This window comes from Amycolatopsis sp. EV170708-02-1, from assembly GCF_022479115.1.
Lineage (GTDB): Bacteria > Actinomycetota > Actinomycetes > Mycobacteriales > Pseudonocardiaceae > Amycolatopsis.
The window spans coordinates 6837586-6952928 of sequence record NZ_CP092497.1; the positions used below are offsets into that span (position 1 = coordinate 6837586).

At 69.7% G+C, this 115343-nt stretch carries 94 protein-coding genes, 3 tRNA genes and 5 pseudogenes (2 of these 102 only partly in view); 51 read left to right on the forward strand and 51 right to left on the reverse strand.

Going from position 1 to position 115343, the window contains the following annotated elements; translation table 11 throughout:
• The 4 genes from MJQ72_RS31095 to MJQ72_RS31110 all read right to left on the reverse strand — a co-directional run.
• A protein-coding gene (locus MJQ72_RS31095) for a phosphodiester glycosidase family protein (protein ID WP_240601459.1) crosses the window boundary here: on the reverse strand, nucleotides 1–3079 show its 5' portion. Its footprint begins 266 nt before the window's first position; the window shows 3079 of its 3345 coding nt (coding positions 1–3079); the start codon lies at nucleotides 3077–3079; its stop codon lies beyond the left edge, outside the window.
• A gap of 127 nt (nucleotides 3080–3206) precedes the next feature.
• Nucleotides 3207–3950 (reverse strand): maleylpyruvate isomerase family mycothiol-dependent enzyme, encoded by a 744-nt coding sequence (locus MJQ72_RS31100; protein WP_240594585.1) that lies wholly within the window; start codon nucleotides 3948–3950, stop codon nucleotides 3207–3209.
• 55 nt (nucleotides 3951–4005) lie between these two features.
• Nucleotides 4006–4416, reverse strand: a complete 411-nt coding sequence (gene ndk / locus MJQ72_RS31105) for a nucleoside-diphosphate kinase (protein ID WP_005158515.1) — start codon at nucleotides 4414–4416, stop codon at nucleotides 4006–4008.
• Nucleotides 4417–4480: 64 nt separating this feature from the next.
• Nucleotides 4481–4828: a helix-turn-helix domain-containing protein gene (locus tag MJQ72_RS31110; RefSeq protein ID WP_240594586.1), complete on the reverse strand. Its 348-nt coding sequence runs from the start codon at nucleotides 4826–4828 to the stop codon at nucleotides 4481–4483.
• A gap of 112 nt (nucleotides 4829–4940) precedes the next feature.
• Between MJQ72_RS31110 and MJQ72_RS31115 the strand changes: the two genes are divergently transcribed.
• Complete coding sequence (locus tag MJQ72_RS31115; RefSeq protein ID WP_240594587.1) at nucleotides 4941–5834, forward strand: NAD(P)-dependent oxidoreductase; 894 nt, start codon at nucleotides 4941–4943, stop codon at nucleotides 5832–5834.
• Here MJQ72_RS31115 and MJQ72_RS31120 read toward each other — a convergent pair.
• Nucleotides 5788–7344, reverse strand: coding sequence for an alkaline phosphatase (locus MJQ72_RS31120; protein WP_240594588.1), 1557 nt, complete (start codon nucleotides 7342–7344; stop codon nucleotides 5788–5790). The two genes, MJQ72_RS31115 and MJQ72_RS31120, sit on opposite strands and share 47 nt — an antisense overlap.
• Before the next feature lie 158 nt (nucleotides 7345–7502).
• Between MJQ72_RS31120 and MJQ72_RS31125 the strand changes: the two genes are divergently transcribed.
• A complete protein-coding gene (locus tag MJQ72_RS31125; RefSeq protein WP_240594589.1) occupies nucleotides 7503–9887 on the forward strand; it encodes a penicillin acylase family protein in 2385 nt (794 codons plus the stop codon).
• 55 nt (nucleotides 9888–9942) lie between these two features.
• On the opposite strand, the gene MJQ72_RS31130 is transcribed toward MJQ72_RS31125, so the two are convergent.
• Both MJQ72_RS31130 and MJQ72_RS31135 read right to left on the reverse strand, forming a co-directional pair.
• Nucleotides 9943–10338: a DUF4233 domain-containing protein gene (locus MJQ72_RS31130; RefSeq protein ID WP_240594590.1), complete on the reverse strand. Its 396-nt coding sequence runs from the start codon at nucleotides 10336–10338 to the stop codon at nucleotides 9943–9945.
• Nucleotides 10335–12010 (reverse strand): annotated as a pseudogene (locus MJQ72_RS31135) (bifunctional folylpolyglutamate synthase/dihydrofolate synthase). The gene MJQ72_RS31130 and the pseudogene MJQ72_RS31135 overlap by 4 nt, the downstream one beginning before the upstream one ends.
• 70 nt (nucleotides 12011–12080) lie before the next feature.
• Here MJQ72_RS31135 and MJQ72_RS31140 point away from each other — a divergent pair.
• Nucleotides 12081–12710: a bifunctional 2-polyprenyl-6-hydroxyphenol methylase/3-demethylubiquinol 3-O-methyltransferase UbiG gene (locus tag MJQ72_RS31140; protein ID WP_240594591.1), complete on the forward strand. Its 630-nt coding sequence runs from the start codon at nucleotides 12081–12083 to the stop codon at nucleotides 12708–12710.
• 107 nt (nucleotides 12711–12817) lie between these two features.
• Nucleotides 12818–13693: an SGNH/GDSL hydrolase family protein gene (locus MJQ72_RS31145; RefSeq protein ID WP_240594592.1), complete on the forward strand. Its 876-nt coding sequence runs from the start codon at nucleotides 12818–12820 to the stop codon at nucleotides 13691–13693.
• Between the two features lie 51 nt (nucleotides 13694–13744).
• On the opposite strand, the pseudogene MJQ72_RS31150 reads toward MJQ72_RS31145, so the two are convergent.
• A pseudogene (locus MJQ72_RS31150) lies at nucleotides 13745–16377 on the reverse strand (valine--tRNA ligase).
• Between the two features lie 107 nt (nucleotides 16378–16484).
• Between MJQ72_RS31150 and MJQ72_RS31155 the strand changes: the two are divergent.
• The 4 genes and pseudogenes from MJQ72_RS31155 (at nucleotide 16485) to MJQ72_RS31170 (ending at nucleotide 21133) form a co-directional block, all read left to right on the forward strand.
• Nucleotides 16485–17453, forward strand: a complete 969-nt coding sequence (locus MJQ72_RS31155) for a hypothetical protein (protein WP_240594593.1) — start codon at nucleotides 16485–16487, stop codon at nucleotides 17451–17453.
• Between the two features lie 29 nt (nucleotides 17454–17482).
• Nucleotides 17483–17808, forward strand: a pseudogene (locus MJQ72_RS31160) (hypothetical protein).
• 43 nt (nucleotides 17809–17851) lie between these two features.
• Complete coding sequence (locus MJQ72_RS31165) at nucleotides 17852–20164, forward strand: FdhF/YdeP family oxidoreductase (protein WP_240594594.1); 2313 nt, start codon at nucleotides 17852–17854, stop codon at nucleotides 20162–20164.
• An 81-nt stretch (nucleotides 20165–20245) separates the two neighbouring features.
• The gene (locus MJQ72_RS31170) at nucleotides 20246–21133 is read left to right on the forward strand and encodes a hypothetical protein (RefSeq protein WP_240594595.1); all 888 of its coding nucleotides are present in this window, start codon (nucleotides 20246–20248) and stop codon (nucleotides 21131–21133) included.
• Nucleotides 21134–21139: 6 nt separating this feature from the next.
• Here the strand turns inward: MJQ72_RS31170 and MJQ72_RS31175 are convergent, their stop codons facing one another.
• From MJQ72_RS31175 to MJQ72_RS31185, 4 genes are read right to left on the reverse strand one after another with little or no spacing between them, the layout of a single operon-like run.
• Nucleotides 21140–22543, reverse strand: a complete 1404-nt coding sequence (locus MJQ72_RS31175) for an LCP family protein (protein WP_240594596.1) — start codon at nucleotides 22541–22543, stop codon at nucleotides 21140–21142.
• A 48-nt stretch (nucleotides 22544–22591) separates the two neighbouring features.
• Nucleotides 22592–23335, reverse strand: coding sequence for an SDR family NAD(P)-dependent oxidoreductase (locus MJQ72_RS31180; RefSeq protein ID WP_240594597.1), 744 nt, complete (start codon nucleotides 23333–23335; stop codon nucleotides 22592–22594).
• 13 nt (nucleotides 23336–23348) lie between these two features.
• Complete coding sequence (locus MJQ72_RS44710) at nucleotides 23349–23477, reverse strand: hypothetical protein (RefSeq protein ID WP_255355414.1); 129 nt, start codon at nucleotides 23475–23477, stop codon at nucleotides 23349–23351.
• Nucleotides 23474–24838: an OFA family MFS transporter gene (locus MJQ72_RS31185; protein WP_240594598.1), complete on the reverse strand. Its 1365-nt coding sequence runs from the start codon at nucleotides 24836–24838 to the stop codon at nucleotides 23474–23476. The genes MJQ72_RS44710 and MJQ72_RS31185 overlap by 4 nt, the downstream gene beginning before the upstream one ends.
• Before the next feature lie 101 nt (nucleotides 24839–24939).
• On the opposite strand from MJQ72_RS31185, the gene fdhD reads away from it, so the two are divergent.
• Nucleotides 24940–25773 carry a formate dehydrogenase accessory sulfurtransferase FdhD gene (fdhD, locus tag MJQ72_RS31190; RefSeq protein WP_240594599.1) on the forward strand — a complete coding sequence of 278 codons (834 nt, stop codon included), beginning with the start codon at nucleotides 24940–24942 and terminating at the stop codon, nucleotides 25771–25773.
• 69 nt (nucleotides 25774–25842) lie between these two features.
• On the opposite strand, the gene MJQ72_RS31195 is transcribed toward fdhD, so the two are convergent.
• Entirely contained in the window at nucleotides 25843–27288 is a 1446-nt protein-coding gene (locus tag MJQ72_RS31195) for a carotenoid oxygenase family protein (protein WP_240594600.1), read from the reverse strand.
• 70 nt (nucleotides 27289–27358) lie between these two features.
• On the opposite strand from MJQ72_RS31195, the gene MJQ72_RS31200 reads away from it, so the two are divergent.
• Together MJQ72_RS31200 and MJQ72_RS31205 are read left to right on the forward strand one after the other, a co-directional pair.
• Nucleotides 27359–28057 carry a TetR/AcrR family transcriptional regulator gene (locus MJQ72_RS31200; protein WP_240594601.1) on the forward strand — a complete coding sequence of 233 codons (699 nt, stop codon included), beginning with the start codon at nucleotides 27359–27361 and terminating at the stop codon, nucleotides 28055–28057.
• Nucleotides 28058–28154: 97 nt separating this feature from the next.
• Nucleotides 28155–29096, forward strand: coding sequence for an alpha/beta hydrolase-fold protein (locus tag MJQ72_RS31205; protein ID WP_240594602.1), 942 nt, complete (start codon nucleotides 28155–28157; stop codon nucleotides 29094–29096).
• Nucleotides 29097–29100: 4 nt separating this feature from the next.
• On the opposite strand, the gene MJQ72_RS31210 is transcribed toward MJQ72_RS31205, so the two are convergent.
• From MJQ72_RS31210 to tig, 6 genes are all read right to left on the reverse strand, one after another.
• Nucleotides 29101–30021 carry a sensor histidine kinase gene (locus MJQ72_RS31210; protein ID WP_261367991.1) on the reverse strand — a complete coding sequence of 307 codons (921 nt, stop codon included), beginning with the start codon at nucleotides 30019–30021 and terminating at the stop codon, nucleotides 29101–29103.
• A gap of 76 nt (nucleotides 30022–30097) precedes the next feature.
• On the reverse strand, nucleotides 30098–30478 hold the full coding sequence (locus MJQ72_RS31215; RefSeq protein WP_240594603.1) for a hypothetical protein: 381 nt from the start codon (nucleotides 30476–30478) through the stop codon (nucleotides 30098–30100).
• Nucleotides 30479–30582: 104 nt separating this feature from the next.
• Complete coding sequence (clpX, locus tag MJQ72_RS31220; protein ID WP_016332355.1) at nucleotides 30583–31878, reverse strand: ATP-dependent Clp protease ATP-binding subunit ClpX; 1296 nt, start codon at nucleotides 31876–31878, stop codon at nucleotides 30583–30585.
• A gap of 218 nt (nucleotides 31879–32096) precedes the next feature.
• Nucleotides 32097–32768, reverse strand: coding sequence for an ATP-dependent Clp protease proteolytic subunit (locus MJQ72_RS31225; RefSeq protein WP_240594604.1), 672 nt, complete (start codon nucleotides 32766–32768; stop codon nucleotides 32097–32099).
• A 27-nt stretch (nucleotides 32769–32795) separates the two neighbouring features.
• Entirely contained in the window at nucleotides 32796–33398 is a 603-nt protein-coding gene (locus MJQ72_RS31230; protein ID WP_016332353.1) for a ClpP family protease, read from the reverse strand.
• A gap of 172 nt (nucleotides 33399–33570) precedes the next feature.
• Nucleotides 33571–34941: a trigger factor gene (tig, locus tag MJQ72_RS31235; protein ID WP_240594605.1), complete on the reverse strand. Its 1371-nt coding sequence runs from the start codon at nucleotides 34939–34941 to the stop codon at nucleotides 33571–33573.
• 615 nt (nucleotides 34942–35556) lie between these two features.
• Here tig and MJQ72_RS31240 point away from each other — a divergent pair.
• The 7 genes and pseudogenes from MJQ72_RS31240 to MJQ72_RS31270 all read left to right on the forward strand — a co-directional run bounded on the left by MJQ72_RS31240 (nucleotide 35557) and on the right by MJQ72_RS31270 (nucleotide 46191).
• The gene (locus MJQ72_RS31240; protein ID WP_240601461.1) at nucleotides 35557–37569 is read left to right on the forward strand and encodes a fatty acid desaturase; all 2013 of its coding nucleotides are present in this window, start codon (nucleotides 35557–35559) and stop codon (nucleotides 37567–37569) included.
• 334 nt (nucleotides 37570–37903) lie between these two features.
• Nucleotides 37904–39417: pseudogene (locus tag MJQ72_RS31245) on the forward strand (sensor histidine kinase); the annotation flags it as partial.
• A gap of 21 nt (nucleotides 39418–39438) precedes the next feature.
• Complete coding sequence (locus MJQ72_RS31250) at nucleotides 39439–41286, forward strand: glycosyltransferase family 39 protein (protein ID WP_240601462.1); 1848 nt, start codon at nucleotides 39439–39441, stop codon at nucleotides 41284–41286.
• A 74-nt stretch (nucleotides 41287–41360) separates the two neighbouring features.
• Nucleotides 41361–42614: a bifunctional glycosyltransferase family 2/GtrA family protein gene (locus MJQ72_RS31255; protein WP_240594606.1), complete on the forward strand. Its 1254-nt coding sequence runs from the start codon at nucleotides 41361–41363 to the stop codon at nucleotides 42612–42614.
• Nucleotides 42615–42617: 3 nt separating this feature from the next.
• Nucleotides 42618–44468 carry a glycosyltransferase family 39 protein gene (locus MJQ72_RS31260; protein ID WP_240594607.1) on the forward strand — a complete coding sequence of 617 codons (1851 nt, stop codon included), beginning with the start codon at nucleotides 42618–42620 and terminating at the stop codon, nucleotides 44466–44468.
• 42 nt (nucleotides 44469–44510) lie between these two features.
• On the forward strand, nucleotides 44511–45332 hold the full coding sequence (locus tag MJQ72_RS31265) for a hypothetical protein (protein WP_240594608.1): 822 nt from the start codon (nucleotides 44511–44513) through the stop codon (nucleotides 45330–45332).
• Between the two features lie 160 nt (nucleotides 45333–45492).
• On the forward strand, nucleotides 45493–46191 hold the full coding sequence (locus MJQ72_RS31270) for a PP2C family serine/threonine-protein phosphatase (RefSeq protein WP_240594609.1): 699 nt from the start codon (nucleotides 45493–45495) through the stop codon (nucleotides 46189–46191).
• A 9-nt stretch (nucleotides 46192–46200) separates the two neighbouring features.
• On the opposite strand, the gene MJQ72_RS31275 is transcribed toward MJQ72_RS31270, so the two are convergent.
• The 4 genes from MJQ72_RS31275 to MJQ72_RS31290 are packed head-to-tail and all read right to left on the reverse strand — an operon-like array spanning nucleotide 46201 to nucleotide 49098.
• On the reverse strand, nucleotides 46201–46665 hold the full coding sequence (locus tag MJQ72_RS31275; protein WP_240594610.1) for a DUF2127 domain-containing protein: 465 nt from the start codon (nucleotides 46663–46665) through the stop codon (nucleotides 46201–46203).
• A gap of 43 nt (nucleotides 46666–46708) precedes the next feature.
• Nucleotides 46709–47113, reverse strand: a complete 405-nt coding sequence (locus MJQ72_RS31280; protein WP_240594611.1) for a hypothetical protein — start codon at nucleotides 47111–47113, stop codon at nucleotides 46709–46711.
• Between the two features lie 39 nt (nucleotides 47114–47152).
• A complete protein-coding gene (locus tag MJQ72_RS31285; RefSeq protein ID WP_240594612.1) occupies nucleotides 47153–48610 on the reverse strand; it encodes an amidohydrolase in 1458 nt (485 codons plus the stop codon).
• A 35-nt stretch (nucleotides 48611–48645) separates the two neighbouring features.
• Nucleotides 48646–49098: a MarR family winged helix-turn-helix transcriptional regulator gene (locus MJQ72_RS31290; RefSeq protein ID WP_240594613.1), complete on the reverse strand. Its 453-nt coding sequence runs from the start codon at nucleotides 49096–49098 to the stop codon at nucleotides 48646–48648.
• 143 nt (nucleotides 49099–49241) lie between these two features.
• Between MJQ72_RS31290 and MJQ72_RS31295 the strand changes: the two genes are divergently transcribed.
• The 3 genes from MJQ72_RS31295 to MJQ72_RS31305 all read left to right on the forward strand — a co-directional run bounded on the left by MJQ72_RS31295 (nucleotide 49242) and on the right by MJQ72_RS31305 (nucleotide 53340).
• On the forward strand, nucleotides 49242–50423 hold the full coding sequence (locus MJQ72_RS31295; protein ID WP_240594614.1) for an MFS transporter: 1182 nt from the start codon (nucleotides 49242–49244) through the stop codon (nucleotides 50421–50423).
• A gap of 28 nt (nucleotides 50424–50451) precedes the next feature.
• Nucleotides 50452–51285 (forward strand): aldo/keto reductase, encoded by an 834-nt coding sequence (locus tag MJQ72_RS31300; protein WP_315860770.1) that lies wholly within the window; start codon nucleotides 50452–50454, stop codon nucleotides 51283–51285.
• Between the two features lie 213 nt (nucleotides 51286–51498).
• Entirely contained in the window at nucleotides 51499–53340 is a 1842-nt protein-coding gene (locus tag MJQ72_RS31305; RefSeq protein ID WP_240594616.1) for a M48 family metallopeptidase, read from the forward strand.
• 4 nt (nucleotides 53341–53344) lie between these two features.
• Here the strand turns inward: MJQ72_RS31305 and MJQ72_RS31310 are convergent, their stop codons facing one another.
• Both MJQ72_RS31310 and MJQ72_RS31315 read right to left on the reverse strand, forming a co-directional pair.
• A complete protein-coding gene (locus tag MJQ72_RS31310) occupies nucleotides 53345–54175 on the reverse strand; it encodes an SAM-dependent methyltransferase (RefSeq protein WP_240594617.1) in 831 nt (276 codons plus the stop codon).
• 139 nt (nucleotides 54176–54314) lie between these two features.
• The gene (locus tag MJQ72_RS31315) at nucleotides 54315–55412 is read right to left on the reverse strand and encodes a hypothetical protein (protein ID WP_240594618.1); all 1098 of its coding nucleotides are present in this window, start codon (nucleotides 55410–55412) and stop codon (nucleotides 54315–54317) included.
• Between the two features lie 144 nt (nucleotides 55413–55556).
• On the opposite strand from MJQ72_RS31315, the gene MJQ72_RS31320 reads away from it, so the two are divergent.
• Both MJQ72_RS31320 and MJQ72_RS31325 read left to right on the forward strand, forming a co-directional pair.
• Complete coding sequence (locus MJQ72_RS31320) at nucleotides 55557–56876, forward strand: serine/threonine-protein kinase (protein ID WP_240594619.1); 1320 nt, start codon at nucleotides 55557–55559, stop codon at nucleotides 56874–56876.
• 48 nt (nucleotides 56877–56924) lie between these two features.
• Entirely contained in the window at nucleotides 56925–57311 is a 387-nt protein-coding gene (locus MJQ72_RS31325; protein ID WP_240594620.1) for a hypothetical protein, read from the forward strand.
• Here MJQ72_RS31325 and MJQ72_RS31330 read toward each other — a convergent pair.
• Nucleotides 57304–57474, reverse strand: a complete 171-nt coding sequence (locus MJQ72_RS31330; protein WP_240594621.1) for a hypothetical protein — start codon at nucleotides 57472–57474, stop codon at nucleotides 57304–57306. The two genes, MJQ72_RS31325 and MJQ72_RS31330, sit on opposite strands and share 8 nt — an antisense overlap.
• Nucleotides 57475–57532: 58 nt before the next feature.
• Entirely contained in the window at nucleotides 57533–58075 is a 543-nt protein-coding gene (locus MJQ72_RS31335) for a type 1 glutamine amidotransferase domain-containing protein (protein ID WP_240594622.1), read from the reverse strand.
• A 97-nt stretch (nucleotides 58076–58172) separates the two neighbouring features.
• Here MJQ72_RS31335 and MJQ72_RS31340 point away from each other — a divergent pair, with 97 nt between their 5' ends.
• Nucleotides 58173–59180: a DNA topoisomerase IB gene (locus tag MJQ72_RS31340; RefSeq protein ID WP_240594623.1), complete on the forward strand. Its 1008-nt coding sequence runs from the start codon at nucleotides 58173–58175 to the stop codon at nucleotides 59178–59180.
• On the opposite strand, the gene MJQ72_RS31345 is transcribed toward MJQ72_RS31340, so the two are convergent.
• The gene (locus MJQ72_RS31345; RefSeq protein WP_240594624.1) at nucleotides 59163–60740 is read right to left on the reverse strand and encodes a SpoIIE family protein phosphatase; all 1578 of its coding nucleotides are present in this window, start codon (nucleotides 60738–60740) and stop codon (nucleotides 59163–59165) included. The genes MJQ72_RS31340 and MJQ72_RS31345 overlap by 18 nt on opposite strands.
• A gap of 130 nt (nucleotides 60741–60870) precedes the next feature.
• Here MJQ72_RS31345 and MJQ72_RS31350 point away from each other — a divergent pair, with 130 nt between their 5' ends.
• Complete coding sequence (locus tag MJQ72_RS31350) at nucleotides 60871–65565, forward strand: HAMP domain-containing protein (protein ID WP_396426887.1); 4695 nt, start codon at nucleotides 60871–60873, stop codon at nucleotides 65563–65565.
• A gap of 302 nt (nucleotides 65566–65867) precedes the next feature.
• Here MJQ72_RS31350 and MJQ72_RS31355 read toward each other — a convergent pair.
• Nucleotides 65868–65938: transfer RNA gene (locus MJQ72_RS31355), tRNA-Gly, on the reverse strand.
• Nucleotides 65939–66020: 82 nt separating this feature from the next.
• Between MJQ72_RS31355 and MJQ72_RS31360 the strand changes: the two genes are divergently transcribed.
• The 9 genes from MJQ72_RS31360 to MJQ72_RS31400 all read left to right on the forward strand — a co-directional run bounded on the left by MJQ72_RS31360 (nucleotide 66021) and on the right by MJQ72_RS31400 (nucleotide 73970).
• Nucleotides 66021–66094: transfer RNA gene (locus tag MJQ72_RS31360), tRNA-Pro, on the forward strand.
• 56 nt (nucleotides 66095–66150) lie between these two features.
• Entirely contained in the window at nucleotides 66151–66597 is a 447-nt protein-coding gene (locus MJQ72_RS31365) for a GNAT family N-acetyltransferase (protein ID WP_240594626.1), read from the forward strand.
• Between the two features lie 42 nt (nucleotides 66598–66639).
• The gene (locus tag MJQ72_RS31370; protein WP_240594627.1) at nucleotides 66640–67806 is read left to right on the forward strand and encodes an ROK family transcriptional regulator; all 1167 of its coding nucleotides are present in this window, start codon (nucleotides 66640–66642) and stop codon (nucleotides 67804–67806) included.
• A gap of 90 nt (nucleotides 67807–67896) precedes the next feature.
• Nucleotides 67897–68916 (forward strand): ABC transporter substrate-binding protein, encoded by a 1020-nt coding sequence (locus MJQ72_RS31375; RefSeq protein WP_240594628.1) that lies wholly within the window; start codon nucleotides 67897–67899, stop codon nucleotides 68914–68916.
• Nucleotides 68913–69674, forward strand: a complete 762-nt coding sequence (locus tag MJQ72_RS31380; protein WP_240594629.1) for an ABC transporter ATP-binding protein — start codon at nucleotides 68913–68915, stop codon at nucleotides 69672–69674. The genes MJQ72_RS31375 and MJQ72_RS31380 overlap by 4 nt, the downstream gene beginning before the upstream one ends.
• Complete coding sequence (locus MJQ72_RS31385; RefSeq protein ID WP_240594630.1) at nucleotides 69671–70507, forward strand: ABC transporter permease; 837 nt, start codon at nucleotides 69671–69673, stop codon at nucleotides 70505–70507. The genes MJQ72_RS31380 and MJQ72_RS31385 overlap by 4 nt, the downstream gene beginning before the upstream one ends.
• Nucleotides 70504–71826: an LLM class flavin-dependent oxidoreductase gene (locus MJQ72_RS31390; RefSeq protein WP_240594631.1), complete on the forward strand. Its 1323-nt coding sequence runs from the start codon at nucleotides 70504–70506 to the stop codon at nucleotides 71824–71826. Before MJQ72_RS31385 ends, MJQ72_RS31390 begins: the two co-directional genes overlap by 4 nt.
• Nucleotides 71823–72725 (forward strand): TauD/TfdA family dioxygenase, encoded by a 903-nt coding sequence (locus tag MJQ72_RS31395; protein ID WP_240594632.1) that lies wholly within the window; start codon nucleotides 71823–71825, stop codon nucleotides 72723–72725. The genes MJQ72_RS31390 and MJQ72_RS31395 overlap by 4 nt, the downstream gene beginning before the upstream one ends.
• Before the next feature lie 27 nt (nucleotides 72726–72752).
• Nucleotides 72753–73970 (forward strand): RNA polymerase sigma factor, encoded by a 1218-nt coding sequence (locus MJQ72_RS31400; protein ID WP_240594633.1) that lies wholly within the window; start codon nucleotides 72753–72755, stop codon nucleotides 73968–73970.
• 3 nt (nucleotides 73971–73973) lie between these two features.
• Here MJQ72_RS31400 and MJQ72_RS31405 read toward each other — a convergent pair whose 3' ends face one another.
• Genes MJQ72_RS31405 through MJQ72_RS31415 form a run of 3 tightly spaced genes read right to left on the reverse strand, consistent with a single transcriptional unit; the run spans nucleotide 73974 to nucleotide 75925 of the window.
• The gene (locus MJQ72_RS31405) at nucleotides 73974–74600 is read right to left on the reverse strand and encodes a hypothetical protein (RefSeq protein WP_240594634.1); all 627 of its coding nucleotides are present in this window, start codon (nucleotides 74598–74600) and stop codon (nucleotides 73974–73976) included.
• A 2-nt stretch (nucleotides 74601–74602) separates the two neighbouring features.
• A complete protein-coding gene (locus MJQ72_RS31410; RefSeq protein WP_240594635.1) occupies nucleotides 74603–75046 on the reverse strand; it encodes a nuclear transport factor 2 family protein in 444 nt (147 codons plus the stop codon).
• 3 nt (nucleotides 75047–75049) lie between these two features.
• Nucleotides 75050–75925, reverse strand: a complete 876-nt coding sequence (locus MJQ72_RS31415) for a TIGR03619 family F420-dependent LLM class oxidoreductase (RefSeq protein WP_240594636.1) — start codon at nucleotides 75923–75925, stop codon at nucleotides 75050–75052.
• Nucleotides 75926–76037: 112 nt separating this feature from the next.
• Between MJQ72_RS31415 and MJQ72_RS31420 the strand changes: the two genes are divergently transcribed.
• The gene (locus MJQ72_RS31420; RefSeq protein ID WP_240594637.1) at nucleotides 76038–76826 is read left to right on the forward strand and encodes a hypothetical protein; all 789 of its coding nucleotides are present in this window, start codon (nucleotides 76038–76040) and stop codon (nucleotides 76824–76826) included.
• Nucleotides 76827–77166: 340 nt separating this feature from the next.
• Here the strand turns inward: MJQ72_RS31420 and MJQ72_RS31425 are convergent, their stop codons facing one another.
• Together MJQ72_RS31425 and MJQ72_RS31430 are read right to left on the reverse strand one after the other, a co-directional pair.
• A complete protein-coding gene (locus MJQ72_RS31425; protein ID WP_240594638.1) occupies nucleotides 77167–77976 on the reverse strand; it encodes an Fpg/Nei family DNA glycosylase in 810 nt (269 codons plus the stop codon).
• A gap of 1 nt (nucleotide 77977) precedes the next feature.
• On the reverse strand, nucleotides 77978–78451 hold the full coding sequence (locus MJQ72_RS31430; RefSeq protein ID WP_007034718.1) for a ribose-5-phosphate isomerase: 474 nt from the start codon (nucleotides 78449–78451) through the stop codon (nucleotides 77978–77980).
• Nucleotides 78452–78496: 45 nt separating this feature from the next.
• Here MJQ72_RS31430 and MJQ72_RS31435 point away from each other — a divergent pair, with 45 nt between their 5' ends.
• Nucleotides 78497–79216, forward strand: coding sequence for a 2-phosphosulfolactate phosphatase (locus MJQ72_RS31435; RefSeq protein WP_240594639.1), 720 nt, complete (start codon nucleotides 78497–78499; stop codon nucleotides 79214–79216).
• Entirely contained in the window at nucleotides 79213–80016 is an 804-nt protein-coding gene (locus tag MJQ72_RS31440; RefSeq protein ID WP_240594640.1) for an MBL fold metallo-hydrolase, read from the forward strand. Before MJQ72_RS31435 ends, MJQ72_RS31440 begins: the two co-directional genes overlap by 4 nt.
• Here the strand turns inward: MJQ72_RS31440 and MJQ72_RS31445 are convergent.
• Nucleotides 80013–80633, reverse strand: a complete 621-nt coding sequence (locus MJQ72_RS31445) for a disulfide bond formation protein DsbA (protein WP_240594641.1) — start codon at nucleotides 80631–80633, stop codon at nucleotides 80013–80015. The two genes, MJQ72_RS31440 and MJQ72_RS31445, sit on opposite strands and share 4 nt — an antisense overlap.
• Nucleotides 80634–80800: 167 nt before the next feature.
• Here MJQ72_RS31445 and pepN point away from each other — a divergent pair, with 167 nt between their 5' ends.
• Nucleotides 80801–83374, forward strand: a complete 2574-nt coding sequence (gene pepN, locus MJQ72_RS31450) for an aminopeptidase N (RefSeq protein ID WP_240594642.1) — start codon at nucleotides 80801–80803, stop codon at nucleotides 83372–83374.
• 88 nt (nucleotides 83375–83462) lie between these two features.
• Here pepN and MJQ72_RS31455 read toward each other — a convergent pair whose 3' ends face one another.
• Nucleotides 83463–83945 (reverse strand): DUF5130 family protein, encoded by a 483-nt coding sequence (locus MJQ72_RS31455; RefSeq protein ID WP_240594643.1) that lies wholly within the window; start codon nucleotides 83943–83945, stop codon nucleotides 83463–83465.
• The gene (locus tag MJQ72_RS31460; protein WP_240594644.1) at nucleotides 83932–84195 is read right to left on the reverse strand and encodes a hypothetical protein; all 264 of its coding nucleotides are present in this window, start codon (nucleotides 84193–84195) and stop codon (nucleotides 83932–83934) included. The genes MJQ72_RS31455 and MJQ72_RS31460 overlap by 14 nt, the downstream gene beginning before the upstream one ends.
• Nucleotides 84196–84473: 278 nt before the next feature.
• On the opposite strand from MJQ72_RS31460, the gene MJQ72_RS31465 reads away from it, so the two are divergent.
• Entirely contained in the window at nucleotides 84474–84827 is a 354-nt protein-coding gene (locus MJQ72_RS31465; protein WP_240594645.1) for a hypothetical protein, read from the forward strand.
• A 129-nt stretch (nucleotides 84828–84956) separates the two neighbouring features.
• On the opposite strand, the gene MJQ72_RS31470 is transcribed toward MJQ72_RS31465, so the two are convergent.
• Entirely contained in the window at nucleotides 84957–85451 is a 495-nt protein-coding gene (locus MJQ72_RS31470) for an HNH endonuclease (protein ID WP_007034711.1), read from the reverse strand.
• Nucleotides 85452–85870: 419 nt separating this feature from the next.
• On the opposite strand from MJQ72_RS31470, the gene MJQ72_RS31475 reads away from it, so the two are divergent.
• The 3 genes from MJQ72_RS31475 to MJQ72_RS31485 are packed head-to-tail and all read left to right on the forward strand — an operon-like array spanning nucleotide 85871 to nucleotide 88820.
• Entirely contained in the window at nucleotides 85871–86851 is a 981-nt protein-coding gene (locus tag MJQ72_RS31475; protein WP_240594647.1) for a mechanosensitive ion channel family protein, read from the forward strand.
• A 20-nt stretch (nucleotides 86852–86871) separates the two neighbouring features.
• Complete coding sequence (locus tag MJQ72_RS31480) at nucleotides 86872–87267, forward strand: globin (RefSeq protein ID WP_125676391.1); 396 nt, start codon at nucleotides 86872–86874, stop codon at nucleotides 87265–87267.
• Entirely contained in the window at nucleotides 87267–88820 is a 1554-nt protein-coding gene (locus MJQ72_RS31485) for a glycoside hydrolase family 13 protein (RefSeq protein ID WP_240594648.1), read from the forward strand. Before MJQ72_RS31480 ends, MJQ72_RS31485 begins: the two co-directional genes overlap by 1 nt.
• 20 nt (nucleotides 88821–88840) lie before the next feature.
• Here the strand turns inward: MJQ72_RS31485 and MJQ72_RS31490 are convergent, their stop codons facing one another.
• Nucleotides 88841–90301, reverse strand: coding sequence for an LVIVD repeat-containing protein (locus MJQ72_RS31490; protein ID WP_240594649.1), 1461 nt, complete (start codon nucleotides 90299–90301; stop codon nucleotides 88841–88843).
• An 87-nt stretch (nucleotides 90302–90388) separates the two neighbouring features.
• Here MJQ72_RS31490 and MJQ72_RS31495 point away from each other — a divergent pair, with 87 nt between their 5' ends.
• Nucleotides 90389–91030 (forward strand): DUF305 domain-containing protein, encoded by a 642-nt coding sequence (locus MJQ72_RS31495; protein ID WP_240594650.1) that lies wholly within the window; start codon nucleotides 90389–90391, stop codon nucleotides 91028–91030.
• Here the strand turns inward: MJQ72_RS31495 and MJQ72_RS31500 are convergent.
• From MJQ72_RS31500 to MJQ72_RS31535, 8 genes and pseudogenes are all read right to left on the reverse strand, one after another.
• Nucleotides 91027–91302 (reverse strand): hypothetical protein, encoded by a 276-nt coding sequence (locus MJQ72_RS31500; RefSeq protein WP_240594651.1) that lies wholly within the window; start codon nucleotides 91300–91302, stop codon nucleotides 91027–91029. The two genes, MJQ72_RS31495 and MJQ72_RS31500, sit on opposite strands and share 4 nt — an antisense overlap.
• Nucleotides 91303–91365: 63 nt before the next feature.
• A complete protein-coding gene (locus tag MJQ72_RS31505; RefSeq protein ID WP_037347649.1) occupies nucleotides 91366–92001 on the reverse strand; it encodes a hypothetical protein in 636 nt (211 codons plus the stop codon).
• Nucleotides 91994–92413, reverse strand: a complete 420-nt coding sequence (locus MJQ72_RS31510) for a thioesterase family protein (protein WP_125676402.1) — start codon at nucleotides 92411–92413, stop codon at nucleotides 91994–91996. Before MJQ72_RS31510 ends, MJQ72_RS31505 begins: the two co-directional genes overlap by 8 nt.
• A complete protein-coding gene (locus MJQ72_RS31515) occupies nucleotides 92413–97386 on the reverse strand; it encodes an NAD-glutamate dehydrogenase (protein ID WP_240594652.1) in 4974 nt (1657 codons plus the stop codon). The genes MJQ72_RS31510 and MJQ72_RS31515 overlap by 1 nt, the downstream gene beginning before the upstream one ends.
• 343 nt (nucleotides 97387–97729) lie before the next feature.
• Nucleotides 97730–100323 (reverse strand): annotated as a pseudogene (locus MJQ72_RS31520) (hypothetical protein).
• Between the two features lie 16 nt (nucleotides 100324–100339).
• Entirely contained in the window at nucleotides 100340–102016 is a 1677-nt protein-coding gene (ettA, locus tag MJQ72_RS31525; protein WP_240594653.1) for an energy-dependent translational throttle protein EttA, read from the reverse strand.
• Nucleotides 102017–102112: 96 nt separating this feature from the next.
• Complete coding sequence (locus tag MJQ72_RS31530; RefSeq protein ID WP_240594654.1) at nucleotides 102113–102562, reverse strand: single-stranded DNA-binding protein; 450 nt, start codon at nucleotides 102560–102562, stop codon at nucleotides 102113–102115.
• A gap of 230 nt (nucleotides 102563–102792) precedes the next feature.
• On the reverse strand, nucleotides 102793–104820 hold the full coding sequence (locus MJQ72_RS31535) for a cytochrome c oxidase assembly protein (RefSeq protein WP_240594655.1): 2028 nt from the start codon (nucleotides 104818–104820) through the stop codon (nucleotides 102793–102795).
• Between the two features lie 42 nt (nucleotides 104821–104862).
• Here MJQ72_RS31535 and MJQ72_RS31540 point away from each other — a divergent pair, with 42 nt between their 5' ends.
• A complete protein-coding gene (locus tag MJQ72_RS31540; RefSeq protein ID WP_240594656.1) occupies nucleotides 104863–105501 on the forward strand; it encodes a histidine phosphatase family protein in 639 nt (212 codons plus the stop codon).
• Here MJQ72_RS31540 and MJQ72_RS31545 read toward each other — a convergent pair.
• Both MJQ72_RS31545 and MJQ72_RS31550 read right to left on the reverse strand, forming a co-directional pair.
• Nucleotides 105475–106608: a sensor histidine kinase gene (locus tag MJQ72_RS31545; RefSeq protein WP_240601463.1), complete on the reverse strand. Its 1134-nt coding sequence runs from the start codon at nucleotides 106606–106608 to the stop codon at nucleotides 105475–105477. The genes MJQ72_RS31540 and MJQ72_RS31545 overlap by 27 nt on opposite strands.
• Before the next feature lie 103 nt (nucleotides 106609–106711).
• The gene (locus MJQ72_RS31550; protein WP_240594657.1) at nucleotides 106712–107890 is read right to left on the reverse strand and encodes an MFS transporter; all 1179 of its coding nucleotides are present in this window, start codon (nucleotides 107888–107890) and stop codon (nucleotides 106712–106714) included.
• A gap of 121 nt (nucleotides 107891–108011) precedes the next feature.
• Here MJQ72_RS31550 and MJQ72_RS31555 point away from each other — a divergent pair, with 121 nt between their 5' ends.
• From MJQ72_RS31555 to MJQ72_RS31565, 3 genes are all read left to right on the forward strand, one after another.
• Nucleotides 108012–109061 (forward strand): LacI family DNA-binding transcriptional regulator, encoded by a 1050-nt coding sequence (locus MJQ72_RS31555; protein WP_240601464.1) that lies wholly within the window; start codon nucleotides 108012–108014, stop codon nucleotides 109059–109061.
• Nucleotides 109062–109249: 188 nt separating this feature from the next.
• Complete coding sequence (locus tag MJQ72_RS31560) at nucleotides 109250–109639, forward strand: peptidase inhibitor family I36 protein (RefSeq protein ID WP_240594658.1); 390 nt, start codon at nucleotides 109250–109252, stop codon at nucleotides 109637–109639.
• Nucleotides 109640–109881: 242 nt separating this feature from the next.
• Nucleotides 109882–109955: transfer RNA gene (locus MJQ72_RS31565), tRNA-Arg, on the forward strand.
• A gap of 324 nt (nucleotides 109956–110279) precedes the next feature.
• Here MJQ72_RS31565 and MJQ72_RS44715 read toward each other — a convergent pair.
• Nucleotides 110280–110792 carry a ferritin-like protein gene (locus MJQ72_RS44715; protein ID WP_256464090.1) on the reverse strand — a complete coding sequence of 171 codons (513 nt, stop codon included), beginning with the start codon at nucleotides 110790–110792 and terminating at the stop codon, nucleotides 110280–110282.
• Nucleotides 110771–111325, reverse strand: coding sequence for a ferritin-like protein (locus MJQ72_RS44720; RefSeq protein ID WP_256464091.1), 555 nt, complete (start codon nucleotides 111323–111325; stop codon nucleotides 110771–110773). Before MJQ72_RS44720 ends, MJQ72_RS44715 begins: the two co-directional genes overlap by 22 nt.
• A gap of 304 nt (nucleotides 111326–111629) precedes the next feature.
• Here MJQ72_RS44720 and MJQ72_RS31575 point away from each other — a divergent pair, with 304 nt between their 5' ends.
• From MJQ72_RS31575 to MJQ72_RS31590, 4 genes are all read left to right on the forward strand, one after another.
• Complete coding sequence (locus MJQ72_RS31575; RefSeq protein WP_240594659.1) at nucleotides 111630–112388, forward strand: SDR family oxidoreductase; 759 nt, start codon at nucleotides 111630–111632, stop codon at nucleotides 112386–112388.
• A gap of 2 nt (nucleotides 112389–112390) precedes the next feature.
• Complete coding sequence (locus MJQ72_RS31580; protein ID WP_240594660.1) at nucleotides 112391–114115, forward strand: L-aspartate oxidase; 1725 nt, start codon at nucleotides 112391–112393, stop codon at nucleotides 114113–114115.
• A gap of 99 nt (nucleotides 114116–114214) precedes the next feature.
• Complete coding sequence (locus MJQ72_RS31585; protein WP_240594661.1) at nucleotides 114215–115123, forward strand: sigma-70 family RNA polymerase sigma factor; 909 nt, start codon at nucleotides 114215–114217, stop codon at nucleotides 115121–115123.
• 70 nt (nucleotides 115124–115193) lie between these two features.
• A protein-coding gene (locus MJQ72_RS31590; RefSeq protein WP_240594662.1) for a hypothetical protein crosses the window boundary here: on the forward strand, nucleotides 115194–115343 show its beginning. 234 nt of this gene lie beyond the right edge of the window; 150 of the gene's 384 nt are visible here — the first part of the coding sequence; the start codon lies at nucleotides 115194–115196; the stop codon falls past the right edge of the window.

Genomic DNA, 115343 nt, shown 5'->3' on the forward strand with positions numbered 1-115343 from the left:
AGGGCCCGGACAGCGTCAGCGCGTCGACGTTCGGCCGCGTCTCGAACCGCACCGGCTGCGCCTTGTCCCCCGGTTCGAACCGGACCATCGTCCAGCCGACGAACCCGCCGTCACCCGGTGCCGCCGCGGGCGACTTCCCTGAGTTGCCGTTCACCAGGTACGGCACTCCGTCGACGCGCGCGAGGTTGAAAACGCCCGCGTGCGAGGCGATCGCGGCCGCCTGCTTGCCCGACTCGCGTTCGAAGGCGGTCAGCCAGCCGGTCAGCATGGCGGCTTCCTTGCGGTCGGCCAACTGCGAATTCCCGGTGGGACTGGGGTCCTTGACCGGATGGTGCATCGCGACGACCACGCCGCGGATCCGCTTGTCCGCCTTCGCGCCGTCGAGCGCCTCGCGCAGCATCCGGATCTGGTCGAATCCACCCGCGCGCAGCGATCCACGCGAGGAATCCATCAGCACCAGCCGGATCCCGGCCACATCGGCGACACGATGAGTCTCCCCGAACGCCGCCTGGAACTCCGCGAGCCCGTGCCCGCCGTCGGCCTCGTGGTTGCCCGGGACGTAGTACCACGGCGCCTTGCCGACGAGCTCCTCGTCGATGATCGACTTCGCCAGCACGAAATCGGCCGCCGTCCCCCGGTCGACGAAGTCGCCGTTGATCAGCACGAGATCCGGTTTCGCCGCCACCGCCTCGCGCAGCGCGCGCCGGGCCTGGGCGACCAGCGGGCCGTCCGGCTGGTCGGCGGTGAACTGCGCGTCGCTGACCACGGCGATCCGCAGGCCGCCGGTCGCGGCGCCGTCGGTGATCAGCGCCGGGTCACGCGGCGCCGGATCGGCGGGGACGGCGGCCGCCGGCGCGACCTCGAAGGTGAGGTCGTCGAAGACCAGCCGTCCTTCGTACTGCTGCGCGGGAACGTTCTCGACGGCGTAGAACTTCGTCAGCCGCTGCCCGTCGGGAAGCCCGGCCGGGATCGCCGCGCGGACGTAGCGCCAGCCCGTCCAGTCGACGCTCAGCGACAGGTCCACGACGGACGGGACGTTGGCGGCGTCACGGAGTTCCGCCCGCAGCCAAGCCCCCTTCGCGTCGCCGTTGACCCACAGCCCGACGCGCTGGGTGCCGGGCGGCAACGCGAGCGGCGCCGCCGAGTTGACGTAGGCCGCGCGCGTGGCGTTGGTCCCGTTCAGCCGGTAGTCCAGCGCGAGACCGCGACCACCGTCACGGCCGGGTGCCTCGGAGAGCGCGGCGCCGACGACGGCGGGGAAGACGCTGGCGGTCCAGCCCGCCGGGCCGTCCAGCGGCGACGCCACCCGGGATTCCGTGCCGACGGAAGCCGCCAGATGCGTCACCTTCCCGCCCGCGGTCGCGGTGATCGCCGAAGCGCCCGACGCCTTGAGCGCCGTGACCGCGAAGCCGTCGCCGGACGGTTCGATCTTCACCACCGCGGGGTCGTAGTCGAGTTTGACGTCGTCGGGCTCGATCCACGTGCCGTAACCGTCGGCGTCGTAGCCGAAGACCTTGAAGGTGCTCTTCGCGCCTTCGCCGGACAACGCGACCTGTTCGGTGCTCGTGCCCAGCCGGACCGGGGAGCCGAGGACGTTCAGCGTGGTCTTGCCCATGACGCCGCCGCGTTTCGCGTAGACGTCGACGTTCGCGGGCGCGTCGGGCCGGAGCCGGTCGGCGTGCGCGGTGAACAGGCCACCGGTCACGGTGCCGCGGAAGGGGTTGGTGCTGAGCCACTGGACGTTCCCGCCGACGGCTGCGCCGGTCTCGTCGTGGCCTCCGGCGACGAGTTTCCGCGTCAGCCCGGAAAGCACCCGCGTCGCGTCGGTGGTGTCCTGCGCGGGAGCGGGCGCGAATCCGGTCAGCCGCCCGCTTCCCGGCACGGTGGCGACGCCGATCCCGTTGGGCACCAGGCGTTCCCCGCCGTCCGACGGCGAATTGCGCACCAGCGGCGACTTCTCGCCCTCTTCGCGGGCGAGCATCGTCGACGAGCCGCCGCCGTCGAGGTTGAGGGCGTCGTCCGCGCCGAGCGACTTCATGTGCCGGGCGAGTTCGAGTTCGGTCATGCCGCGGCTGTCCGCCTGGCGGCCGTCGACCGTGGCCAGCCACATCTTCGTACCGTCGGCGGAGAACCCGACCGCGGTCCGGGGGTGCATGGCGACGTTGTCGACCGGCTGGACGGCGCCGTCACGCAGCAGGACCTTGTTCCCGCCGACCGAGACGGACAGCTTGCCCGCGTCGCTCTTCGGCGCGTACGCGACGCCCACCTTGTCGCCGGGCTTCACCCCCGACAACGAGTCCACACCGCCGTCACGGGCGAGCAGGAGCGTCGCCCCCGCGGCGATCGGGCCGTCGGCGGGCTGTGGCCGCACCTGCGTGACGACGCCGTCGGAGACCTCGATCTCGACGACGCGCCGGGCTCCCGCGACCGAGGTCCGCCGCGAGGACGCGCCCCACAACGGCGTGTAGACGCCGATCGCGTCACCGCTCAGCACGGGGCTGTTGAAGTTCGACGCGGGCACGACCTTGCCGTCGGGCAAGGTCACCGATGCTTCGAGGAACACCTCCGCCAGCCGTGCCTTGCCTTCTTCGGTGATCGACGCGGTCAGGTTGTGGCCGCGCGCGGGCGCCGTCTGGAGGTTCCCGGCGTCGATGCCGACGCCGATCGGCGCGCCGGAAGCGTTGATGTCGAAGAAGTCACCGTTGACCCCGGCGACCGCGCCTGCCCTGGCGACCTGCTGCGAAAGCGGTGTCCGCGCGGAAACCGTGCCGGGGCTGAGGTAGGCCGGCTTGAGGGTCTTGCTGGTGAGGTCGACGGCGAGGGTGTCGCCGCGGATCCAGCCCGCCGGGTCGTACCGGTCGAACTCGGTGAGACTCAGCCCCGGCGCCACGCGCGAAGTCGCGCTGGTGGTGATGAGACCGTCGTCGGGCGCGGCCACGGCGTACGCGGACGGACCTTCCTTCGCCGACGAGGCCGCTGGGGCGGCTTCGACGGGCGCCGGGCCGAGCGGAGCGGCCAAGGGATCGGCGTACGCCGGTGGGGCGACGAACAATCCGGGCAGCAGGGCAGCGAGCAGCAACAGGCGTGAATTTCTCACGAATTACCCCACGATCGAGTGATAGGCAGCATCGCTCAGCACAGCGGACGCGAGCCGCCAGGAGAAGACCCCGAGGTGAACGTGAACCGAACGGCGTAGGGCGCGAAGGTCAGGGCGTGAGAGGCCCGGCGAGGAAGGTCTTCGCCGCCGCGGCGTCACCGGTGATTTCGATGGCCGCACCGTCGAGCTCGATCCGTTGCCACAGCAGCAAGTCCAGCGCTTCCGCGGTCCCCGAGACGACGGCGCCGGCGGCTTCGGCGGGGTCCGCCTGCCGCGAGCCGGGGACGTCGGTTTCACCCGGCGGTGTGATCAACCAGGCGTGTCCGGTGTCGGATGTCTTCAGCAGCAACGGAACGGTGACCGTCGGCGGGGTGTGCCAGCGCTTCACCTTCGGCAGCATGCCGAGGAGGACCTCGTCCACGCCGTCGGCGGCGAGGTTCGGGTCCAGGGTGTATCCGGCCCCTGCCGCGCGATGCGCGTCGAGCAGGTGCACCGCGGTCTCGTGGACCTGGCGGCGGTACCAGAAGGCTTTGGTCTTGGCGGCGGCGGTGAAGTTCCAGGCGCCGTCCTGGGGAGCTGCCTCGCGGAGCGCCTCGATGAGTTCGTCCGCGCTTTCGCGGTACCAGGGGGCGAGATCCCCGCCCGGTTCGGCGTCGAGGTCCTGCGGAGCGGGCTCGCCGGTGCGCACGATCCCGGCCGCCCAGCGGTGGACGTTGCCGAGGTGGACGACCAGGTCACGCAGGCGCCAGTCGCCGCAGCACGGCACGGACGCGGCGTGGTCCCCGGTGCCCGCCACCCGCGCGAAACCGGTGGTGAGCTCCCGCAAGCGCTCCAGGTACTCGTCCGGCGTCATCGTGGCTCCCCCTGTTCGTGGACGGCGCGGCGGTCCCGCGCCGTCCACGAGTGTGTCAGACCTCGGGGAACCAGAGCTTGAGCTCGCGCTCGGCCGACTCCGGGGAGTCCGAACCGTGCACCAGGTTGTACTGGGTCTCCAGCGCGAAGTCGCCGCGCAGGGTGCCGGGGGTGGCCTTCTCGACCGGGTCGGTGCCGCCGGCGAGCTGGCGGAAGGCGGCGATGGCGCGCGGGCCCTCGACGGCGATCGCGACCAGCGGGCCCGAGGTGATGAACTCGAGGAGGTCGCCGAAGAACGGGCGCTCCTTGTGCTCGGCGTAGTGCTCCTCGGCGACCGAGCGCTCGACGGTGCGCAGTTCGAGGGCGGCGAGCTTCAGGCCCTTGCGCTCGATGCGAGCGATGACCTCGCCGACGAGGCCGCGCGCGACGCCATCGGGCTTGACGAGGACCAGCGTGCGTTCAGTCACGGCGGTATTTCTCCTTGGGTGGGATTCGTGCTATTCGCCCGGAGCCTACTGGGTGCTTCACCGCTCACTTCACGTCGGACCAGGGAATGGCTTCGATGCGCTCGAGGTGCTCCTCGCCCCACTCCCCGAGCGCGGCCATCGCGGTGTTGAGGGAATCCCCGAATCCGGTCAGCGAGTACTCCACCTTCGGCGGAACCTGGTGGTACACCTCGCGATGCAGCAGCCCCGTGGTCTCCATCTCGCGCAGCTGCAGGATCAGCACCCGCTCGCTGATGCCGGGCACCGCACGCCGCAGCTCCCCGAACCGCAGCGGCCCGTCCTGGAGCGCGAACAGGATGAGCCCTTTCCATTTGCCGCCCATGACGGCGATCGCGGCGTCGAGGCCGCAGGTGAACGTGCGGGTCTTGGTCATCGCTCCACTTACCTTTTTGTCGGTACCCGGCAAAATAGTAGGTACTTGATCGAATGTACGCGACCGCCCAGCATGGAGTCATCCCGAAGATTTCCTTGGACTGGAGCGAAAAATGCCGAAGACGCCGGTGACCGTCGTGGGCCTCGGTTCGATGGGTTCGGCCCTGGCGGACGCCTTTCTCGCGGCCGGGCATCCGACCACCGTGTGGAACAGGACGGCCTCGAAGGCCGAGCCGCTGGTCGCGCGTGGAGCGATCCTGGCCGCGACGGCCGGGGACGCGGTGCGGGCGAGCCCGTTGACCATCACCTGCCTGACCACCTACGAAGACACCCGAGCGGCCTTGGCGGCGGCCTCGCTGACCGGACGCGCTCTGGTCACCTTGAACAGCGGCTCACCGGCGGAAGCACGCCGGATGGCAGGCTGGGCGACGGATCGCGGCGCGCGCTACCTCGACGGCGCGATCAAGAACGTGCCGTCGGCCGTGGGCGCGCCGGACACGCTGCTGTATTACGGCGGCGACAAGGCCGTTTTCGACGAATACCGGGAAACGTTGCGGGTGCTGGGCGGCGACACCGTCCATCTCGGCGAGGAGACCGATCTGGCGGCGTTGTACGAAACGGCCGTCGGCGGCACCCTGTTGCCCGCGCTGGTCGGGTTCTTCCAGGGTGCCGCCGCGCTGCGGTCGCGCGGGCTCGAAGCCGGGACGCTCCTGCCCTACGCCACCAAATGGTTCGAGATGATCATCTCGGTGCTTCCGATGTACGCCAAGGAAATCGACAGTGGCGACTACTCGGATCCCGCAGCCTCGGTGAACATCTTCCACGCCGGCGCCGCCGCCGACCTCGGACTGGCCGAGGAAGGCGTCGACGTCGGCTGGCAGCGGCCGATGCACGACCTCGTGCGGCGGGCCGCCGAGGCCGGGCACGGCGACCTCAGCATCGCGGTGCTGACGGAACTGCTCAGCGTTGGGGCCGCAGGGTCTTCGACCACAGCGAAGCGCCCGTAGCGTCCCTCAAGTCGACCGTGAGCGCGCCGCTCCGTCCGTCGATGTTCACCTCTCCGAAGTGCTGGAAGCCGTCGGCGGGCGAGGTGTTCGCGGCGGGCGGGGCGTGCACGAACACCGCTTCCGGACCGAAGGTCGGGTCGAGCTTGTTCGGGCCGAACGCGCCGGCGTTGAGCGGGCCGGACACGAACTCCCAGAACGGGTCGAAATCGGTGAAGGAAGCGCGATCCGGCGAGTAGTGGTGCGCCGCGGTGTAGTGCACGTCGGCGGTCAGCCAGACGACGTTGCGCACCCGGCGCCGCGAGATCTCCCGCAGCACCCAGGCGAGTTCGGTCTCGCGGCCGCCGGGCGCGCCGGGAAGGCCGTTGGCGACGCCCTCGATGGCCTTGCCGTCCGGGACGGTGAGGCCGATCGGGAGGTCGGCCTGGATGATCTTCCAGGTCGCGGTGCTGCGGTCGAGCGCGTCGACGAGCCAACGGGCCTGACGGTCGCCGAGGATCCGGCCCGGCTTGGTCTGGTCCGAGGTGTTGGCGTCCTTGTAGGTCCGCATGTCCAGCACGAAGATCTCCGCGCGGGAACCGTGCCGGAAGTTGCGGTACACACGGCCGTCGACGGCCTGGCGGCGGTCGATCGGGTGCCATTCGTGGAACGCCTGGAACGCTCGCGCGGCTAGCACGTCGACGCGCTTCTCGGTGTATTCGGGGCGGTCGCTGAGGATCTCACCGGGGTACCAGTTGTTCACGACTTCGTGGTCGTCCCACTGGACATAGGCGGGCACGTTCGCGGTGAAGCGCTTGAGGTTCTCGTCGAGGAGGTTGTAGGCGAACTGGCCGCGGTACTCGTCGAGCGTCTCGGCGACCTTCGCCTTCTCCGGGGTGACGATGTTGCGCCACACCCGCCCGCCGGGCAGCGCGACGGTCTCGGTGAGCGGCCCGTCGGCGTAGACCGTGTCTCCACAGTGGAGGAACAGGTCGGGACGGCGGTCGGCCATCGCGCGGTAGATCGTCATGCCACCGCGTTCGGGGTTGATACCCCAGTTCTGCCCGGCGACGTCGCCGGACCACAGCAGCCGGACGTCCGAGCGGCCGACGGGGGCGGTGGCGAAGCGGCCGGTGACGGCTTCGCTGCGGGTGCGTCCGTCGAGGTCCTCCGCGGTCACGCGGTAGTGGACTTCGGTCCCCGGCAGGAGACCGGCGACGCGGACCTTGCCGGTGCCGCCGGTCTCCGGGCTCATCACCGGGCCGCGCACGACGCGCGCGTGCCGGAACGACGGATCCCGGGAGACCTCCACGATCAGCCGCGACGGCCGGTCGGCGCGCGACCAGACGATGCCGGAACCGGTGGTGACGTCGCCGGACTGGACACCGTGGGTGAGCACCGGGTGATCGCGGCGGAGCAGCGGAACCGGGTTCGCGGTCGCGGTTCCGGGGAGGAGCAGGCCGCCCGCGACCGCTCCGGCGCCGGTGAGACCGGCCTTGAGCAGCGTGCGGCGGTTGTGGTGGGTTGCGGTCATGGCGCGGTTCTATCCCGCGGCCACGGCCGGTGGGCCAACGGCGGTTGACCTGGTGATGAACGAACCGACGGTAGCCGCCTCAACCGTTCGGTCGATGTCTCCCCGTGTCCGCGCCGGTACTTTCGATCACGGGGACGATCGATCCGGATGGGGGAACGATGCGAACATTCCAGCGCGGTCTCGTGCTGCTCACCGCGGCCTTGGCGGTGTCGGGCCTGACGACAGGGGTCTCGTCGGCCGATGAGCTGGGCCGGTCGCGAGCGGTGATCAGGTACACCGAGTACGGCATCCCGCATATCGCGGCGAAGGACTTCGATGGGCTCGGCTACGGCTACGGGTTCGCCTCGGCCAAGGACAACATCTGCGAACTCGCGAACACCTACCTGACGGTGTCCGCGCGGCGGTCCGCGTATCTCGGCGCGGGCGGCCAGGGCAACCCGGCGCTGAGCGAAGCGGAGAACAACCTCGACAGCGATCTGCACTTCCAGCGGATCAACGACTCGGGCGTGATCGAGCGGCTGCTCGCCCGGCCCGCGCCACACGGCCCGCGGGCCGAGGTCCGGGAGCTGGCGGCCGGCTACGTCGCGGGATACAACGCGTACCTGAAGCAGACCGGCGTCCAGCGCATCACCGATCCGGTCTGCCGCGGCGCGGACTGGGTCCGGCCGATCACCGAACTGGACTTCTACCGGCACTTCTACGCCATCACCTCGGTAGGCGGGCAAGGCCTGCTCGCGGCCGACCTCGTCCGCACGCAGCCGCCGTCCACAAAGGACACTCCGGCCGCCGGACCGGAGTCGGCACCGAAGATCGCCGACGGGCTCCGGAAGACCATGAAGACCGGTGAGCTCGGCAGCAACGGCATCGCCGTCGGCGGCGACGGGACGAAGTCCGGCGGCGGCCTGCTGCTCGGGAACCCGCACTATCCGTGGCAGGGCGGGCGCCGGTTCTGGCAGTCGCAGCTGACCATCCCCGGCCGGTTCGACGTCGCGGGCGGGAGCCTGCTGGGGCTCCCGATCCCGCAGATCGGCCACAACGCCGACGTCGCGTGGACGCATACGGTGTCGACGGCGATCACGTTCGGTCTCTTCGAAGTACCGCTCGCGCCCGGCGATCCGACGACGTACCTCGTCGACGGGAAGCCGGAGAAGATGACCGCGCACGAGGTGAAGGTCGAGGTCCGGGAGCCGGACGGCGAGCGGCGGCAGGTAGGCCGCACGTTCTACGGGACGCGGTACGGCCAGGTGATCGGTTCGGCGTTCGGCGTGCCCACGCCCTGGACGGCGAAGTCCGCGCACGCGTTGCGGGACGGGAACGCGGGCAACCTGCGCGGCCTCAACACCTGGTTCGAACTGGCCGGAGCACGCGGCACCACGGACGTCGCCAACGCGCTCGCGCGCACCCAAGGCGTCCCGTGGGTCAACACCATCGCCGCCGACCGGGCGGGCAACGCGCTGTACAGCGACATCCAGGTCGTCCCGCACGTCACCGACGAGCGGGCCGCGAACTGCGGGACCCCGCTCGGCCGAGCCCTCTTCCCCGGCACCGGGGTCTCCGTTCTGGACGGTTCGAAGTCGTCGTGCGACTGGGGTTCCGACCCGGGCTCCTTGGAACCGGGCCTGTTCGCGCCGTCCCGGCTGCCGCTGCAGCAGCGCCGCGACTACGAACTCAACGCCAACGACAGCGCCTGGCTTTCCAACGCCCGCGCGCCGATCGCACCGCTCCCCCGCATCGTCGGCTCGACCGGGACACAGCGCTCGGACCGGACCAGGGAAGCGCTGATCGCCACCGAAGAAGGCTTGGCGGGCAAGGGATTCACGCCGTCGTCGATGAAGGACATGCTGTACCGCGACCGAAGCCGCACGGCCGAACTCGCGGCCGCCGACACGGCGAAGATGTGCGCGGCCTTCCCCAGCGGGCAGGCCCCGTCCACCTCGGGGCCGGTGCCCGTCGGCAACGCCTGCGCGGTGCTGGCCTCCTGGGATCGCACGTTCCGGCTCGAAAGCCGCGGCGCGCTGTTCTTCGAGCGGTTCGTGGACCGGATCGGCGGGCTGCGGGGTATCTGGCAGATCCCGTTCGACCCGAACCAGCCGGTCACCACGCCGAACACGCTCGCTACCGGGAACCCCGACGTCCAGAAGGCCTTCGGTGACACGCTCGCGGAATTCCGCGCCAACGGCATCCCGGTCGACGGCAGGCTCGGCGACAACCAGACGGTGACGCGGGCCGGGCACCGGATCCCGATCCACGGCGGGCCGGGCGATCTCGGCGTGCTCAACGTGATCACGGCGCAGTGGGATCCGGCCAAGGGCAACCACGAGGTCGGGCACGGATCCAGCTACGTGCAGGTGGTCGGGTTCAGCGGGAAGGCCGCCTGCCCGGACGTCTCGACGATCATGACCTACTCGCAGTCGACCGACGTCACGTCACCGCATTTCGCCGACCAAACGCGGTTGTACTCGCGGGGCGGCTGGGTGCGGGGGCGCTTCTGCGCCGCGGACATCGCGAGGTCACCGGAGCTGAAGGTGGTGAGGCTGCGGTGACAAAAACCTCGTGAGTGGTAAGGACGGTTAGAACCGTCCTTACCACTCACGAGGCCTACTGGGCCTGCTGCTGGCTCGGCAGTGTTCCGGCCGCCATCCGCCGCGCCACATCGCGGCGCAGCCACAGCAGCCACAGCCAGATCCCGAGGAAGATCACCCCGAGGATCGCCACGGCGGGCAGCGCGACGAAGAAGGCGATCAGCGCGACCTGCAGCACGAGTACCGCGGGCACCGCCCAGGGCTTCTTCAGGAAACCGCACAGCACGATCAGCGCGACCGCGATCACGATCACCGACCAGCCGGTGAGCGAGCCGACGCCGCCGCCGAGCTTCGCCACCACCGGCAGCGCGAGCGCGACGGTGATGCCTTCCATGATCAGGGAACCGGCCATCACCCCGCGGAAGGACTTCATCGGGTCCTTGGCGGGCGGCTTCGGGGTCTCGTCGGTCACGCCGGCTCCTTACCGAACAGGGTCCTGGCCTCGCCCGCGGTGACGACGGAGCCGGTGACCAGTACGCCGCCGCCCGCCAGGGGTTCCTCGGGTCGTCGCTCTGCTCGACGAGGCCGATGGCGGTCTCGATCGCGGCGTCCAGGCTGGGTTCGGCCACGACCCGGTCTTCGCCGAAGATCGAGATGGCGACGTCGTTGAGTTCGTCGAGCGGCATCGCGCGCGGGGACGAGTTCTTGGTGACGACGATCTCGGACACCACCGGTTCGAGGGCGTCCAGGATGCCTCGGGCGTCCTTCTCCGCCATCACACTCACCACCGCGGCGAGGCGGCGGAAGGCGAATTCCTCGGCGACGGTGGTCGCGAGCGCCTTGGCTCCGTGCGGGTTGTGGGCGGCGTCGAGCAGCACCGTCGGCGCGGCGCGGACGCGCTCCAGCCTGCCGGGGGTCTCGACCTCGGCGAAGGCCTCGCGAACGGCCTCGACGACCAGTTGCTTGTCCTTGCCCGCGCCGAAGAACGCTTCGACGGCGGCCAGCGCCAGAGCGGCGTTGGCGGCTTGGTGCGCGCCGTGCAGCGGCAGGAAGATCTCGTCGTACACCCCGCCGAGTCCCTGCAGCTTCAGCATCTGCCCGCCGACGGCGACCTCGCGCTCCAGCACGCCGAACTCGCTGCCCGCGCGGGCGACACTCGCGTCGACCTCGACGGCGCGTTCCAGCAGGATCTTCTGGACCTCGGGCTCCTGCTCGGCGATGACCGCGACGCTGCCGGGTTTGATGATCCCGGCCTTCTCCATCGCGGCTTTGGCCGGAGAGCCGCCGAAGTACTCGACGTGGTCGACGCCGATCGGGGTGATGACGGCGACGTCGCCGTCCACGACGTTGGTGGCGTCCCAGGAGCCGCCGAGCCCGGTTTCGACGACCGCGGCCTCGACGGGCGCGTCGGCGAAGGCCGCGAACGCCATGCCGGTGAGCACCTCGAATTTGCTCATCGGCACCGCGTCGGGCCCGCCCGCGTTGTCCACCATGGTCACGTACGGCGCGACGTCGCGATACAGGTCGACATACGCGGCGGCGGAGATGGGGGCGCCGTCGAGCGCGATCCGCTCGGTGACCAGCTGCAGATGCGGGCTCGTGTACCGGCCGACACGCAGACCCATCCGGGTCAGCAGCGCGTCGATCATCCGGGTGGTCGAGCCCTTGCCGTTGGTCCCGGCGACGTGCAGCACCGGGTAGCCGCGGTGCGGTTCACCCATGAGGTTGACCAGGGCCGCGATCCGGGCGAGGGACGGCTCGATCTTGGTCTCGGGCCAGCGCTGGTTCAGCTCGGCCTCGACGGCGAGCAGTTCGCGGCGCGCCTGCTGCCCGTTCGGGTCGGCCGGGGCGAAGTCGTCGCCCTGGTCGTCCAGTTCGTGCAGCTCCACGTCCTCCGGGGCGACGAGGTCCGGCACGGGGCCGAGCGCGAGGTTGTCCCCCAGCTGCCCGATCCCGCCGATGCCGCCTCGTGAACCGCCGCCCGCCTGGTACGCGGCGTCGGGTGCGTCCAGATCCGGGTCGGTGTCGTCGGACGGATCGTGGGCGCGGGCCCCCAATTCGTCGACACCGGCGAAACTGTCCAGATCTGCCAGGTCCGGGGATTCCCTGAAATCTTCGGAATCCCGGCCGTCACCTCGCGGCACGAACTCTCCTCTTAGCCTTGCTGCCTGTCACGCCGAGTCTACGTGCGGCTTTTCCTGGCACTCTCGACGCATGGGGTTCAACCACAACGACCACTATCACCCGCTGCTGCTCGACCTGCTGCCTCCCGGCCCCGGCGTGGCGCTGGACGTGGGCTGCGGCAGCGGACGGTTCGCGCGGCGGCTCGCGGCGACCGGGATGCACGTCGAGGCGATCGACCGGTCCGGCCCGATGATCGACCTCGCCCGCGCGGCCGGCTCGCCGGGCCCCGGCACGATCTCGTACCGGCAGGCCGACGTGGTCGCCGAGAAGCTGCCGGAGGAGGCGTACGACTTCATCTCCTGCCTGGCGATGCTCCACCACGTGCCGTTCGACACGGTCACCAAGCTGCGTGACGCGCTGGTCCCCGGCGGTGTGCTCGCCGTGCTGGGCCTCGGCAGGCCCAGCACCTTCGCCGACTACGCGCGCGCTCTCGTGGCCTCGCCGGTCAACGCCGTGGCCAGGGTGATCGTGTACGCGGGCGACCGGCTGAACGGCGGCGCCGATCCCTTGCCGTCGGCGCCGATCGTGGAGACCTTCCCGCCGATGAACCGGGTCCGGCGCGACGCGGACCGTCTGCTGCCCGGGAGCAAGGTCCGGAACCTGCTCTTCTTCCGCTACCTCCTCGTCTACCGGCGGCCGGAAGACGATCACCCGATGTGACACCCCAAGCGGGTGAAACCATCGCTCGTCCACCCGATCGGCGGCCCCGTCCCGGCCGGATCCGGTTCATTTTTGAGAGGCCATCCAGTCCGGAGATCGGGGTCCTCATGCGCTACAGACGCGTCCTGTTCGCGGCCGTCTCGACCGTCGTCCTGCTGATCGCCTCCGCCACGGCGGCCACCGCCACCACGCGGTCCTACCGGAATTACGTCGCACTGGGTGATTCCTACACCTCCGGGCCGCTCATCCCGCTCCCCCGCCTCGATCCGCTCTTCTGCGGGAAGTCGACGCAGAACTACCCGTCGATGCTCGCCGCGGCGCTGCGGGTCCGCTCCTTCACCGACATCAGCTGCGGCGGTGCCGACACCACCAACATGACGCAGCGGCAAAGCGTGACCCTCGGCAGCAACCCACCCCAGTTCAGCGCCCTGCGCGCGAACACCGACCTGGTCACGGTCGGTATCGGCGGCAACGACTACGGCGTCTTCGGCACGCTCGTCGGCACCTGCCCCGCGTTGCGTGCGAGCGATCCCACCGGGAACCCCTGCCAGGAGCGGTTCACCGTCGGTGGTGTCGACACCATCAAGGCCAAGATCGCCGACACCGGCAAGAACGTCGAGAAGGTGCTGGCCGGGATCCACGCCCGCTCGCCGCGCGCCGACGTGGTCGTCGTCGGCTACCCGCGGATCGCGCCGGAACGCGGCTACTGCCCGAAGATCCTGCCCTTCGCCGAGGGCGACTACGCCTGGCTCAACGACGTCGAGAAGGCACTGAACTCGGCGATCGAGAAGGCCGTCGCGGCCGACGGCAAGTCGGCCTTCGTGGACACGTTCGGACCGTCCGCGGGGCACGACGCCTGCGCGCCGAACGGGGCCGCGTGGATCAACGGGCAGCACACGAAACTACTCGCCGCGGCGGCTTACCACCCGTACCGCACCGGGATGGCGGGCGTGGCCGCGGTGGTCCTCCGTCACCTCCGCTGAAAGCCTCGTGAGTGGTAAGGACGGTTAGAACCGTCCTTACCACTCACGAGGTCAGGAGGCGGGGAGGGCGGCCAGCCGGGCGTTGATGCGCTCGATATCCGCGACCGCGGTCTCCTTACGGGCCCGGATCTTGCCGATCACCGGCTCCGGCGCCTTGTCGATGAAGGCCTGATTGCCGAGCTTGGCCTCGGCCTGCGCCAGCTCCTTCTCCGCCGCGCCGAGGTCCTTCTGCAGGCGCTTGCGCTCCGCGGCGACGTCGATCGTGCCGGACAGGTCCAGCTCGACGGTCACCACACCGGCCGACAGCCCGACTTCGAGCGACGCGCTCGGCGCGAAGCCCTCTTCGGGCCGGGTGAGCCGGACCAGCGAACGGATCGGCTCGTCGTGCCCGGTGAGCTCGGCGAACCCGTCGCCGGACAGCCGCGCCGCCACCTTCTGGCTGGGCTTGAGGCCCTGGTCCGCGCGGAACCGGCGGACCTCGGTGACCAGCTTCTGCACGTCCGCGATCCGCTTGTCCGCCACGGCGTCGGCGTACGAGGCGTCGGCCACCGGCCACGGGGCGATCACCAGCGACTCGCGGCCGGTCAGCGCCGTCCACAGCTTCTCGGTGATGAACGGGATGAACGGGTGCAGCAGCTTCAGCACGGTGTCGAACACGTGCCCCAGCACCGCGCGCGTCGCCGTCACGCGGGCCTCGTCACCCTGGAAGACCTGGACCTTCGACAGCTCCAGGTACCAGTCGCACAACTCGGTCCAGGTGAACTGGTAGAGCGTGTCGGTGGCCTTCGCGAACTGGTAGTCCGCCAGGTAGCCGGTGACCTCGTCGACGACGTTGCCGAGCCTGCCGAGGATCCAGCGGTCGGCCTCGGTGAGTTCGGCGGCCGGCGGCAGCGGGGCGTTCGCGTCCGCGCCGTTCATCATCGCGAACTTGGTGGCGTTCCAGAGCTTCGTGGTGAAGTTCCGGGAGCCCGCGACCCATTCCTCGCCGATCGGCACGTCGGTCCCCGGGTTGGCGCCCCGAGTGAGCGTGAAGCGCAGCGCGTCGGTGCCGTAGGCGTCCATCCACTCGATGGGGTCGACGCCGTTGCCCGCGGTCTTCGACATCTTCTTGCCGAACTGGTCGCGGACCATGCCGTGCAGCGCGATGGTCTTGAACGGCGCCTCGCCGGTGGCGTAGAGGCCGAACATCATCATCCGCACGACCCAGAAGAACAGGATGTCGTAGCCGGTGACCAGCACCGACGTCGGATAGAACTTGTTCAGGTCCGGGGTCTTCTCCGGCCAGCCGAGGGTGGAGAACGGCCACAGGCCCGACGAGAACCAGGTGTCGAGGACGTCCGGGTCCTGGGTCCAGCCCTCGCCCGAGGGCGGCTCCTCGTCCGGTCCGACGCAGACGACCTCGTCGTTCGGGCCGTACCAGACCGGGATGCGGTGGCCCCACCACAGCTGCCGCGAGATGCACCAGTCGTGCAGGTTGTCGACCCAGTCGAAGTAGCGCTTCTCCATCTCCGCCGGGTGGACGTTCACGCGGCCGTCACGCACCGCGTCGCCGGCGGCCTTCGCGAGCGGGCCGACCTTGACGAACCACTGCAGCGAAAGCCGCGGCTCGATCGGCTCCTTCGACCGCTCGGAGTGCCCGACGCTGTGCAGGTACGGACGCTTCTCGGCGACGATGCGGCCCTGCTCGCGCAGCTTCTCCCGCACCGCGACCCGGGCTTCGAACCGGTCCATGCCGTCGAACTCGGTGCCGGTGCCGTCGATGCGGCCCTGCTCGTCCATGATCGTGATCATCGGCAGGTCGTGGCGCTGGCCGATCTCGAAGTCGTTCGGGTCGTGCGCGGGGTCACCTTGACCGCGCCGGTGCCGAACTCCGGGTCGACGTGCTTGTCCGCGACGATCGGGATCTTGCGCCCGGTCAGCGGCAGCTCGACCTCGGTGCCGATGAGGTGGGTGTAGCGCTCGTCGTCCGGGTGGACCGCGACGGCGGTGTCGCCGAGCATCGTCTCCATCCGGGTGGTGGCCACGACGATCGCGTTCTCGCCGTCGCCGTAGCGCATCGAGACGAGCTCGCCCTCGACCTCTTCGTGCTTCACCTCGGCGTCGGACAGCACCGACCGCAGCTCCGGCGACCAGTTGACCAGGCGCTCGGCGCGGTAGATGAGGCCGTCGTCGAAGAGCTTCTTGAAGATCGTGTTGACGGCCTTGGACAGGCCGTCGTCCATGGTGAACCGCTCACGGGTCCAGTCGACGCCCTCGCCGAGGCGTTTCATCTGGGCGAGGATCTTGCCGCCGTGCTCGTTCTTCCACTGCCAGACGCGTTCCACGAAGGCCTCGCGGCCGAGTTCGCGGCGGCTGGTGCCTTCGGCGCGGAGCTGCTTCTCGACCAGCGCGTGGACCGCGATGCTCGCGTGGTCCATCCCCGGCAGGTACAGCGTCTCTTCGCCGAGCATGCGGTGGTAGCGGGTGATGGCGTCGATCAGGGTGTGCTCGAACGCGTGCCCGATGTGCAGCGAACCGGTCACGTTCGGGGGCGGGATGACTACCGTGAACGGCGGCTTGTCCGACGTGGGGTCGGCCGTGAAGTAGCCGGCGTCTACCCAACGCTGGTAGAGCGAGGCTTCTTCGTCGGCCGGGTTCCAGGTACCCGGAAGGTCGGTCTGCTGCGGCTGGGCGTTCTCGGTCACAGTTGACAAGTCTACGAACCTCCTCCATCGAGTTCCTCACCGGCCGTAACGCCCGCCGTTCCCAGCCGATGAGGGGATGTCGTCACGCACTGGGGAGGGGCGGGTTCTTGGAGGACGCGCGGTTGGAGACGCATCCGGATCTCATGGATCCGGAGTGGCGCAAGCACGCCGAGCGCGAAGCTCGGCGCGGCGCGAAGAAGGACCGCGTCCGGCGGCGGAAGCAGCGGCCGCGCCGCCGGTTCCGGATGACCCGCAAGGTCGTCGTGGTCCTGTTCGTGACCGGGACCGTGGCCCTGCTCGGGGCCGCGGCGGTCGTCGTGCACCAGATGCGGGGAGGTTCCGATCCGGGGCAGCCTCCGAAGGCGGCCCCGGTGGCCATCGGCGTCGACCTCGACCGGCCTTTCGAGCGCACTCCCGCCGCGAACTGGAGTGAAGGCCTCGCCGGGATCACCGTGCCACCGGTACAGGCCATCGGTGACTTCACCGCACAGGAGGTCGACGCCGCGTACCGGAAGGTGACGGAGGCCATCGAGGCCGCGCGGCTCGGCTCCCGTGCGCTGAGCGGCGACGGCTCGGAACTGCTCGCCCTGCTGACCCCCAACGAGCGCGCCCGGCTCGAAGCGACGCTGACGAGCGCGCCGACCGTCGAGAAGGGCGGTTACCTGACCCTCCTCGGATCGAATCGGCTGCTCCCGGCGCGGCCGCGCATGACCGGTTTTCTCACCGCGAAGGCCGGTCGTAAGGGCGAGCTGATCGTCCACGCGAGTTACGTGACCGCGTACGCCTTCGACGTACGCCCGGGTGACGCCCGCTCGCCGGTGGACATCGTCCCGTTCGTCCGCGACGAGGAGGACTACGTGCTCCGCAAGGCACCGTTCGCGAAGGGTGACGCGGGACTCAGCTTGGGCGCAAGCTCGGGCTTCACGTCACGCATGGCCTGCGACGCGATCAAGACCGGCATCCTCGCACCCCAGTACGCTGACAAGGACAGACCTCTCGTCGGCCCACCCGTCGCCGACGAGGTCGCCGCCTACGACCCGACAAAACCCTTGCCGTCGCTGGACACCTGCCGGTAGCAGGCCGAACCCTGGGGAAGAGGACCGAGATGGACGAAGAGGACCGGCGGATCGAGACCCATCCGGATCTGATGAATCCGGATTGGCAGAAACACGCCGAACGCGACGCCTGGCTGGGTGCGAAGAAGGAACTCAAGAAGAAGCGTCGTAAGCAGCAGAAGGCCGCCGCGGCCTCCGGGGCGGCTACTCCGCGCCAGGGACGAGCCGGTGGCCGGGCATCGCGGCGCTCGTCGGCCTGATCGTGCTGGTCCTGGCCGCGGTGACGGTGAACGCGGTGCAGGAACGCGGCGTCAACGAGACGCCCTGGTTCCCGCTCGACGAAGGGCAGATCACCCGGCTCGTCACCGACGCCTGACCCCTCGGTCGCGCGCGAAAGCGGCAAGGCGCACGATGGGGTCATGACCCGCGAAGCACCCGCGAACGACGTTGACGAGACACAGCTCGAGGTCGGGAAACCGAAGAGCTGGGCGGCCGGTATCCCCGGTGTCGCCGTCTCCCTGATGCGCGGCATGGAGCAGATGGGCGCCGCGCGCACCGTGAAGACGCTGCGCCTGCTGAACCAGCGCGACGGTTTCGACTGTCCCGGTTGCGCCTGGCCGGAGCCGCGCGAGGTCGACGGCGAGCACCGCAAACTCGCGGAGTTCTGCGAGAACGGGGCGAAGGCCGTCGCCGAGGAGGCGACGAAGCGCCGGGTCGGCCGCGAGTTCTTCGCCCGGCACTCCATCCACGAGCTGGCGGACAAGACGGACTACTGGCTCGGCCAGCAGGGCCGCATCACCGAGCCGTTCGTGCTGCGCGAAGGGGCTTCGCACTACGAGCCGATCTCCTGGGACGACGCGTTCACGCTGGTCGCGGACGAGCTGCGGGCGCTGAGCGACCCGAACGAGGCGATCTTCTACACCTCCGGCCGCACCAGCAACGAGGCCGCGTTCCTCTACCAGCTGCTCGTGCGCTCCTTCGGCACCAACAACCTGCCGGACTGCTCCAACATGTGCCATGAGTCCTCCGGCGCGGCGCTCGCGGCGACGACCGGGATCGGCAAGGGCTCGGTGTCGCTCGCCGACATCCACAAGGCGGACCTCATCGTGGTGGTCGGCCAGAACCCCGGCACCAACCATCCGCGCATGCTGTCGGCGCTGGAGGAGGCCAAGGGCAACGGCGCGAAGATCATGGCGGTCAACCCGTTGCCCGAAGCCGGCCTGATGCGGTTCAAGAACCCGCAGAACGTCCGCGGCGTGGTCGGCAAGGGCACCCCGCTGGCCGACGAGTTCGCGCAGATCCGGCTCGGCGGCGACCTCGCGTTGTTCCAGGCGATCGGTCACCTCCTGCTGAAATGGGAACAGGAGACCCCCGGCACGATCGTCGACCACGCGTTCATCGAGTCGTCCTCCGAAGGATTCGAGGACTACGCGAAGCATCTGCGCGAGATCGACTGGACCGAGGTCGGCACCGCGACCGGGCTGCCGCGTGAGCAGATCGAGCGGCTGGCGCGGATGATCGCGACGTCGAAGCGGACCATCTACTGCTGGGCGATGGGGCTGACCCAGCACAAGCACGCGGTGCAGACGATCTCCGAGATCGCGAACCTGGCGCTGATGCGCGGCATGATCGGCGAACCGGGCGCGGGGCTGTGCCCGGTGCGCGGGCACTCCAACGTCCAGGGCGACCGGACGATGGGCATCTGGGAGAAGATGCCGGAGTCGTTCATGGACAGTCTGGACGAGGAGTTCGGCATCAAGGTGCCGCGGGACCACGGTCACGACACCGTCGCCGCGATCCGCGCGATGCGGGACGGGCAGGGCAAGGTCTTCTTCGCCGTCGGCGGCAATTTCGCTTCGGCCACACCGGATACGGAGCTGACCGAGAAGGCGCTCAAGTCGTGCTCGCTGACCGCGCACGTGTCGACGAAGCTCAACCGCTCACATGTCGTGCCCGGCAGGACGGCGCTGATCCTGCCCACCCTCGGCCGCACGGAACGCGACGTCCAGGCCGGCGGTGAACAGTTCGTCACCGTCGAGGACTCGATGTCGCAGGTGCACACCTCACGTGGCCGGCTGGCCCCGGCCAGTGAGCATCTCCTCTCCGAGGTCGCGATCATCTGCCATCTCGCGGAGGCCCTGCTCGGAGCCGGGCACGCCGTGCCGTGGCGGGAGTTCCACGCCGACTACGACCTCATCCGCGACCGGATCGCCAAGGTCGTCCCCGGCTGCCACGACTACAACGCCCGGGTGCGCGAGCCCGACGGATTCGTCCTCCCGCACGCGCCGCGCGATTCCCGGCAGTTCAACGGAACCGCGAACGGCAAGGCGAACTTCACCGTCTCCGAGCTCGAATACCCCGAGGTGCCCGAAGGCAGGCTGCTGCTGCAGACGATGCGCAGCCACGACCAGTACAACACCACCATCTACGGCCTTTCCGACCGTTACCGCGGTATCGAGGACGCGCGGCGCGTGGTGCTGGTCAATCCCGACGACGTGGCCGCGCTCGGGCTGTCCGACGGCGCGATGGTCGACCTGGTCTCGGAATGGCGGGACGGCGACCGCCGGGCCCCGCGCTTCCGGGTGGTCTCCTATCCGACGGCGAAGGGCTGCGCGGCGGCGTACTTCCCCGAGGCGAACGCCTTGGTGCCGCTGGACGCGGTGGCGGACAAGTCGAACACCCCGGTGTCGAAGGCGGTCGTGGTGCGGCTGGAGCCGGTGGCCGCACCTTAGGCCGCCCTCTTGGCGGTGCCGCGCGGCACCGAACGGGGTCCACCGTGAAATGGCCCACCCCTTTCGCGGAAAGGCCTTGCCATGTCACGAAGATCGACCTTGCGTTGCTTCGCCGCCCTGGCCTCGCTCTTGCTCGTCGCGGTGCTGCCCGGCGCGGCCACCGCCGCTCCGGGCGCACCGCCGCCGCTGCCCTTCGTCTCCCAGCTCGACCTGTCCTGCTACAAGACCGAAGGCTACAAACCACCATCGGTGGAGCTCACCCTCAAGCACCTCAACCCGGTGCTCGGGAACCTGCCGGTGGAGACGGTCAAGCTGGGCGAACGCCAACAACTTTGCGTGCCGGTCGCGAAGAACGGCGTGATCCCGCCGCCGGGGATCATCGACTTCGTCCGCTGGGTGGATCTGTCGTGCTACCGGATCGAAGGCCGCACGGTGGATTTCCCATTGACGCTGAGCCATCTGAACCCGGTCGTGCAGAAGCTCGGCATCCAGGACTCGCACGTGACCATGTTGTCGCCGGAGCAGTTGTGCGTCCCGGTCGAGAAGAACGGGAAGCTGCCGCCGCCGGAGATCCTGTCGTTCGTGCGGCACATCGACCTCGAGTGCTATGCCCTGCGCGTCCTCGGCATCCCCACCATCCCCTTCCCGCTCACGCTGGGCCATCTCAACCCGGTACTGGCCGACCGGCCGAAGACGGACGTGAAGGTCGGCAACGCGCGGCAGTTGTGCGTCCCGGTGGCGAAACGCGGTGACGAGATCCCGCCGGAGGTGCTCGGCACCGTCCAGTGGCTGGATCTGGCGAAGGCGGACGTCAGCACCGCCCCGAGCGTGGTCGGGCCGGTCACGCTGAAGCTGACCCACCTGAACCCGGTGCTGGCCCACCTTCCCAGCGAGGCCGCCGTGATCACCGAGCCGGTGCAGCTCGGCCTTCCGGTCGCGAAGAACGGGAAGATCCCGCCAAGGGAGTGACCTCGCTCAGTTGATGCACTCCGTGCCGGCGGAGGTGATGGGTTCATCGGTCCTGACCCCGGCCGCCCCGCCGCCCGCGGACACGCCCGGTCCCTTGTAGACCTGTCCGAGCACGACCTGGACATGGCCCGCCGCGACGGAAGCGACCTTCTCGGTCTCCAGGCCGCCGAGCAGCTTCGCGATCTCCGTGGCGGGCCCGGACGCGTCGCTGAACCGGACGACGGAGGTCCGCCGTCCGGACTCGGCCGTCGTCTCGCCCTTGCCGAATCCCTTCTCCGTCAAGAGATCCGAGACGCGAGCGGCCAAGCCGTCCTTGCCGCTCGCGTTGACGACGTCGACCTTGGGACCCGCGGGTGCCTGCGGGGTCGTGGGCTGGACGCCGATCAGGGACGCGGCGAAAGCCCGCACCTGGGCGGGGTCCACCTGCACGGCGGTCGCGGTCGGCTGCTTGGGGTTGTAGCGATAGTCGGGGTTGACCACCGGGATCGTGTCGAAGGCGATGCCGCCGCCGGAGACGCCCCGCATCTGCCGGACGAAGTCGAGCAGATCCCACGAGCCGTCGAGCACGACCGAACGTTTCACCGCGTCGATCAGTTCGGAGAGGCGGGCCGGATTGGCCAGCGTCCCGGCGGAGAGCACCTGCTTCGCCAGCCCGGCGAGGAACACCTGCTGACGGCGGACACGGTCGAGGTCGCTGCGAGGCAGATCCTCGCGCTGGCGTACGAAGGCCAGCGCGTCGGCGCCCTGGATCGTCTGCTTGCCGGCCGGGAAGTCCGCCCCGGACTTGCGGTCCTTGGTCGCCCTGTTCAAGCACACTTCGACCCCGCCGACGGCCTTGCTGATGTCGTAGAAACTCTGCAGGTTGACCTCGGCGAAGTGGTCGATCTTGACGCCGGTGAGATCCTCGACCGCCTTCAAGGTCGCCTTCCGCGCGGCCGTGATCGCCACCTTGTCGATCTCCGCCTTGTCGGTCTTGCCCGCCTCGCGCTGCGCACTCGCCGAAGCGAACTTGGCGTGACCGAAGATGCCGTTGATCTTGGTCTTGTCCTTCGTCCCCGGCTCCGCGACCCAAGAGTCGCGCGGGATGGAGAACGCCTTCACCGCCTTCTGGCCGTTGGGGATGCGGAGCACGATGAGCGTGTCGGTCAGGTCGTCGCCGTTCGCGCCGACGCGCAGCTCACGCAGCATCTCCGGGGACAGCGGGTTGCCATGCTCGTCGGTCCGCGAATCGCGTCCGACCAGCAGGATGTCCAGCGATCCGTCGGCGGGCTGCTCGCCCGGGTCCGGCGCTTCGATCACGTCTTCGCGGGTGACGCCTTCGAGCGACTCCAGCGTCGTGTATCCGTACGCGGTCCCGCCGAACACCGCCACCGCGAGCGCGGCGACCAGGACCTTCCCCAGCTTGTGCACGTTCCATAGACGCGCGGGAGGCCTTCATCGCTGCATAGGTGATCCAGTTCACATCCGCAGATGCGACGCGCCGTTCAGGTCGAGGATCGCCCCGGACGCCCACGCGGCCTCGCCCGAAGCGAGGTAGAGCACCGCCGCCGCGACCTCTTCCGGCGTGCCGACGCGACCGAACGGGCTCTCGCCGCGCGCACCTTCGACCTTCGCCGCGACCCTGTCCGTCGCGGTGAACCCGGGCGCGACCGAGGTCACGGCGATCCCGTGCGGGGCGAGGGCGACGGCGAGCGACTGCCCCAGCGAGTGCAGCGCCGCCTTGCTCGCGCCGTACGCCGGGAACTCGGGCTCGCCCTTGAAGGCTCCCCTCGAGCCGATGTTGACCACGCGGCCGGGCGCGCCGCGCTCGATCATGTGCCGCGCCACGCAGTAGGTCACGTTCGCGGTGCCGAGGACGTTGACGTCGAGCATCCGCCGCCAGACCCGCTGCCAGTCCTCATAGGACACTTCGACGACAGGATGGGCCGAAGCCGGGGACGGCGCGAAGGCGGCGTTGTTCACGAGGACGTCCACCCCGCCCACCAGCGCCTCGGCCTCGTCCGCGACCCGTTGCGCCACTTCGGGCTCCGAAAGATCGCCCTGGATCAGGCCGTGCCCGGAACCGGGCAGCTCGGCGAGGGTCCGCTCGGCTTCCTCCCGTTTCGAGGCGTAGTGGACGGCGACACGGTCGCCCTTTTCCGCGAAGGCGCGGGCGATCGCGCGGCCGATGCCGCGCGACGCCCCGGTGACCAGAACTCCCACGACCCGACCCTACTCAGCCGCCGAAGAGCTGGACCACCTTGCGGAACAGTTCGTAGACCCCGTAGGCGAACGGGAGCGCGACCCACAGCCACGCGAAGACCATCAGCCCGGTGCGGCGGCGTTCGGGAGCCTGTTCGGTCATCGGGCCTCACTCCTCGCGGGCTCGCCGGACGACGCCGGCTCGTGGTACTTCGGGTTGACCGGGCGCACCAGCTCGTTGGCGACGAAACCGACGACCAGCAGGCCGATCATGATGAACAGCGACGTCGAGTACAGATCAGGGCCGACCTTGCCCGCCGCCTTCTGGCTGTCGGCGATGGCGTTGACGATCAGCGGCCCGAGCACGCCCGCCATCGACCACGCGGTCAGCAGCCTGCCGTGGATCGCGCCCACCTGGTAGGTGCCGAAGAGGTCCTTGAGATACGCCGGAACGGTCGCGAAGCCGCCGCCGTAGAAGGAAAGGATCAACATCGCGCACAGCACGAACACGAGCTTCGAGGCGTTGGTGGTCAGCGCGATCACCAGGTACAGCAGGGCGCCGACGCCGAGGTAGAGGCGGTAGATGTTCTTGCGCCCCACCAGGTCCGAAGTGGACGACCAGACGAACCGGCCGAGCATGTTGGTCAGCGAGAGTAAGGCGACGAACCCGCCCGCGGCGGCGGTGCCGACCGGGGTCGAGGTCTCGCGGAAGAAGTCCACGATCATCGGCGACGCCTTCTCCAGGATGCCGATGCCCGCGGTCACGTTGAAGCACAGGACCACCCAGAGGAGCCAGAACTGCGGCGTCCTGATGGCGTTGCGCGCCGACACGTTCGCGGTGGTGATCATCGCGTTGCCGTGGTCGGTCTTCGGTTCCCAGCCCTTCGGCTTCCAGCCGTCGGCGGGGACCCGCACCAGCAGGATGCCGAGGGTCATGAAGACCGCGTAGACCAGGCCGTGCACGAGGAAGGCCGTCGCGACGCCTCCGATCGACCACGACGTGTCCGGGCCCAGCATTTGCGAGGACCACGGGGAGGCGATCAGCGCGCCGCCGCCGAAGCCCATGATCGCGATGCCGGTGGCCATGCCCGGCCGGTCCGGGAACCATTTGATCAGCGTCGACACCGGCGAGATGTAGCCGATCCCGAGCCCGATCCCGCCGATCCCACCCCAGCCGAGGACGACGAGCCAGTACTGCGACGTCGCCACACCGAGCGCGGAGAGCAGGAAGCCTGAGCTGAAACACGCCATCGAGACGAACATCGCCCAGCGCGGACCGTTGCGTTCGACCAGCGTCCCGCCGAAGGCCGCCGACAGCCCGAGCATCACGATGCCCAGCTGGAACGGCAGCGCGCTCTCCGTCCCGGTGAGGCCGAGGGTCTTCTCCAGCGGCTGTTTGAAGACGCTCCACGCGTACGCCTGCCCGATCGAGAGGTGGACGGCCAGCGCGGCGGGCGGCACCAGCCAGCGGCTCCAGCCCGGTGATGCGACGATGCGGGAACGGTCCAGGAAGCCGACAGCCATCCGGCGCCTCCGTACTCTGAGGATGTGCACTGGGAATGTATTACTTAATTCCCGACGTTGCAGTACTCAAGTGTCGAATTACCGGTCAGAAGGGTGGACAAGTGGGCAGGGTGACGGTGCGGCGTCCGGTGCGGAAGATTTCCGCGACCAAGGACGTGCGGCGGCCCGACGCGCTCGCGGCCGAGGAACCGCTGGAGATCCGGGTCGGCGGCAAGGCACTCGCGGTCACCATGCGGACACCCGGCAACGACGTCGAGCTCGCGCACGGGTTCCTGTTGTCCGAAGGCGTGCTCGCCTCGCGCGAGGACGTCGCGGTCGCGCGGTACTGCGACGGCGTCGACGACCAGGGCCGCAACACCTACAACGTCCTGGACATCGCGCTGGCCGAAGGGGTCGCCCCGCCGGAGACCGGCGTCGAGCGGAACTTCTACACCACGTCCTCGTGCGGCGTCTGCGGCAAGGCCGCGCTCGACGCGGTGAAGCTGAAAAGCCGGTTTTCCCCGGAGAAGTCCGAATTCGCGGTGAGCACCGACGTGCTGGCGAAGCTCCCGGACACGCTCCGCGCGCACCAGAAGGTGTTCTCCAGCACCGGCGGGCTGCACGCGGCCGCCCTGTTCGACGGAGACGGGAACCTCGCCGTGGTCCGCGAGGACGTCGGCAGGCACAACGCCGTGGACAAGGTGCTGGGCTGGGCGCTGCAGGAGGGCCGGATCCCCGCGGCGGACACCGGGCTGCTGGTGTCCGGCCGCGCCTCGTTCGAACTGGTGCAGAAGGCCGCCATGGCCGGGATCGGGCTGCTGGCGGCCGTCTCCGCGCCGTCGTCGCTGGCCGCGGAACTGGCCGACGAGAACGGCATGACGCTCATCGGTTTCCTGCGCGGCGACAGCATGAACCTCTACACCGGGGAACAGCGGGTGCTCGGCCTCGGGGGCTGAAGGACGCTTTCCCCGCGTCTCACGAGACGAAAGCGCCCTTCACCGCGTGGCATGCGGGGAAAGTCCCCTTCAGCCCTCCGTGCCCACCCAGTTGCCGTGGAAGCCGTTCGGCACCCGGTCCGGCAGATGCACGGCACCCACGGTCTCCAGCGTCCCCGCGTCCAAAATGGTCAGATCGCTCTTCTGCGTCGCGGGATCGTAGACGAATCCCATCAGCACGCCCTCGTCCTCGCCGGCGTCCGCCGAGGACGGGACGAACACGAACTCCCCCACCTGCGCGCCGTCGCCGAATTCCCGCGACTGGACCGACCGGTTCCACAGATCGTGCTTCAGCAAGGATCCCGACGACGCCGAACCATCCTTTGTGGACACTGAGTAGCCAAAGCGATGCCTTCGCCCGACCAGCCGTTCGTCGACGCGCGGGAACTCCTGCCCCTGGTCGTCGAGACGTTCCTCGATGACCTTGCCGACGCTCAGGTCGATGGTCCAGCGGTCCAGGGTCGGCGGCCCCTCGGCGGGTCCGAGGAGTTCGGTGTCGAACATCTTCGGATGCCGGACGACGTCCAGCACGATGTCGTCGCCGTCGTCGTAGGCGTTCATCGGGTGGAACACGTAGCACGGCTCGATCTCGAACCAGCGGACGTCGCCGTTGCCGCCGTCGCGCGGCATGACACCGATCCGCGCCGGATACTTGGGGTTCCAGCGGTACGGCAGGCCGGCGTTGCCCGAGATCCGCTGACGAAGCCGCGCACTGAGCGGATCCGGCACCTTCACCTTGCCCACCAGCGCGGAAACCACCAGTTGGGCGGGTGTGCGCAGGAACGGCGGGACGGAAGCCGCGACGGCCTGCTCGGTCGCGAACGTGACCGGAAGGTCGTAGAAGACGACGTGCTTCTCGGTCAGGGAGAAGTCGTGCATCATCGGCGAACCGGCGACCTCGACGTCCACCTTGCGCCGCGCGCGGCCCTGCGCGTCGATCACCGAGTACTGCACCTTGTTGCCCCAGCCGAAGAAGTACGACACGGCGTGCAGTTCGCCGGTCTCCGGATCACGCTTCGGATGGGCGGTGTAGCCGCCGGGAAGGGTGCCGTCGAAATCGCAGGCGCCGACGGTGTCGAGTTCGTCGGTCAGTTCGAAGTTCGTGGGACCGCCCTCGATCAGCGCGAGGGTCTTGCCCGCGTGGCCGATGACGTTCGTGTTGGCGCCCATGGCCGCGACCCCGGCGACCGGCCCGCCTTCCCAGCGCTCGCCGAGCTCCCCGGACAGCCGGGGAGTACGCACCCAGCGGTTGCGGTACCACTCGGCGCGGCCGTCCCGCAGCCGGACGCCGTGCACCATGCCGTCGCCCATGAACCAGTGGTACGTCGCGGGGTCCACTTCGGACAGCGGATTCGGCCCGTTCCGCAGATAGCGCCCGTCCAGGTACTCCGGGATGTGCCCGGTGACGCTCAGTTCGGTGATCGTGTGCTCTCGGCTGACCGGGGCGAAGTTGCCCTCGAGGAACTTGTTGCCCATCACAGACCCCTACCCTGGAATAACGATGTTATGCGCTCATTTATAACAGGGTTATGAGATACTGGCAAGCATGGCACCGAAACCCTCCGCCGCCGAGGTCAAGGGCAAGCTGATCGAGGCGGCGATCCGGCTGCTCTCGCACGGCGGCCCGGAGGCGCTGCAGGCCCGCAAGCTGGCGGCCGAGATCGGCGCGTCCACCATGGCCGTGTACACCCACTTCGGCGGTATGGGCGCGCTCGTGGACGAGGTCGCGCGCGAGGGATTCCGGCGGCTGTCGGCGAACCTGGGCCGGGTCGAGGAGACCGAAGACCCTGCGGCAGACATCCTCACCCTGGCACTGGCGTACCGGCGGACCGTCGTGGACGACCCGCAGCTTTACGCGGTGACCTTCGGCCAGAGCCAGCCCAGCGGGCAGAAGGTGACCCTCGGCGACATGACCAACGAGGAGACCCGCCAGAACGCCAGCGAAGAGGGCATCGAGGCCTTCGGCTACCTCGTCCGCGCCGCGAAGCGGGTGATCGACGCGGGCCGGTTCCGCCCCGCCCCGGAATTCGAGGTCGCCGCTCAGCTCTGGAGCGCCGTGCACGGCTACATCACACTGGAGGTCGCCGGCCATTTCGGCGACGGCGAGAATGGTGTGGACCACATCCTGATTCCCCTGGCCACCGCCCTGGGCGTGGGTCTGGGCGACACTTACGAGGCCGCGACACGGTCCGCCCGCCGCTCGATCGAGGCCTGGCGCGCGAAAGAGGGAAACATCGGCACCTGATCCGGCGATACCCCGGTCACAGGTCGGTGAATCGTGCAACCTTCGAGCGGAAGCGCGCGTCTGACCTGGTGGAAGCCAAACGGGGGAACGGGGATCGGTGAACGAGGACGACCAGGGGCATACGACGCTGCCGGGGGTGGACGGCGCCCGCCGGTGGCTGAGCCGTCGTTCCGTGCTGATCGCGGGCGCCTCCGGTCTCGGAGTCGCCGGGCTCGCCGCCGGGACGGCCACCGGAGCCCTGCCGTTCAGCGAAGCGCTCCAGCGGGCGCTCGGCGTCGCGTCGCCGACCCCGGCCACCCAGCTGGGCAGCCCCCGTGTCGAACGCGTCTACTCCGAAGCCCGCGGCCGCGAGGTCGATCTCGTGCTCATGCTGCCGACCAAGGCACCGCCCAAGGGACTGCCCATGTCGCTGATGCTGCACGGCCTCCACGGCACCGCGCGGCACGCGGCCCCGACAGGGCTGTTGAAACAGCTCGGCAGCGACGTCGCCCGCAAGGCGGTGCCCGCGTTCGGGTTCGTCGCCGTCGACGGCGGCGACCACTACTGGCACGAGAACAAACCGGGCGACAACCCGATGGCGATGCTGCTCGAAGAGGTCCCCCGCTGGCTCGCCGCGCGCGGCCTCGGCGGCCGGGACGGGCAGCCGTTCGCCGCCACCGGGCTCTCGATGGGCGGCTTCGGCGCGCTGCTGTACACCCGGCGCCGCCTGGAACGCCGCCGCCCGCCCGCCGCGGTCGCGGCCCTCGCGCCCGCGCTGATCACGTCGTGGGCCGAGATGAGCAAACGGCGCGCCTTCCGCGACGCCGCCGACTGGGGCTCGCTGGACCCGCTGCGCCACATCGGCGTCACCAAAAGCGTGCCGACCGGGATCTGGTGCGGGACCGAAGACCCGTTCATCGGCGGGGTGCGGAAGTTCATCTCCGAGGCGCGGCCCATGGTGGCGCACACCTCGCGCGGCAAGCACGGCGACGCCTTCAACCGCACGGTCGTGCCGAGTTTGATCGCGTTCCTCGGCAAACACGTCCCGAAGAACGCCTGAGGGTTCAGACGCGGAAGTAGATCCTGGTCACGGTCGACCCCGGTCTCAGATACTGCCGGACCAGGTCGGCGACCTGGTTCACCAGCACCAGGCCACGTCCGCCGATCTGCCCCGGCGAGGCGGGACGACGGCCGGCCAGCGGATCGCTCAGGGTGCCCTCGTCGATGACCTCGCAGAGCACGTAGCCCTCTTCGCGCCAGATGCGGACGACACCGTGGCCCGAACCGTGCAGCACGCTGTTGGCGGACAGCTCGGCCACGGCGAGCACGAGATCTTCCACCCGCTCCAAAGCGAGGCCGTACTCCTCGGCCCGGTCCTGCGCGAAACACCGCACCGCGCCGAGCCGGGCGAGGTCGAAGCGGAACGCGTCGGCCGCCCGCGGCTCGGGCAGCGGAAGGTTGTATTTCTCGACGACCGCGTCGGGAGCGTAACCCGCGCTCGGGCGATCACCGCCGGCGCCGGAGAGGGTCGGATGGGTCCGCTCGGCGTCGGCGAGGACGTCGTCGTCGAGCCGGTTGCGGTCGTACGGGCAGAGAATGCTCAGTTCGCGGTCCCCGAAAGCGACGTTGATCAGCGCCTCGTGCTGCGCGCAGGCCGGGTATTCGAGCGCCGACCGGCCCGCCCAGATCGGTTCGCCGATGATCCGCACCGGCCCCGGGCGGTTGTCCGCGAACGCGAGCAGCACACCGGGAAGGATGCGGCCGGGGTTGCGGCCCGCCTCGGTCATGTCGATGAACTCGACCCCGGCGGCGGAATCGCCCAAGGCGGCTTCGATCAGCGCGAGATTCCGGCCCGGGACGGCCACCGCGACGGGCTCGCCGAGCTTCAGGCCCTCCAGGATGTACGGAACCGTACCGTCCAGGTACTCGGCGTCACCGGAGTAGAGCAGGCCCACGTGGGAGAAGAGACCCGCGGTGACTGTCACGGACTCGTCTTACCCCGTGGGGATGATTCTGAAACCCTGCTAACGGAGGGAAATCCGGAAACGGGTGCCGGGCCGATCAGCCGAGCCAGCGTCCCGCCATCGAGATCAGCCAGAATCCGGCGAGCGTCGCACCGGTGAACAGCCCGGTCCAGGCGACGAGCGACTGGTTCGCCTCCGCGCTTCGCGCCGCCTTGAGCCGGATGAGCGCGTACGCCGAGACGGCGAAGAACGGCAGCGGGATCAGCGGCAGTGGCGACAAGCGGACGACACCGGCCACCAGGCAGGTCGCCACCAGCACGCCCAGCGCGATCGTCAGCGCGCGCGGGAGCCACGGATGCCCGCGGTACGCCCCGACGACGATGCGTTCGGTGAGTTCGACGAGTCCCCTGACCTCGCGCGGACTCGCGGCTGCCAGCTCGGGAGCCTCGGTCTCGTCCTTCGTGGGAGTCAGCGGCACCTTCGCATCCTATCCCGGTCCGGTCACCGGCCGGACCGGGCCGGAGAAAACCGATGCCCCGGCCGGAGGGATCCGGCCGGGGCATCGGTGGCGAAAGTGTGCGCTCAGGCGGACTTCTCGCCGCGCTCGCTGCTGCGACGGCGGGACGGCTGACGCGCCACGATCGTCGGGTTCACGTTCTCGCGGACGGTCTGCTCGGTGATGACGACCTTCGCGACGTCGTCGCGGCTGGGGATGTCGTACATGACCGGCTGCAGGACCTCTTCCATGATCGCGCGCAGGCCACGGGCGCCGGTGCCGCGGAGCACGGCCTGGTCGGCGATGGCCTCGAGCGCGGTCTTGGTGAACTCCAGCTCGACGTTGTCCATCTCGAAGAGCTTCTTGTACTGCTTCACCAGCGCGTTGCGCGGCGTGGTCAGGATGCTGACCAGCGAGTCCTTGTCGAGGTGGGTCACCGTCGCCACGACCGGGAGACGCCCGATGAACTCCGGGATCAGCCCGAACTTGATCAGGTCCTCCGGCATGGTGTCGGAGAAGATGTCGCTCTCGTCGATCTCGGCCTTGGTGCGGATCTCCGCGCCGAACCCGAGGCCGCGCTTGCCGACCCGCTCGTTGATGATCTTCTCCAGCCCGGCGAACGCGCCGGCCACGATGAACAGCACGTTCGTCGTGTCGATCTGGATGAACTCCTGGTGCGGGTGCTTGCGGCCGCCCTGCGGCGGCACCGAGGCGGTGGTGCCCTCGAGGATCTTCAGCAGCGCCTGCTGCACGCCCTCGCCGGACACGTCACGGGTGATCGACGGGTTCTCCGACTTGCGGGCGATCTTGTCGACCTCGTCGATGTAGATGATGCCCGTCTCGGCGCGCTTGACGTCGTAATCCGCCGCCTGGATCAGCTTGAGCAGGATGTTCTCGACGTCCTCGCCCACATACCCGGCTTCGGTGAGCGCCGTGGCGTCCGCGATCGCGAACGGGACGTTCAGCATCTTCGCCAGGGTCTGGGCCAGATAGGTCTTGCCGCAGCCCGTCGGCCCCAGCATCAGGATGTTGGACTTCGCCAGCTCGACGGTCTCGTCCTTGGAATCCTTCGGCCCGGCCTTGTCGTCGGACTGCACACGCTTGTAGTGGTTGTACACCGCCACGGCCAGCGATCGCTTCGCGTCGTCCTGGCCGATGATGTACTGCTCGAGGAACTCGTGGATCTCGGCGGGTTTGGGCAGCTCGTCGAGCTTGACCTCGCCGGCCTCGGCCAGTTCCTCTTCGATGATCTCGTTGCAGAGATCGATGCACTCATCGCAGATGTAGACCCCGGGGCCGGCAATGAGCTTCTTCACCTGCTTTTGGCTCTTGCCGCAGAAAGAACATTTCAGCAGGTCGCCGCCGTCACCGATCCGTGCCATGGCCGTTGACCTCGTCCCCTCCGGCGCGATACGCGCCTGACTGTCTTACCGCCCCGGTCACGGATGACCTCTCGGAGCCTCACACACTGCCACTGACGGTACCCGTCCGATGCCGCCGACGGGAGAACCAACGTCACATCTGAGCACGCCAGAAGCTGACCATAGACCAGGGGTCCGGTGCGTGTCGTCACCCGACACGCACCGGTCCCCTCCCACGATCAGCTGCTCGAAGCCTTGCGGTACTCGAGCACCTCGTCGACGATCCCGTACGCCTTGGCCTCGTCGGCCGTCAGGATCTTGTCGCGCTCGATGTCCTTCTTGACCTCGTCGGCGTCCTTCTTCGTGTGCTTCGCCAGGATGACCTCCATCTGGCGCCGCACCCGCTGGATCTCGTTGGCCTGGATCTCCAGGTCCGAGACCTGGCCGTACGTGCCCTCGGTGGCGGGCTGGTGGATCAGCACGCGCGAGTTCGGCAGCGTGAAGCGCTTGCCGGGGGTCCCGGCGGCCAGCAGCACCGCGGCGGCCGAGGCGGCCTGGCCGATGCACATGGTGACGATGTCGGGACGGACGTACTGCATCGTGTCGTAGATCGCCATCAGCGCGGTGAACGAGCCACCGGGCGAGTTGATCAGGATCATGATGTCGCGGTCCGGGTCCTCGTGCTCGAGGTGCAGCAGCTGGACCATCACGTCGTTCGCCGACGCGTCGTCGATCTGCACGCCGAGCATGATCTGACGCTCTTCGTACAGCTTGTTGTACGGGTTCGATTCCTTGATGCCGTAGCTCGTGCGCTCGACGTACGAGGGCAGGACGTACCGCGACTGCGGCAGCTGGAGCCGCGACTGCATCCCGGGCGCCTGCGACCCGTTCGGAAGCTGGAAGTTGCTCATTGAATTCTCCTGTGTGCGAGGCGCGGATCAGCTGTTGGGAAGCGGGTTCTCACGAGTGAGGACCTGGTCCACGAAGCCGTAGTCCTTCGCCTCCTGCGCGGTGAACCAGCGGTCGCGGTCACCGTCCTTGACGATCTGCTCGACCGTCTGGCCGGTCTGCTCGGCGGTGATCCGGGCCAGCTCCTGCTTCCACTTGCCGAACACCTCGGCCTGGATGGCGATGTCGGAGGCCGTGCCGCCGACCCCCGCCGAGGGCTGGTGCATGAGGATGCGCGCGTGCTGCAGCGCGTACCGCTTGCCGGGCGTGCCGGAGGAGAGCAGGAACTGCCCCATCGACGCGGCCAGGCCCATCGCGTAGGTCGCGACGTCCGGGCGGATCAGCTGCATGGTGTCGTAGATCGCGAAACCCGCGGTGACCGAGCCACCGGGCGAGTTGATGTAGAAGCGGATGTCCGACTCGGAGTCGTCTGCGTCGAGCAGCAACAACTGGGCGGTGATCCGGTTGGCGACCTCGTCGTTGACCTCGGAGCCGAGGACGACGATGCGCTCCTGGAGCAGCCGCTCGAAGACCGAGTCGGTGAGGTTGAGCCCTGCGGTACCGGTCCGCGCCTGGGGCGTGTGCTGCGTCACGTCATGCCTGCCTTTTCGCCGACGGCGGCGGGTGGAACGTTCGCCGCCGCGTATGTCCAGATGCTTGAGGATCTTGCAACCGACCCTAACGAACTTGGGCGGTGCAGAATGCCTGACACCGCCCAAGTTCGCTTACAGCTTTACGGTCCGATTCGACCGGACCGGATATTCCCTACTCGGCCGCAGTCTTCGCGGGTTCCTCGGTGACCTGCGTCTCCTCGGCTGCGGGGCCGAAGAGCTCTTCGAGGTCGACCGTGGCGCCGGAGGCGTCGGTCACGGTGGTCTTGCGGACCACCGAGGCCAGCGCCTTGCCGCGGCGGACGTCGGCGTAGATCGCGGTCAGCTGACCGGACTGCTGCGCCCGCTGGACGTACTCGTCCGGGCTGACGCCGAAGCGCTGCGCCTGGTAGATGATCCGCTCGGTGAGCTCGCCGTCGTTGACCGACGTCTGCTCGGCGTCGGCGATGCTGTCCAGCAGCAGCTGCGTGCGGACCGCCTTCTCCGACTCCTCGCGGACCTCGGTGTCGAACTCTTCGATCGTGCGGCCTTCGGCCTCCAGCGCCTTCGCGAACTGCGCCTCGTCGTGGTCGAAGGGGTGGATCGCGTCGTGCTTGCGGTTCTCGATCTCGGCCTCGAGGACCTTCTCCGGGATGGCGACCTCGGTGCGCTCAAGCAGCTCCTCGAGGACCTTGTCACGGGCCTGGACGCCCTGCTGCATCTTCTTGACGCGGCCGAGACGCTCGCGAAGGTCGCCCTTCAGCTCGTCGATCGTGTCGAACTCGCTCGCCATCTGGGCGAACTCGTCGTCCGCCTCGGGCAGCTCGCGCTGCTTGATGGTCTGCACGGTGACGGTGACGTCGGCGTCCTTGCCGGTGTGCTCGCCGGCGACCAGCTTCGTGGTGAAGGTCTTGGTCTCGCCGGCGTTCGCGCCGATGATCGCCTCGTCGATGCCGTCGACGAGCTGGCCGGAGCCGATCTCGTAGGACAGGCCGGTGGTCGAGGCCTCCTCGACCTCCTGGCCGTCGACGGTGGCCGCGAGGTCGATCGAGACGAAGTCGCCGTTCTCGGCCGGGCGGTCGACACCGGTCAGCGTGCCGAAGCGGGCGCGCAGCTCGTCGAGCTGCTCGTCGACCTCGGCGTCGGTCAGTTCGACGTCGTCGACGCTGACCGCGAAGCCCTCGAGGTCGGGCAGCGAGATCTCCGGACGGACGTCGACCTCGGCGGTGAACTCGAGGACCTCACGGTCCTCCAGCTTGGTCACCTCGAACTCGGGCTGGCCCAGCGTGCGGACCTCGCCCGCGCGCACGGCTTCCATGTACTTGGCCGGAATGACCTCGTTGACGACCTCGTCGAGCACCGGGGCGCGCCCGATCCGGCTTTCCAGCACGCGAGCCGGCGCCTTGCCCGGGCGGAAGCCGGGGATGCGCACCTGCTGGGCGATCTTGCGGTAGGCGCGGTCGAAGTTCGGCTTGAGCTCGTCGAACGGCACCTCGACATTGATCTTGACTCGCGTCGGGCTGAGCTGCTCGACGGTGCTCTTCAACGTATTCTCCTCGAGCGGTAAACGGTGTGTTGGGGCATCCGCATGTCGTCGACGGCGGATGTGCCCTGGTCACCTTGCAGACCGGGCCGTCCGAGTCTAGGCCGTGTCCTGTGGGTCTGTTCGACGGGGTTCGTGATCCAGGTGGTTCCTGGCGGTGCGGGCGGATCGGCCTCGTACCGGGTCGTACTCGGCCGCATCCGCCCGTGCCGTCAGGGACCACCTGGGCGCGAAGACCGCGGACAGACCCGCAGGGCGCGGCCTGGGCCGTGTCGCTCACCGGTCCGGTCCCGGGGCCATCAGCCCGCCCTCCGACGCCGCTCACAGGTTTCGACCCACGTCGGACCATCAGGCCCCTGACCACCCGATCGGACCAGTTTTCGGTTCTTCTCTGTTACGAACCGGCCCTTTCCTGGACACGGATGCGTGCCACGCTTCACCATCGGACGCCGTGACGAGGCGTTCAGCGATCGGATGAAGTTTACAAACCAGTACTAATTGTCTACGGTATGCGAGCTTGTCCCGGTAGCCATCGACCGAGGGGAACGATCGATGACCGTCGCCGTAACCCGGTCCGAGGACACGGGGGAATCACCCGAGAGAAGACCGAGACGCGGCGTGCCCAGCCCGCGGATCCCGCTGCCGCTGGTCTCGGTGCCGACGGTGCTGCTGTTCACCGGGGGCGGCATGGTCTGGACGGGCGCCACCTGGCTGGTCGTCAACGAGGCCGCGCCGCTCTGGGTGACCATTCCCCTGCACGCGCTCGTCACCTTCACCATGTTCACCGTGCTGCACGAGTCGACGCATCACGCGGCCGGGCGGCTCACCTGGGTCAACGAACTGCTCGGCAGGCTCGCGATGCCGTTCGTGGCGGCCTACGGCTCCTTCCCGCTGGTGCGCTACATCCATCTGGAGCACCACCGCAACACCAACGAGGACGCCCACACCGACCCCGACGCCTGGACCGCGCACGGCCCCTGCTGGCAGTTGCCGCTGCGCTGGCTGACCATCGACTTCTGGTACGCCCGCTTCTACGTGGCGCGGCAGCGGACGCGGCCGCCGTCGGAGCGGGCCGAGAGCGCGGCCGTCGTCGCGCTGAGCCTCGCCGCGTTCGCCTGGCTGACCGTGAGCGGCCACGGCTGGGAACTGCTGATGATCTACCTGATCCCGCAGCGCGTCGGGCTGGCCGTGCTGGCCTGGTGGTTCGACTGGCTCCCGCATCACGACCTCGGCGCGCAGCGGCAGAACCGGTTCGGCGCGACGCGCGTCCGCGTCGGGCTCGAATGGCTGATGACGCCGATCATGCTGTGCCAGAACTACCACCTGGTGCACCATCTCCACCCCGCGATCCCGTTCTACCGCTACCTGCGCACCTGGCGGGACAACCGCGACGCCTACCTCGCCAGGGACGTCCCGATCGCGACGCCGTGGGGCCGCGAGCTGACGTCGTCGGAGTACCGCGAATGGCGACGGCTCACCGGCTCGTTCGACGAGGAACCGCCCGCACCCCAGCCCTTGCGGCCGAGCCGCTTCCACCCGCTGCGCGTCGCCGAGGTCCGGCCGCTGTGCGAGGGCGCCGTCACCGTGACCTTCGAGGTGCCGGAGCAGCTGCGCGAGACCTTCCTTTTCACCCCCGGTCAGCACCTCGTCATCCGCGCGGAGGTCGACGGGGAAGAGGTGCGGCGCGCCTACTCGATCTGCTCGGCACCGGACTCCGGCGTGCTGCGGATCGCGATCAAACACCAGCTCGGCGGCGCGTTCTCGACGTTCGCCACCACGGAACTCGCGGCGGGTGACGTCCTGGACGTCCTGCCGCCGGACGGCGAGTTCACGCTGACCCCGGAGCGGGGCCGCGCCGGCCGTTACGTCGCGCTCGCCGCGGGCAGCGGGATCACGCCGATCCTGTCGATCCTGACCGCGACCCTGCGGAACGAGCCGAACAGCAAGGCGACCCTGCTCTACATCAACACCTCCGGCGCCAGCACGATGTTCGCCGACGAGCTCGGCGCGCTCGCCGCGCGGCTGGGCGGACGGCTGCACGTCGTGCACTACCGCACCGACGAACGCGACCCGGACCTGCGCACACAACGGCTCGAAAAGCCGTTCGACATCGTCGGCGAGGCGCTGGCCATCTCGCACGAGCGGTATCAGCGCGGGCGTCTCGACGGCACCCGCCTCCGCGCGCTGCTGCAGGCACGGCTGCACCCGGCGAAGGTGGACGACTGGTTCCTGTGCGGCCCGCGCGACCTCGTCGACATGGCCCGCCGGACGCTCGCCGAACGGGACGTCCCGGAAGAGAACGTCCACTTCGAACTGTTCCAGGGCGCGCTTCCGGTCCGCCCCTCGCGGCACCCCGGCTCGACGCTGACGGTCACCGCGGGCGGGAAGACCGTCGAAATCCCCGCGACGGTGGGCGAAACCGTCCTCAGCGCCGCGCTCCGGCACGGCGTCGACGCGCCGTACGCGTGCGTCGGCGGGGCATGCGGCACGTGCCGGGCGACCGTGGTGCACGGCGACGCCCGGATGGACGTGCACTACGCGCTCGGCGACGAAGAGGTCGCGGCCGGGCGGATCCTGACCTGCCGGGCGGTGGCGACCTCTCCCGAACTGGGCGTGGACTACGACCGCTGACCCGGCCGCCCCGGCGGCCGGTTTCGCGTGTCCGGAGGGACGACACGTGTGATCAGAGGGACGACACACGTGTCCAGGCGGACGACTCTCGGCGGACGCGGCCGCATACGCGTGTCGTCCGTCCAGTCACGCGTGTCGTCCGTCTGATCACGCCTGCCGTCCGCCCAGTCACGACGTGGCCGCCCCACGGTTTCGCTGGCAGGGTGAGGCGAGGCAGAGTTGCCGCGGCTGTGCCCGGTTTGTGCCGCCGTCAGCCCCCTCCGTGACCGCGGCACACAGCGGGCTCACAGGTGGGACACAACGCGCGCATACGACGGCGGCGCACGCTCGGGTCATGGCATCCGGCCCGGCCCCGACCACCGGCCCGCGCCGGTGGACCCGGCCCGGGCGGCTTTCCCTGCGCGCCAAGCTGACCGGTTCGATGGTGCTGCTGCTCACGTTCGTCTGCCTGGTGATCGGCGTCGCCAGCGAGATCGCGCTGCGGTCGTTCCTCACCCGCCAGATCGACGACCAGCTCTCGGCGGCGTCGGCCCGCGCCCACGACTTCGCGAACCGGCCGCCGGAGGACGGGCTCGGTCCCAATCCGCTCAACGCGCCGGGCCAGGCGTCCGGGACGCTCAGCGTGCGCGTCTCCGGCGACCGCGTGCTCTACGCGGGAGTCCTTACCGTGCAAGGACTTCCCCAAGGGTTGTCGGCCGAGCAGGAGGCCGGGCTGTTCTCGATCCCGGCGGACCGGCCGCCGATGACGCTGACGATCGGCGGCCTGGGCGACTACCGCGTGCAGGCCGCCTCGATCCCCGGCGGCGTGGTCGTCACCGGGCTTCCGCTCGGCCCGATGCAGGACACGCTGGCCACCGTCGGGTGGATCCTGTTCGGGGTCGCGGCGGCGGGCGTCACCGGCGCCGGGTTCCTCGGCGCGTTCGCCGTCCGCCGTACGCTGCGGCCGCTCGACCGGGTCGCCGCGACCGCGGGCCGGGTGTCGGCGATGCGGCTCGACCGCGGCCAGGTCGCGCTTTCCGTGCGGGTGCCCGCGATCGACACCGATCCGCGGACCGAGGTCGGCCAGGTCGGTTCGGCGCTGAACCTCATGCTCGGGCATATCGCGCGGGCGCTGGAAGCCCGGCAGGCCAGCGAGACCCGCGTCCGCCGGTTCGTCGCCGACGCGAGCCACGAACTCCGCACTCCGCTCGCGGCGATCCGGGGTATGCCGAACTCGCCGGCCGAAGCAGCGCTCTGGCGCCACCGGAGGTCGCGCGTTCGATGTCGCGGATCCAGTCGGAGGCGGCCAGGATGACGACGCTGGTCGAGGACCTTCTCCTGCTGGCGAGACTCGACGCAGGGCGGCCGCTCGAAGCGGGCGAAGTCGACCTCGCCCGGCTGGCCGCGGACGCCGTCGGCGACGCGCATGTCGCGGGCCCGGACCATCGCTGGGAGCTCCGGCTCCCGACGGTGCCCGTCCTCGTCCGCGGCGATGTCCAGCGCCTGCACCAGGTGCTGGCGAACCTGCTGTCCAACGCGCGCACGCACACCCCGCCGGGTACCACGGTGGTCACCGCGCTGGCCCTCGCGCACGGCGGGGCCGCGGTGCTCACCGTCACCGACGACGGTCCCGGGATCGACCCGGAACTCCTGCCGAGCGTGTTCGAGCGCTTCGCCCGCGGCGACTCCTCCCGGTCCCGGACCGCGGGCAGCACCGGGCTCGGGATGGCGATCGCGTCGGCCATCGTCGTCGCCCATCACGGCACGATCGAGGTGCACAGCCGTCCGGGGCACACCGAGTTCGCCGTCCATCTGCCGGTGATCGGATCCTCACAGCGGGTGCACAGCTTCGGCACAACCACCCCCAGGTCGGCCCCCGACGCTGAGGCCATGACCCTCCTCGCCTCCCGCGACGAAGCCGATCGAACCGCTCCCCCCGCCCGAGGCACGCCGGCCGATCCGCGCTGGGTCCGGCCGTCGCTGGCCGCGCTCCTGCTCGCGACCGCCGTCCTGTATCTGTGGAACCTCGGGGAATCCGGCTGGGCCAACGCTTTCTACTCCGCGGCCGCGCAGGCGGGATCGCTGAGCTGGAAGGCGTTGTTCTTCGGGTCCAGCGACGCCGCGAACGCGATCACGGTCGACAAGACACCGGCCGCGTTGTGGGTGATGAGCCTTTCCGCGCGCCTGTTCGGCGTCGACGCCTGGAGTGTCCTGGTGCCGCAGGCGCTGATGGGCGTCGGCTCGGTGGCGCTGCTGTACGCCGCGGTCCGCCGGACGTCCGGTCCGGCCGCGGGGCTGCTGGCGGGCACGGTCCTCGCGCTCACCCCGGCCGCCGCGCTGATGTTCCGCTTCAACAACCCCGACGCGTTGCTCGTCCTGCTCTTGACCGCGGGCGCGTACTGCGTCGTCCGCGCGCTGGAGAAGGCGAGCCCGCGCTGGCTGGCGCTGGCCGGGGTCGCGGTCGGGTTCGGCTTCCTCGCCAAGATGCTGCAAGCGTTCCTGGTACTACCCGCGTTCGGGCTCGCGCACTTGATCGCGGCGCCGACGTCGCTGGGCAAACGTCTGCTGCACCTGTTCGGCGCCTTGGCCGCGACCCTCGTCTCCGCGGGCTGGTATCTCGCCGTCGTCGCGATGTGGCCCGCCGCCGACCGGCCCTACATCGGTGGCTCGCAGGAGAACAGCCTGTGGGAGCTGGCTTTCGGCTACAACGGCTTCGGTCGCATCACCGGCGACGAGGTCGGCAGCGTCGGCGGAAACCCCAACGGCGGCTGGGGCGGCACGGGCTGGGACCGGTTGTTCGGCGACGAGATGGCGGGCGGGATCGCCTGGCTCCTGCCTGCCGCCGTCGTCGCGCTGGCCGCCGGCCTGTGGTTCACGCGCCGTGCCCCGCGCACCGATCGCGGGCGTGCGGCGCTGATCGTCTGGGGCGGCTGGTTCCTGGTGACCGCCGTGGTGTTCAGCTACATGGGCGGCATCATCCACGCGTACTACATGATCGCGCTCGCCCCGGCGGTCGCCGCGCTCGCCGGGATCGCGGGCACGCAGTTGTGGCGCGCACGGGGGAATCCGGCCGCCGCGGGCACCTTGAGCGCCGGGATCGGGCTGACCGCGCTGACGGCGTATCTCCTGTTGTCACGGCAATCCGGCTGGCTTCCCGGGCTGGCGATCGCGATCCTCGTGGCCGGTCTCCTGTGCGCCTTCCTGGTGTTCTTCGCCGCGCGTTTACCTGACGCGGCAAGGCGTCTGGTCGCCGTCGGCGCACTGGCGACGGTTCTGTCAGGCACCGGGGCGTACACGGTCGCGACCGCCGCCACCCCGCATTCCGGCGCTCTTCCCTCCGCCGGGCCGGATACGGGCCGGGGCATGCGGATGGGTGGCGGCGGCCTGCTCGGGACGAGCCTGCCCGGCGACGACCTGGCCGCCCTGATCCGACGGGACAGCGCGAACTACACCTGGGCGGCGGCGACCGTGGGTTCCAACAACGCCGCGGGATATCAGCTGGGCAGCGGCGCGCCGGTGATGGCCGTCGGCGGGTTCAACGGCACGGATCCGGCGCCCACGCTCGAACAGTTCCAGGAATACGTCCGAAGTGGACGGATCCACTACTTCCTCGGCGAAGGCATGATGATGCGCGGGGAGACCGGCAGCGACGCCGCCGAGCGGATCGCCGCCTGGGTCGCGGAAACCTACGAACCGACCACTGTGGACGGAGTCACCGTCTACGACCTGAGCCGGTGAATCCCGTGACAGGACACAGCGACAGCACAGCTCGGGCACAAGGCGACCTCAGCGCGATGGCCGAGATTGACACCATGACAGCCGCGATCCTCTCCGGCGCCGAAACCGGCCGCCGCCCCGCCATCGTCCCGGACGGCTCTCCCGTTCTCGACGTCGTCATCCCGGTCTACAACGAGGAGAACGACCTCGAACCGTGCATCCGGAGGCTGCACGCCCATCTCGCCGAGCAGTTCCCGTACCCGTTCCGGATCACCGTCGCCGACAACGCCAGCACCGACGGCACGCTGCGCGTCGCGGAACGGCTGAGCCGCGAGTTCGACGCCGTCGAAGTCCGGCACCTCGAAGAAAAAGGCCGCGGCCGCGCGTTGCGTGCCGTTTGGTCCACTTCGGACGCTCCAGTGCTCGCCTACATGGACGTCGACCTTTCGACCGATCTGGCCGCGCTCGGGCCGCTCATCGCGCCGCTGCTGTCCGGTCACTCGGATCTCGCCATCGGCAGCAGGCTCGCCCGTGGCGCGCGGGTGGTGCGCGGGCCGAAGCGGGAGTTCATCTCCCGCTGCTACAACCTGATCCTGCGCGGCACGCTGGCGGCGAGGTTCAGCGACGCGCAATGCGGTTTCAAGGCGATCCGCGCCGACGTCGCCGAACGGCTGCTCCCCCATATCCAGGACACCGGCTGGTTCTTCGATACCGAACTGCTCGTGCTGGCACAGAAGACCGGGCTGCGGATCCACGAGGTGCCGGTCGACTGGGTGGACGACCCCGACTCGTCGGTGAACATCATCGCCACCGCGACCGCCGACCTCAAAGGCATCGCCCGGCTGGCCAAGGCCACGATGACCGGCCGCATCCCGATCAGCGGCCTGCGCGAGCAACTCGGCCGCGCGCCGATCCAGGTCCAGGCACCGGGGGTGGCGCCGAGCCTGGTGCGGCAGCTGGTGCGGTTCGCCGCCGTCGGCGTCGCCAGCACGGTCGCGTACCTCGTGCTTTTCCTGCTGCTGCGGACGTTCACCGGCGCGCAGGCGGCGAATCTCGTCGCGCTGCTGGTGACGGCGATCGGCAACACCGCGCTCAACCGGCGCCTGACCTTCGGGATCCGCGGCCGGGAAGGCGCCGGGCTGCACCAGTTCCAGGGGCTCATCGTGTTCGGTCTAGGACTCGCGCTCACCAGTGGCGCCCTGGCGCTGCTGCACACGATGACCGCGCCGGGGCTGGCGCTGGAGATCACCGCGCTCGTGCTCGCGAACCTCGCGGCCACCGTCCTGCGCTTCCTGCTGCTGCGCGGCTGGGTTTTCCGCCGCCGCCCCGCCACCGAGATGGAGAACTGATCCATGACCACCGCACTCGCTTCCCGGGTGGAACCCGGCCACAGCAAGGAAAATGCCACGAAACCACCAGAACGGTGGGTCCGGCCCGCCGTTCTCGGGCTGCTCGCCGCCACCGCGCTGCTGTACTTCTGGAACCTGACCGCCTCCGGGTACGGCAACTCGTTCTACGCGGCGGCCGTGCAGTCGGGCACCCAGGACTGGAAGGCGTGGCTGTTCGGCTCCCTCGACGCCGGAAACGTGCTGACCGTCGACAAACCCCCGGCCGCGCTCTGGGTCACGACGGCGTTCGCCCGGCTCTTCGGCTTCTCCAGCTTCACCGTGCTGGCCCCACAGGCGCTGATGGGGGTGGCTTCGGTCGGTTTGCTGTATCTGACGGTGAAACGGACCTCCGGACCGGTCGCCGGCCTCTTCGCCGGGGCGGCGCTCGCCGTCACCCCGGTCGCCGCGCTCATGTTCAAGTTCAACAATCCGGACGCGCTGCTGACACTGCTGCTGATCGCGGGCGGCTACTGCACGATCCGCGCGATCGAAAACGCGAGCCCGCGCTGGCTTGCGCTGGCCGGGGTCGCCATCGGGTTTGGCTTCCTCACCAAGATGATGCAGGCGTTCCTGGTGCTGCCCGCGTTCGGGCTCGCCTACTTGATCGCGGCTCCGGCCTCGCTGGGCAAACGTCTGCTGCACTTGCTCGGCGCGGTGGCCGCGGTGGTCGTGTCGGCGGGCTGGTTCATCGCGCTGGTCGATCTGTGGCCGACCGATTCGCGGCCGTACATCGGCGGCTCGGACGGCGACAGCCTGCTCGAACTGGCCTTGGGCTACAACGGTCTCGGCCGGATCTTCGGCATGGGCGGCGGCATGGTGGTCGGCGGCCCAGGCGGCACAGTCAGCTCCGGCGGCGGGAACGTCGGCTTCGGCGGCGAGAGCGGCCTGACCCGGATGTTCGGCGCCAGCTTCGGCGGCGAAGTGTCATGGCTGCTGCCCGCCGCGCTGATCGGGCTGGTCGCGGGGCTGTGGTTCACCCGGCGGGCGGCCGGGACCGACCGGACGAGGGCCGCGCTGATCGTGTGGGGCGGCTGGATGCTCGTCACCTCGCTGGTGTTCAGCTTCATGAGCGGGATCGTGCACCCGTACTACGCCGTCGCGCTGGCGCCGTCGATCGCCGCGGTGGTGGCGATCTCCGGGACCTCGCTGTGGCGCGGCCGGGCGCATCTCGCGCCTCGGGTGTTCCTGTCGCTGATGATCGCGGCCAGCGCCGTCTGGGCGTACATCCTCCTCGACCGGAACGCGGACTGGCTGCCCGCGGTGCGCTGGATCATCGTCGGCCTCGGCCTGGTGACCGCCACCGTCGTGCTGGTGGGTGTCCCGCCGATGCGCAGGCTCGTCGCCGTCGTCGCGACGGTCTCCGTGCTGACGATCGGCCTCGGGACCACCGCGTACGGCATCGAGACCGCTTCGCAGGCGCACTCCGGCTCGATCCCGATCTCCGGCCCGTCCACCGGTGCCGAGCGCGGAATGGGCATGGGCATGGAAGAGGGGTCCTCGGCGGAGATCGGGGCCGCGCTCGCGGCGACCACGACGAAATGGGCGGCCGCGACGTCGAGTTCACAGTCGGCGGCGAACCTGGAACTGGCGAGCGGGAAGTCGGTGATCGGCATCGGAGGCTGGAGCGGCAGGGATCCCGCTCCGACGCTGGCGGAATTCCAGCAGTACGTCGCGAACGGCGACATCACCTACTACGTCGAAGGCGGCCGCGGCGGCGGGCCGGGTGGCGGTTCGAACGAGATCTCCGAATGGGTTGCCGAGAATTTCAGCGCCACCACCGTCGGCGAGCAGACGGTGTACAACCTGCTCTCGTAAATCCTTCGACAAACGTCGGGGCGCGCGGGAATCCTGGACGGCGTGAATCGGCCGTACCGCTGGGATCTCGTGCGCCCCGACCAGCTCGGGACGCTACTGGAGCGCGCCGAAGAACCGTCGTTGTGGTTTCTGGACGAACTGATCGAATGCGCCGCGAAGGTGATCGCGCGGGCGGGGGACGCGGACCTCTACTTCGTCGGCCGCTCCGCGGACAGCGTGCACGACCTGCTGAGCGGAACCCCTTGGCGGGAACGGATCCACCAGTTACCGCTGTCGTTCGCTGGGGCATACGCCGGGCTTGCCGAGTCCGATGTGGACACTCTTCGCGGCTATCTCGCCGCGGCGGGGCTGAGCCCGCACGATCTGGCGCGCGGACGGCCGAAGGTGTTCGTCGACCTCGTCTACACAGGACAGACGTTCACCGAACTCTACGGATTCCTGCGGCGCTGGATCGAGGACGAACGCGAGGCCTGGAGCATCATCCGCGGACGGCTTCGGTTCCTCGGGATCACCATCCGCGAGGACACGTCCCCGTCGGCGTTCCGCTGGCAGCAGGAGTTCGCGTGGCCCGCCGAGCTGCCCGCGAACGGTGTCCGGAACATCTCGCTCGACGAGCCGGTGTGGCTCTACTTCGGGAACACCCAGCCCAAGCTGACGGCGTCGTTCCCGCGGCCACGCTGGTCGGACGAGAACGGCCGCGCGCCGGAGCATTCGGACAAGCGGCTGCGAGGGCTCGCCGAGGCGGTCGCGATCGTCGAGGCGGGGCGCTCGAAGGCGGGGCGGGACCTGCTCGTGCGGCATCTGCGGAAGGAACCGGCGATGGCGGAGAGCTGGCTGCGGACGCTGATCACCCGACTGCGCTGACCACCCTGCTCACCGGCCTCGTGAGTGGCAAGGACGGTTAGAACCGTCCTTGCCACTCACGAGACGGGACCGACAGCCGCCTTTCACCTACCCCTCAGCCGCTCCACAGGTTCACGGCGCACTCTGGAAACAGGCATCACCCAGGGGTGAGGAGTAGACGATGAGGGAGCTTCCGCACTGGCACACGGCGAGCGCGCAGGGGCCTCGCGAACACAACGCGGACGCCGTCGCGGCGTACGCGGCGGCGGGCGGCCGCGGGATCGTGTTCGCCCTGGCCGATGGAGTCGGAGATCACCCGAACGCCGCACAAGCGGCGCGGACGGCGGCCTCGGCGGCGGCGCGGACACCGGTCGAGCAGGGGGCCGTCGGAGCCGTTCTCGCTGCTCAGCGGGCCGTGCTCGGCCTCGGCGGAGCCGGTGACTGTGTCCTCGTCGTGGCCGTCCAGACCGGCGAGGGGTATGGCATCGCGTGGGTCGGGGACGCGCGGGCGTACGCTTGGGACGGTTACACCGTGCGGCAGGTGACGAAGGACCATACGCTCGCGCAGTACTTCCGCGACCACGACCAACCCGTGACACCGCGGATGGAACACGTCGTCACCACCAGCGTCCGTACGGCCGGTGCGCACGAGATCGGCACCGCCACCGTCACGACCGGCGGGCTTCTGCTCACCAGCGACGGTGTGCACAAGACGCTCGGCGGTCCGGCCATGCTCGACATCCTCGGGATGCCGGACGGGGCGGCCACGGAGCTGGTGCGGACGGCGATCTCGCTCGGTGGCACCGACAACGCCACCGCGATCGTGGTGGATCCGCCCGGCGCGGAGGTCACCACGGAAAAGTTTCGCGTCGCGGCCTGAACCGGGCGGTCAGGCCGCGACGCGATCCCTCTTCAGCTGACGGTATTCACGCAGCACCAGCACGACGATCACGACGTCGAGGGCGGCGAAGAACGGCAGCGCGAGCGAATGCGTGTGGATCGCGCGGAAGACCTCGTAGACCACGAACGCCGAGAGCACCACGGCGGCGACGGGGTAGGCCCGCATCACCTTCTTCGCGAGCGCCCAGACCAGGCCGAGCTTGATGAGGCCGTGCGCGACGAGGTACACGACGGCGAACGTCCGGCCCTCGGCGAAGTGGCCGGCGGCGAGTTCGAGGTGCCGGGCCAGCGTCCCCTCGGGGTCGCCGAGCAGGTCACGGGTGACCACGGCGTGCGCGAATCCGGAGATGACCGTCGCCGGGACGATCATCAGGACGAGGCCGCCCACCAGCTGCAAAGCGCCGTCGAGCCCCTTCAGGGTGATGGCGATCCGGAACAGCTTCTCGGTGCTCATGTCACCTCACCCTGCCGCACCGGGCCGCCGTGCGCAGCCGCCGTCACCGGAACAGGCGGTCCCGGCAGGTCCGGCACCGTCCGTGCCGCGCGGTCCGGCCGGAGGGGTCCCTGCCATAGAACGGAAAGCACGGCGCCCCGCACACGGCGAGGTAGATCCGTCCGCACCGCAGCGGCCGCTCACCGACGTTGTGGGCGACGACCAGCGCCCGGTGGTGCTCGCCCGCTTCCGGCAGCCAGCCGTCGTCCGGCAGCTTCGCGAGCACGCCCGCGTCGACGTCGTCCGAACGGGCGAGCAGCGCCGTGCCGAGGTCGGTCAGCCGTTCGCCGAGATCACGGAGGACGTCGGCGCGCGGCGCGTCGTCTTCGACCATCCGGGTGACGACGGTGATGTCGGTGCCCAGGGAGCCGTGGAGGTCCCGGAGCCGATCGAGAAGGCGGTGATCCATGCCCTTCCATTAAGGCGTTGCGCCCCGGCAAGGAAAGGCTCACGACGCGTAGGTGACCCGGCCGTTCATGACGGTGGCGGTGACGGGGATGTCGCGCAGCCCGGCCGGGGACAGCCGGGCCGGATCCACCGCGGTGACGACGAGATCCGCGACGTCGCCCACGGCCACTCCGGTCCGGCCGCCGGACGAAGCCGCGAGCGCGGCCTCCAGCGGCATGGCCTGCTCGGGGTGCCACGCCGGGCGGTCGTCGTCGGTGCGGCTGACCGCCGACGCGATCGCGTCCCACGGGTCCAGCGGCGCGACCGGCGCGTCCGAGCCGAACTCCAGGCGTACCCCGGAGCGGTGCAGAGCGCCGTACGGGAACGCCCGGTCGGTCCAGCCGTGCCAGTGCCGGTCTGCGACGTCGCGGTCGTCCGGCTGATGGGCGGGCTGCACGCTCGCCACGACACCCAGTTCGGCGAAGCGGGTGACGTCCTCGGCACGCAGCAGTTGCGCGTGCTCGATGCGCCCCGCGCAGCCGACGTTCGCGAAGGCGTCGAGCGCGATCTTGTTGGCGTGATCGCCGATCGCGTGCACCGCGGGCGAAAGACCGTGTCCGGAAGCCTTGCGCATCAACGGTTCCAGCTCGTCGGGCGGCAGTTCGAGCAGCCCGTGGGAGTCGGTTCCGGCGTAGTGGCCCACGCAGTACGCGGTGCGCGTGTTCAGCGAACCGTCGACGAACAGCTTGAACGGGCCCACCGTGAGCAGGCCGCCGCTGCCCTCCAGCACGTCGCCGGAGCGGTGGCCGCGTTCGATGGCCGTGTCGAGCAGGTACTTCGCGATCACGCAGGAAACCCGGACCGGCAGGGGTTTCCGCGCCAGCCGTCGCCGCCAGTCGGTGACGGTGTCGGCGTATTCGTAGTCGACGATCTTGGTGACACCGCGGGCGGCCGCCGCGTCGAGGGCGTCGGCGACCCAGCCGTCGATGACGTCGTCGGGGGCGACCGGGAGTTCGGCCGTCGCGCTCATGCAGTCGTTCTCCAGCAACACCCCGGTGGGGTGCTCGCGGCCGAGGAGTTTCAGCGCGGCGGGGCTGAGCCACAGCGTGTGGAGGTCGGCGCTGAACAGCGCGACCGGATGCCCGGGCAGCGCCTTCTGCAGCAGATCCTTGTGCGGGGCGTCGGGCCAGAGGCCGTCGCGGAACCCGGCACCGAGGACGAGTTCGCCGGGCGGCGCGGGATGCGCCAGCAGGTGGGCGAGCACGAGCTCGACCGTGTGGGCGGCGGAGGTCGCCTCCCCCAGCGGGATCCGGCGGCGCGCGGCCGACCACTGCGCGGTGTGCACATGCGCGTCGACCAGTCCGGGCAACAGGGTGCCGCCGTGCCCGTCCAGGATCTCCGACGCCTCACCCGCCTGCCCCGGGCCCGCGATGGCCGCGATCCGGCCGTCCTCGATCCGCACGTCCGACAGGGAACCCGCCAGCCCGATCCGGACCCGGCGCAACAGAAGATCGTCCACGCCCTCACCTTGCCAGCCCGCCCACGTTTAGTCCTCTAATTGCCGGCGAAGGTGAGCTTTCCCAGCGCGGCCACCAAAGGCGCGAGTTCGGGGAGCTCCTCGGCGGCGGCGAGGGCCTCGGTGAGGACGGTGTCGTGCGTCGGCCGTGCGGCCGCGAGCAGCTCCTGCCCCGACGGCGTGACCTCCGTGTAGATCCCCCGCCGGTCGTCCGGGCACAGGTACCGCTGCAGCAGCCCCCGGTCCTCCAGCCGTGACACCAGCCGCGTGGTCGCCGACTGGCTGAGCACGACGGCGTTCGACAGCTGGTTCATCCGCAGGTGGAAACCGTCCTGACGGGCGAGCACGTCCAGCACGGTGTACTCGCTCACGGACAACGAGTGCTTCTGCGCCAGCGCGCGCTCGAGCGCGTCCTCGATCCGCGCGTGCAGCGCGGCGAGGGTCCGCCAGCCCTGCGCGCGTGCCTCCACGGCGTCGTCGGCCAGTGACACGGTTCACCTCTTCCCCGGTTGCCCGAGCTTCGTTGCGTCATGCATCATCAAGCGTGTGCAATATACGGCGCGTGCAACTATTTCGGACGCCCGTAGTTGCCAACGCCAGCCAACACCACTCTACGGGAAGAAGTGAGCCTCCAATGCCTGCCGCTCTGCTCGCACTGGCGATCAGTGCCTTCGGTATCGGCACCACCGAGTTCGTGATCATGGGCCTGCTGCCCGAGGTCGCGGGCGACTTCGGCGTCTCGATCCCCTCCGCCGGGCTGCTGATCTCCGGATACGCGCTCGGCGTCGTGGTCGGCGCCCCGCTGCTGACCGCGCTCGCGTCGCGGGTGCCGCGCAAGACGGTCCTGGTCGGCCTGATGGTCCTGTTCATCGCCGGCAACGTCGTGTCCGCGCTGGCCCCGACCTACGGCCTGCTGATGACCGGACGCGTGGTCGCCGCGCTGTCCCACGGCGCGTTCTTCGGCGTCGGCGCGGTCGTCGCCGCCTCGCTGGTCGCGCCGACCAAGCAGGCGGGCGCCATCGCGATGATGTTCACCGGCCTGACCGTCGCCAACGTCCTCGGTGTGCCCGCCGGGACCGCGCTCGGCCAGGCGCTGGGCTGGCGATCGACGTTCTGGGCGGTCAGCGCGCTCGGCGTGATCGGCCTGATCGGGATCCTCGCGCTGGTCCCCGTGCAGGCGACGACGAACAGCGCCGGGCTGCGCAGCGAACTGGCCGTGTTCCGGCGTCCGCAGGTGTGGCTCGCGCTGGCGATGACCGCGCTCGGCTTCGCCGGGGTGTTCGCGTCCTTCACCTACATCGCCCCGATGATGACCGAGGTCGCCGGTTTCTCCCCCGGCGCGGTGACCTGGCTGCTGGTGCTGTTCGGCGGCGGCCTGTTCGTCGGCAACCTGCTCGGCGGCAAGGCGGCCGACCGGTCGCTGATGCCCAGCCTGTACGTCATCCTCGCCGTGCTCGCGGCCGTACTGGTCGTGTTCGTCTTCACCGCGCACGCCCAGCTCCCCGCCGCGATCACCATCGCGGTCTTCGGCGCGGCCGGTTTCGCGACCGTCGCGCCGCTGCAGGCCCGCGTCATGAACAAGGCCGAAGGCGCGCCCGCGCTGGCTTCGGCGGCCAACATCGCCGCGTTCAACCTCGGCAACGCCGGGGGCGCGTGGCTCGGCGGCAAGGCCATCGACGCGGGTCTCGGCTACACCGCGCCCAACTGGATCGGCGCCGCGCTCGCGCTCGCCGGACTGCTGGTCGCGGTCGTCTCGGGCATGCTCGACCACGGGCGGCGAAAGGCTCGTCGCGCCGAACTGGCCCCCGCCGCCTGAACCGGAAACACCCATGAAAGGAACGCAAGTGACCGACATTCCCACCGTCAAGCTCAACAACGGGGTGGAGATGCCGCAGCTCGGGTTCGGCGTCTTCCAGGTGCCGGACGAGGAGACCACCGCCGCGGTCAAGGCCGCGCTGGACGCGGGCTACCGCAGCATCGACACCGCCGCCATCTACGGCAACGAGGCGGGCGTCGGCAAGGCGCTCGCCGAGTCCGGGATCGCCCGCGACGAGCTGTTCATCACCACCAAGCTGTGGAACGCCGAACAGGGCTACGACGCCACCCTGAAGGCGTTCGACGCGAGCCTGGCCAAGCTGGGCCTGGAGCGGCTCGACCTGTATCTCATCCACTGGCCGACGCCTGAACGCGATCTCTACCGCGACACGTGGAAGGCCTTCGAGAAGCTCTACGCCGACGGCCGGGTGCGCGCGATCGGCGTCTCCAACTTCCAGCCGGCGCATCTCGACCGGCTGGCCGACGCCGGTTCCGTGACCCCGGCGGTCAACCAGGTGGAGGTGCACCCGTACCTGCAGCAGGCCGAGGTGCGCGAATACGACGCGAAGCACGGCATCGCGACCGAGGCCTGGAGCCCGCTGGCCAAGGGCGGCGACCTGCTGGACGAGGACGCGGTCAAGGCGCTGGCTTCGAAGCACGGCCGCACGCCGGCGCAGATCGTGCTGCGGTGGCATCTGCAACTGGGCAACGTCGTGATCCCGAAGTCCGTGACCCCGTCGCGGATCAAGGAGAACCTGGACGTCTTCGGGTTCACGCTGTCGGAGGAGGACATCGCCTCGCTGTCCGTGCTGGACCGGGGCGAGCGGACCGGGCCGGATCCCGACACCTTCAACGTCGCCTGACCACTAAGCCTCGTGAGTGGCAAGGACGGTTAGAACCGTCCTTGCCACTCACGAGGCTCTGGGCTTTCCCAGGTAGCGGGCGTAGCGCTTTGTTTTCGCCCGAGCCCGCTGCGTAGCCGGTTACTATTCGGCCGCACAGCAGGCACTTGTGCGAAAAGAGGTAACCGGACGATGCAGGCCCGAGGACGCGCCGTCCTCGCGACACTTCTGCTCGTGGCGTTCCCAGTGGTGGTCGTCGCGGTGGGTGTCGCCAGTGTGCTGGCGGGCCTGCGGATCCAGGGCAAGATCGGCACCTACGTCATGCTCGGCGGGCTCGCGATCATGGTCGCGCTCGCCTTCGGGCTGATGAGCGCGTTGCGGGCGCGGCGTCCCCCGATCGAGGGTCCGCGGCTCGACCGCGAAGCGCATCCCGCGTTGTGGGAGATGATCGACGACCTGGCCGCCCAGGTGAAGACGCGGCCGCCGGACGAGATCGTGCTGATCGGCGAGATCAACGCCGCGGTCAGCGAGGACGCCCGGTTCCTCGGGCTGCGGCCGGGCCGCCGCACGATGCTGATCGGGCTGCCGTTGCTGGCGGCGATGAGCGTGAGTGAGCTGCGGTCGGTCCTCGCGCACGAACTGGGCCACTACAGCGGTGGCCACACGCGCCTGCTCGCGCTGACCTACCGCGGCACCCAGACGCTCGCCTTCACGGTCGACAGGCTGGACGGCGGCCCCGCCAGGGCCTTGCTCTCCGCCTACTCGAAGCTGTACCTGCTCGTCGCGCGGTCGGCGAACCGGCGGCAGGAGCTCCAGGCCGACGAGGCGTCCGTGCTGGCCGCGGGCAGCCGCACGGCGGCCGCGGCCCTGCGGAAGGCCGCGACGCTGAGCCCGCTGTGGAAGGACTACGCCGAGCGCTACCTCTCGCTCGGCGCGGCGGCGCGGCGCACTCCCCCGGTTCTGCTGGGGTTCCGCTCGTACCTCAATCACCCCGTCCAGCGGGACTGGGTGGCCGAGTACGCCGAAGACATCATCGACGGCGAAGAGCTGTCGAAGTACGACAGCCACCCGCCCACGAAGCGACGGATCGCCGCGCTGGCCGGAGTCCCGGACAACCCGGTGAAACCGGACGCGCGACCGGGCTGGTCGCTGCTGGGCGCGCCGAAGATCGACGTGCCGGAGGCGGAGCTGGACGTGCTGATCCGCGACGTCGGGCCGCGCGCGGACTGGGACGAGGTCGTCAAACGCGCGGGCCGCGCGTCGGTGGCGGAAGGCGCGAGGCTGCTGACCGCGGCCGGGATCGAGAGCAGGCTGGCGCCGCGCGGCACGATCGGCGAGGTCGTGCGGGTCCTGCGTGACGGCGACGCCGACGCGCTCGCGAAACCCCTGCGGGCCCCGTCCCGCGAAGAGGGCCTGGAACTGCTGACCGAGTTGTTCGCCGACACCGTCACCGCCGCGATGATCGACAACGGCGTCGCCGCGCACCGCCTGAACTGGGGCGGCGGCTGGGAACTGTGCCTTGGTGACGGCGAACCGTTCGACGTCACCGAGCTGGTCGGCGCGGCGGTGCGCAGCCCGCGCGCGGTGGACGAGCTGGTCCACAACCTGCAACTGCTGAGCGTGCCCGCCGCGTACTTCTGCAAGCAGGAACCCCAGCCGGAGCCGGATCCCGCCGAAGCCCGCATGCTCGGGCTGTTCACCGCGCTCAAGGCCAACCGGAAGCTCTACGACCTGATCGTCTGCGACACCGAGGTGGTGCTGCTGCCGATGGCGCGTTCGGTGCTGATCCGCCGCGGCCTCGCCGGTCTGATCGGGGGACGCGGCGTGTCGGACCGCAAGCGGATCCGGAAGCTGCGTGAACGCGGCCTCGACGATCTGCGTGCCGAACCCGGCGCCCGGCGGATCCCGTTCTCGGACATCGTCGCGGGCGGTTTCCCGCGCCGGAAACTCACCACGTACCTGACGCTGGAACTGTCCGACGGCGAGACGCTGGAACTGGCGATCACCGGCAACACCGAGGATTTCGGCACCGCTCACGACGAACTGACGGCGTTCTTCGACTCGCTGAAGGCCTGAGTCCTCAAGGCTTGAGCCCCACGCCGCCGAGGCTCAGGTGGTTCAGCTCCGTCAGCGGCGCGAGACGCGGGCCCTCCGGCCACCATTCGTGCAGGTGGACCACGCCGGGCTCCAGGATGTCCAGCCCGTCGAACAGCGACTCGATCTCGTCGCGGCCGCGGTGCACCGTGCGGTGCCCGGTGCCTGCCATCAGATCGTCGAGCTTCCGGGCGAGCGCGCCGCGTGCGCCTTCGCCGGGGGTGAAGTCGTGTGTGATCAGCACGTAGGACCCCGGCGCGATCGCGTCGACGTAGGCGCGCACGACGGCCCGCGCCTTGCCGAGGTCATCGATGTGGTGCAGCACCGAGTTCAGGATCACCGCGACCGGGCGGTCGAGTTCGATGTGCTCGGCGACCACCGGATCGGCGAGGGTCTGCCCGGGATCGGTCAGATCCGCGCCGCTCACGTGGACGAGGTGGTCCTCCAGGAGCGCCAGGCCGTGCGCCTGGACCACCGGGTCGTGGTCGACGTAGACGACCAGCGCGTCCGGGTTGTACCGCTGCGCCGCCTGGTGGGTGTTCTCCGAGGTGGGCAGCCCGGAGCCCAGGTCGAGGAACTGGTCGATACCGCGGGCACCGGCGAGGAACCGGACCACCCGGTTCGCCCAGGCGCGGAACTCCTTGGCCATCGCGGCGGCGTCGGGGGCGAGGGCGAGCAGGTCTTCGACGGCCCGCCTGTCGACCTCGTAGTGGTCGTGCCCGCCGAGAAGGACGTCCTTCATCCGGGCGAGGTTGGGCTTGCTGTAGTCGAGGGGGAGCGGGCGCCTCGGCACAGACCGGACCTCGTCCGAAGTCATGGACACGTTCCACCCTTCAGCCGCGCACAGGCCACGCGAACGTGCCCACGGCTCCCTCGACATCGACGGACCGTACACAGATTACGACATGGCGTGCACCCTCGTGAACCTCCCCAAGGGCCTTGGCTACCTGCGACGATCACCCGAAGCCGAGTTCACGCCAGGTGCGTCCGCCGTCGGTGGTGCGATACACGGCGGACCCGCCCTCGGCGTCGGGCAGGCCGTCCACGACCACGCCGACCCGTTCGTCCGGGAAGTCCAGATCGTTGAGGCAGACCCCGCGGCCGCTGAGCACCGTCGTCGTCCAGGTCGTCCCGCCGTCGGCGGTGCTGTGCAGGAATCCGGTGCCGCCGCCTTCCGCCGCGACGGTCGCCGCCGCGGGCGAAGCCGCGCTGAAGCTCTGGTCGATCCCAAGGGTCGGCGCCTGCGCCGTCCCGGTGAAGTGCCCGCCGAGCTTCGGCGCCCGCCACAGCCGCCGGACGGTCGCCCCCGGCTGCGGTGTCCCCGGTCCCCCGCTGCACAGCGCCAGCACCTGTCCCCGCCGGACTCCGCTCAGCGAAGCCGAACTGTCCGCCGGGCAGGGCGGCGGCGCGGTCGCGAAGGTCAGGCCGTCCGTGGACGTCCAGTACTTCTGGACGCGGTAGTCCGCGCCCATGGACACCTGGACCCCGCCGCTCGTGGCGATGTCGCCGTAGGTCGTGGATCCGGTGACGGTGAATCCCGGGACCGGCAGGAGAAGCCGTGTGCCGGCGATCCCGGCGTACAGCGTCGTCGTCGACGGGCTGCCGAAACCGGTGACCATCGCGAACACCCGAGGGCCTGCTTCGGTGATCTTCGAAATGTAGAAGGGTTCCCGGACACCGGCGAGCCTGACCTCGGACCAGCTGCCGCCGCCGTCGCGGCTGGCGAGCAGCCGTGTGCCGTCGGAGAGGAAGACGTCGCGCTCGTCGATCACCGTGAGCTTGACCTGATTGTGGTTGTCCGGCAACGAGATCGGCGGTTCGCCCGCGCGCCGCCACCGCTTCCCGCCATCGGCCGTCGACAGCAGGGACGCGCACCATCCCGGTTTCCCGCACGGCGAGAAGCCGAGGACGAATCCCCGCAGCGGCCCGGTCCAGCTCGTCGACGCGGGAGCGAAACCCTTGGGCACCAGCGGGTCAGCGGCGGCAGGTGTGGTGAAGACGGCCAGGGCGGTCAGTGCGGCGGCGGCGAGCGCGGCCCACCGGTTCGGCTTCATGACCACGAGACGTCCCGTCCGCGCCGGGGTTGCCCGCCGTTCGGGGTGAACCCGCCGACCGTCTCCGGTAGGCTCCCCAACCTTGTTTCGCCCGGGGCCGGACCGGGTATACGGCGTTCGGCCGGTGAGACGGAGGTAACACCGATGGACGACGCGGGTTCGCGTGCTGGCGGTGACGAAGAGGAAGAACCCGATGCCGGGACCACCCAACGCCGGTTCAGCCTGAACGTCCACGACCCGGACCATCTCCCGCGCCGCCTCGCCGGCCGGTACGAGGTCGGGGAACTGCTCGGCCGCGGCGCGACCGCACGCGTCTTCCGCGCCCGTGACCTGCTCGAACAGCGCGAAGTGGCGCTGAAACTGTTCCACGCCGACACGATGATCCGGGACGAGCGCCGCCGTCAGCAGGAGATCCAGACCCTCAGCGCGGTCCGTCACCCCGGGCTCGTCCCGCTGTACGACGCGGGCTCCGACGACGGCTACACCTACCTCACGATGCGCCTGGTCGACGGGCCGAACCTCGCCCAGCGGCTGCGTTCCGGCCCGCTCCCCCAGGACGAGGTCGTCGAGCTGACCGCCAGGCTGGCCGACGCGCTCGCGCACGTCCACGCGCACGGCATCACCCACCGTGACCTGAAACCGGCGAACATCCTGCTCGACGGCGACGGTCCGCTGATCGGCGACTTCGGGGTGGCGCACGCCTTCGACGCGACCAGGGTGACCGAGACCGGCGGTGTCGTCGGCACGGCGGCGTACATGGCGCCCGAACAGGTCCGCGGCGAGAACGTCGGCCCGCCCGCCGATGTCTATTCGCTCGGCCTGGTCCTGCTCGAATGCCTGTCCGGGGAACGGGAGTACACCGGGACGCCGGTCGAGGCCGCGGTCGGACGGCTGCACCGGCCGCCGCGGATCCCCGCCGGGCTGTCGGCGACCATGACGACGCTGTTGCGCGGGATGACGGCGCGGAAACCGTCGCAGCGCCCGACGGCCGCGGCGATCTCGCGGATCCTGCTGGAGGATTCCACCGGCACGAAGGTCGCCCACCTCGCGCCCGCCACCCGCAAACGGGCGGCCGTGGTGGCCGCCATCAGCGCGCCCGCCGCCGCGATCACCGTCGGGGTACTGCTCGCGGTGAACCAGACCCCGGCCGGCCAGCCGGGCGGTCCGGGCGGCCCGTTGCCCCCGGCGGCGACCGGCTCCTCCGCTCCGATGCGCGGCCAGGGGCCGCAGTCCTCGGAAGCGGTCGAGGTGGCCACCCGCGACCCGAAGGCGAGCAACGGCACCGTCGTGGTGACCGAAGCCGTGCCCACCTCCGCGGATCCGTCCGGCGCCACCGAAAGCGTCGACGCCACCTCGACACCGAGGGACACGACCGCCGCCAGCGACCGGCAGAGCACCTCGGGCAAGCCGAGCAAGACCAAACCCAGCCCCCCGACGAAGAGCAGGCCAGGCCCTCCCGGCTGAGCGACCGCCCGGCCGGGTGTCCACAGTGGACGATGATGGGAGACGGTGATGACCTACATCAACGACCCGCGTGAGCCACCGGAAGAGATCGTCGAACAGACGCCCGCCAGGATCCGCGTCGTGCGGATCGTCAACGCCCTCGTCCACGCGGTCTGCTGGATCTTCGCGCTGGTGCTGATCGTGCACATCCTGCTGGTGTTCGGCGAAGCCAATCCGGGGAACGGGTTCGCGCAGCTGATCGACCAATGGTCGCGAGCCGTCTCGCTCGGCCTGCGGAACCTGTTCACCCCGGAAGGGATCAAACCCCGGACGCTGTTCAACGACGGTCTCGCCGCGTTGCTGTGGCTGATCATCGGCGGAGTGGTGACCGATCTGGTCTCGCGGATCGGCCTGCCCGGCCCGAAGCGGGTCTGGTACCGGCGACCGCTCAGTTGAGCGAACCCGGTCTCGCTTCCGGGGCGTCACCGGCCTGGGCCTGCTCGGCCTGGGCGTCGGTGACCTCCGGCGCGGCCTCGGTCTCCGAGGGCTGCTCCGGCTCGTGTTCCGTCTCGAAGTGCTCACGGCACCAACGGCCGTAGCGTCTGGCATGCACGGTCATCGCGGCACCTCCTCCTCTGCCACCACGATCCCTCATCATTGTGACGCGCGCCACTCGTTTATCCGGCGAATCGGGCGACGATCGCGGCGCAGAACGCGGGGAGGTCGCCGGGGTTCCGGCTGGAGATCAGGCCGTCGTCGTCGACCACCTCCTGGTCGACGACGGTGCCGCCGGCGTTGCGGATGTCGGTGCGCACGCTCGGGTACGCCGTGAGCGTGCGGCCGCGGACCACGTCGGCCTCGACCAGCGTCCACGGCCCGTGACAGATCACCCCGACCGGCTTCCCGCTGTTCACGAAGTCGCGCACGAAACGGACCGCGTTCTCGTCCGCGCGCAGATTGTCCGGATTCATCGTGCCGCCCGGCAGCACGAGCGCGTCGAAGTCGTCGACCGTGACGTCCTTGACGACGCGGTCGACGGTGAACCTGTCCGCCTTGTCGATGTCGCCGTTCATGGCCTGGATCTCGCCGGGTTCCAGCGAGACGACCTCGGCCGTCGCCCCCGCGTCCGTGACCGCTTTGCGCGGTTCGACCAGTTCGACCTGTTCCACGCCGTCCGCGGCGAGGATGGCCACGCGGCGTCCGTTCAGCGATGTCGCCATCGGTTCCCTCCTGAAGTCGTGTTCGCCCCCGGCTACCCCGGACCGGCCTCGCCGAACCATGGGTATGAACCGCGATCACCGGGGGTATTCGCCGCGCATGCGATTGCGGCGAGCGGATCTGGGGTCCCCCGGCATCAGGAGACGCCGAAGAGGCCGGGGTTTCGGATACCTGACTCCCGACGGCGAACCGCTGAAGGACGAGGAGACGATCGAGCGGATCGAGGCGCTCGCGATCCCGCCCGCGTGGCGGCGCGTGTGGATCTCCCCGCACGAGAACGCCCACATCCAGGCCGTCGGGGTCGACGACGCCGGGCGGAAGCAGTACCTCTACCACGCGGATTGGCGGCGGGCCCGTGACGAGGAGAAGCACGAGCGGGTCCTCGCGCTGGCGCGGCGGCTCCCCGCGCTCCGCCGGGCCATCCAGGAGGATCTCGCTTCCCGCGGTCTCACCCGCGAACGGGTGCTCGCCGGCGCGCTCCGCATGCTCGACCTCGGGGTGTTCAGGACCGGCGGCGAAAACTACGCCGACGAGAACGGCACGCACGGGGTGGCGACGCTGCTGTGCGAACACGTTTCGATCCGGGCGGGCTGCCTGCTCTGCGACTATCCGGCGAAGGGCGGGATCCGGCGGAAGGTCCGGCTCCGTGACGACGGCCTCGTCCGGCTGATCCGCTCGCTCCGGCGTGCCCGCGGCGAAGAGGTACGCCTGCTCGCCTACCGGAACGGTCGCGAATGGCAGGAGATCCGGGCCGAAGACCTCAACGAGCGGTTCAAGGAACTCGCGGGCGACGATTTCACGGCCAAGGACCTGCGCACCTGGAACGCCACGGTCCTGGCCGCTTCCGCTTTCGCGGAGACCGAAAAGCCTTCCAGCGAAAGAGGATTGAAGCGGGCGGAGAAGGCCGTGATGGCCGAAGTCGCCGAAGGTCTCGGCAACACGCCCGCGGTGGCTCGACGGTCCTATGTGGACCCTCGGGTGATCACCGCCTACCGCCGGGATCGGACGATCGCGCGCGCGACGCGACGGGCGGACAAGGTCTCGGATCCCGACGAGGCCCGCGACATCGTGGAGCGGGCGGTGGTGCGGCTACTGAACGGGTCGTGAGGCCTCGATGGCGAGGACGGCGATGTCGTCGTGCGTCCCGTTGCCGAGCCATTCCCGCACCGCGGTGCGGATCCGGGCGACCACCTGGCGGCCGGACATCCCCTGGCAGCCGGCCAGCAGTTCACGCAGCCGTTCGTCGCCGAACAGGTCCGACGGCCGCTCGTGGTGGCGCGCTTCGGTGATGCCGTCGGTGTAGAGCAGGCAGACGTCGCCCTCGGCCAGCCGGATGGCCGTCTCGGCGAACCGGGCCTGCGGGGAGATCCCGACCAGCGTGCCGGGCAGGGTGATCTCGTCGACCCCGCCCCGGCGGCGCACCACCAGCGGCGCGGGATGCCCGCCCGAGGCCAGCGTGACACCGAGACCGTCTTCACCCGCCAGCACCGAACCGAGCACCAGGGTGGCGAACCGGCCGCTGCCGCCGGTGATGAGCAGCGAGTTGAGCAGGCTCAGCAACGTGGTGTTGTCGTGCTCGACGAGGTCGAGCGCGGCGAGGGTCTGCCGGACCCGGCCGGTGAGCGCGGCCGCCTCGGCGCCCTTCCCGCAGACGTCGCCGAGGACGAACATCGCGCCGCCGCCTTCGCGCGGCAGGACGTCGTAGAAGTCGCCGCCGACGTCGAGCAGGCCGCCCGACGGCTCGTACCAGACGTCGAATTTGACGCCGTGGACGTCCGGCGGCGGTGTCGGGCGCAGCGTGGTCTCCAGACCGCGGGTGGCCTCTTCCTGGCGGGCGTAGCGATGCGCGTTCGCCAGCGCCGTCCCGGCCGCGCGGGCGAACTCGGTCACCGCGCGCGGGTGGTCCTCGCCGAACGCGGGCGCGCCGCGCCTGCCGAGCACCACCGCCCCGGTCACCCCGGCGCCGCCGTCGAACCCCAGTGAGACCACCGTCACGGACGGATGGACGGCGAGCCGTTCCGCGACGATCGCGGGCAGCGTCGCGACCTCTTCCTCCGGGACGGCCTTGGCCTCGGGTTCCTCGGTGGAGGCGAAGGTGCCGGCGAGCACCGGCGCGAGCTGGGCCGGGACCCGGCGGATCCGGCCGTGCCCGTGGTTGGTGCGGTGATCGCAGCTCCACCATTCCCACCGGCCGCGGGTGGTCGGCAGCAGCACGAACACGCAGTCGGCGAGTTCGGCGGCGGCGACCTCGGCGATCACCTTCGCCGTCCCGTGCCGTCCCCGCGCGGAGGCCAGCCGGGGCGCCGAAGCGGCGAGGAAGCCGTCCACGCGCGGGCCGTCGGCCGCGACCGCGGAGGTCACCGTCCACGCGTGCCAGCCGCCGGGCAGGGTCCGGATCCGGGCCGGGAACCGGCGGCCGGTGTGCTCGACATGCCCGACGTCCGGGCCTTCGGCGGTCAGTATCGGGCGGCCGCCGCCGAACAGCTCCCGGGCGGCGGGATTCGACCAGCGCAGCGCGCCGCCGACGTCCTGCACGAGCACCGCGTCACGGACGTCTTCCAGCAGCTCACGCCAGAACCGCCCGGATTCGGGCAGCGCGCCCTCGCTGGTCGCCGTCGACGACTCCGAGGGGAGCGACGTCGAGGCCGGGGCCGGCCGTGACACCATTCCCGGACCTCCTCCTGCCTTGCGGGTAGCGCAGTGTGAGCGGGCGGACTGGCTCGAAGTGTAGGTCGAATCATGGCACGCTGATGCGACGACCATGGCTTGGCATGCGTGGTGGAGAGGGTCGACACAGATGACACAGCACTCCCAAAGGGACCGGATCCCCGTGGAAGGTGGTGGCGGCCAGGTGGACGAAGCGACCCTGGAACGCCTGCTCGCGGCGGCTCGTGACCTCGGGGACGGCAACTTCCGGCGGCGGCTCGTGGCGCACGGTGACGGGCTCGCGGCCCAGCTCGCGGGCGCCTTCAACGACATCGCCGAACGGAACCAGCGACTGGTGACCGAACTCCTGCGCGTCCGCGAGGCGGTCGGCAAGGAAGGCAGGCTGACCGAGCGCGTCGCGGCCGAGATCGGCCCCGGCGGCTGGGCCACCGCGGTCGACGTCGTCAACGGGCTGATCGAGGACGTGAGCAGGCCCACGGCCGAGCTCAACCGCGTCCTCGGGGCGGTCGCCGAGGGCGATCTGTCCGAGCCGATGCCCCTGGAGGTCGGCGGACGGCCGCTGCAGGGTCAGTTCGCCGAGGTCGCGAAGACGGTCAACGGCCTGATCAAGCAGCTTTCACGGTTCGCGACCGAGGTCACCAGAGTGGCCCGCGAGATCGCCACCGAGGGACGGCTCGGCGGCCAGGCCGAGGTCCCGGGCGTGGCGGGCACGTGGCGTGATCTCACCGACAACGTCAACGTGATGGCCAGCAACCTGACCGACCAGGTCCGCAACATCGCCCAGGTCACCACCGCGGTGGCACGGGGCGATCTGACCCAGAAGATCAACGTCGACGCGCGCGGCGAGATCCTGGAGCTCAAGAACACCGTCAACATCATGGTCGACCAGCTCTCGTCGTTCGCCGACGAAGTCACCCGGGTGTCGCGCGAGGTCGGCAGCGAAGGCCGCCTCGGCGGTCAGGCGCAGGTCCCCGGCGCGGCGGGCACGTGGCGCGACCTCACCGACTCGGTGAACCTGATGGCCGACAACCTGACCGACCAGGTCCGCAACATCGCCCAGGTCGCGACGGCGGTGGCGAAGGGCGACCTCTCGCAGAAGATCAACGTCGACGCCAAGGGCGAGATCCTCGAACTCAAGAACACCCTAAACACGATGGTCGACCAGCTCTCGTCGTTCGCCGACGAGGTCACGCGAGTCGCGCGCGAGGTCGGCAGCGAAGGCCGCCTCGGTGGTCAGGCGACCGTGCCGGGTGTGGCGGGAACGTGGCGCGGGCTCACCGATTCGGTGAACCAGATGGCCGACAACCTGACCGACCAGGTCCGCAACATCGCCCAGGTCACCACGGCGGTCGCGAAGGGCGACCTGACGCAGAAGATCACGGTCGACGCGCGCGGCGAGATCCTCGAACTCAAGACGACCGTCAACACGATGGTCGACCAGCTCTCGTCGTTCGCCGACGAGGTCACGCGAGTCGCGCGCGAGGTCGGCACGGAAGGTCAGCTGGGCGGCCAGGCGCAGGTGCCCGGCGTGGCCGGGACCTGGCGCGACCTCACCGGTTCGGTCAACTTCATGGCGAACAACCTCACCGCGCAGGTCCGCAACATCGCCCAGGTGGCGACCGCGGTGGCGAAGGGCGACCTGTCGCAGAAGATCGCCGTCGACGCCAAGGGCGAGATCCTCGAACTGAAGAACACGCTGAACACGATGGTGGATCAGCTTTCGGCGTTCGCGGACGAGGTCACCCGGGTCGCCCGCGAGGTCGGCAGCGACGGACGGCTCGGCGGCCAGGCGCAGGTGCCCGGCGTGGCCGGGACGTGGAAGGACCTCACCGACAACGTCAACTTCATGGCGAACAACCTGACCGACCAGGTCCGGAACATCGCCCAGGTCACCACCGCCGTGGCGAAGGGCGACCTGACGCAGAAGATCATCGTCGACGCGCGCGGCGAGATCCTGGAGCTCAAGAACACCGTCAACATCATGGTCGACCAGCTGTCGGCATTCGCCGACGAAGTCACCCGGGTGTCGCGCGAGGTCGGTACCGAAGGCAAGCTCGGCGGCCAGGCACAGGTGCGCGGCGTGGCCGGGACCTGGAAGGACCTCACCGACAACGTCAACGTCATGGCCACCAACCTCACCGACCAGGTGCGGAGCATCGCGACGGTGACCACCGCGGTGGCGAACGGCGACCTGTCGAAGAAGATCTCTATCGACGCCCAAGGCGAGGTCGCCGTCCTCGCCGAGACGATCAACAGCATGGTCGAGACGCTGCGCGCGTTCGCCGACGAGGTCACCCGCGTGGCGCGCGAGGTCGGCACCGAGGGCATCCTCGGCGGCCAGGCCCGCGTGCCGAACGTGGCGGGCACGTGGAAGGCGTTGACGGACAACGTGAACGTCATGGCCGACAACCTGACCGGCCAGGTCCGCAGTATCGCGACGGTGACCACCGCGGTGGCGCAGGGCGATCTGTCGAAGAAGATCGACATCGACGCGCGCGGCGAGATCCTCGAACTCAAGACGACCATCAACACGATGGTCGACCAGCTCTCGGCCTTCGCCTCCGAAGTCACCCGTGTCGCCCGCGAGGTCGGCACGGACGGCACGCTCGGCGGCCAGGCGGAGGTGCCCGGCGTCGCGGGCACGTGGTCGCGGCTGACCGAAAGCGTGAACCAGCTGGCCGGGAACCTGACCACCCAGGTGCGCGCGATCGCGCAGGTGGCCACCGCGGTGACCGCCGGCGATCTGACCCGGCACATCACCGTCGACGCGTCCGGGGAGGTGGCCGAGCTCAAGGACAACATCAACCAGATGATCGCGAACCTGAAGGAGACCACCCGGGCGAACCGCGAGCAGGACTGGCTCAAGACCAACCTCGCGCGGCTGTCCGCGCTCATGCAGGGTCACCGCGACCTCGCGTCCGTGGCGTCGCTGATCCTCTCCGAGCTGACGCCGCTGGTGTCCGCGCAGCAGGGCGCGTTCTTCCTCGCCCGTGAGGACGAGCAGGAAGAGGTGGTCCTGGAGAGCATCGCCACCTACGGGCTGGCGAAATCCCAGACCGGGCTGCGGTTCTCCCCCGGCGAATCGCTCATCGGGCAGGCCGCCGTCGACCGGCGCACGATACTGGTCCACGAAGCGCCGCCGGAGTACGCGCTCATCTCCTCGGGACTGGGTTCGGCCGCCCCGGTCAACGTGATCGTGCTGCCGGTGCTGTTCCAGGGCGAGGTGCTCGGTGTGCTGGAACTGGCGACCATCAACGCCTTCAGCACCGTCCACATCGACCTGCTGGAACAGCTGAAGGAGACCATCGCGGTCAACGTCAGCACCATCCAGTCGAACTCGCGCACCGAGGCCCTGCTGACCGAATCCCAGCGCCTGGCACAGGAACTGCGCGCCCGGTCGGAGCAGTTGCAGGCACAGCAACGGGAACTGCGCCGGTCCAACACGGATCTCGCGGAGAAGGCGGCGCTGCTGGCACAGCAGAACCGCGACATCGAGGTCAAGAACAGCGAGATCGAGCAAGCGCGGCAGGAGCTCGAAGAGCGTGCCGGGCAGCTGACCATGGCGTCGCAGTACAAGTCGGAGTTCATGGCGAACATGTCGCACGAGCTGCGGACTCCGCTCAACAGCGCGCTGATCCTCGCGAAACTGCTCTCGGAGAACCCGGACGGGAACCTGTCGGAGAAGCAGATCCAGTTCGCGCGGACGATCTACTCGGCGGGCAGCGACCTGCAGCAGCTGATCAACGACATCCTCGACATGGCCAAGGTCGAGGCCGGGCACCTGGATCTGCAGATGTCCGACGTCACGCTGCCCGAACTGGTCGAGTACGTCGAATCGATCTGCCGTCCGCTCACTTCGGACAAGGGCCTCGAGTTCGCCGTCCTCATCGACCCGCCGGTGCCGTCGTCGATCCACACCGACGAACACCGCGTGCAGCAGGTGCTGCGCAACCTGCTGTCCAACGCGGCGAAGTTCACCGACGAGGGCGGCGTGCGCCTGCACATCCGGATGGCCGACCCGGGCGAGGTCGAAGCCGACTCGCTCCGCAACGCCCCCGGCGTCCTCGCGTTCGCCGTCGAGGACACCGGGATCGGCATCGCGCCGGACAAGCTCGCGATCATCTTCGACGCGTTCCGCCAGGCGGACGGCACCACCAGCCGCAAATACGGCGGCACCGGGCTTGGCCTGTCGATCAGCCAGCAGCTGACGGAACTGCTCGGCGGCGAACTCCGCGTCCGCAGCGAACCCGGCAAGGGCAGCACGTTCACGCTGTACCTGCCGGTGAGCGCGGCGAACCTGGTGGTCCCGGCCACCAAGGCGAGCGGTGTCCCGCTGATCATGGCCGTGCCGCAGGTGATCCCCGTGACGCCGTCGCAGCGGTTCCACGGCGAGAAGATCCTGATCGTCGACGACGACCTGCGCAACGTGTTCGCGCTGGCCGCCGTGCTGGAACGCAACGGCCTGGAGGTCATCTACGCCGAGACCGGCGTCGCGGGCATCCGGGCGCTGGAACGGCACGAGGACACCGCGCTCGTCCTGATGGACGTGATGATGCCCGAACTGGACGGCAACGCCACGATCACCGCGATCCGCGCCGAGGCCGCGCACGAAGACCTGCCCGTGATCGCCGTCACCGCGAAGGCGACCGCGGAGGACAAGGCGCGGACGCTCGCTTCGGGGGCCGACGACTACGTCACCAAGCCCGTCGACACCGACAAGCTGCTGGACCTGATCGCCGCCCACCTGGAGGCGGATGCCGCCTCCAGCGGGCTCTCGCAGGCCGTGGCGGGCACCGGTGACGACTCGGAGGCCGGCGCGGAGTGAGCCTTCGGCTCCTCGTGAGTGGCGCTCTCGCGTGACCGGCCGGACCGCACGTGTGATCAGAGGGACGACACGCGTGACCGGCCGGACGGCACGCGCCCGCAGCCGGGTCCGCCACGCGGCGTCCGCCTGGACACGCGTGTCGTCCGTCTGATCACGCGTGTCGTTCGTCTGATCACGTGTGTCGTCCCTCCGGTCACGCCGGATCGCCGCTCGCGAGGCCTGCGCGGGTCCTGCCGCCGGGTGTCCTCGAAACAAAAGAACCCGCAGGCCAGACGCCTGCGGGTTCCGATGTGGAGCTGCGGAGCGGGTGACGGGAATCGAACCCGCGTAGCTAGTTTGGAAGACTAGGGCTCTACCATTGAGCTACACCCGCGCGCCCCCGGAGTACCGGGTGCGAAAACAGCTTAGCGTGACCCGCTAGGCTGTGCGCACACCCCCGGGAGATCGGGGAGTCACGGGATGTGGCGCAGCTTGGTAGCGCATCCGCTTTGGGAGCGGAGGGTCGCAGGTTCAAATCCTGTCATCCCGACTCAAGGTCTTCGACCTGCGAGTTCACCGGACGGTCGCGCCGGTTTAATGGCGATCATGGAGATCCGCCACGCCCGCACCACCGACGCCTCCGCCGTGACAGCGCTCCTCGCCGAGCTCGGCTACCCCGATAACAACGAGACCGGCGTGCGCGCCCGGCTCGAACGCTGGGCCCGTCATCCCGAGGGTGCCGCGTTCGTCGCCGAGGAAAACGGCACGGTGGTCGGTGTCGTCGCGGTGGTAGCGATCCCGCTTCTTGAGCGGCCGGGCTCCGGCGGCCGGATCGTCGCCTTGGTGGTGGACGAGACCCGGCGCGGCTCGGGGATCGGACGCGAGCTGGTCGCCGCAGCCGAGGCGGAGGCGCGGCGGCTGGGCTGCGACACCATGGAGGTCACCAGTTCCCGCCACCGGACCGGAGCGCACGCCTTCTACCGCGCGCGGGGATACGAGGACCGCTGCGAACACAGCGCCAGGTTCATCCGGCGGCTTGCTCCCGGATACTGAGAGCCCTGGGCCCGCCGCCACCCGCTTGCGAACATCGGCACCGTGACCGGCAGGCGGAGCGCCAGTGCCAGCGCGGTGCTCCGCGTGGTGCTGGACGAAGGGGCGATAGCGCGCAGCACCATCGCGCGCCGCACGGGGCTGAGTGCCGCGGCCGTCACGGGACATGTGGCGGAGCTGATGCGCCGCGGCTTCCTCACCGAGCTGCCCGAGGTCGCGGGCGCGGTCGGCAGGCCGTCCGTGCCGGTGGACCTCGACACGGAGCGGTTCGTGGTGTGCGGAGCGCATGTCGCGGCCGACCAGCTCACCGTCGGGCTGCTGGATCTGCGCGGGAAAGTGCTGGCACAGCTGGAAACCCCGCATCACGGCGCCGAACCCGCCGTTCAGGCCGCGCAGATCGCGGAACTGCTCGACGACCTCCTCGTCGGGCACGTGCCGGAGCGGACGCCGCTCGGGCTGGGGGTGGCGACCGGCGGTTGGGTCGACGAGGCCTCGGGAACGGTGGTGGAGCACGGGTTGCTCGGCTGGCGCGGGGTCCCGTTGCGCGATCTGCTGACGGAGGTCACCGGTCTCGACGTCCGCGTCGACGGGCATTCACGGGCGCTCATCCACGCCGAACGCCTGCTGGGGCAGCCGAGATCGCGCCGCAGTGTCGTGCAGTTGTTCACCGGCAACGTGGTCGACGCCGCCTTCGCCACCGGCGACACCGTCCATCATGGACCGAGGTCGGCGGCGGGCGCCGTCGCGCATCTGCGGGTCGACGACAGTGACGAGCCTTGCGGTTGCGGGCGTTCCGGCTGCCTCGAAGCGACGGTGTCCGAACGCACGGTCGCCCGTAAAGCCGTCGAAGCACGCATCATCGAAGAACCGATTTTCGCCGACGCGCTCCATTCGGCGGCATCGGGAAATGAAAGCGCCATCGCCCTTTTCCAGGAACGCGCACGGATCATCGGACAGGCCGCCGCCTTGCTCTTCGACGTCCTGAATCCGGAAATCCTGATCGTGCTCGACCAAAGTGTACGCGATGTCGAAGGTTGCCTTTCCACGATACGGGACGAGGTCGCGCAGCGCTCCTGGATCTGCCAGGACGCGAAGAAAAACGTTGTGGCGTCGAGCTTTCCGGGGACCGAGCTGGCGACAGCCGGCGGGGCGGTCATGCTGAGCGCCCTGTACGAAGATCCGCTTTTCACGAACCTCGCCGACGCCTCCTGAGTTACTTCACTAAATCGCAAAATTGACGCTCTCCGCCGGGCCTGCGAAGAATCTTCTTCAACGACGCGAACCCGAACGAAAGAGCCCACCGTGAAGAAACCAGTGCCCTTGATCGCCGCGCTCATCGCCGGATTGGCGCTGTCGGGCTGCGGCGCCTCCGCGACCCCGGCGGGCGTGGCCGGGCAGCCGGAGAAGCTCGAACTCCGCTACCAGGGGTCGGCGAACAACGTCACCTTCCCCGAACTCGCCGAAGACCTCGGCTACTTCGGCCCGGTCAAACTCAAATGGGTCGGCAACACGATCAGCGGACCGCAGGACATCCAGTCCGCCGCGACCGACCAGACCGACTTCGGTGGCGCCTTCACCGGCGCGGTCGCCAAACTCGTCGACGCCGGCGCCCCGATCAAGGCCGTCGTCAACTACTACGGCTCCGACGAGAAGACCTTTCTGGGCTTCTACGTCAAGGAAGACAGCCCGATCCGGACCGCGCGCGACCTCATCGGCAAGAAGGTCGGCGTCAACACCGTCGGCGCGAACCTGGAGGCCGCCCTCGACACCTGGCTCAAACGCAACGGCCTCTCCGACGCCGAAATCGACCAGGTGCAGCTCGTCGTCCTGCCGCCGATCAACACCGAACAAGCCCTGCGCAACGGCCAGATCGACGTCGCCGCGCTCAACGGTGTCCTCCAGGACCGAGCCCTCGCGGGAGGCGGGGTGCGCCCGATCGTGAAGGACGTCGAAGCGTTCGGCCCGTACAACGGCGGGCCGTACGTGCTGCGGACCGACTTCATCAAGAAGTACCCGGAGACCACGAAGACCTTCGTCACCGGCGTGGCCAAGGCGATCGAATGGGCGCGCACCACGCCGCGCGACGAGGTGATCGCCCGGTTCACCAAGATCATCCAGAACCGCGGCCGCAACGAGAACACCGAAACGCTCAAGTACTGGAAGAGCACCGGCGTCACCAAGGGCGGGCTGATCTCGGATCACGACTACACGCTCTGGACGGGCTGGCTCAAGCAGTCCGGGTTCATCAAGAACGACCAGGTCGACCTGAAGAAGCTCTACACCAACGAATTCAACCCGTACCGCGAAGGCGGTGGCGTATGACCGCCAAGATCAGCCTCCGCTCGGTCACCAAGACCTTCGGCGCGTTGACCGCACTCGACGACGTCTCCCTCGACATCGAAGACGGCACGTTCCTCTCCCTAGTCGGGCCGAGCGGCTCCGGCAAGTCCACCCTGCTCGATCTGCTCGGCGGGCTCGCGAAACCCACTTCCGGCGAGGTCCTGATCGACGGGAAACCCGTCACCGGGCCGGGATTGGATCGCGGGGTCGTGTTCCAGCAGTACGCGCTGTTCCCGTGGCGCACCGCGCGGGCCAACGTCGAGTTCGGCCTCGAAGGCGGCACCCTGACCAAGCGGCAGCGTGCCGAAAGGGCCCGGGAATTCCTCGACCTGGTCGGGCTTTCCGGCTTCGAAGACCATCTCCCCCATCAGCTTTCCGGCGGTATGAAACAACGGGTCGCGATCGCGAGAAGCCTCGCCTACGACCCGGACGTGCTGCTGATGGACGAGCCGTACGCCGCGCTGGACTCCCAGACCCGCGAACTGCTGCAAGAAGAACTGCGGCGGATCTGGCAGCGCACCGGCAAGACCATCGTCTTCATCACCCACAGCATCGAAGAAGCCGTCTACTTGGGACAGAAGGTCGCGGTGCTCACCTCGCGGCCGGGCAGGCTCAAGGACGTCGTCGACATCGATCTCGGCGACCGCTCGAACGACGACCTGCGTTCGGCGCCCGCCTTCGTGGCCCATCGCCATCGGCTGTGGGAACTGCTGCACGACGAGATCCGGAGGGCCGCATGACCGCGACACTCGAAGCACCGAAAGTCCACACTGGACCGAAGGCCGCCGTGAAACCCCGCGGGAAGAGCCCGCTGCGCAAGGCGTTCCGCAGTTCGGCGGCGATCCTGCTGTTCCTCGCCGTCTGGGAGCTCGCTCCCCAATACCTGCTCGACGAAGGCACGAGGACCTTCCTCCCGCCGCTGTCGGAAGACCTCGTCGCGCTCTGGGAGCTGATCCTCAACGGGCAGCTGGCCGACCATCTGCTCGCGAGCCTCGGCCGGTCCGCCGCCGGATTCGTGATCGCGGTGGCCGTCTCGGTGCCGCTCGGCCTCCTGATCGCCTGGTACCGGCCACTCGCGGAATTCCTGAATCCGTTGCTGGAGCTGGCCCGCAACACCGCCGCGCTCGCGCTGCTGCCGGTGTTCACGCTCCTGCTCGGCATCGGCGAGGTGTCCAAGATCGCGCTGATCGTCTACGCCTGCGTCTGGCCGGTGCTGCTCAACACGATCGCCGGAGTGAACACCGTGGATCCCTTGCTGGTCAAGGCCGCGCGCTCGCTCGGGCTGTCGAGCCCGAACCTGTTCCGCAAGGTGATCCTGCCGTCGGCGGTGCCGACCATCTTCACCGGTATCCGGATGGCGGCCGCGTACTCGATCCTCATCCTGATCGCCGCCGAAATGGTCGGCGCCAAGGCCGGGCTCGGCTATCTGATCAACAACTCGCAGGTCAACTTCCAGATCCAGCAGATGTACGCCGCGATCATCACGGTGTCGGTGCTGGGCCTGGCCATCAACGCGGGCTTCGTCGCACTGGAGCGGCGATTCTCCACCTGGCGGGTCAAGGAGAAGTCATGAAACACCTGCACCTCAACGCTTTCGTGATGCCGAACGGCCATCACGAGGCGGCGTGGCGGCATCCGAGCACGGATCCGCACCGCGCCGCGACACTGGAGCACTACGTCGACATCGCCCGTACGGCGGAGCGCGGCAAGCTGGATTCGCTGTTCCTCGCCGACGGCGTCGCCTTGTGGGGCAACGTCCGCTACAACTCCCACACCCTGTTCGAGCCGCTGACGTTGCTTTCCGCGCTGGCCGGGGCGACCGAGCGCATCGGGCTGATCGCCACCGCGTCGACGACCTACAACGAGCCGTACCACCTGGCGCGGAAGTTCGCGTCGCTCGACCATCTCAGCGGCGGGCGCGCGGGGTGGAACATCGTGACGTCGGCGGGCGAGGACGAGGCCCGCAACTTCAATCGCGACGCCCGGCCGGCACACGCGCTGCGCTACGAACGCGCCACCGAATTCCTTGAAGTGGTCAAGAAACTTTGGGACAGCTGGGGCGACGACGCGGCCGTGATCGACAAGGCGAGCGGCGTCTACGCCGACACCGGCCGCATCCAGCCGATCGACCACGAAGGCCCGCATTTCCAGGTCCGCGGCCCGCTGAACATCCCGCGGCCGGTACAGGGTCATCCGTTGCTCGTCCAAGCCGGTTCCTCGGAGACGGGCAAGGAATACGCGGCCCGATTCGCCGAGGCGGTGTTCACCGCGCAGCAGACTTTCGCCGAGGGCAAGGCCTTCTACGACGACGTCAAGGGAAGGCTCGCGAAGTACGGCCGCTCGCCGGAGGAGATCAAGATCCTGCCGGGGATCAGCCCGATCCTGGGCCGCACCGAGGCCGAGGCGAAGGAACGAGAAGCCGAACTCAACGCCCTCATCACGCCCGCGTACGGCGTGCGGCAGCTGTCGACCATGCTCGACCACGACCTGACGCCGTACCCGCTCGACGGTCCGCTCCCCGACGTCGGCACGTTCACCGAAGGCGCGCAGAGCCGATTCGAGCTGGTCACGGGCTTGGCGCGACGGGAGAACCTCACCATCCGTCAGCTGATCGAGCGGCTCGCGGGCGGCCGGGGACACCGCGTCTTCGCCGGCACCGCCACCCAGGTGGCCGACCAGCTGGAGCACTGGTTCACCGAAGGCGCCGCGGACGGCTTCAACGTCATGCCGCCCACGCTTCCGGGCGGCCTGGAGGACTTCGTCGACCTCGTGGTCCCCGAGCTGCAAAGACGCGGCCTGTTCCGCACGGAATACACCGCCACGACCTTGCGCGGCCACTACGGCCTCGCCCGTCCGGTTCATCGCACCCCAGTGAAGGAGCACGCCGCATGACCGCCATCGATACCCACGTCGAGGTCCGCAAGATCAGCGGAAGGATCGGCGCGCAGGTCCTCGGCGTCGACCCCGCCGGGGAACTCGACGCCGCGACCGTCGCGTTCGTGACCGACGCCCTGCACGAGCACAAGGCGCTCGTCTTCTCGGGCGTCGACCTCGACGACGCCGGCCAGCAGCGGTTCGCCGAGCACTTCGGCGAGCTGACCAAGGCGCACCCGACCGTCCCGTCCGTCGACGGCGAGCCCGCGATCCTGCCTGTCGACAGCGAGCAGGGGCGCGCGAACCAGTGGCACACCGACGTCACCTTCGTGCTCAACCCGCCGAAGGCCAGCACGCTGCGCAGCCTGGTCGTCCCTCCGTACGGCGGCGAAACGCTGATCGCCAACTCGGCCGCCGCGTACCGGGACCTGCCGGAGCCGCTGCGGGCGTTCGCCGACACGCTGCGCGCCGAGCACACCAACGACTACGACTACGCGAAGGCGCCCGAGACCCTCGACGAGGCGGAGCAAGAACGCCGGAAGGTGTTCGTGTCGCAGAAGTTCCGCACGGTCCACCCGGTGGTGCGGGTGCATCCGGTGACCGGGGAACGCGGGCTGTACATCGGCGGGTTCGCGCAGCGGATCGTCGGGCTGTCGAAGGGCGAGTCGCGGGACATCCTGCGGCTGCTGCAGTCCTACGTGACCCGGCCGGAGAACGTCGTCCGGGTGAGCTGGGAGCCGAACCAGCTGGTGCTGTTCGACAACCGCATCACCCAGCACTACGCCGTCGACAACTACGACGACCTGCCCCGCCGCCTGAACCGGGTGACCGTGGCGGGCGACGTCCCGGTGGGGATCGACGGGGTGCCGAGCGATTCCCTCGAAGGCGACGCTTCGCACTACTCCCCCGTCGCCTGACGACCCGAATGGGGTAAGACTGGCGTCGTGAAGACCGATCGTCAGGTGGAAGCGCTCCTGAGGGAGCTGGCCCCGCAGGTCATCGGGTTGCTGGTGCGCAAGCACGGGCAGTTCGACGCCTGCGAGGACGCCGTCCAGGAAGCCCTGCTCTCGGCCGCGCAGCAATGGCCGGGGCAGGGCATCCCGGACAGCCCGAAATCCTGGCTCGCGACGGTCGCGTCACGGCGGCTGGTCGACGAGTGGCGCAGCGAAAGCGCACGACGGCGGCGCGAGGAGAACGACGCGCTGATGGACGTGGCCGGTCCGGGGGACGCGTCCGATTCGGACGACACGCTCACCGTGCTCTTCCTGTGCTGCCACCCTTCCCTGTCCGCGCCGTCGCAACTCGCGCTCACGCTGCGCGCCGTCGGCGGCCTGACCACTGGCGAGATCGCGACCGCGTTCCTGGTCCCGGAATCGACGCTGGCCCAGCGGATCAGCCGGGCGAAACAGACCATCAAGAAGGCGGGCGCCGCATTCGTCCTGCCGCCGTCCGCGGAGCTCGGCGAACGGCTCCGCGTCGTCCTCCAGGTGCTGTACCTGATCTTCAACGAGGGCTACACGACCAGCGGCGGCCCCGAACTGCACCGCGCCGACCTGACCGCGGAGGCGATCCGGCTGACCCGGCTGCTCCGGCGGCTCATGCCCGACGAGGACGAGGTCACCGGCCTGCTCGCGCTCATGCTGCTGACCGACGCGCGCCGGGCCGCCCGCGCCGGCGACGACGGCTCGCTCGTGCCGCTCGCCGAGCAGGACCGCACGCGCTGGAACGCGGAAACGATCGCCGAAGGGGTTTCGCTGGTGAGCGAGGCTCTGGAGGCGGGCCCCGTCGGGCCGTATCAGGTGCAGGCCGCGATCGCCGCCGTCCACTCCGAGGCGGCCACCGCGGCCGACACGGACTGGGCCCAGATCCTCGCGCTCTACGACGTTCTCGAAAAGGTCTCGCCCGGCCCCGTCGTCACGCTCAACCGCGCGGTCGCGGTCGCGGAGGTCAACGGGCCGGAAGCGGGCCTCGAACTGCTGGCCACGCTCGACGGCGACAGCCGGATGAGCCAGACGCACCGGCTCGATTCCGTCCGCGGGCATCTGCTGGAACTGGCCGGGGACACCGGCGCCGCGCGCGAGGCCTACCTCCGTGCCGCCGGGAAGACGGCCAGCGAACCCGAGAAGCGCTATCTGGCGCTCCGGGCGGAGCGGCTCGGCTGAGCTTCACATGCGCAGATGCGGCAGCAGGCGGTCGATCACCGCGGAGTAGTCGGACCGGGCTTCGATGGCCCGCGGTATGTCGTCGAACGTCGTCACCGAGCGCGGGCACACCCGGACCCCGGGCAGGACGAAGGTGTCGAGCAGGCGTTTGCTTTCGGCGTCGTAAGCCTTGTAGGTGTACTGGACACCCGTGACCGCGACGGAGAGCGGCGGCTTGCCCTTCCGCTCGTACCCGTCGCAGGTGCCGACGCGCTCGTTGGTCGGTTTCGGGTATTCGCACACCACCACCTGGACCTTCCCCTCCTGGGAAGTGCCCATCGGCAGATGCTGGGCGGCGGTGCCGGTGAAGTCGCTCATGCCCTTGTCGTCGACCACGAAGTAGGCCAGCCGATGCGGGCCGGACGGCGTACGCGGCCCGGTCTGCCCGTCGAGGCCGGACGGGGAACGCACGCGATCCGAGGCCGCGGTCTCCGGGCAGAAGGCCACGGGTGGTTCCGGTGCCGGAGGCGGGGGCGGTGCCTTGGACTCGGCCACGGGGGACGGCTCTTCCCGGGAGGTCACCACGACGGCGGCGACGACCACGCCCGCGGCCACGACGGCCAGTAGCGTGATCACGAGCCGCCGCCGCACGCTCAGGTCTCCTGGCGGGCCGTGGCCATGGCGCGCTCGGTCTCCCAGAAGGCGCGCATCGACACGATCAGCCCGTCCTCGCGTACCCGGTAGACGAACACGCCGTCGGTGTCGACGCGGTAGCCGCCGGGCAGGTACGTCGTGATCGTGCCGACGTTCGCGACCTCGTCCCCGGCCGCGTGGGAATCGCGGATGGTGAACCGGAAGCGCTCGACGTTCGCGATCGTCTTGTCCCAGAAGGCACTGATGCCGTCGTGCCCGTGGTGTCCCTTGCCTTCTTCGTCGAACATCGACTTGCCGATCGGGTCTTCGACGACGGCGTCCCCGGCGAAGAGCGCGAGCCAGGCGGCCTTGTCCCCCGCGGTGACCGCGGTCATCGAACGGAACGCGGCCTGCCGCGCGGGCGGCTGCTCGGTGGCCGGATCCCAGCAGACGTCGACACCCATGGTTCAGTCTCCCATCTTCGCGATGATCTCGTCGCCGAACTTCTTGATGGAATCGAGCTTCGGGCCGACCTCGGCGTCGAAACCGAGGCCGTCGAACACCCACGGCATGGTGATGATGTCGGTGACGCCGATGTCGCCCTGCTCGCGGTAGCCGTCGAGGCCGAACTTGTCGATACAGACGGCCTGATACTCGAAGGGATCGCCGGCGCGGCCCTGTTCGGCCAGCAGCCCGCGCAGCTTGGCGATGGTGTCGCGGAGGTCGTCGAACTTCATCATCGCCGAAGACCAGCCGTCGGCGACGCGCGCGGCCCGCCGCAGCGCGACGTCGGTGTGGCCGCCGATGTAGAACGGCACCCGCGACGGCGGTGTCGGGCTCATGCGGAGCTTGTCGAAGTCGAAGAACTCGCCGTGGAACTCGACCATCCCGCCGTCGAGGATCAGGCGCAGCACCTCGATGGCCTCGTCGACGCGCTTGCCGCGCTTCTCGTACGGCGCGCCGCACCAGCGGAACTCCTCGGGCGACCAGCCGACGCCGAGCCCGAGCCCGAAGCGGCCGCCGGTCAGCGCCGCGACCGAGTTGACCTGGCGGGCGAGCAGGACCGGGTTCCGGGAGCCGAGTTTGAGCACGGAGGTGTAGAACGTGAGCCGTTCGGTGACCGCCCCCATCGAGGCGGCAGCGACCAGCGGATCGGCCCAGGGCGTCTCCTCGGTCCAGAAGCGGCTGCCGTCGGGCGTGTACGGATAGTCGGCCGAGACCGTTTCGGAATAGAACAGGGAATCCGGGAGCGCGATCGACGAGAAACCCGCCTCTTCGGCGGCCCGGGCGAGCTCGCCCAGCTGATCGAGCGGATTCATCGCGATCGACAGGGTGAACTTCATGGAGCCGAACTATAACGTGTTCTAGTTTCACCCGCCAGTGTCCACGGGGAACCCCCGGCGGGTTCCCGGCGTTGATCCGGTCAAAGGCCGAACGATTCCTGGAGTTGAACCCATGGGCACCGCGATCTTCCTGATCGTGCTCCTCGCCGTCGTGGTCGGCGGCGGCATCTACTTCGCGAAATCCCAGGCGGCGGCCAAGAAGCGCCAACTGGACGACGCGAAGGCGGACGCACGGCGCCTCGTCGAACGACTGGGCGGTCAGGTCATGAACCTCACCGGCACGGACACCGCCTCCCAGCAGGCGATGGCGGACGCGTCCGAACGCTTCACCGCCGCGGGCTCCCAGATGGAGCAGGCGCAGACCGTCGAGCAGGCCCGGCTGGTGCGCGAGACCGCCATCGAGGGGCTCTATTACGTCCGCGCGGCGCGGCTCGCGATGGGCATGGACCCCGGTCCGGAACTGCCCGGCAGCGAAGAGCGCGATCGGGCGGGCAAGGTCACCGAGTACCGCTCTGTCGACGTCGAGGGCGAGCACTACGAGGCCTCGCCGGACCCGAGCCAGCGCACGCCGCACTACTACCCCGGTGGCCGCGTCGCGGGCCGTCCGGTGCCGCAGGGCTGGTACAGCGAGCCGTGGTGGAAGCCCGCGCTCGTCGCCGGCGCCTGGGGTCTCGGCTCGATGCTGCTGTTCAGCGCGATGTTCTCCGGTATGGCGGGGATCGCGAGCGCGTCGGCCTGGGAGTCGGGTTACGACGCGGGCCAGGAGGACGCCGGTGCCGGTGATGCCGGCGGCGACGCCGGGGGCGACATGGGCGGGGACGCCGGCGGGTTCGACGGCGGCGGCTTCGATGGTGGCGGCTTCGATGGTGGCGGCTTCGACGGCGGAGGCTTCGACTTCTAGCGCCGGTCTTCAAGAGGGCTGAAAGGGCCCTTCACCGCATGCGATGCGGTGAAGGGCCCTTTCGCTGCGTCTGATGCGGGGAAAGTCCCCTTCGGCCGCCACGAGCCGAGAGGTCTCGCCTCGCGCCGCCGCGTGCTTGAACGGACGACACGCGTGATCAGACGGACGACACGCGTGACCGGAAGGACGGCACGATCGCGACCGGGTCCCGAGGCGTGTCGTCCATCTGGACACACGTGTCGTCCATCCCGTCACATGTGTCGTCCGTCCAAACACACGAATCGCCACTCACGACCACCCTGGCCCCAAGTACGTGAAGGCCCCCTTCGGCCGCAGGGGGTCAGGCGGGCTGGCAGGTCGGGCACCAGAAGAGGTTCCGCGCCGCCAGATCGCTCCGCAGCACCGCCGTCCCGCACACGAGACACGGCATCCCCTCACGGCGGTAGACGTAGACCTCGCCCCCGTGCCGGTCCTGCCGCGGCGCACGGCCGGTGACCTCGGGCAGATGCTCCGGCGCGACCGTGTCGATCCGGCCCACCCGGACACCGTGCCGCATAAGCGTCACGAGATCCGCCCACAGGTCGTCCCACAGCCCGCGATCGAGCGCGCGGCCCGGGACGAGCGGGGCGACACCGTGCCGGAACAGCACCTCGGCGCGATACACGTTGCCGACGCCTGCCAGCACCGACTGGTCCATCAGCAGCGCCGCGATCGACGTCTTCGACCGCGAGATCCGCTCCCACGCCTTGTCCGGCTTCGCGTCGCGGCGCAGCGGATCCGGGCCGAGCCGCGCTTTGATCGCGTCGACCTGGGGCGCGTCCAGGAGCTCGCACCGGGTCGGGCCGCGCAGGTCGGCGGAATGCGTCGGGCCGACCAGCCGCATCCGTACCTGCCCCACCGGCGCCGAAACGGGCAGTGGATCGTCGGAGAACGTGCCGTAGAGGCCGAGGTGGACGTGCACCGTCCCGTGTGGACCGTAGTCGTGGAACAGATGCTTCCCGTACGCCTCGGCCTTCACCAGCACCCGGCCGTCCAAACGGGACGCTTCGGCGGCGAACCGTCCCTGCGGGCTGCTCATCTCGACCGGGTGACCGGCGAAACGGCGTTTGTGCAGACGCGCCAAGCGATGGAGCGTGTGCCCCTCGGGCATGTCAGTGCTCGGGCAGCGGCGGCGGCCAGCCGGTGTTCTCGTAGTCCAGGATCTGCTGGACGCGGCGGCCGTGGCGCTCGTCCGGGCTCGGCGGGGTCGCGAGGAACGCCTCGACGATCTCCGTGGCCTCTTCGGTGGTGTGCATCCGCGCGCCGACGCCGATCAGCTGGGCGTGGTTGTGCTCGCGGGTGAGCTTCGCGGTCTCGACGCTCCACGCGAGGCCGGCGCGAGCGCCCTTCACCTTGTTGGCCGCGATCTGCTCGCCGTTGCCGGAGCCGCCGACGACGATGCCGAGGCTGCCCTCGTCCGCGACGACGCGGCGGGCCGCCTCGATGCAGAACGCCGGGTAGTCGTCGGCCGCGTCGTAGACGAAGGGGCCGACGTCCTCGACGTCGTGGCCCTGCTCCTTGAGGTGGGCCACGAGGTGGTTCTTCAGTTCGAAACCGGCATGGTCAGAGCCAAGGTAAACACGCACAGCGCGGAGTCTGCCATCACGTTCCGGGGCGAGCATGCTGTGGGGGTGGACATCAGACTCGAATGGGGAAGCGAGGGTGTCGCCGCCTTGGGCGCGGACTGCGCCGTGCTGGTCGTCGTCGACGTGCTTTCCTTCTGCACCACAACGGATCTCGTACTGGGCAACGGCGGCAGGGTGCTGCCCGTCCGCTGGCGCGATCACCGCGGCGAGGAGGCCGCGAAAGCGCGAAGTGCCATCCTCGCGGGTGAACGCGAATGGACCCTGCGGCCTTCGTCTGTGACGGAAATCCCTTCCGGCACGCTTCTCGCGCTGCCGTCTCCCAACGGCGCCACGCTCTGCGACGCCGCCGCCACGACCGGTGCCGAGGTACTGGCGGGCTGCCTGCGCAACGCGTCCGCCGTCGCCGCCCGCGCGGCGGAACTCGCGGACGGACGACCGATCGGCGTCATCCCGGCGGGGGAACGCTGGGGCATCGACATCCGCGCCGAAGCCAAGACGTTCGGACCGCTCAGGCCGTGTGTCGAGGACCAGCTCGGGGCGGGGATGATCGTCGCGGGACTGGACGGCTACGGCCGCCTGTCCGCCGAAGCCCGTCTCGCGGCGATGGCGGCAAAAGCGATCGACATCGCCGAAGCGCTGACGGATTGTGCTTCAGGGCGCGAGCTCGCCGCGGCCGGGCACGCGAACGACGTGAAGCTGGCCGCGGAGCTCGACACGAGCGGCACGGTTCCTGTGCTGCGCAACGGAATTCTGGAGGATTCGTGACTTGGCTCGAACTCGCGGACGGGGTGTACGCCCGCCGTTACGAGGAGCTGGACCTGACCGTCGGCCTCGTCGTGGGCGACGAACACTGCCTGGTGATCGACGTGCGCGGCGACGTCGACCAGGGCGCCGAACTGGCCGCGGCGGTACGGGAGATCACGCCGCTGCCGTGGTCGGTCGTCTACACCCACGCGCATTTCGATCACGCCTTCGGCACGACGGCCTTCCTGCCGTGCGACGTCTGGGCGCACGAAGGGTGCCTGGCCGAGCTGACCACCCACGGCGACGGCGCACGGCTCAAGTGGATCCAGCACTATCTCGGCGAAAACCGTCCGGAGATGGCGGAGGCGTTGGAGCGCACCGAGATCACCCTGCCGGACAAACCCATCGTCGACACCGCCGAGATCGACCTCGGCGGCCGCACCGTCGTGCTGCGGTTCCTCGGCCGGGCCCACACGGATCACGACCTGTTCGTGCACGTGCCCGACGCGGGCGTGATCTACGCGGGCGACGCCGTCGAGAACGCCGAAGCCGGCTTCAGCGAGTTCTCCTTCAACGACGGCAGCTTCCTCGCCGCGTGGCCCGCGGTGATGGACGCCATCCTCGCGCTGGAACCGAAGATCATCGTCGCCGGGCACGGGGACCCCGTCGACGTTGCCTTCATCGAGAAGCACCGCGACGGGCTGCGCGAGCTCGTCGCGCTCAAGACCCGGGTCGCGGCGGGAGACCTCACGACGGACGAAGCCGTCGCGAGGTCCCCCTACCCCGGCGATGTCACCAAGGCCGCCCTGGAAACGCCTTAGTCGAAGTTCAGCTCACCGGTCCGGGTGCGCTTCAGCTCGAAGAAGTCCGGGTAGCTCGCCAGCGCGCGGGCGCCGTCGAAGACCTTGACGGCGTCCTCGCCACGCGGGATCGAGCTGAGCACCGGGCCGAAGAAGGCGACGCCGTCGATGTGGATGGTCGGGGTGCCGACGTCCATTCCGACCGGATTCATACCTTCGTAGTGACTCTTCTTGAGCGCTTCGTCGTACTCGGTCGACTCGGCGGCCTCGGCCAGCTCGGCCGGGGCACCGATGGCTTCGAGGGTCTCCTTGATGACCTTCGGGATGTCCTTGTCGCCCTGGTTGTGGTGGCGCGTGCCGAACTCCGTGTAGAAGTCGCGCAGGGCCTCCTCGCCGTTCTTCCGCGCCAGCGCGGTGGCGACGCGGACGGGACCCCAGCCGCGGTCCAGCAGCTCCTTGTACTGCTCAGGCAGGTCCTCGCGGCCGCTGTTGAGCTCGGACAGGCTCATGATCCGGAACCGCAGGTCGAGATCGCGGTGCTTCTCCACTTCGAGGATCCAGCGCGAGCTGATCCAGGCGAAGGGGCAGATCGGGTCGAAGTAGAAGTCGACCTTGGTCTTCTCGGACGGGGCGGTCATCAGGTTCTCCCAGTGCCATCGTCTTGGGGTGGTCCGGTACACACACAGTGCTACACAGCGGCCAACATCGCCGCCGTCGGCGTTGTTCCCGTCGTCAGCACGGGCTCCGACATGATTGGATGCCTGTAGTTGGAAACCAAAACCGATACCGATGACCAGAGGTGCCAGTGCCCGCCCCCAACCTGACCCGAGACCAAGCCAAGCTGCGCGCGGAACTGCTCGACGTCGAGTCCTACGACATCGAGCTGGATCTGACCGACGGCCGTGGCGGTCCCGGTGAGAAGACCTTCACGTCGAAGACGACGATCAAGTTCGCGAGCGCCAGAAGCGGCGAAGCGTCGTGGGTCGACATCGTCGCCGAGGGGATCGGATCGGCCGTCCTCAACGGGACGGACCTCGACGTCAGCGGGTACGTCGAGGACAAGGGCATCGAGCTGCCCGGCCTCGCCGAGTCGAACGAGCTCGTCGTGGACGCGGTCTGCCGGTACATGAACACCGGCGAGGGCCTGCACCGATTCGTCGACCCGGTCGACGACGGCGTGTACCTCTACACGCAGTTCGAGACCGCGGACGCGAAGCGGATGTTCGCCTGCTTCGACCAGCCCGACCTCAAGTCGGTCTACCGGCTCACCGTGATCGCGCCGAAGGACTGGAAGGTCATCTCGAACGCGCTGATCGAATCGACGGAGGAGACCTCGGAGGGGGCCGTCCGCACCGTGTTCAAGGTGTCCGAGCGGATCTCGACCTACCTGGTCGCGCTGATCGCCGGCCCGTACAGCGAGTGGCGCGACGAGTTCACCGACGAGCACCGCACGATCCCGCTGGGCATCTACTGCCGCGCCTCGCTCGCCGAGCACATGGACGCGGAGAAGCTGTTCACCGAGACCAAGCAGGGTTTCGCCTTCTATCACGAGAAGTTCGCGACCCCGTACCCGTTCTCCAAGTACGACCAGCTGTTCGTGCCGGAGTTCAACGCGGGCGCGATGGAGAACGCCGGCGCGGTCACCTTCCTGGAGGACTACGTCTTCCGCAGCCGCGTCACCCGCTACGCCTACGAGCGCCGTGCCGAGACGCTGCTGCACGAGATGGCGCACATGTGGTTCGGCGACCTGGTCACCATGCGCTGGTGGGACGACCTGTGGCTGAACGAGTCGTTCGCGACCTTCGCGAGCGTGCTGGCCCAGGCCGAGGCCACCGAGTACAAGAACGCGTGGACCAGCTTCGCGAACATCGAGAAGTCGTGGGCGTACCGGCAGGACCAGCTGCCCTCGACGCATCCGATCGCGGCGGACATCGTCGACCTGCACGCGGTCGAGGTGAACTTCGACGGCATCACCTACGCCAAGGGCGCGAGCGTGCTGAAGCAGCTCGTCGCCTACGTCGGGCTGGAGCACTTCCTCGAAGGCCTCAAGGTCTACTTCGGCAAGCACGCCTGGGGCAACGCGACCCTGGCGGACCTGCTGGGCGCGCTGGAAGAGGCCTCGGGCCGCGACCTGTCGTGGTGGAGCGCGCAGTGGCTGGAGACCACGGGCCTCAACTCGCTGAGCCCGCGCTACGAGGTCGGCGCCGACGGCACGTACACCTCGTTCGCCGTCACCCAGACCGGTGCCAAGCCGGGCGCCGGTGAGCTGCGGACGCACCGCGTCGCGGTCGGCGTCTACGACGAGGACGAGAACGGCAAGATCGTCCGCAAGCACCGCGTCGAGCTCGACGTGGACGGCGAGCGCACCGAGGTGCCGGGGCTGGTCGGTCTCCCGGCGGGCAAGCTCGTGCTGGTCAACGACGACGACCTGACCTACTGCACGATGCGGCTCGACCCGGCGTCGCTGACCACGCTGATCGACCGCATCGCCGACATCACCGAACCGCTGCCCCGCACGCTGTGCTGGTCGGCGGCGTGGGAGATGACGCGTGAGGCCGAGCTCAAGGCCCGCGACTTCGTCACCCTGGTGCAGCGCGGCGTGCACACCGAGACCGAGGTCGGCGTGGTGCAGCGGCTGCTGCTGCAGGCGCAGACGGCGCTGAACTCGTACGCGAAGCCGGAGTGGGCGGCGGACAAGGGCTGGCCGGAGTTCTCCGCGCGGCTGCTGGAGCTGGCGCAGGGCGCCGAGGCCGGTTCGGACCACCAGCTCGCGTTCGTGAACTCGCTCGCCGGTTGCGTGCTCGACGACAAGACGCTGCAGATCATCGCGGGCTGGCTCGACGGCTCGGCGCCCCTGGAGGGCCTGACCGTCGACACCGACCTGCGCTGGCGGCTGCTGCACGCGCTGGTCGCGCACGGCAAGGCGGAGAACCCGGAGATCGACGCGGAACTCGGCAAGGACGACACCGCGGCCGGGCGGCGACAGGCGGAGCGCTCGCGGGCGCTGCGGCCGACCGCCGAGGCGAAGGCCGACGCGTGGCAGCGGGCGGTGTACGACGACGAGCTGCCCAACGCGGTCAGCGACTCGCTCATCACCGGCTTCTCCCACCCGGGCCAGAAGCACCTGCTGGGCGACTACGTGACGCGCTACTTCGAGGTCATCGACGAGGTTTGGCAGCGGCGCTCCAGCGAGCGGGCGCAGCCGACCGTGGTCGGGCTGTACCCGTCGTGGGCCGTCGAGGCGGCGACCGTCACGGCGTCGGACGAGTGGCTGGCCGGGGAGCACCCGGCGGCGCTGCGCCGTCTCGTGTCGGAAGGCCGGGCCGGGATCGTGCGGGCGCTGGCCGCCCGTGAGTTCGACTCGCAGGCCGGCGACTGACGAGAGCTGAAAGGGCCCTTCACCGCATGTGATGCGGTGAAGGGCCCTTTCGCTGCGTCCTATGCGGGGAAGGTCCCCTTCAGCTCCGTCAGTGCTGCGGAGCGCCCGCCTGGTCGCTCAGCATGCGGAGAGCGTTCACGAGGCCACCGACGAGGTCGCCTTCCTTGAACGAGGCCACCATGCTGGCCACGGCGAGCTTCGCGCCGCGGTCGGGCAGGCGGTGCCGGGCCTGCGTGCCCGTCACGACCTCGATCGCCCGCTGGCCGGGCGACACGGCGACGATGACACCGTCGGCCGGGTTGTCGGTCGAGGTCAGCAGCCCTTCGGCGGTGGCGCGGGTGTCCTCGCCGAGGTCGCCCAGGTATACGCTGAAGTCCAGGCCGGTTTCGCGGCTGGCGAGCGTCAGCGCCTCGTCCAGCCGGGCGAGCTGCTGGGTGGTGAATGGGCTGATCGGACCAGCCGGTTCGTACATCTTGGCGGCGGAAATCCGGCCGCTCGAGGTAACGGCGGCGCCGTAACCGGGCTCTTCGTCAACAGCGGTGGACGAATGGGTCAGTTCACCAGTTGCCACGAGCGCCTCCCGTCACCGAAGCTCCGTCCGCCGCGACGACGGCGGTCGCGCCGCCCTCGTTCGCGTGCGGATGCCTTGCGCCGACCCCGTCGGGGTTGGCGCTCCACCACATGGCCGGGTACTCCCACGGCTGCCCCGGCCGGTACCGGGCGACGCCCGCGCCCTTCGACCGCAGCGTGGCCACCCCGCACAGCGCGTAGATGGCCAAGGGGATCACCGCGAAGACCAGGATCGTCTCGACAAGGTTCACGCGCGTGAGCGTATCCGATGGCGTGCGGCCCCACCCGCTCGCACGGCACCTACCGCTCGTCGTCCGGAGGGGGCCGTCCGCCGCTTGCCGCGAAAGCGCTCCCACGTTGGGGCGAAGCCCTCAAGGCCGAAAGGTTGCAACTCAACGTACGGGCGGCCGCACCCGGCGCTGTCGTCTTGTCGCGGCCTTGAAATCCTCGTAGCTTTTTCACCTGTACGGGCCTTGCGCCCAGCTCCCCCACCCCAGCAGGTAACGCACCGGTCGCAGGAGGATATGTCATGCAGAGCACCCAGACACCCGGCCAGGCGATCATCGACGACATTTCGTCACTCTTCGAAATTGGATTCGTCCCCGGTACGCGTGTGACGGCGGGCACACGGGTTACGCGCGGTACACGTGTCACTCGCGGTACGCGGGTCACCGCCGGCACCCGGGTCACCCGCGGAACCCGCGTCACGCGAGGCACCCGCGTCACCGCCGGAACCCGCGTCACCCGTGGCACGCGAGTCACCCGGGGCACCCGCGTGACGGCGGGCACCCGCGTCACCTGCGGCACGCGCGTCACCCGCGTCACCCGCGGCACCCGTGGCACCCGCGTCACCTGCCAGAGCGACTTCTCCCTCGCCGCCTGAGCCCGGGCACGACCGGTTCACAGGGGACGGCGCACTCGTAGCGAGCTTCACCATCGCGTCATCGGCCCGCCCCGGCCGCCGAAAGGCAGCCGGGGCGCCGACGCTTTTCGGGGCCCGGTCATGACCGGATCAGGCGGCGGTTCCCAGGTACGGCCGCCACAACGGGTCGGCCTCCTTCGAATGCGCGAGCAGCCGCCAGTGCGGCCCGTGCGGGGCCCTCGGCACGACGCGCAGGCGCCAGCCGATCTCGGAAAGCAGCTTGTCCGCCTTCCGGTGGTTGCACTTGGCGCAGCAGGCCACGCAGTTCGTCCAGCTGTGGGGACCTCCGCGACTGCGCGGGACGACGTGGTCGATCGTCTCGGCCCGCCCTCCGCAGTAGGCGCAGCGGTACCGGTCGCGATGCATCAGCCCGGCCCGGGTCAGCGGCACCTGCGCGCGGTAGGGCACGCGCACGTAGGTGCTCAGCCGGATCACCGAAGGCACGGGCAGCGAGACCGTGGCGGCGTGCAGTTCGAGCCCTGCCGGGTCTCCGTGCACCACCTCGGCCTTGCCGCACATCACGAGGACCACCGCGCGCCGCAACGGCAGCGCCGTGAGCGGTTCGAACGTGGCGTTCAACAGCAATACCCGTCTGCGGCCCCAGGACGACGCTGTCGTCGTAGTGGGTACCGCCGAAGTCGACGGATCCCGCCCTCTACGCTGTCCGGGCGGGCGGGCAACACCCCCTGGCCGCGTTCCCGGCCCGCCCGGTGGAGCCCCGTGCGAGGGGGCACCTCCCGGATGGGCGCGCAACACGACCTCCGGCGCCTGTCCGGCCACGGCTTGGCTCGGGACGCCGAGGGGGATGGGTTGTCGGTCTGGCACTCGACCACCTCCACCGGTGCAGGCATAGTCGACCACAGATCAGCCCCAAAGTGCACGTGTGTTACTGGACGTGTCACATGCGCGCGACCCGGCGGCCACATGAAGTTGGGTGTTTCGCATCCGCCGGGGGCGCGCGGCGTGACCGATCCCCGCCGAGTACGAAAGGACATTTCCTCTCCGTGAACCTGCTGCCCACCGAACCCCCGGCCTGCACCCGCGAAGCCGGCAGCCTGTGCTACCAGGTGTTCCAGGTCACAAAGAACGAATGGCTCTCCGCGTCGGCCGGCTGGCTGCTGACGAAGCCGCTGAGGATCCTGATGATCGTCGCCGTGGCGTTCCTGCTGCGGTATCTGGTGCGACGCCTGATCAACCGCGTGACGCGGATGCCGAACGGCGGTTCCTCGAAGCTGCCCGCCCTGTTGAGACCGCTGCGGGAGAAGGCGCCCGAGGTGCTCGGGTCGGCGGTGATGGAACGGCGCCGTCAGCGTGCCGCCACCATCGGCTCGGTGCTCAAGTCGATGGCGACGTTCCTGATCTACGGCCTCGCGTTCATCCTGGTGCTCGGCGAACTGGGCATCGACCTGGCGCCGATCATCGCGTCCGCCGGCATCGTCGGCGTGGCGCTCGGGTTCGGCGCGCAGAACCTGGTCAAGGACTTCCTGTCCGGCATGTTCATGATGATCGAGGACCAGTACGGCGTCGGTGACGTCGTCGACGTCGGCGAGGCGTCCGGCACCGTCGAGGCCGTCGGCCTCCGGATCACCACCTTGCGTGACATCAACGGCACCGTCTGGTACGTCCGCAACGGCGAGGTGCTGCGGGTCGGCAACTCGAGCCAGGGCTTCGCGGTGGCCGTCGTCGACGTCCCGCTCAGCTACTCGGCCGACGTCGAGAAGGCCACCGAGCTGATGGCGGAGAAGGCCAAGACCCTCCTGGAGAGCGAAGGGCTCGCACCGAACGTGCTGGAGCCGCCGGAGATGCTCGGCGTGGAGACCGTCACCCCCGAGAGCATCAAGCTCCGCCTGACGGTGAAGGTCCGGCCGGGCAAGCAGTGGGCCGTGCAGCGCGCGCTGCGTGCGCATCTGCTCGCCGCGCTCGACGAAGCCGGCTTCGAGCCGCCACTGGGGCGCTTTATGTCGTCCGGCCCCGCGGCCCAGTAGGACAAGGGCAGAATGGAGCTGTGTCCGTGACCGAACCTGACCCCACCACCCTGTACGAAGCGATCGGCGGTGAACCGGTCTTCACCCGGATCGTCGCTCGGTTCTACGCCGAAGTGGCGGTCGACGAAGTGCTTCGCCCGCTGTACCCCGAGGAGGACCTCGGCCCGGCCGAGGAGCGTTTCCGGCTGTTCCTCATGCAGTACTGGGGCGGCCCGCACACCTACTCGGACCAGCGCGGTCACCCGCGGCTGCGGATGCGGCACGCGCCGTTCAAGATCGGCCCGATCGAACGCGACGCCTGGCTGCGCTGCATCAAGATCGCGGTCGACGAGGAGAACATCGAGGAGCCCTACCGCTCGCAGCTGTGGGCGTACCTCGAGATGGCCGCCAACAGCATGATGAACAGCTTCGTGTGATGGAACGCGACGTGGACTGGTGGGCCCAGGCGGTCTTCTACCAGGTCTACGTACGCTCGTTCGCCGATTCGGACGGGGACGGCGTCGGTGACCTCGAAGGCATCCGCGGCAAGCTCGGGTATCTGGAGCTGCTCGGGGTCGACGCGCTGTGGCTGACGCCGTTCTACCGCTCCCCCATGGCCGACCACGGCTACGACATCGCCGACCCGCGCGACGTCGACCCGATGTTCGGCACCCTCGGCGATTTCGACGTCCTGCTGACCGAGGCGCACAAACGCGGCATCAAGGTCACCGTCGACGTCGTCCCCAACCACACCAGCAACACCCACGCCTGGTTCAAATCGGCGATGGCGGCGCCGCCGGGGAGCCCGGAGCGGGATCGCTACATCTTCCGTGACGGGCTCGGCCCGCGCGGCGACCAGCCGCCGAACAACTGGGTCAGCTCGTTCGGCGGCCCGGCGTGGACGCGGGTGCCGGACGGCCAGTGGTATCTGCACCTGTTCTCGCCGCAGCAGCCGGATCTGAACTGGGCCAACCACGAGGTCGCCGCCGACCTGGAGCGGACCCTGCGGTTCTGGCTGGACCACGGCGTGGACGGCTTCCGTATCGATGTCGCGCACGGGATGGCGAAACCGCCGGGCCTGCCGGACATGGACCCGCGGGTGAACGCGATCGGGCCGAGCGAGTTCTACGATCCGCGGTTCGACAACGACCGCGTCCACGAGATCCACCAGATGATCCGCAAGGTGCTCGACGAGTACCCGGGCACCATGGCCGTCGGTGAGATCTGGGTGACCGACGAGAAGCGCCTCGCGCGCTACCTGCGGCCCGACGAGCTGCACCTGGCGTTCAACTTCCGGCTCGTGCTCACACATTTCGACGCGGACGCGCTGCGGACGGCCATCGAGCGGTCCTTGGCGGTGCCGAAGGCCGCCGGCGCCCCCGCCACCTGGACGTTGAGCAATCACGACGTCTGGCGGCAGGTCAGCCGGTACGGCGGCGGCGAACGCGGCGTCCGGCGCGCCAGGGCGATGGCGCTCGTCGAGCTCGCGCTGCCCGGCGCGGTCTATCTGTACAACGGCGAGGAACTGGGGCTCGGCAACGTCGACATCCCGCCCGACGCGGTCGCGGACCCGCGCGCCAAGATCTCCGGTGCCGAGTTCGGCCGGGACGCGTCACGGGTGCCGCTGCCGTGGGAAGGCGACCTGCCGCCGTTCGGTTTCTCGCGCAATCCGCGCACCTGGCTGCCGATGCCGGCTTCGTGGGCTTCGGTGACCGTGGAAGCGCAGCTGGAGGATCCGGCGTCGACGCTCTCGCTGTACCGGCGGGCGATCGAGATCCGTAAGTCGCACAAGGCTTTCCGCGGTGACGACCTCGAATGGTACGGCGCGCCCGCGGGGTGTTTCGCGTTCCGGAGGCGCGGTGGCGGGCTGGTGTGCGCGCTGAACACGTCGGCGAGCCCGATCGCGCTGCCGCCGGGCGAAGTGCTGCTGTCGAGCGTGCCGTTGGTGAACGGGAAACTGCCACCGGACGCGGCCGCCTGGCTCGTCTGAGCCAGGCGGCCGCGCCGGGATCAGTTGTTGAAGCCCGGGTGCAGCTTGTACTGCGTCTGGGCGTTGAACTGGTTCTGCCGGACGAGCTTCGCCGGGAAGGTCCGCCAGTCGTTGAGGTCCAGGACGTCCAGGCCCTTCACGATGTCGGACGAGTAGATGTGGCCGTTGTACCAGTACGCGGACCACGTGCCACCGCCGACGAGCTTCTCGTTCGAGAGCGGGCCCCGCTCCCAGAACGCGATCTCCTTCGGGTTCTTCGCGTCGGTGAAGTCCCACACCGAGACGCCGCCCTGGTACCAGGACTGGACCATGATGTCCTTGCCCGGCACCGGAATCAGCGAACCGTTGTGCGCCACGCAGTTCTCGGTCTCGGACTGGAGACGCGGGATCTTGTAGTAGCTGACGAACTCCAGCTTGCGGTCGTCGCCGCGGCCGGTGATCTGGTAGATGCCGTTGGCGCCGCGGGTGGAGCCGAACTTCTCCAGGCAGGTGGCCATCCCGCCGCCGCCGAGCTCGTCGGTGAAGACGATCTTGGTGGCGTCGTTGTTGAAGGTGGCGCTGTGCCAGAACGCGAAGTTCACGTTGTCCTGCACGCGGTTGAGGACTCGCGGCTTGAGCCGGTCGGAGATGTCGAGCAGGACGCCGTCACCCATGCAGGCACCGGCCATCAGGTCCTTCTCCGGCAGCGCCGTCAGGTCGTGGCAGCCGGTGGTCGCCGACCGGCGGGTGCCGTCGGGGTTCGTGCCACCGGGGTTGCCGCCGCCGTCGGCCGCCGGGAACAGCACCGGGGTCGCGACGAGCGAGGCCTTCGCCGGGTCCTTCACGGGGACCTTGATGATCGACAGCTTGTCGTGCGGCGGCTGGCAGTCGGGCAGGTTCGCGGCCGGCGCGTACGACGAGACGTAGATGTAGACGTCCTTGCCGCGCTTGTCCGGCACCAGGGTGTTGGTGTGCGAACCGCAGTCGGTCTCGATCGCCGCGACGTACTTCGGCGCCGCGAGGTTCGAGATGTCGAAGATCTTGATGCCCTCCCACGACGTCTTGTCCGAGGCGGGCTTCGAGACGCTGTTGCACGAGTTGTCGCTGCGCGACGCGTCGGTCGACAGGAAGAGCAGGTCGCCGGAGATCGACACGTCGTTCTGCCCGCCGGGGCACAGGACCTGGCTGACGATCTTCGGGCGGTACGGGTTGCGGACGTCGAAGACGTTGAACCCGTCGTAGGTGCCGACGATCGCGTGGCCCTTGGTGAACGCGATGTCGGTGCCGGTCGAGTCCTTGGTGAACGGTCCCTGCTGCGGGACGTTCGCGATCGACCGGAGGTTCGGGCTGTGGACGATCTCGTCCACACCCGGGATCGCGGTCGCCGACGGTTCGGCGACGACGGCCGGCGCGGCGAGCGCGCTGGAGGCCCCGAGGGCGGCGACCGCGGCCGCCGACACGAAGACCCTGGTCAAGCGACGTTTCAGCCCAGGCTGCAGCACGATATGGCTCTCCTTCCACCCAGCTTTACGCGCACCTTATTCCTTATTTAGGCTCAGCAGATACCGACCAACGGAGGAACTCCCGGGATGCGAAAAAGTTTGACATCGGCGCTGGTCGCCGCCGCTTTCCTCGTCTCGGGCTGCACCGGTGACGCGGAGCCCGCCGCACCGGCCCAGAGCGCGCCGGTGATCGCCCCTGGCAAACCCGGCGAGCAGGCGGGCACCGCCGCCCCGGGCCCGGTGAACCGCGATCAGCCCAACGAGGCCGACGTCGAGTACATGACGATGATGATCCCCCACCACCAGCAGGCGAAGGTGATGACCGACCTGGTGCCGGGCAAGACGGCCAACGAGCAGATCCGGGCGATCGCGGGGCGGATCTCGGTCGCGCAGGACGGCGAGATCACGATGATGAAGACCTGGCTGGCCGACCGCGGCAAGCCGGTGCCGGGCGAAGGACACGCGGGTCACGGGGGCGGGCATGATCACGCGCTCATGCCGGGGATGGCGACCGAGGCTCAGCTGGCGGATCTGCGCGCGGCGAACGGGGCGGCGTTCGAAAAGCTGTTCCTCGACCTGATGATCGCGCACCACCAGGGCGCGCTGACCATGGCCGAAGCCCAGCTCGGCAAGGGGGTGGAGGTCAAGGCGCAGGAGATGGCGCAGGAGGTCATCACCGGACAGACCGCCGAGATCGAGCGCATGAAGACGATGCGCGGAAAGCTCTAGGCCTCGCCGGAGCCCATATCGCCGAACCCGGAGTCGCCCGAGTCGTCGAGGGTGCCGGAGACGATCCAGGTCGCCAGCGCGGCGGCCTGGACGTAGGGCGCAGCCTTCGCCGCGGCCCGTCCGGCGCTCTTGGCGCGCCCCCATTTCTCCGGGCGTTCGGCGCGTTCGGGCGCCTCCTCACCCGGCGGCCGCTCGGTCCGCCACGGAGTCTCCTCCGGCCGGACCCCGGCGAGGAAGTCCGCGGTCGGGTCGTCCCCGTCCTTGTCGTTCATGGGGACAGCCTGACACCGCGGGCGGCCGGAAGCCACCCGCGGCGTCATGCGGTAAGAAACCCGTCAGAACAGCAGCGGCAGGAGCGCGTGGCGGCGTTTGAGCACGGCGCCGTAGCGCGCGTCGATGCGCATCCACGAATCCGTCGCGGTGACACGGACGACGTCGCCGTCGATCGACGAGTCCACGAAACCCATCCCGGACAGCGCGAACAGGCACCGCATCTGGACCTTGATCTCCAGCTCGTTGCCCGAAACGGTGAGCACCGCCTGGTCCATCAGCGACGCCGGCGGCGTGCCGTGCGGGCCCACGTTGTCACGGGCGAGGGTGACCCCGCGATCGGCCAGCTCCGAGATCACCGTCGCCGGCAGTTCGTCCACCAGCTGCCAGCGGCCGGGCGCGGGCAGCTCGGAATGCCACATCAGGTCGCGGGCGGGGCCCGGATCCATCCGCTCGCCACCGGCGACGGTCAGCGCGGCGAGCAGCTCGTTCCCGGACACGGTGATGTCCGACGGCGTGATGTCACCGGCGACGGCCCTGGTGGCGAGGACCTCGAACGGCGTCGCGCACCACGCCTCGACGACACCGTCACCACGCTGCCGCAACCGCACCAGCGTGTTCTGGTCGAGCCGGACCGCCCTGGCCACGAACGCGCCGAGCGTTTCGCGGTCGCCCGCGTCCGGGATGACGAGCTCAGGCATCCGCGAACCCCTTCTCCAGGAAGGCACGTTCGTCCTCGGTCAGCCGCCGGGGCCGCTCGGACGCGGTGTCGAACGGCGCGAGCACCGTCTCCGCGGTGACCGCGACCTTGTCGGCCTCGGCCGGCCCGGCGTGCACCCGGTAGCCGAGGGTGAAGCTGGCGTGCTTCAAGTCCTTCAACGAGATCTCCACCCGGATGTCCTGATCGGACACCACGATCGGCGAACGGTAATGGACGGCCAGCTTCACCACCACGATGCCCTTGGGCAGCTCGGTGAGCCCGGCGCGGACGGCGTCCCCGAACAGCAGCGGGATCCGTGCCTCTTCGAGCAGGGTCACCAGATTCGCGTGGTTGACGTGCCCGTAGACGTCCATATCCGACCAGCGCGGCCGGATCAGGGAAATGTAGCTCACTACCGCACCGTGCTCCGGATCTGCCTCGCCGCCACCGACAGCGTCGCCAGGTCGAGCTTGCCGAACTGGCTGATCTCGTCCAGTGCGACACGGGCCCGCTGCAACCGCGAGGCGTTCGTCTTCTCCCAGTGGGCGATCTTCTCGTCCGGGTCAGTGCCCGAATCGCTGTGCCGCAAGGCGTCCAGCGTGATCGTCCGCAAGGAACCGTAGACGTCGTCCCGCAGCGCCAGCCGCGCGAGCGCGTGCCAGCGGTTGCCGCGTTCGAGACCGCTGATCGACGTCAGCATCTTGTCGATGCCGAGGTGGTCGGAAAGCGCGTAGTACAGGCCCGCCGTCTCCGTCGGGGTGTGCACCGCGTCGATCCCCGCCTGCTGCTCGGCCAGCTCCGCGACGTCGGTGACGTCGAGCAGGCCGTAGGTGTGCAGCAGCAGCGCCACCCGTCCGGCGAGTTCCGCCGGGACGCCCTTCTCGATCAGCCGCTCGGTGTTCGCGTCCACCGAAGCGCACTCGACACCGCGAAGCAGCTCGTGCGCCCTCGGGGCCAGCTCGCCGACGACCCGGCCGAACCGGTTGATCTCGGCGAGCGGGGCCAGCGGCTGCGGCCGGTTGGTGAGGAACCAGCGGGCGGCCCGGTCGAGCAGCCTCCGGGTCTCCAGCATCATCTCGTCGGCGACCTCGGTCGGCACGACGTTGTCCAGCGCGTCGATCTGGGCCCACAGCGACGGCAGGTCGTACACGTGGGTGACCACGGCGTACGCGCGGACGGCGTCGGTCGCGGTCGCGTTCATCTCCTCCATCAGGCGGAAGACGTACGAGATCCCGGCGCCGTCGACGACCTCGTTGGCCACCATCGTCGTGATGATCTCGCGCTTCAGCGGGTGCTGGAAGATCGCGTCGCCGAAGCGTTCCCGAAGCGGCTTCGGGAAGTACTCGGGCAGGCGGCGCGAGAACACCTCGGAGTCCGGGAGTTCGCTGGCCAGCAGCTCGTCCTTCAGGTCGAGCTTGACGTGCGCGAGCAGCGTCGCCAGCTCCGGCGAGGTGAGGCCCTCGCCCGCCTTCTCCAGCGCGCGGAACTCCGCCGAGCTCGGCAGCGCTTCGAGCTTGCGGTCGAAGGCGCCCTTCGCGACCAGCGCCGCGACGAGCCGCTGGTGCACCGAGACCATCGGGCCGGCGTGTGCCCGGCTGACGCCGAGCACCGCGTTCTGGCGGTAGTTGTCGGCCAGTACCAGCTCGCCGACCTCGTCGGTCATCTGCTCGAGGAGTTCGTTGCGCTGCTCGGCGTCCAGCGACCCGGTCGAGACCAGGTGATCCAGGAGGATCTTGATGTTGACCTCGTGGTCGGAGCAGTCCACACCGGCGGAGTTGTCGAGCGCGTCGGTGTTGATCTTGCCGCCCGCACGGGCGAACTCGATCCGGCCGAGCTGGGTCAGGCCCAGGTTCCCGCCCTCGCCGACGACCTTGACGCGAAGCTGGTTGCCGTTGACCCGCAAGGCGTCGTTGGCCTTGTCGCCCGCGTCGGCGTGGGACTCGCTCTCGGCCTTGACGTAGGTGCCGATGCCGCCGTTCCACAGCAGCTCGACCGGCGCCAGCAGGATCGCCTGCATCAGGTCGTTCGGCGCCAGTTTCGTGACGTCCTCGCCGAGACCGAGCGCCTCGCGGACCTGCGGGCTGACCGGGATCGTCTTCGCCGAACGCGAGTAGATCCCGCCGCCCTCGCTGATCAGCGAGCGGTCGTAGTCCTCCCACGACGAGCGCGGCAGATCGAACAGCCTGCGCCGCTCGGCGAACGACGTCGCCGAATCCGGGTTCGGGTCGAGGAAGATGTGCATGTGGTTGAACGCGGCCACGAGCCGGATGTGCTGCGAAAGCAGCATCCCGTTGCCGAAGACGTCACCCATCATGTCGCCGATGCCGACGACGGTGAAGTCCTCGGTCTGGGTGTCCTTGCCCAGCTCGCGGAAGTTGCGTTTGACGCTCTCCCAAGCACCCTTCGCGGTGATGCCCATGGCCTTGTGGTCGTAGCCCACCGAGCCGCCGGACGCGAAGGCGTCGCCGAGCCAGAAACCGTAGTTCGCCGAGACCTCGTTCGCGATGTCGGAGAACTTCGCGGTGCCCTTGTCCGCGGCGACCACGAGGTAGCTGTCGTCGCCGTCGTGGCGGACCACACGCGGCGCCGGGACGGTCTTGCCCTCGACGCGGTTGTCGGTCACGTCCAGCAGGCCGGAGATGAACATCCGGTAGCAGGCGATGCCCTCGTTCAGCTGGGCGTCGCGGTCCAGGCCGGGGTCACCCGTGGCCGTCGGCGGGCGCTTCACGACGAAGCCACCCTTCGCGCCGACAGGCACGATGACCGCGTTCTTGACCGCCTGCGCCTTGACCAGGCCGAGGATCTCCGTGCGGAAGTCCTCCCGGCGGTCGGACCACCGCAGCCCACCGCGCGCGACGTCGCCGAAGCGCAGGTGCACCCCCTCGATCCGGGGCGAGTACACGAAGATCTCGTACTTCGGCCGCGGCTCGGGCAGCTCGGGCACCGCGCTCGGGTCGAGTTTGAGCGCCAGGTACTGACGTGAGTTCCCGTCCCCGTCGGTCACGTGGTAGTTCGTCCGCAGCGTGGCGAGGATGACCGACATCAGCCGTCGCAGGATCCGGTCCTCGTCGAGGCTCGTCACCTCGTCGACCAGCTTGCCGATCTCCGTGGTGAGCTGATCGGCCTGCGACGCGCGGGCCTCGTCGCCGAGCGAAAGGTCGAAGCGGGTCTCGAACAGCCGCACCAGCGCGGTGGCGATGTCGGTGTGCGCGAGGACGGTGTTCTCGATGTACTCCTGCGAGAACGGGATCTTCGTCTGGCGCAGGTACCGCGAATAGGCCCGCAGGATGGCCGCCTGGCGCCAGGTGAGCCCGGCGCGCAGGACGAGACCGTTGAAGCCGTCGACCTCGCAGTCGCCGCGCCAGGCGGCGTGGAAGGCATCCTGGAAGCGGGTGCGGAGATCGCTGTCCGCGTGGTCGAGGACCTGCGGGTCGATCCGCAGGCCGAAGTCGTAGATCCAGGAGCGGCCGCCGTCCTCGCGGCGCAGTTCGTACGGGCGCTCGTCGACGACCTCGACACCCATCCGCTGCAGGACCGGGAGCACCTGGGAAAGGGTGACGCCCTCGCCGCGCAGGTACAGCTTGAAGCGCCGCTCCCCTGCCTCGGCGTCGGCGGGCAGGTAGAACGACATCGACAGGTCGCCCTCGTCGGTCAGCGACTCCAGGGCGCGGAGGTCCGCCAGCGCTTCGAGCGCGGTGAAGTCCTCCTTGTAGCCCTCGGGGAACACCGCGGCGAACCGCTGCCCCTGTTCGCCCGCGGACTCCTCGACCAGCAGGCCGATCGCGACGCCGCTGTCCCCGGCGCGCTCGCGGCGTTCGGCGAGGATCGCCTCGACCATCCGGTCGTCCCAGCTGCGCACGGCCTCGTTGAGCCGTTCCTGGATGCGCAGGGTGTCCGGTTCGGAGCGCTGCGACGGGTCGGTGTGCACGATGAAGTGCACCTGCGCGAGCACGGTCTCGCCGATACGCGCGCTGTACTCCAGTTGCGTGCCTTCGAGTTCTTCGAGCAGGACCTCCTGCATCGCGAGCCGCGAACGGGTCGTGTAGCGGTCACGCGGGAGGTACACGAGGCACGAGTAGAAACGGCCGTACGGGTCGCGGCGCAGGAACAGGCGCAGCCGTCTGCGATCCGAAAGCGTGATCGCGCCCGTCGTCGTCGAGTAGAGCGAGTCGGTGTCGGCCGAGAACAGGTCCGCGCGCGGCCAGTTCTGCAGCACTTCGAGCATCCGCTGGCCGGAGAAGGACTCCATCGGGAAGCCCGCGCGGTGGATGACCTCGCGGACCCGGTTGCAGACCACCGGGATGTCGAGCACGTTCTCGTGCAGCGCGGTGGTGGTGAACATGCCGAGGAACCGGTGCTCGCCGGTGACGTTCCCCTTGTCGTCGAACGTTTTCACGCCGACGTAGTACGGATACACCGGGCGGTGCACGGTGGACGGCGCGCTCGCCTGGGTCAGCACCAGCAGCGTCGGCGCCAGCGCGGAGGCCGCCGTGTCCGGGCCCGCGGTGAGACTGCGCGCGGCCAGGCTGTCCTGACGCAGCACGCCAAGCCCGGTGGCGAGCACCGCGCGCAGGGCGGGCTCGTCGTTGTCGGGGTGCGGGTTGTCGATCAGCTCGTACCGGCGGTAGCCGAGGAAGGTGAAGTGGCCGTCGGCGAGCCAGCGCAGCAGCCGGGCGCCTTCCGCGACCTCGTGCGCGGGCAGCCTCGGCGGGTTGCCGTCCAGCTCGTCGGCGAGACGGCGCGCCGTCTCCGTCATCTTGTCGGTGTCCTCGACGACCTCGCGGACGTCACCCAGCACCGAAGACAGCCGGTTGTCCAGCTCGCGGGCCCGGTTCGGATCCGTGACCAGGTCGATCTCGATGTACATCCACGACTCGGCCGCCGAGTTCGCCGGCGGCTCCGCCGGGTCGGCGTCCGGGTGGACCTCCAGCAGCTCACCGGTCAGATCCCGGCTCACCACGACGATCGGGTGCACGATGCGCTGCACCTGCACCCCGTCCCGCGCGAACTCCGCCGCGACGGAATCCACCAGATACGGCATGTCGTCCGTGACGACCTGCACGACGGTCGCCTCACGCGTCCAGCCGTCTTCGGGCCCCGTCGGGTTCAGCAGCCGCACCGCGGGACGGCCGGGCATGCGGTCCTTCGCGAGCTGAAGATGCGAACGGACGGCGCCGACGAGGTCGACCGGGTCGTCACCGAGAATCTCTTCGGCCGGGATGTGCCGGTAGTACAGGCGGATCAAGTCGCCGATCTCCGGGGCGTACGCCGCGGCGGCGTCGATCAGGTCGTCCCGGATCTGCTCCGGGTTCGCCGACCGGCGCCGGGCGCCATCCTCGGTGCCGACATCTTTTCCGGGCGGGGACGAGACTCCCGTCGAGCTCATTTGAGGCAACTCTCCACTGTAGCGAGATTGACACCGCGACCGGCACGACTCTGTACCGGCCCAGACCCAACCTACAGCTCCGGACAGTCGGCTCCACAAGGCCGGGTCATTCCCGCCCGTCGAAGATTTCCCTGCTCAGATACCGGAATCGCCGTGATCGGTTCAGCTACTCGCCGGTCACATCGGCGGTCTGTCCGGACCCTCCCGCGCCTCGCCGCACCGGGGTGACCAGCACCCATTCCCTCACGCCGCCCCGGCGGGTGGCCACGGCCGGCGAACTGAATCGTTCAAGCCGACCACCTCTCCCACCGAGGTGAAGCAAGGGACCTTTGCTATCGCGGGGTCAGTCGCTTCCGTTGGCGCGGTGCCGGTCGTGGCCGTTGACCGGACGCTTTCCCGCGTCCTGGGAACCGAGCTGTTTCACGAGCGCGGCTGCGCTCGCGGTGCCCGCCTGATGCTCGGCGAGCGCGCGGGCGAGCAGATCGGCGAGACCGGCGTCCGGCGGCGGTTCCTCCTCCGCGATCGCGCGGGCGTAGCTCTCCGGGAACGGCGTGATCGGCCGCCAGGAACCGGTGTCGGTCAGCGGGTCCAACGCGGGCGGCATCCGCAACCGCGGCAGCCAAGGATCCGCGACTTCTTCCTTCGGGCGGGGTGAGTCACCCCGCTCTGCGGAGGCGCCGGATCTTCCCGCGGCGGCGGAGCGAGCGGCACCGCGGGCTCGCTGTACTCGACGGGCGGCTGTTCCCGGCGGGTGTCGGCGCGTTCTTCGACGACGGATTCGGGGTGCACGGGGTCCACGGCGCCGTCCGCACGGCGACGGCCACCGCCGTGTCCGCCCGCGCTCGAGATCCCGAGCCGGTCCAGCACCGATTTCGCCGCCACGGAACCATGTTCGGCGTCGTGCCTGGTCTTGCGCGAGACGGGCGCCGAGGACCGGCGCGCACGCTCTTCGGCCGCCCACTCGTCGCTCTCCCACAACGGGGCGGCGGTGCCGGGCGGACGCGGCGGCGCTGCCTCCGCCGCCATCCGCGGCCGGGGCTCGGCCGCGGGCTCGGGAGCGAGCAGCAGTTCCGGGACGACGGGCTCCGAGGCCGCCACGGGCACCGGTTCCCCGGTCCGGACGGGCGCTTCGGCATCAGACTGCCACCGCGCGGCCGGAGCCGGGGTTTCGGCTCGGGCGGCCACCGGTTCGGCGGCGATCTCCCGCGCCGCGGGCTCCTCTTGACGACGGCGGCGCCCAGGCTCCGGTTCGGGGCGCGACACCGGCGCGGGTTCCGGTTTCGGCGGCGGCATCAGTTTCGGCGCGGCGGGTTCGGCCTTGGGCTCGAACCTGATCGACGGCTTGGTCTTCTTCGGCACCCGACGACGCCAGTCGCTGTCGGACGCCGCCGCTTCCCGTGCGGGCTCCGGGCGGGACGGCGGCTTCAACACCGGCGCCTCGCTCTTCTCCGCGACCGCCGCCGCGGGACGCTCCACCGGACGCGGAGACTCGGCTGGACGCGAAGGCTCGGCGGGATACGAAGGCTCGGCAGGGTACGAAGACTCGGCGGTCCGCGAAGACAGGGCGGGACGCGCGGGCTCGACCGGCGCTTGCCGCGCAGGCGCGGATTCCGGCTGCCTGCTCTGCCGCACGGGCTGCGGCTCACGACGAGCCGGCGGCTCGGCCGCGGCCCGCTTCGGCGGCGCCACATCGATCTTCGGCATCACCGCGGTCACCTCGACCGGTTCCGGCGCCGAAACCGGGGCGGGCGACGGCGTGGGCACCGCGGAGGACGACCGCGCGGCGACGGCCCGCAAGACGTCGTCGAGGTCGACGGCGGCGTTCTCGGCGGAGCCGAACTCGCCGACCAGGACGTTGCACGCCTGCCTGCGCGCGCGGGCGTGCAGATGCTCGGCGGCCCGTGAACGGTGCAGGCAGCCGATGGCCTCTTCGGCCCGGCCGAGCCGTTCCTCGATCTGCGCGAGCTCCAGCCACAGCCGTGCCGTGACGGCGTGCAGGTTGCGGTCGCCGGTCCCGGCGACCGCCTCACGGACGAGCATGCCCGCGGCCTCGCCGGAGCCGGCAGGCAGCAGGACACGGGTGGCCACCGCCAGCCGCAGCCATGCGGCCGGGGCGATCCCCGCGGCCCGGACGGGGGCGTCGAGGATCGGCTGCGCGACCTCCAGCGCCATCTCCGTGTCGCCCCGGTCCAGCAAGGTGCAGACGAGTTGCAGGATCAGCCTGATCCGGACGAGACCGCCGTCGTCGTCCGGGTTTCCGAGCTTTTCGAGCATGCCCAGCCCGGTCCGCGCGGCATCGGCCGCCGCCGTCAGGTCACCATGGCGACGACGGTGCGCCGACACCCCGACCCGCAGCATCGCGCGGATCAGCAGCTGCGAGTCCGCCGTCATCGAGCCGTCGCCGAGCACGAGCTTGTCCGCCTCGGCGAGCACGCGGTCCAGTTCCGCCTTCCGGCCGAACTGCGCCAGGCAGCCGACGAGGTGACACAACGCCTCGGCGCGGTGCGACGGCGAAACCGCCGGATCCGCCAGCAACGGACGCAACGCGGCCAGCCCCGTCAGCGGGATGCCGACGCTGCGCGCGCAGACCGCCAGGTCGATCCTCAGCCGGGCGGCGATGTCGCCGTAGCCCGCGTGTTCCGCGGCGCGCAAGGCGGCCACGCCCCGGCCGACCGTCCGGGGACGGCCACCGAGCCGCACCCGGGCGCTCACCACCAGGCTCTCCGCCCGGATCCACTGCTCGTCGGCCCCGGCGGCCTCGGCGAGCGCGGCCGCGCGCTCCCCGAGGACCAAGGCGAGCTCGGGCGCCCTGAGGTGCAGGGCGTCCGCGCGTTCGATCAACCTGCCGACAGCGGACAGGGTTCCCCCGGTGGCAGCCGTCCGCCCACCCACCATGGTGGTGGGCGAGCCCGGCCGTTGGCGCTTGCTGGCTTCCACGGGGAACCCCCGGCCCTCAGTCGCGGGTCAGCTTGCGATGGGTGACGCGGTGCGGACGAGCCGCCTCGGCACCGAGACGCTCGACCTTGTTCTTCTCGTAGCCCTCGAAGTTACCTTCGAACCAGAACCATTGCGAGGGGTTCTCGTCCGTGCCTTCCCAGGCGAGGATGTGCGTCGCGACCCGGTCGAGGAACCACCGGTCGTGAGAGATGACCACGGCGCAGCCGGGGAACTGCTCGAGAGCGTTCTCCAGCGAGCCCAGGGTCTCGACGTCCAGGTCGTTCGTCGGCTCGTCGAGCAGGATCAGGTTCCCGCCCTGTTTGAGGGTCAGCGCCAGGTTCAGCCGGTTGCGCTCACCACCGGAGAGCACGCCCGCCGGCTTCTGCTGGTCCGGGCCCTTGAAACCGAACGCGCTGACGTAGGCACGCGAGGGCATTTCGGTCTGCCCGACGTGGATGTAGTCCAGCTTGTCCGAAACCACCTCCCATACCGTCTTCTTCGGGTCGATCCCGCCGCGGTTCTGGTCCACATAGGACAGTTTGACCGTCTCGCCGATCTTGACCCGGCCGTCGTCCGGCTCCTCGAGCCCGACGATCGTCTTGAACAGGGTCGTCTTGCCGACACCGTTCGGCCCGATCACGCCGACGATGCCGTTGCGCGGCAGGTCGAACGACAGCCCGTCGATCAGCACGCGGTCGTCGAAACCCTTGCGCAGCTTTTCGACCTCGACGACCACGCTGCCCAGCCGGGGCCCCGGCGGGATCTGGATCTCTTCGAAGTCGAGCTTGCGGTGCTTGTCCGCCTCCGCGGCCATCTCCTCGTAGCGGTCGAGCCGGGACCGCGACTTGGTCTGACGCGCCTTGGCGTTGGACCGGACCCATTCGAGCTCGGACTTCAGCCGCTTCGCGAGCTTGGCGTCCTTCTTGCCCTGGACCTCGAGGCGCTCGCGCTTCTTCTCCAGGTACGTCGAGTAGTTGCCCTCGTAGCCGACGACCCGGCCGCGGTCGAGCTCCATGATCCACTGCGCGACGTTGTCCAGGAAGTACCGGTCGTGGGTGACGGCGAGGACGGCGCCGGCGTAGTTCGCCAGGAACTGTTCCAGCCACAGCACGCTTTCGGCGTCCAGATGGTTGGTGGGCTCGTCGAGGAGCAGCAGGTCGGGCGCGGACAGGAGCAGCTTGCACAGCGCGACCCGGCGGCGCTCACCACCGGAGAGGTGGGTGACCGGCTCGTCCGGCGGCGGGCAGCGCAGGGCGTCCATCGCCTGCTCGACCGTGGAGTCGATCTCCCAGGCGTCGGCGTGGTCGAGCTCCTCCTGGAGCCTGCCCATCTCCTCCATCAGCTCGTCGCTGTAGTCGGTCGCCATGAGCTCGGCGACCTCGTTGAAGCGGTTGAGCTTGACCTTGATGTCGCCAAGGCCCTCTTCGACGTTCTCGCGGACGGTCTTTTCCTCGTTGAGCTCCGGCTCCTGCATGAGGATGCCGACGCTGGCGCCAGGCTGGAGGAAGGCTTCGCCGTTGCTGGCCTGCTCGATCCCCGCCATGATCTTCAGAACGGTGGACTTACCCGCGCCGTTCGGCCCCACCACGCCGATCTTGGCGCCGGGGTAGAACGCGGTGCTGACGTCGTCGAGGATGACCTTGTCCCCGACGGTCTTGCGCACCTTCTTCATGGTGTAGATGAACTCGGCCATACAAGCGATCGTAGAGCGAGCCGATCGCGGCCTTGACGGCGGTCACCACCGAGCTACCGACAGTCAGCCCGATATCACTGAGCGGGCATCGGCATCTCACGCCACGGGCGCGTCCTCCAACGCGATGACCATGGGATTCCCCGCGGGCGGCGGCACCGACGGGATCGCCCTGGGCCGATCCCGTCCCATCCGGTGGATCTCGGCCGAGCACCGGGCGAGGTTGGGGCCGATGGAGAAGGCCTCAAGCTCAGGTAGACCCAGAGGCGCCGGGATCTCCTCCGCCGTCTCGGCGCCGCGCAGCCGCCCGGCCACGATCACCGGATCGCCTTTGCTGAGGCAGGAGAACGCCGCCATCGCCAGCTTGCGCCAGCAGGTGACCTTGACCGCGAGCTGCCTCCCCTCGCCCCACTCCCCTCTTTCCTTGTCGTACCGGCGTTCGACACTCCGCAAGCCGAACGACACGACGTCGTGCCCGTGCACCCGCTCCGGATGGTGGACCGGCTCGCTGGTCAGGTTGCCGATCATGGTCACCCACGTTTCGCCCATCGCCATCACACTCGCCCTTCTCCTCGATCCGGGACCTTCCCGGTGTTTTCCCTTGATCACAGACTGCCCCGGATCAAGGGCGGAAAAGGACGCGAACCGGATCTGTGGACAACTCCGGGCGTTGTGGGCTTCCTGTGGACAACTCGGGGCGGAAAGCTCCGGGCAGCGGACGAGTGTGGTAGCGGGGACTCAGGTCATCGAGGGCGAGTCGGCCAGTGGCCGCCAGAGCGCTAGGAGCCCTGCCCCGGCCCCCGCCCCTGATCGGCGAGTTTCTTCAGCATCGCGTTGTAGGCGTTCAGATCCGCGTCGCCCGAGGCCTCCTCGCGGCGATCCCGGCGCCGCGCCTCCCGCTCGTCCTGACGCGCCCACTGCACCAGCAGCGCGACGAGCACCAACAGCACCGGCAGCTCACCGGACGCCCACGCGATCCCACCGCCGAGCCGCTGATCGGTCAGCAGGTCGGTGACCCACGGCAGTTTCAGCCCGCGGTAGAAGTCCTGGCCGAGCACGGTCTGCATGCTCATCAGCGCGATCCCGAAGAACGCGTGGAACGGCATGGCGGCGAACATCATCCCCAGCCGTCCCAGCGGCGGGAGCCGTCGTGGCGCCGGGTCGACACCGATCACCGGCCAGTAGAAGACGTAGCCCGCGAGCAGGAAGTGCGCGTTCATCGCCAGATGCGCCCAGTGGTAGTTCAGCGCGGAATCGAACAGGCCCGAGAAGTACAGGCCGTAGAAGGAACCGACGAACAGCAGCAGCGCGACGATGGGATGCGTCAGGAACCGCGAAAGCGGCGAGTGCACGAACGCGAGCAGCCATTCGCGCGGCCCGGGCGGGGCGTCCTTGCCCGCCGCCGGCAACGCGCGCAGCGCGAGCGTCACGGGTCCGCCGAGCACGAACAGCACCGGCGTCACCATGGACAGGAGCATGTGGTTGCCCATGTGCACGCTGAACATCGCGGGGGCGTACCGCCCGATACCGGACGACGTCGCGATCAGCAGCACGAAACAGCCCGCGAGCCAGGCGACCGTCCGCCCGGTGGCCCAGGTGTCGCCGCGGCGCCGCAGCCGCCGGACCCCGGCGAGGTACAGCCCGGCGAGAACGATCGCGAGGGTGCCGTAGACCAGGTCGAACCGCCAGTCCGTGAGCAGCCGGAGGACGGTCGGCGGACCGTAGAGGTCGTAGCCGATCAGCAGTTCCGTGGTCGAGGGCTGGGTGAGCGATTCCTGCGGCGGAGGGGTCTTCGCGAGCCCGGTGGCGATGCCGATCGTGATGAACATGATCAGCACTTCGACCGCGGCGAGCCGCAGCAGCTGACCGCCGCCGGCGCCGTTCACCAGCCCGGCGACGCCCTTCTGCCGTTGCTGGTGCCCGAAGACACCGAGCAGCAGCAGCGCGACGATCTTCGCGACCACCAGCAGGCCGTAGTCCGTGGTGAGCAGGTCGGCGATCCTGATCCGCACCAGGGCGTTGACGACGCCGGAGACCGCCATCACGATCCAGCAGACCAGCGCCAGCTTGGAGAAGCGGGTCGCGGCGAGCTTGAGGTTCTCGCCGCGGCGCCAGCCGAGCGCGAGCAGCGCCACGAGCCCGCCGACCCACAGCGCCGCGGCGACCAGGTGATACAGCAGGCTGTTGGTCGCCATGTCGTGCGAGCCGCCGCTCGCGGAATGCCCGGTGACCGCGACCGGCACGAGACCGCCGACGGACAGGAAGAACACGACCGTCGTCCAGCCCCAGGTCAGCGCGAGACGGCAGCCGAGCGCGACCAGCAGCGCGATCAACGCGGTGAACAGCCAGGCCTTGGGCTGCTCGATGGCGTCCACGAGGTCGATCAGCACCTGCGGCGAGAGCACCTCGGTGAAGGGACGCCCCGCACCGTCGGCCGCCGAGAAGAAGATCGACGCGGCGGCCGCGAAGAACCAGACCCACGCGGCGACGCCGGCGACGCGGATGGCCGCGTAACCGTCGGCCGCGAGCGTGCCGGACTTCTGCGGCGGGACGAGGAACGCGGCGAGCAGCAGCGAACCCACGCACAGCACCGAAGCCGCTTCGGCCAGCACGCGGACGACGGTGATGCCGTAGCGCGTCACCAGCCCGGGGTCCGGGAGTCCGGCGATGACGTAACCGGCGCCACCGGTCAGCGCGACCAGGCCGACGGCCACCACCGCGGCCAGGAGCGCCCCGATCGACACCAGCGGCAGGACACCGGCCTTCCGCGCGGACGGGGCCGGTTTCGTCTCGGGGTCTGAAGGCACGTCACGAGGGTATGCCGGACGCGCAACCGGCAAGATGGCGGCGTGCGGATCATCCTGCTGAGGCATGCCGAGTCGCTCGGCAACGTCGACGAGCTCGCCTACACCCGGATCCCCGACCACGCGCTGCCGCTCACCGAAGCCGGCCGCGAGCAGGCCAGGCTGGCGGGCCCGGAGATCGAGGAACTCCTCGACGGGCAGCGGCCGGCGGTCTACGTCAGCCCGTATCTGCGGACGCGGGAAACGTTGCGGCTGATGGACATCCGTGCCTCCTGCGAGCGGATCGTGCCGGAGCCGAGGCTGCGGGAACAGGATTGGGGCAACCTCCAGGATCCGCAGGAGCAGGAGGTCCAGAAACAACGCCGCCACGAGTTCGGGCACTTCTTCTACCGGCTCCCGTTCGGCGAGTCCGGCGCGGACGTGGACGACCGGGTCGCGGCGTTCCTCAGCGAACTGGCGGCCTGCGGCGAAGATCACCCCGAAACCGTGCTGGTCGTCTCGCACGGGCTGACCATCCGGTTGCTGTGCCGACGGCTGTTCGGCTGGAGCATCGAGCTGTTCGAGTCCCTGTCCAACCCGACGACCTGCGAATACCGGGTCGTCGAGCGGGTGGGCGACAAATGGACGCTGGACCGCCCGTTCCGCCAGTGGCGGGACTCACCCGACGGGGAGACGCAGGACTGAAGGAGCGAGGAGCACCACTCTCGTTCCCAGCCCCGGGCTGGATTCGATCCGCGCGAAACCACCGATCTCCGCCATCCGCGCGATGATCGAGTTCTCGAGGCCGAAGCCACGCCGCCGGTCACCGACGTCGAATCCGGCGCCGTGATCGCGCACCGTCAAGGAAACCCCGCCGCCGATCTCCTCGACGCTGACCACGGCCCGTCTGGTCCCGGAGTGCTTCAACGTGTTCCGCAAGGCCTCCCTGGCCGAATCGTGCAGTGCCACGGCCGCTTCTTCCGCGAGCTCCGGAGCGCAGTCGTCCTGGACGACGACCTCGGCTCGCAAGCCCTCCGCGGCCATTTCGGCGGCGAGCAGCCGCAGCCGCTGGTGCAGTCCGATCGCTTCGGTGGATTCGTGTTCGAGGCTGATCCGGATGCGCATCGCCTGGGCGCGCGCGGTCCGGCGGACCCGGTCGAGGCTGGCCGCCGGGTCGAGTTCGTCGGCGGGCGCGGGGATCGCGAACGACTCCATCACCTGCAGGACGGTGTCGTGGACGTCGCGGCGATGCCGTTCGCGCTCCGCCGCCCGGCCCTGCTGCTCCCCGAATCCGAGCGCGAACCGCATCGAAGCGCCGACCACGCCGACGATCGCGAGCGACGCCACCAGCGCGGTCGCGAGGGTGACCAGGAGACCGAGCGAGGAGCCGAGAGGCAGCGCGGTGTGCAGCAGCACCGCGCCGCCGATGACCAACGCCCCCGCCGGCGCGCCGCGCAACAGGGCGCAGATCATCACCGTGCCCATCAGATGGGTCCAGGTGATCGACGTGATCGCGCCGTCCTGCGCGAACGGCACGGCCGCCACGACGAACAGCGTGGCGAACCCGGCGTCCAACACGGGAACCAGCCGCGTCCCGGCCGGAGGGCGGCGGAAGATCCAGGCGGCTTCGCCGACATTCGGCACGAGGTGCAGCAGCACGAAGATCCACAGCGCGGGACCACCGGCGTCCGCCGTCCACAGCGCCTGCGCCAGCATCACCAGCCGGAACGCCACCGGGACCAGGATGAGCCAGGGCAACGTGGTCCGCACCAGCCGCACCGGAATCCCGGCGCCCCCACCGAGCATCAGCACTCTCACGCTGCCCCTCCCCGGATCAGCCTTCCTGAAACGGCGACCTGGTCGCATTCATTTCAGTTTACCGAGCCGTCAGCTTGCCCGGGCTCCGGCGAGGATGTCAACGGCCGACGGGTTCGGCGGCCTCCTCCCGTTTCCGCGCCCGCGCCGCGGCCACCGCGGACGGCACGATCAGCGCGGCGGTCAGGCCGACGAACAGGAACGACACCGAAAGCGACGTCACCTGCGCGATCCCGCCGATCAGCGGCGGCCCGGCGAGGAAGCCGGTGTAGGCGATCGCCGTGACGAAGGCCAGCTCGCGTTCGCCTCCGGTGCCGTCGGCGCGCTTCCCCGACGCCCCCGCGAGGCTCAACGCGATCGGGAAGGCGGCGGCCAGCCCGGCACCCGCCAGCGCGAAGCCGACGAAGCCGAACACCGGGAGGCTCGCGACCGCGGCGAGCACCAGACCGGCCGCGGCGATCCCGGCGCCGACCGCCAGCGCGCGCGTCGCGCCGAAACGGTTCTGCAGCCAGGCACCCGCGAGCCTGGCGAGCGCCATGGCCAGGGCGAACCCGGAGTAGGCGAAGGCCGCGGCACCGTCGCCGACCCCGTGCACGGACGTCATCAGCAACGCGGACCAGTCCGAACTCGCGCCTTCCGCGATCGCCGAGAACAGCGCGATGGCGGCGAGGAGCCAGAGCACGGGACGTTTGATCGGCGGCACTCGCGGTTTCTCGACGGGTTCGGTGTGCACCGGCCGCGCGCCGGGCACGGCCGTGATGACGAAGGCCAGCACGACCAGCGCGGCCAGCGCGGCGACCGTGAGATGCCGTCCCGGCGACCACTGGTGCGACGCGGCGAATCCGGCGGCGACGGATCCCGCCAGCGCGCCGAAGCTGAATCCGGCGTGCAGGGTCGGCATGATGGCTCGCCCGGACCGGCGCTCCACCTCGACTCCCGCGACGTTCATCGCCACGTCGAGCGCGCCGACGCTCGCGCCGAGGACGAACAGCGCCCCGGCGAGCAGGACGACCGACGTCGAGAAGCCGATCATCGGCAGCGCGGCACACGCGATGATCGTGCTGCCCGCGACCACCGCGCGGGCGCCGTGACGTTCGATCAGCCGCCCCGAAACCGACGCCGCGATCAGCATGCCGACACTGGCGCCCAGCAGGGCCAGCCCGAAAACGCCCGGTGAGGCACTCACCCTCTCCGACAACGCCGGAGTCCGCGGCGCCCAGGAGCCGAGCGCGGCCCCGTTGAGCGCGAACACGACGAAAACGGCCGTACGGTCACGCATAGACCCCAGTCTCCTTTCGATTCCTCTTCCCCCAGAATGACTTAAGCGCTTCAGAAAGTCCACCGGCGCGGCCCGGGACTAGACTGCGCCGGTGACCAGCACGCGACGGCGAAGGCCGACGTTGGACGATGTCGCCGACGCCGTCGGGGTGTCGCGGGCGACCGTGTCCAACGCCTACAACCGGCCCGATCAGCTGTCCGCCCAGCTGCGGGAAGAGGTGCTTCGCGCGGCCAAGAAGATCGGGTACGCGGGGCCGAACCCGACCGCGCGCAGTCTCGCCACCAGCCGCACCGGCGCGATCGCCGTCCTGCTCGACACGAACCTTTCGACGGCGTTCTCGGATCCCGCGCTGTCGGTCACCCTCGACGCGCTCTCGACCGTCGTCGACCCCGAGGGCCACGCCCTCCTGCTGCTCCCCGGCGACGGTGAGAGCGGCGGCCCGCGCGCGGAGCGGATCCTGACCGCGCAGGCCGACATCGCGGTGGCGTATTCGCTGGCAGACGGCGCGCCGGCGCTGAACGCGGTCCGGGACCGGGGGATGCCGCTGGTGGTGATCGACCAGCCACATATCCGCGGATCGGCCAGGATCGGGGTCGAAGACCGGGCGGGAGCGGCCGCCGCGGCCCGGCATCTGGTGGACCTGGGGCACCGGCGGATCGGGATCTTCTCGGCGCAGTGCCTCTCGGCGCCCCGAGGCGGGGAATTGAGCGTGGCCGAGGCCGGGAACAGCCGGTTCCACGACAACCGCGAACGGATGGCCGGCTATCTGGAGACGCTGGCCGGGGCGGGGATCCCGGCGGCGGACGTGCCGATCTGGGAGGCGTCCGGGCTCTCGGTCGAAGGAGCCCTGCCGAGCGCTTTCGGCCTGCTCGACCGGCACCCGCGGCCGACGGCGCTGCTGTGCATGTCGGATCTGCTGGCGCTGGCGGCGATCTCGGCGGCCAGGCAGCTCGGCCTGTCGGTCCCGGGTGATCTTTCGGTCGTGGGCTTCGACGACATCCCGGCCGCTCGATGGTCCGAACCACCGCTGACGACCGTCCGGCAGGATCTCGCCGCCAAGGGACGGGCGGCCGGCGAACTGGTGCTCGGCCTGCTGCGCGGGGAGAAGGCCCCCGCCCCCGCCGAGATACCCGCCGAGCTGGTCGTGCGGGACTCCACCGCGCCCGCGTAGCAGCCGATTTCGGCAAGCGCAAGGCGGCCCCGGTGATATGTGGACAACTCGCCCCGATCGAGCGGCGCACAACTACTTATCCACAGAAGTAGAAATGCGGGCAGACAAAGCCTTCCCCGCGCGCCATCGTGGAATCACACATTCACCGACGGCGATCAAGCCGCCGATTCACGGGGGAGAACCCAGCCATGCAACGACGTTTGACGAACCTGCGCGCCCGCCTCCCGCACGTGCTCCTGCTCGCCCTGGCGGGCCTGCTGACCAGCGCCGGAGTCGCCGGCGCCGCCACCGCGCCGCCCGAGCCCGGCTGCCAGAAGGGCGAGTTCTGCGTATGGGGCGCGGAATCGTACGGCGGTGCGGTGCACAAATTCGACCTCCGCACCTCCAATCCCGAGGAATGCATTCCCCTGCCCAAGGACTTCGACGGGCATTCGTTCGTCAACCGGCTGAGCCGTGACGTGACGATCTATCAAAGCGAGGAATGCACGACGGAGGGAGATTTCATCACCTATCCGGGTGGCGGCACCTACGTACCCCAGGGTCCGTTCGTGATCCGCGCCCTCAAGATCTGGGACTGACCACCCCGGCGGTTCGTGCCGGTCGCTCGCGGAAGAGTCGACTCGCGACCTGCGCGAACCCAGGGGCCGCTCCCCCGAAGCGGCCCCGGCCCGTGAGCGCGTCACCCCGCGTCGTGACGCGCTCACGGGTGTTCCAAAAAACGGTGGGCTCGACCTGAAACGATCTGGCGGTGTCGAACGATCGACAGGTTGGCGACGGCTAAGCTGCCGATGCTGGGCGACACCCAACGTCGCCGACGTCGGCCCTCGTAGCTCAGCTGGATAGAGCAAGAGCCTTCTAATCTCTAGGTCGCAGGTTCAAGTCCTGCCGGGGGCACGTCGCAGAGGAGAACGGGACGGGAGGGGCCGCACAGGCCCCTCCGCCCGCGATGTCACTTCTCAGACCGCGCCACCGGGCAGCCTTCCCGGATCGTTCACCGAAGCGCCTGGAGCGCTCCTCCGCCGCTGTGATCCTGCATACAGCCGTCTCGAAGAGCCTGCGAGCGAGCTCATCCCGGATCACCGATGCCGTCGGGGAGTTTCTCAAGCAAGGTCGATCAGGTTGCTCGTTAACTCCGGCCACTCGGCCTTTCATCACCGATCGCTGCTGGCAGGAAAGGAGATTCTGTTTCGTCCCAACGATCAGGCACGACGATGTGCTTCAGTTCCGCAGCTCGGGCGGCACGTACTCGAAGGTCGGGCCCGCGGTCGTCTTCCCGTCGCCGGTCGGCATCTTCATCAGCGCCAGCGCCTGCTTGCGCAGCCCGAACATCACGCCGACGGCGTCCTGCATCTGTCCCGGGCTGCCGTTGAAGGCCTGTTCGAGCAGGTAGAGCAGCAGACTGTAGGTCTGGTTGAACTCCTCTTGGGCGACCCGGATCGGGCTGCCCTCCGGATGGTCGGCGGTCCGCGGGTTGTGCCGCATCGGCAGGACACCGTCGAGATCCACGGCGATCTCCTCGCCGGTCGGCCCGGATCCCGGTGTGTCGCCGGTCCGGTAGCGGCGGCCGAGCCGGAGTTCCTGGAACCGGTAGTAGTGCGCGACCTCTTCCCGCTCGGGATGGAAGACGTCCCGATCGCCGTCCCACACGTCCGTACGCGCGGCACCCTCGCCCTGCTCGATGATCTCCGCCAGCGCGGCCGACGCGGATTTCAGGTCGTGGACCGGAAGCACCTCGCCCCTCCGCCCCTGAGGTGGAACTCGCCGATCTGCCGGGCCGGGTCGCCGCTGAACACCTGCTCCTCGCCCAGTTCGTCGCACAGGGTGCGCAAGCCGGCTTCGATGGCGGCGTAGAACTGCCCGATCGTCCGGTACTCGTCGGTTTGCGGTGGCGCGTCCGCCGCCGCGGGCTGCTCGATGCGCAGGAACAGTTCGAGCGCTTCGGGGCCGAACGGGGCCAGGTGGATGTGCACGGACCGGTCGCCGTGGGGCAACGGATGCGGGTACGGCGGCAGCAGCTCCGGTGTGTCGAGTTTGGGAGAGCCGCCGACGGCGTTGAGCAGGTTCGCGGCCAGCGCCAGATGGATCATCTCCTCGGCGAGGACCGTGCCGACGATCTGGGCGGCTTCGGGATTGCGGGCGGAGTCCAGTGAATACAGCGCGCACAGGTAAGGCGGAATCGTGGCGTGCTCGAGTTCGATCGCCCACTGCAGGTGGCGACGAAGATCGTCGATCGTGTCGATGGCGTGGGCGCCACTGGTGTCCATGCGATACCTCGGTTCGTCAGGTCGATGTCTTCACTCAGGACAGGCCGCCGTCGCGGCTTGTGACATCCGGGCTGTCACAACCGCCGTCGCCACCCGGTCTTTCCACCCGAGCGGCGTCCGGCCGAGTCACGAGAGAAGAGCGGGAGCACCGGGTTTCAGACGGCCTTGAGAGGTATGCGTCAAGCAGAGCGTGGCTGGTCCCACCCGCCGCCGGACCTTCTGTCACAAACCGGGGACCTGTGCGGTCTTTGCTGAGGAACGACGTTCCCGGAGCGGCCGGGACGCGGGACGGAAAAGGTGCACCATGAAGATCGTCGTGATCGGCGGCAGTGGGTTGATCGGTTCGAAGCTCGTCCGGAAACTGGCCGAACACGGCCACGAAGCGGTCCCAGCGTCCCCCGACTCGGGCGTGAACACGTTGACCGGCGAAGGGCTGGCCGAGGTGCTGGAGGGCGCTCAGGTCCTGGTCGACGTGTCGAACTCGCCCTCGTTCGCCGACGACGCCGTGCTGGACTTCTTCCGCACCTCCACCGGAAACCTCCTCGCCGCCGGGGAGAAGGCCGGGGTCGGGCACCACGTGGCGTTGTCGGTCGCCGGCACCGAGCGCCTCTCCGAAAGCGGCTACTTCCGCGCGAAGATCGCCCAGGAAAAGCTCATCAAGGACTCCGGACGGCCGTACTCGATCGTGCACGCCACGCAATTCTTCGAGTTCGTGGGGAGCATCGCCCAGGCGGCGACCGTGGGGAACACCGTGCGCCTGTCGGACGCCCGCATCCAGCCCATGGCGGCCGAAGACGTGGCCGCCGCGGTCGGCCGGGTCGCCGTCGGCACACCGCTGAACGGCACCGTCGGGGTGGCCGGTCCCGAGCAGTTCGGGCTCGACGAGCTGATCCGCACCGGGCTGACCTTCCGCGGAGACCCCCGCGAGGTCGTGACCGACCCCGAAGCGCGCTATTTCGGCGCCCTGCTGGACAAGGACATGCTCCTGCCCGGTCCGGACGCGCGGCTGTCCACCACCCGGTTCGCCGACTGGCTTCCGCTCAACCCGCCGCCGGCGAAGTGACCATGACCGAGCACCAGCTCGCGACGTCCGTCCTCGTCATCGGAACCGGCGGGGGCGGACTGCGCGCCGCGATCGAACTGGCCGAGCGTGGCGTCGCCGTCGTGGCGGTCGGCAAGCGGGCGAAATCGGACGCGCACACCACGCTCGCCGCCGGCGGGATCAACGCGGCGCTGGCGACGATGGACCCGGAAGACTCGTGGCAGCAGCACGCGGCCGACACCATCAAGGAAAGCTACCTGCTGGCCGATCCCGAGACCGTGCGGACCGTGACCGAGAACGCCGCCCGCGGCATCGAAGACCTCGAACGCTATGGCATGCCCTTCGCGCGCGAGGCCGACGGGAAGATCTCACAGCGGTTCTTCGGCGCGCACAGCTACCGCCGGACCGCGTTCGCCGGCGACTACACCGGGTTGGAGATCCAGCGGACGCTGGTCAACCGGGCGGCACAGCTCGGTGTCCCGGTCCTGGACACCGTCTATGTCACCCGGATCCTGGTCCGGGACAACGTCGTCTTCGGCGCGTACGGATTCGACGTCACCGACGGGAAGCGCTACGTGATCCACGCCGACGCGGTGATCCTCGCCGCGGGCGGGCACACGCGCATCTGGCGCCGCACCTCGTCCCGCCGGGACGAGAACACCGGCGACTCCTTCCGGCTCGCCGTGCTCGCCGGCGGCCGGATCCGGGACGCCGAGCTCGTCCAGTTCCACCCTTCGGGTCTCATCGCACCGGAGAACGCGGCGGGCACGCTCGTCTCGGAGGCGGCGCGGGGCGAGGGCGGGGTGTTGCGCAACTCGCTCGGCGAGCGGTTCATGGCCCGCTACGACCCCGAACGGATGGAACTGTCCACACGCGACAGAGTGGCGCTGGCGGCGTACACCGAGATCAAGGAGGGACGAGGGACACCGGGCGGCGGTGTGTGGCTCGATGTCTCGCAGCTGCCGAGGGAGACGATCATGCGGCGGCTTCCCCGGGTCTACCAGACCTTGCTGGAGCTGCAGATGCTGGACATCACCCGGGAGCCGATCGAGATCGCGCCCACGGCGCACTACTCGATGGGCGGGGTCTGGGTGCGGCCGGAGGACCACGGCACCGGCGTCGAGGGCCTGTACGCGCTCGGCGAGGCGGCGAGCGGCCTGCACGGCGCGAACCGGCTCGGCGGGAACTCCCTGATCGAGCTGCTGGTCTACGGCAGGATCGTCGGTGCGGCCGCGGCGCGCTACTCACGTGATCTGGGAGCGCAACAGCGGTCGTCGGCGGCGACGGAGGAAGCCCGGAGCGAGGTCGACGAGCTGTTGGCGGCCGACGGCCCGGAGAACGTGCGCGCCTCGCAGCGGACATTGCGGAACACCATGACCGAACACGCCGGTGTGGTCCGCGACGCGACCGGCTTGAGCACCGGCCTGTCAGAGCTCGACGAGCTGGAGGAGCGGATGCGGGACGTGGGCGTGCATCCGGACACGGCCGGGTTCCAGGATCTCGCGCACGCCTTCGACCTCAAGGCCGCGGCGCTGGCTGCGCGAGCCACTCTCGAGTCGGCGTTCGAGCGCCGTGAGACGCGTGGCTGCCACAACCGCGCGGACTATCCGGAACTCGACGAATCGCTGCGCGTGAACCTCGTCTGGTCCGGGCCGGGGCGGGTCGAACGCGAAGCACTTCCCCCGATCCCGCGGGAAATCACCTCGCTCATGCGCGAAGTGTCCACCGCGGGCAAACTCGTCGAGTGAGGTCCCAGGGTCCCGGCAGCACCGCCGGGCCCCTCGGGGCCCGGTCTCGTAGAGTGACGGGGGCGAGCGGCGCTCACGAGACGACGGTAGGACGTGGGGATGGCGGATTCCGGGGTGTGTGCCGAACTCGGCGGCGTGGATGATCTCGAGGAGGCCACGGCCGTCTTCACCCGGGTGCGGCCGCGCCTGTTCGGGATCGCGTATCGCATGCTCAGCAGCGTCACCGAGGCCGAGGACCTGGTGCAGGAGGTCTGGCTGCGCTGGCAGACCTACGATTGGTCCAAGGTGACCAAGCCGGAGGCGTTCCTCGCCACGACCACCACCCGGCTGGCCATCAACGTCCTCCAGTCCGCGCGGAAACGGCGTGAAACCTACGTCGGTCCGTGGCTGCCCGAACCGGTCGACACCGGCGCGGACCCGTATCTGGGCGCCGAGCGCGGTGAGGCACTGGAGTTCGCGGCCCTGCTGCTGATGGAGAAGCTCACTCCCAATGAACGCGCGGCCTATGTGCTGCGGGAAGCGTTCGACTACTCCTACGCGCAGATCGCCGACATCCTGTCCTCGACCGAACCCGCGGTGCGCCAGCTGGTCAGCCGCGCGCGCAAACACATCGTGGGCGAACGGCGCGCACCGGCGACCGCGGCCGAGCAGCGCGAGCTGCTGACCGCGTTCCTCGCCGCCGCCCGCTCCGGCGACTTGACCGCGCTGGAACGGCTCTTCACGCCGGACGTGACCAGCCTGTCCGACGGCAACGGCCGGAAGGGCATCGCCCGGACACCGGTCGTGGGCACGGCACGGGTCACGAAGTTCCTGCAGGCGATCTCCAGCTGGTTCTGGGACGGCGTCGAAGTGCGGTGGGCGATCACGAACGGCCGGACTTCCGCGGCGCTCCTCGTGGACGGCGTCATGTACGGCCTGCTCACCGTCAGCGCCACCACCGAAGGCATCGATCAGGTGCTGTGGCTGGTCAACCCCGAGAAGAACAAAGCGGTGTCCGTCGAGGGCTGAGTCGCCGGCGTCACAGACCGGTGGGCTACCCGGTCATAGCGGACGACCACGCAAGAAACGGGGGCACCGTGTGCACGCATTCCGTGGTCCGCTCGATCGGCATGACCGGGTCGTCCGCGCGTTCGCCGAAGCCTGCCGCCGAGGAGAGGCCGCCGCGCTCTCGGCCATCCTGGCCGCCGACGCGGTCGCCACGTACGACGGCGGAGGACTGGCGCCCGGC

Coding starts and splice junctions, on each gene's coding strand:
- MJQ72_RS31100 (WP_240594585.1), bottom strand. CDS start 3,950: ATGACGCCGGACGAGTACCTGGAGCGCTTGCGGGAGCTCACCACCGGT.
- MJQ72_RS31110 (WP_240594586.1), bottom strand. CDS start 4,828: ATGACCAAGACCCGCACGTTCACCTGCGGCCTCGACGCCGCGATCGCC.
- MJQ72_RS31115 (WP_240594587.1), top strand. CDS start 4,941: ATGCCGAAGACGCCGGTGACCGTCGTGGGCCTCGGTTCGATGGGTTCG.
- MJQ72_RS31120 (WP_240594588.1), bottom strand. CDS start 7,344: ATGACCGCAACCCACCACAACCGCCGCACGCTGCTCAAGGCCGGTCTC.
- MJQ72_RS31125 (WP_240594589.1), top strand. CDS start 7,503: ATGCGAACATTCCAGCGCGGTCTCGTGCTGCTCACCGCGGCCTTGGCG.
- MJQ72_RS31140 (WP_240594591.1), top strand. CDS start 12,081: ATGGGGTTCAACCACAACGACCACTATCACCCGCTGCTGCTCGACCTG.
- MJQ72_RS31145 (WP_240594592.1), top strand. CDS start 12,818: ATGCGCTACAGACGCGTCCTGTTCGCGGCCGTCTCGACCGTCGTCCTG.
- MJQ72_RS31165 (WP_240594594.1), top strand. CDS start 17,852: ATGACCCGCGAAGCACCCGCGAACGACGTTGACGAGACACAGCTCGAG.
- MJQ72_RS31170 (WP_240594595.1), top strand. CDS start 20,246: ATGTCACGAAGATCGACCTTGCGTTGCTTCGCCGCCCTGGCCTCGCTC.
- MJQ72_RS44710 (WP_255355414.1), bottom strand. CDS start 23,477: ATGACCGAACAGGCTCCCGAACGCCGCCGCACCGGGCTGATGGTCTTC.
- MJQ72_RS31185 (WP_240594598.1), bottom strand. CDS start 24,838: ATGGCTGTCGGCTTCCTGGACCGTTCCCGCATCGTCGCATCACCGGGC.
- MJQ72_RS31195 (WP_240594600.1), bottom strand. CDS start 27,288: ATGGGCAACAAGTTCCTCGAGGGCAACTTCGCCCCGGTCAGCCGAGAG.
- MJQ72_RS31200 (WP_240594601.1), top strand. CDS start 27,359: ATGGCACCGAAACCCTCCGCCGCCGAGGTCAAGGGCAAGCTGATCGAG.
- clpX (WP_016332355.1), bottom strand. CDS start 31,878: ATGGCACGGATCGGTGACGGCGGCGACCTGCTGAAATGTTCTTTCTGC.
- MJQ72_RS31225 (WP_240594604.1), bottom strand. CDS start 32,768: ATGAGCAACTTCCAGCTTCCGAACGGGTCGCAGGCGCCCGGGATGCAG.
- MJQ72_RS31250 (WP_240601462.1), top strand. CDS start 39,439: ATGACCCTCCTCGCCTCCCGCGACGAAGCCGATCGAACCGCTCCCCCC.
- MJQ72_RS31255 (WP_240594606.1), top strand. CDS start 41,361: ATGACAGCCGCGATCCTCTCCGGCGCCGAAACCGGCCGCCGCCCCGCC.
- MJQ72_RS31260 (WP_240594607.1), top strand. CDS start 42,618: ATGACCACCGCACTCGCTTCCCGGGTGGAACCCGGCCACAGCAAGGAA.
- MJQ72_RS31270 (WP_240594609.1), top strand. CDS start 45,493: ATGAGGGAGCTTCCGCACTGGCACACGGCGAGCGCGCAGGGGCCTCGC.
- MJQ72_RS31275 (WP_240594610.1), bottom strand. CDS start 46,665: ATGAGCACCGAGAAGCTGTTCCGGATCGCCATCACCCTGAAGGGGCTC.
- MJQ72_RS31280 (WP_240594611.1), bottom strand. CDS start 47,113: ATGGATCACCGCCTTCTCGATCGGCTCCGGGACCTCCACGGCTCCCTG.
- MJQ72_RS31295 (WP_240594614.1), top strand. CDS start 49,242: ATGCCTGCCGCTCTGCTCGCACTGGCGATCAGTGCCTTCGGTATCGGC.
- MJQ72_RS31310 (WP_240594617.1), bottom strand. CDS start 54,175: ATGACTTCGGACGAGGTCCGGTCTGTGCCGAGGCGCCCGCTCCCCCTC.
- MJQ72_RS31315 (WP_240594618.1), bottom strand. CDS start 55,412: ATGAAGCCGAACCGGTGGGCCGCGCTCGCCGCCGCCGCACTGACCGCC.
- MJQ72_RS31320 (WP_240594619.1), top strand. CDS start 55,557: ATGGACGACGCGGGTTCGCGTGCTGGCGGTGACGAAGAGGAAGAACCC.
- MJQ72_RS31325 (WP_240594620.1), top strand. CDS start 56,925: ATGACCTACATCAACGACCCGCGTGAGCCACCGGAAGAGATCGTCGAA.
- MJQ72_RS31330 (WP_240594621.1), bottom strand. CDS start 57,474: ATGACCGTGCATGCCAGACGCTACGGCCGTTGGTGCCGTGAGCACTTC.
- MJQ72_RS31335 (WP_240594622.1), bottom strand. CDS start 58,075: ATGGCGACATCGCTGAACGGACGCCGCGTGGCCATCCTCGCCGCGGAC.
- MJQ72_RS31340 (WP_240594623.1), top strand. CDS start 58,173: ATGCGATTGCGGCGAGCGGATCTGGGGTCCCCCGGCATCAGGAGACGC.
- MJQ72_RS31345 (WP_240594624.1), bottom strand. CDS start 60,740: ATGGTGTCACGGCCGGCCCCGGCCTCGACGTCGCTCCCCTCGGAGTCG.
- MJQ72_RS31350 (WP_396426887.1), top strand. CDS start 60,871: ATGACACAGCACTCCCAAAGGGACCGGATCCCCGTGGAAGGTGGTGGC.
- MJQ72_RS31365 (WP_240594626.1), top strand. CDS start 66,151: ATGGAGATCCGCCACGCCCGCACCACCGACGCCTCCGCCGTGACAGCG.
- MJQ72_RS31380 (WP_240594629.1), top strand. CDS start 68,913: ATGACCGCCAAGATCAGCCTCCGCTCGGTCACCAAGACCTTCGGCGCG.
- MJQ72_RS31385 (WP_240594630.1), top strand. CDS start 69,671: ATGACCGCGACACTCGAAGCACCGAAAGTCCACACTGGACCGAAGGCC.
- MJQ72_RS31390 (WP_240594631.1), top strand. CDS start 70,504: ATGAAACACCTGCACCTCAACGCTTTCGTGATGCCGAACGGCCATCAC.
- MJQ72_RS31395 (WP_240594632.1), top strand. CDS start 71,823: ATGACCGCCATCGATACCCACGTCGAGGTCCGCAAGATCAGCGGAAGG.
- MJQ72_RS31410 (WP_240594635.1), bottom strand. CDS start 75,046: ATGGGTGTCGACGTCTGCTGGGATCCGGCCACCGAGCAGCCGCCCGCG.
- MJQ72_RS31415 (WP_240594636.1), bottom strand. CDS start 75,925: ATGAAGTTCACCCTGTCGATCGCGATGAATCCGCTCGATCAGCTGGGC.
- MJQ72_RS31420 (WP_240594637.1), top strand. CDS start 76,038: ATGGGCACCGCGATCTTCCTGATCGTGCTCCTCGCCGTCGTGGTCGGC.
- MJQ72_RS31425 (WP_240594638.1), bottom strand. CDS start 77,976: ATGCCCGAGGGGCACACGCTCCATCGCTTGGCGCGTCTGCACAAACGC.
- MJQ72_RS31445 (WP_240594641.1), bottom strand. CDS start 80,633: ATGACCGCCCCGTCCGAGAAGACCAAGGTCGACTTCTACTTCGACCCG.
- MJQ72_RS31465 (WP_240594645.1), top strand. CDS start 84,474: ATGCAGAGCACCCAGACACCCGGCCAGGCGATCATCGACGACATTTCG.
- MJQ72_RS31485 (WP_240594648.1), top strand. CDS start 87,267: ATGGAACGCGACGTGGACTGGTGGGCCCAGGCGGTCTTCTACCAGGTC.
- MJQ72_RS31495 (WP_240594650.1), top strand. CDS start 90,389: ATGCGAAAAAGTTTGACATCGGCGCTGGTCGCCGCCGCTTTCCTCGTC.
- MJQ72_RS31500 (WP_240594651.1), bottom strand. CDS start 91,302: ATGAACGACAAGGACGGGGACGACCCGACCGCGGACTTCCTCGCCGGG.
- MJQ72_RS31505 (WP_037347649.1), bottom strand. CDS start 92,001: ATGCCTGAGCTCGTCATCCCGGACGCGGGCGACCGCGAAACGCTCGGC.
- MJQ72_RS31515 (WP_240594652.1), bottom strand. CDS start 97,386: ATGAGCTCGACGGGAGTCTCGTCCCCGCCCGGAAAAGATGTCGGCACC.
- ettA (WP_240594653.1), bottom strand. CDS start 102,016: ATGGCCGAGTTCATCTACACCATGAAGAAGGTGCGCAAGACCGTCGGG.
- MJQ72_RS31530 (WP_240594654.1), bottom strand. CDS start 102,562: ATGGGCGAAACGTGGGTGACCATGATCGGCAACCTGACCAGCGAGCCG.
- MJQ72_RS31550 (WP_240594657.1), bottom strand. CDS start 107,890: ATGCGTGACCGTACGGCCGTTTTCGTCGTGTTCGCGCTCAACGGGGCC.
- MJQ72_RS31560 (WP_240594658.1), top strand. CDS start 109,250: ATGCAACGACGTTTGACGAACCTGCGCGCCCGCCTCCCGCACGTGCTC.
- MJQ72_RS44720 (WP_256464091.1), bottom strand. CDS start 111,325: ATGGACACCAGTGGCGCCCACGCCATCGACACGATCGACGATCTTCGT.
- MJQ72_RS31575 (WP_240594659.1), top strand. CDS start 111,630: ATGAAGATCGTCGTGATCGGCGGCAGTGGGTTGATCGGTTCGAAGCTC.
- MJQ72_RS31580 (WP_240594660.1), top strand. CDS start 112,391: ATGACCGAGCACCAGCTCGCGACGTCCGTCCTCGTCATCGGAACCGGC.
- MJQ72_RS31585 (WP_240594661.1), top strand. CDS start 114,215: ATGGCGGATTCCGGGGTGTGTGCCGAACTCGGCGGCGTGGATGATCTC.